We start from the raw sequence: 109,929 nt of genomic DNA, 5'->3' as shown, positions 1-109,929 counted from the left end.
GCCGACATCGAAGGGCGCATCGAGGCCATTCAGGAGCAGGCCGGTGACACCGTCGAGACGATGGAATCGACCAGCACCCGAATCACTGAAGGCGTCTCGACGGTCGAGGAGACCGTCGATGCACTGGAGACCATCGTCGAGTACACCGAAGAGGTCGACACCGGCATTCAGGAGATCGACCGGGCGACCGAGGAACAGGCCCGGACCGCACAGGACGTGATGGGGACTATCGACGACTTGACGACGATCAGTCAGCAGACGGCGACGGAGGCGGACACCGTGGCCGGCGCGGCACAGGACCAGTCCGCGTCCATCGAAGAAGTGTCTGACTCCGCGACGGAACTCAGGCAGCGTGCTGACGATCTCGAATCGCTACTGGACCGCTTCACTGTCGAACATTCGGCCGGGACGGGCACTGACAGCACGGCTGCGACGGGGGACGACTAACAATGGCAACGATAACAACCTGGTTCACGCTGGGATTACTGGGTGAACTGCTCGGGACGGCGGTGCTGGCGTACGGCTACACGCTTGTCCCCGAAGAGACGCGGAAGCGGTATCTGCTGCTGATCGCGATTCCGGGTATCGCCATCGTTGCCTACGCGCTGATGGCGCTTGGCTTCGGGTCGATACAGAGCGAGGGGCACGCGGTGTACGTGGTCCGTTACGTCGACTGGCTGTTGACGACGCCACTCAACGTCTGGTTCCTGGCGCTGCTCGCTGGCGCAAGCCGGGAGGACACGGTGAAACTCGTCGTCCTGCAGGCGTTAACTATCGTCTTCGGGTTCGCCGGTGCAGTCACCGCGTCGCCAGTTAGCTACCTGATGTTCGCTATCGGTGCGGCGCTGTTCGGCGGCGTCATTTATCTCCTCTACCGGAACATCGCAGTGGCTGCGAAGTCGACCCTGTCCGACATAGAGGTCAGCCTGTACCGCACACTCCGGAACTTCGTTGTCGTCCTCTGGCTTGTGTATCCGGTCGTCTGGCTACTCGGTGCGGCAGGAGTGGGCCTCATGGATGTCGAGACCGCGACGCTCGTGGTCGTTTACCTCGACGTGGTCACGAAAGTCGGCTTCGGCGTCATTGCCTTGCTGGCGATGATCGACCTCGGCTCAGCCGGGGAGACCGCCGAGGAGCCGACAGCGGTTGCAGGGGACTAGCGAGGGGCAAGCGAAGCGCGCCCCTCGAAAATGCGAACGGCGACGAAAGGAGCCGTTCGCAGGGAGCGACCTTCGTTGCTGTGAAGTCCAGTTTTGTATGAGGCACTACACGCATATACGACGACACTCAACGGCCAGTCAGGACTGCTCTTCACTGGCGGTCCCAGTGGTCTCTGTCTCGTCAGTCGCGCCGGCCGCTTCAGTCCCGTCTACGGTATCGAGTGCGTCTGGAAGCTGATCTTGGATCAGCCAGAACGTCAGCCGGTAGACGCCATACCCGAGCAGGACGAATAACACAAGGTCGATAAGATACAGTTCGACGAATTCGAGGAGCGAAATTTCGTTGAGCGCGAGGTTGCCGGACAGGATAAGAAACTCAAGGGTGGCGAGGACAAACAGCGCGGGTGCAAAGAGGACCACCAGTCCGATGACGAGAAGTGCGACCCGTTTCTGTGAGGGGGAAACAGACATACCGCTAGTTCGCTGCCCAGACAGATAGCTCTACACGTTGCTTGTTACCAATCCTGTACCGACCGCCCACGCTATGCTATAGCAGACAGTGACCGAAGTGAACGGCGGACAGCGAGGGTATCGAATAAAGAGAAGCGCGCCGGTCAGTGGATGCCCATCGCTTCGATCTGCTCCTGATACCGGTTCCGGATGGTGACTTCTGTCACCTGAGCCACGTCAGCGACCTCGCGCTGGGTCTTCTTTTCGTTACACAGCAGCGAAGCGGCGTAGATGGCTGCGGCGGCGTAGCCAGTGGGTGATTTCCCCGAGAGCAGCCCTTGCTCGGCGGTGGTGTCGATGATTTCGTTGGCCTTCGACTGGACTTCCTCAGAAAGTTCCAGTTCGGAGGCAAACCGCGGGACGTACTGCTTGGGGTCGACCGGTTCCATCTTCAGTTCGAGTTCCTGAGCGACGTAGCGATACGTCCGGCCGATCTCCTTCTGTTCGACCCGGGAGACATCCGAAACTTCCTCTAGACTGCGGGGGATGCCTTCCTGTCGACAGGCCGCATACAGGCAGGCGGTGGCGACGCCCTCGATGGAGCGACCGCGGATGAGGTCCTCGTTGAGCGCCCGTCGATAGATGACCGAGGCGACTTCCCGGACCGACCGGGGGACACCGAGTGCGCTCGCCATGCGGTCGATCTCCGACAGTGCGAACTGCAGGTTCCGTTCGCCGGCGTCCTTGGTTCGGATGCGCTCCTGCCACTTCCGGAGGCGGTGCATCTGACTCCGCTTCTCCGAGGAGAGCGACCGACCGTAGGCGTCCTTGTCCTTCCAGTCGATCTGTGTGGTCAGCCCCTTGTCGTGCATCGTCTGGGTCGTGGGGGCTCCGACGCGTGACTTGGACTGGCGTTCGGAGTGATTGAACGCCCGCCACTCCGGCCCGCGGTCGATGTTCTCGTCTTCGATGACGAGGCCACAGTCCTCGCAGACGAGTTCACCACCGCCGTCGCTAGATATGGACTCCGACTCACACTCGGGGCAGGTCTGCTGGCCCGTGCTCTCGGACTCCTCCTCGCGTTCCTCCTGTTCAGAATCCCGCTGGCGCGTCGGCCGTTCCATGTGTTCTTTTACGGAGAAAAGCCAATCACGTATAAATGTTTGGGCGAGTCCGACAGTTTTGCCTGGTTTGGACGCGGTCTGTGAATCCTAAATGGAACAATCATGTTAAATTTACCTAGAGCTGTCTATGTTTCGAGCAAGCGATGGGTGTAATCGGCTGGCACACCTCGTTCTCACTCCGCGATGACGGTGGAGCGCGGACGGGCCGACACTGTTCGCCCCGCATATCGCGCTCTTTTAGTCCGGGACTCACCCACTTTGAGGTATGAGCAAGGTCAATATCGGGCTTCGGGGCTGGCGCTTTAATGAGGACGTGCTTGGGTCGGACGGGCGGGTCCGCCCGCTCAAGACCATGGAGCCGGAAACTCGCCAGCGGTTACTGGTGCTTGCAGAACGGGTTGTCGACCCCTGTGACGCCTGCTGGCTTATTCACGGCGACGAAGACATCGAACAGTGCAACGTCGCGGATGCTATCTACGGCGAGCCGATGGGCGAGGTAGTCGTCTGTTCGGACCACGAGACGGACTTCATCTACTGGTTCCGTGAGGAAGGCGGCGAGGCTTACGCCGGCGGTACTGACCTGGCCTCGGCCTTCCACGAGTGGTTCCTTGACGGGAACCGCGCCCCGGAGGGGTACGTCGGCCTTGAACACGTCGATGAAGACCCGACAGCGCTGCCAGAGGCCCCCGACAGGGACGAAGCGATTCCGGGACTCGAAGAGGAAGTCGAGCAGATGGACGAGGAGGACCTCGACACAATCGATATGGACCTCAGCGACCTGGACGTATGATATCGGTCGCCGTCGTCGACGCGGAGACGCCGGGCAACGTCGGCACCATCGCCCGGTCGATGAAGAACTTCGGCCTGTCGGAACTGCTGCTCGTCGACCCGCCGGAGCTAGACCCAGACGGCGAAGCGTATGGCTTTGCTGGCCAGGCCCGTGACGACATCCTGCCGAACGCCCGGACGGTGACGTTCGACGACATCGTCGAGAACTACCACACCGTCGCCTGCACGGCGACGACCAACGAGGACCCCGCTAACCACGTCCGGTATCCAGCGACGACCCCGGCCGACCTGACCGACTCGCTCCGGGATGTCGAGGGCGATATCTGCGTCGTCTTCGGCCGCGAACGGGTCGGGCTCTCGAACGACGAACTCGCACGGCTGGACGTCATCTGCTCTATCCCGGCCAGCGCGTCGTATCCGGTGTTGAACCTCGGTCAGGCGGCCACCATCGTGCTCTACGAACTCCGCGAGCTAACTGTCGACGAGACCCAGCACCCCGAGGAGCTGCATACGCTCGCCGAGACGCCGGCGGTCGAGGGCCTACACGAGGAGTTTGACCGATTCCTCGGCGCTATCGGTCACCCCGAAGAGAAACAACACAAGGCCCGGCGGCTGTTCCGGCGGGTGCTCGGGCGTGCGCAACCGACCGGCCGGGAGACGAAGACGCTTCGCGGCCTGTTTCGGCAAGCCCGACAGCGAATCGAGCGTGCCGAAGACGACTGAGGGTCAGTCGAGCTTTTCAGACCCAGTGTCGGAGTCGAACAGCGAACCGATGACGGCATCGTGGGCCTTCCGCAACCGGTAGTGCAAGGTCGGCGCGGAAATGTCGAGTGTCGCAGCCAGTTCCTCCGCGGAGCTCCCTCGCGGCCAGTCGTAGTAGCCGCGTGCATAGGCAGTCTTGAGCGCGGCGGCCTGTTTCGGCGTTAGCCGGTCGCGTATCCGCGTCTGGAAGTCAGTGGCCGTCGAGACCGGCTGGTCGACGTACTGCTTGCTCCGTAGTTCTGTCCCGGGCGTTCCCTCCTGAATCGCCTCAACGACGGCACGGACGTTGATATCCGGTGCCATCTCCGCTGTGAACCGAAGGTCGCCGTCCGCTGCGACGGCCTGCTGAACGGCCCCGCCGTAATCTGCGAGCGTGTCAAGCGGCGATGTGGATATCTCATCAAGCGTGACTTCGAACAGGGGCGCTCGGTTCTCCGCCGCCGTTTCCACGACGGCACAGGACTCGACTGACGGCGTCTCAGTGAGCGCCTGACACACCCGGTCACTGTCCACACCCTTGGCGCGAACATAGTGGATACAGTTCCCGGAGCTGATCGGAACGCGCCGTTCGAGCGTGAATGAACAGTCGAGCATCGCGGAGAGGCCGGCGAAGATATCGTCGGAATCCGGCGTCAGGAACTCCAGTTCGACGGTCGTCGCCGCCAGCAATGACTGTTGACTGTGGACGCGCTGGATAGAAAGCGCGATAAGTCGCCCCAGATCAGCCAGGATGTCCGACTCACGGCAGCCAATCGTCGCTCCAGTCGATGCGTACACCATCAGTACGCCGTATGTCGTCTCGCCAGTTGTCAGGGGAACTGCCGCGACGGAGCAATGGTCTGCGATTAGTGGGCGGTCGATCTTGGTGTCCGAAGGCGTCGACACGCTGGCGATGTCCTCGACGACCTGTACCTCACCGGTGTCGATGGCGTCGATGGCGAGGCTGTGCTCGCCGGACGAAAGCTGCTCCGACGTCGCCGTGTCTATCCCAGCAGCGGCACCCAGTGTTATGCTCGTGGCACTCCCGCGGCTCCCGGTCCAGACGGCCTGGTACAGGTCCGATTCAGTGAGATGTGCACACACTGCCGATTCGATTCCCTCACGTGTCTGTGTGTCCTGTAACGCCTTCGCGATCTCTCTGCCCAGCACGTTGAGCCGCTGTGCCTGCTTGAGCTTGTCACGCTGTCGTTCGAGCTCGGTCTGGCGGTGCTTATGAGCGGTGATATCTCGCGCGACGAAAATGACAGTGTCGGGGTCGTACGCGCGACTTTCCAGCGGTGCGACCCGTGCCTCGAACCACCGCTTGCCACTGGGCGCCTGCAGTTTGTACTCCACGGACTGAAACGACCCGGTCCGCAGGGCTGCACGAACGGCCGCCAGTAGCGAATCAGCGGTATCGTGAGGGAAGAACTCGTGTAGCGTCTGGCCGACAAGCGTGTCCGTATCGTCTACCGTCAGCATCGTCTCCGGGTCGGTCAGACAGTCGAGAAATCGCCCTTCCGCGTCGATAATGAAACTGGGGTCGGGAAAGGCAGTGTTCAACGCGTCCCGCTGTTCCGAGTGGCGCTGTCGTTCGAGTTCGTAGCCGGCCCAGTCGGAGAGCAACCGGACGAACGTCAGGTCCCACTGCGTGAACTCCGCTGTGCGCGGCTCCAGTCCGTAGAAGCAGAACGTCCCGTACACGGCTCCATCGACGACGACGGGCGCGCCGATGTAGTTCACAATGCCCCACTCCGGGTCAGCGAGGTCCGGCGCGTCCGCCTCAACGTCCCTGATCGCGAGTGGTTCGCGGTGTTCGACGACGTGTCTGCAGTTCGGGAGGTCCTCGATGCTGGTCGTTCTGCCGGCTTCGAGGTCGGCAGTCGTCGGTGCAGTGACTGCCTCGAACACGTACTCGTCGCCGTGGACCCGAGAGAGCGTCCCAAACGACGAACCGAGCGTCTCACAGCCGAGCTCTAACAGCGCGTTGAGCTGTTCTGTGAACGTCCGGCTTGAGTCGGTGCAGATGTCGTAGGCCGCTTCGAGCACCGACTCCCGTTGCTTCCGGGCCGTGATGTCGATATGTGCGATAGATGCGAACGTCTCCCCATCAATGGTGAACGGAGCAGCGTACAACCGGAACCACCGCTTCGCTGACTGGGTGTGACACGGGTATTCGAGTTCGAACGAGGATTGCTCGCCGGTGAGGACGGCCCTGATCCCCTCGGCTGCCTGTTGCCCAGTCGTGTCGTCAGCCATGTCAGCGACACCGAGGTAGTTCACGCCGAGCGTATTCGGTGTCACCTCTGTTCCGTTTGCCCGGCCGAACTCGCTCCATGTCTCGTTCGTCGAGAGAATCACCCCGGACGCATCTACGATCGCAAACATGAGGGGTAGTGTATCGATGGCTGGCCCGTACAGAGCGGGAACATCGTGGCCATCCATGACACTCGGGACCATGCGTTCAGTGTGGTGGCGAGCTACTTAAGGCCCGGTGTCTGGTTAGAATATTAATATTTCAGCAACGCTCATACCTGTGGCGAATATAATCCCGAATTAGGGCTATAGCGGACTTTTGAGGGACCACATTCGAACGAACCCCTGACATACCAAACACCAAATATTCACATATTAACCAATTACCGACCGGCCCGGATATATCAGATATGATTCCGTTTCGCCCCGATTTATTCTAGGGACCTAGAGAGAGTGTTTAGGATGGTTACCACTGTAGCGACCCACAGGATACTCACTGCCTCACTATGGATTCCACTGCTAATCCAGTTCGCGTCGAACTGTTCGTCCGGTCCCTATGTCCGGAAGCTGCAACGCAACAACAGAACTACGTGCTTGACCGGTTACAGGCTCTTGAGGACGCTGGCCGTATCGAGGACCTGTCGATACTGATCTGGGGACGCCGGATCGAACCGCGACTCGCACAGCGGACTGCGGAGGGACGACACCTGCTGGAACGGCTTTCCATGTTCGAACAGTGGGAACGGGACTCCGATGTCTCGCTTGACGCCTTCGACTGGCAGCACCCGGTGACAAACATGGTTTCCGACGAGTCGGTCAACGTCATCACGCTGCCGTCGCTTGCCCTCGCTGAGTACGTTGACGATGACCTCCAGCACGTCGCCCCCTGCACGCGAGATGGCACGGTCTACCGCGTTGTCGATCGTGTCAACCACCTCGCGGATACTGCAGACATAGCCGACGAAGTTGGGCATGAGCGTACTGTGGTACAATAGCGTTCGAACCGTCCAAACCTGACACGCGAACCGTCCAGATCCCAGCACCATACCAGGTAACATGAACACGAAACAAACCGAGATACCGGATTCGCTTCCAGTGGACGACCGGCTGTCGCTCCTGTCATCGCACTACCGCCGGTACCTCCTGTACGGGCTTTCACAGTACACGACACCGGTTTCACTGGCTGTGCTCACGGACACGGTGACCGAATTCGAACACGGGACACCAGCTGAACAGTACCGTGACGAGCGGCTCACGATTTACACGGCCCTCTACCACAACCACCTGCCGCGGCTGGTCGATGCCGGTGTCGTCCAGTACAACCAATCGGAAGACATGGTCGACATCGGGCCGAACGCGCCAGCCCTCGTTCCGCTACTCGAGTCGACGATAGAACACGACCTGTCGGCGAGCGGTAACGGGCTGTCATCGACCGCCGTCGATATCGCTTCCTTACAGCCTGAACGAAGCAATTAAGCCCGCTTCTGTATCTCTGAGCGCAACACGTCGCTCACCGTATCGCCGTCGGCTTTGCCACGGAGTGCGCCCATGCACTCGCCCATCAGCGCCGAGAACGCGCCCATGCCTTCCTCGGCGACCTGGTCCTCGTGGCGTTCGACGACTTCGGCAACGGCGTCACGGACTTCCGACTCGTCGACGCCGCCCAGCCCCTCCTGCTCGACAGCTTCCTCGGCGGTCAGTGACGGGTTCTCGGCGAGTGCCGTCAGGAGGTCTTCCATCCCCTCACGCGGCACGTCTCCGCCGTCGACCAGCAGAATTGCGCCCTGCAGGTGTTTGTCGGTGAGGTTCTCGACGGGCACGTCGTCGCGGCGGAGTTCGGTCAGCGTCGACTCCAGCGTGCCGGCGGCCAGCGTCGGGTCGACGTCCTCGCCCTCCACCAGTGCCTCGAACAGCGGCCATCGCTGGCCGTAGGCGACCTGCTCGGCGAGGCCGGAGCCGAGGTCGAACTCGCTCTCGTATCGGTCGACCTTCTCGGTGAGCAGCTCCGGCGTCTCGACCTCGGTCACGTCGGGTTCGACGGGTGGCACGTCCGTCTCGGGGTACATCCGCGCTGCGCCGGGGAGCGGGCGGAGGTACCGTGACGTGGCGTCCTCGTTCGCATCTCGCGTTTCTTCGGGGACGCCTTCGAGCGCGGTTTCGGCTCGCTCGGCGACGGCGTCGATGGCGAGTTCGGCGGTCTCCGGGTCATCAGCGACAATAGCGACAGCGTCCTCCGAGCCGGCCCCAACAGCGTCCCGTAGCGCCTCGACTTCCGCCTCGGTGACGCCGTAGGCCGGGAGTTCGTCTGTGTGGAAGATGCCGCCAGCGCCGTGGCGCTTAGCGTGGTCGGACAGTTCGGTTCCGAGCCGGCGGTCAGGCTGAATCTCGCGGCCCACGAGCCCGTCGAAGCCAGACAGCAGGAGGCCCTGTACTTTGCCGCCCGAGGAGAGCGCCCCCTCGATGACGCCCGAATCCGTGTCCTCGAACACCTCGGTCACGTCCTGTGGTTCGCCGACGGTGGCGCCGCGCTCGGCGAGCTCCTCGGCGATGTCCAGCAGTTCGACCTGCCGACGGACCTCGTTACGGACGAGGTCGTCGATGTCATCGAGGCTCTGGACGCCTTTCAGCTCTATCCGTGCGCCCTCCTCGATGGAGACGTTCACGTCCTGACGGATGGTTCCGAGGCCGCGCTTGACCTTCCCGGTCGAACGGAGGAGCATTCCGATGCGCTCGGCGGCTTCACGGGCCTGCTCGGGCGAACTGATGTCCGGCTTCGTGCCGATTTCGACCAGCGGAATGCCGAGACGGTCGAGCGAAAAGCGGACGCCGTCCTCAGTCTCCTCGATGCGCTGGCAGGACTCCTCCTCAAGCAGCATATCCTCGACACCGACCGGGCCGGCGCTCGTCTCGATGGCCCCGTCGTTTGCGACCAGCATCGAGCGCTGGAACCCCGTAGTGTTCGAGCCGTCGACGACGATTTTCCGCATGACGTTCACTTGGTCGACGACGGACATATCCAGTAGCTGGGCGATTTCGAGCGTCGTCTCCATCGCTTCGCGGTCGACGCGGTGCGGTGGCTCGTCGTCCTCCTCGACGAGACAGGTCGTGTCGTAGGCCAGATACTCGAACTCCCGGTCAACCATGCTCTCCTCCAGCGCCGCCTCGTCGATCTCCCCGAGTTCGCTCTTTGTCGGGTGCAGATAGCGGGTAAAGGAGCGCTCGCTCTCTTCGGGTTCGCGGATCGTCGTCGGACAGTCACAGAACAGTTTCGTCGCAGTATCGAGTTGCTGGTGAATCTCTAGGCCAGCGACGAGCCCCAGCTCCTCGTAGTCGTACTCGGTCATTGTCGAGGTGTCCGGGACCGGGGGCCAAAAAACGCACCCTTCCCGCGCTCGCCGCCGCCCTTTTGGCTGTCTCGCCCTCACTGTCAGTATGCGCTGGCTGTCGACAGCCGCGGTGGTCGTTGTTCTCCTGACAGCCGGCTGTAACGCCTTCGTCGGCGCTGACACTGCTGATCAGCGAACTGTCACGCCCGCCCCGGTCCCAACAGCAGCCGAGTCGGACACGGCAACATCGCTGGACCCGCCGCCCGGCGTTACCACGGAGCGCCTCGAAAACGTCGCCCTCCTTGCGGCTGCTCACCGACAGGCGCTCAACGGTACTACCTACACCCTGCATGAACGCTACAGCGAGTTCACAATCGGGAACGACAGCAGTTCCGTCCGGCGCGAAGAGACTGTCGCCGTCGAATCACCGACGCGGTACCGCGACGAGATGGTCAGAATGAGGACGGACTCGAACGGGGCCGTCGAGCGGTACGAACAGTCGACCTACGCCGACGGCACCAACTGGTACGAGCGCCGTGACAACGGCACCGTCGAGCGCCAGCGCGGCGAGGTCCGGTTCAGCCGTGATAAGTACGCCTACCGGACCGCGTTCTACCTGAATCGCTACGCCGTGGTCAACCAGAGTGCCACGGCCGTCATCACACGGGACGGCGGCCGAGTCTACCGGATTCGCGGTTCCGGCGGCGAGATTCCAACCGCGGAACGGCTAGAAGAGTTTCGTGTCGAACTGCTGGTCGAATCAAATAGCCTCGTCCGCCAATTTAGCGTCTGGTACCGTACCGAGGACCGTATCGTCGAATACAGTTTCTGGTACGAGGATATCGGCGAAACGACAGCGGAGCGGCCGGCGTGGCTCAACGAATCAACACCGGCGAACTGAGTGAGGTCGGCACGCGGCACCGCACGCCAAGCGGCTACAGGCGGTCTGTCTCGGTTCGAACTTCGTCCGTTCCGGACGTGCTCCCTGCTCGGTCGTCGTAGTATTTCCGGCCGATAAAGTCGTCGTCGAGATTCCCGACCAGAGAGTTATACAGCCCCTCTGCGGACTGGTACGTGGCCTCACTGGTTCGGGCCAATACCTCACTCATTTCGACCGAGTCACCGTTCTGAGCGGCCAGTTCGACATCGCCGAGTTGCTGGACGACAGTGGCGTGCTCAGCGGGAAACTCACAGGCCTGATCGAACAGCTGCAACGTTTCTGAGTAACGCATCTATACAACACCTCTATATTCCTAATCAAAAAATATTATGAATTCTGTTTGTCCGGTGATGGGCTTCGCCGACCAGATCCGGTCGGTGGGATGAGACCTACTATTTCGCTCCACTTGGCGCGGGAAAACATTTCACAGGTCGTGACATATATGTTCATATGACAATCCGATTGGTAATTCCGGACGACGTAACGGCCATCAATCAGGTGGCGACGGCGGCCTGGGAGACGGATTACCCGGACATCCTCTCGCGCGAGACAGCTGAGGACGGCGTTCGCGACTGGTACGCGCCCGAACAACTCGAATCAGAACTGGTCGAATCACAGACGCTCCTGCTCGTCGCCGAGCGCGAGGAGCACGTCGTCGGGTTCGCACACGCGACGTGGCACGAGACTGACCAGGAAGGCTATATTCTCCGGTTGTACGTCCATCCAGACTACAGGCGCGAGGGAATCGGCCGGTCACTGTTAGAACAGACCTGCGAGGAACTGTTCGAGCACGATATCCACCGGATCAACGCAATGGTCCTCTCGGCGAACGAACCGGGAGCCGAGTTCTACGAGGGATTCGGATTCGAATTCGCCGACGAGAGCGAAACCGAAATCGGCGGCGAGCGCTACCCTGAGAGCCGCTACGTCCTCGCAGACGAGTCGCGGGTCTAGAAGCATCGGTCGCAGTGGCCCGATGCTGTTTACCTGCAATGGCGGCTGCCCGTCGGCACAGAACCGACCAGAAAATAGAGACACAGCAGGGGTCGTGCACTCCGCTGCTCTGTCAGTCGTTCCTCGCGTTTCGGGGACCGGGACCCTCACAACGCCGTTCCGGTACGAGAAATCTCACTCCGTTCGGCCGCTCGCTACTCACGGGTCACTCTGTTCCCCGTCGTCGGGCGGCGATACCGCCCGACTGCTTGCGGGACCGAAGGTCCCGCTCCGCTCGCATTTCCGAGGCAGTTCCTTGTGGTCGTTCCCTCGCTACTCGCGGGTCGCTATCGCTCTCCGCTCGCACTAATGAGGGCCGCGCTTCGCGCGCCCCTCGCTACTCCTCGCCTAGAATGCCACGCTTCGTCATCTTCTCGGGGTCGAGCACGTCGTCGACCTCGTCTTCGTCGAGATAGCCCTCTTCGAGGACAACCTCGCGGATGGTCTTTTCATCAGCAAGCGCCTTCTTCGCGACCTTGCTCGCCTTGTCATAGCCGATGGCGGGGTTGAGTGCTGTTGCCAGCGCCATGCTCTGCTCGACGCGCTCGGCACAGTGGTCTGCGTCGGCTTCGAGTTTGGCGACGAACTTCTCGCCGAACACCGCGCTGCTGTTGGCGATGAGCTTGGCCGATTGCAGGAAGTTCGAAGCCAGCACGGGCTTGTAGAGATTCAGGTCGATCTGGCCCTCTGCAGCGCCAGCTGAGACGGCGGCGTCGTTACCGACGACCTGCTTGTGGACCTGATTGACCGCTTCGGCGACAACGGGGTTGATTTTCCCGGGCATGATCGAGGAGCCGGGCTGGTTCTCCGGCTGGTCGATCTCGCCGAGACCGTTGCGGGGCCCGGACGCGAGCAGTCGGAGGTCGTTTGCGATCTTGTTCAGTGAGCCGGCGACCGTCCGGAGCGCGCCGTGGGCTTCCGACATCGCGTCGTGGGCCGCCTGGGCCTCGAAGTGGTTGTCGGCCTCGCGGAAGCTGAGACCGGTTTCCTCGCTGATGTACTCCGCGGCTTTTTCGGGGAAGTCTGGATGCGTGTTGAGTCCGGTCCCGACCGCAGTTCCGCCGAGTGCGAGTTCGGCCAGACGGCCGTGGGTATCCTGCACCCGGGAGATACCCTTCTCGACCTGCGTGCGGTACCCGGAGAATTCCTGCCCCAGTGTCACCGGCGTCGCGTCCTGCAGGTGGGTTCGTCCGGTCTTAACGACGGTGTCGAACTCGTCTTCTTTGGCTTCGAGTTCATCACGCAGCGTCTTCAGGCCCGGAATCACGTCCTTCTCGACCGCTTCGAGGGAGGCGACGTGCATTGCCGTCGGAATCACGTCGTTGCTGGACTGACCGAAGTTGACGTGGTCGTTCGGGTGGATCTCGCGGGTCCCGATGTCACCGCCGTACAGCTCCGTGGCGCGGTTGGAGATGACCTCGTTGGCGTTCATGTTCGACGACGTGCCCGACCCGGTCTGGAACACGTCGACGGGGAACTGGTCGTCGTGTTCGCCGGCGATGACTTCGTCGGCGGCTTCGACGATACAGTCCGCCTTGTCTTCCGGAATCGTTTCGAGGTCGCGGTTCGCCTGTGCGGCCGCCTTCTTGACGACGCCGAGCGCTCGGATGAACCGACGCCCGAAGGTTACGTCGCTGATCGGGAAGTTCTCGACGGCGCGTTGCGTCTGTGCGCCCCAGTACGCGTCGGCTGGCACCTGCATCTCACCGAGGCTATCCTGCTCTGTCCGGTACTCGTCGGTCATACGTCCGGGGGGTGGTCCGCCCGGTCGTAAAACCCACCGGTACGAGTCGGGACACCACTCGGCACAGCCCTGCAACTGCCGGGACAGTCGTTCACTGGCCACCACAACTCTGCAGTTGGAGAGCGGAGACCGTGGGGCTCAGAACCCGTGACCTGGATAAACGTGTATTATCATTCGGAAATATTAAGTAGAATCTCTCTCCACTTACCATGAGTTCGACGCCACAGAGACGTTCATGACTGATGCCCCCACAATGTCCGGTGACGGCGGTGTGTTGCTGCCGTCGTCGGCTGTTGGGGCCCGATGGGACACCGACGGACGTGACACATCGCGAACGCTCGCAGCCGGTGTACCCGCCGCGTTGCAATCGCTCGCTCGGCACGACGACGGGATGGCACACCCGTCATCCGGCGTATCCACGCCGCCCGCCAGCCTGTGTTGGTGCGACAGGTGGGCGGGTCGCGTGGTCTACGTGCGTGCTGGCTGGCGAGTCTATGTGACTGACGACACATCCGTCGGGACGATGGACGGCGAACTCACGTCGGCGAACCACTGACCAACCATGCGCGAGATACTCAGTAGACTCCTCGCCACCGGGGGTAGGCTCCGGTCGGCGGTATCGAGAGACGAATCGGACGGCGACCAACTGGCAACAGACGGCGGGGCGACGGTGAAGACGACCCGAGGCGATTCGCTTCGCAACTCGCTTCCGGTCGAATGGGAACTCATCGAATCCGCCCCGTTCTGGCTGCCGCCAGTCCTGCTTGCAGGTTTTTTTGTGTACGGCGCCATCGCCTGGAACTTCCTGTTGTCACTGACTGAGTACAACGGACTCGGCGGGGCCCAGTACGAGAGCTTCGACCTCAGTATGTACAGCCGCATGCTGAGCGACGGGGCGTTCTGGCAGGCAGCACAGAACACGGTGGTGTTACTTGTCGTGTTTACCGTCCTCTGTCTGGCGCTTGGCCTGTTCGTGGCCATCCTCATCGACCAGCAGATACGTTTCGAGAACACGTTCCGGACCATCTACCTGCTCCCGATGAGCCTCTCGTTCGTCGTCACGGCGACGATGTGGGCGTGGGTGTACAACGCCCGCAACGGCGTGCTCAATCAGTTCTTCCGAGTGTTCAATCTCGAAGGAGCCATCGTGGGACTACTCCGGCCGGCCGGAGTCAACGCTGAGGTCATTCAGTGGCTCTCCTGGAACACGACCGCACTGGCGGCGGTCATCTTCGCGCTCATCTGGCAGTTCAGCGGCTACGCGATGGTCGTCTTCCTCGCCGGCCTCCGGGCGATCCCGACCGAACACTACGAGGCTGCGCGGGTCGACGGCGCGTCGACGGTTCGGATGTACGCACGGGTAATCATCCCGCAGCTCCGCGCTTCCGCGGTGTCCGCGTCGGTGGTACTGATGGTGTTTGCGCTGAAAGCGTTCGACTTCATCTACGCGCTCCGTGGCTCACAGCCGGGGGCGAACATGGATATTCTGGCGACGATGATGTATCGGGTCGCGTTCGACAGCCTCCAGTGGGCGTACGGGTCAGCCGTCGCTATCGTGCTGTTTGCCCTCGCACTGCTGGTCATTGGTCCGTACCTCTACAGCGAATACCGACGGGGTGAACTATGAGTATCAGAGACGGCGGTTTCATCGACGAACTTCGCAGTACAGAGAACAGCCGTATCGGCCTGTATGCCCTCCTGCTGGCGGGCATTGCCTTCTACCTCTTCCCGGTAGAGACGGCCGTGATGACGATGTTCAAGACCGAGAGCGCGTTCGCTCGGACGCTCCCGTTCGCGCCGCCGGGCACTGACGGCTTCACGCTCGACGCGCTCACCACCGCCTGGAACACGCTCCGTCCGGGACTGGTGAACTCGCTGCTGATGGCGATTCCCGCGACGATTGTGTCGGCGCTGCTGGGCAGTATGACCGCCTACGGTCTGACGACGATTAGCTGGCGCGGGCAGGTCGGCGTGGTCGTCCTTATTATCGCGGGCATCTTCATCCCCTATCAGGCCGTGCTGGTCCCGCTGGCACAGTTCTGGTTTCAGGTGCTTCCGGGGCTGCTCAACGGCTTCGTCAACACCGTCTTTGGGTTCATCACGGGCGGCAACTGGCAGTATCCGAGCCGTAACGGATACGTGCAGTTGCTGCAGCTGTCGATCACCCACGCCGCGTACGGGATTCCGATCTGTACGCTGCTGTTCCGGTCGTATTACCAGAGCATCTCCGACGAGATGATCGAGGCCGCTCGCCTCGACGGCGCGAGCGCGTTCAGCATCTACCGCAACATCATCCTCCCGCTGTCGCTGCCGATGTTTGCGGTGACGCTCATCTACCAGTTCACGCAGGTCTACAACGACCTGTTGTTCGCGCTCGTACTCGTCAACGAACCGGCTTCGCAGGTGGCGACCCAGCGTCTCGCGGCGCTCACTGGTGGGGTCGTCCAGTCGTTTAATACCACGATGGCAGGGGCCATCGTCGCAGCACTTCCGACGCTGCTCGTCTACATCATGTTCGGCGAACAGTTCGCGAAAGGCGTCGCTGGAGAATAATCACGGAGGTATTCACAATGGCACAACTCACACTGGACGAGGTAACGAAGACGTTCCAAGACGACGACGGCGAAATCATTGCAGTTGACGAGGTCTCGGTCGACATTGAGGACGGCGAGTTCCTCTGTGTCGTCGGCCCATCGGGCTGTGGGAAATCGACGACGCTACGGATGATTGCCGGGCTCGAAGACATCACGCGCGGCGAAATCCGGCTGGACGGCCAGATAATCAACGACCAGCCGCCGGCCCGTCGGAACGTGGCCATGGTGTTCCAGTCCTACGCCCTGTACCCACACATGACCGTGCGGGAGAACATGGCGTTCGGGCTGGAGGAATCGACGGATATGCCCGACGACGAGATCAACGAGCGCGTCGAGAAGGCGTGCAAGGATATGGGCATCTTCGAGCTCATCGACCGCAAGCCCGGCGAACTTTCCGGCGGGCAGCAACAGCGCGTGGCGCTTGGCCGCGCTATCGTCCGGGACCCCGAAGTGTTCCTGATGGACGAGCCGCTTGCGAACCTGGATGCGAAGCTCAAAGCCGAGATGCGGACCGAACTTCAGGAGCTCCAGCAAGACCTGGACGTGACAACGGTGTACGTCACCCACGACCAGACGGAGGCGATGACGATGAGCGACCGCATCGCCATCCTCAACGACGGCGTCCTCCAGCAATGCGCGACGCCGCTTGAGTGCTACCACGAGCCGAACAACCTCTTTGTCGCTGGCTTCATCGGCGAACCGTCGATGAACTTCTTCCCGACGACGCTGGAGGGGTCGACGCTCAAAGGTGAGTGGTTCGAGTATGAACTCAGCGACGAGACGGTCGCCGCCGTCGAGGGCACGAGCGACATCACGCTCGGCATCAGGCCCGAAGACATCGAATTCGTTCAGAGCGACGTCGGTCCGAACGTGTTTGATTCGACGGTCCACGTCGTCGAGCCACGCGGGAACGAGAACACGGCGCACCTGCAGTTCGACGAATCGATGGACGACCAGTTTATTGCGACGGTTGGCGGGATGAAACAGCTCAAAGCCGGCCAGCACGTCAAAATCCGGTTCCCCGAAAACGCCATCCACCTCTTCGACACGAGCAGCGGATCGGCCATCCGGAACCGCACGCTCGACGAGATCGAAACGGTCGAATCTGTCGTCTGAGCTGAAACGGTCGTATCCGTCCTTATTCCGCTGTTGGTCGGTCGTGAGCCTCTGCTTTCACGCCCAACGGTCGAGTCCGGTCTGGACGACTGAGTCGTCAATGCGTTCGAACCCGCGAGCGACCTCGTCAGCATCGACCTCCCACTGGTCGGTGACGAACGTGCGAGCGGCATCGATGTCTGGCTCGATGCTGTCCGGTATTTCGTAGTCATCGGTGGCCGCGGGGTCGAGAAACAGGTCCCGAATGCGGTCGGCATGGTCGATGTGTTCGCCGCGGGCCGCAAGCACCGTGTAGAGGTCGCCGTGCTCGTGGAGGTCTTTGACGGCTGTTTTGGGGCCGATACCTGAGATGCCCTCGTTGAAGTCCGTCCCCATCAGAATCGCCGCGTCGACCAGTTGTTCCCAGGTAAGGTCGTGGTGCTCGAGTGTGGCCGCAAAATCCATCAGTTCGGGGTCGCCCTTCGACGTGATCTGCCGGAGCGTCATCGGCGCGCCGAACAGCAGCGCATCGTAGTCCTCCGTCCCGACGTAGTCTACGTCGCCACGCCGGGCCATCACCGACGCCTGCCCCTCACCTTCTGCCGGGGCGTCGACGATAGGCACGTCGAGGAGTTCCAGCAGGTCCCGCGTCGTGTCGACGATAGTGTCGGTCAACCGCTGCGTGCGGGAGTCAAGCTTGGCGACGCGGGTGCTGTCGCCCGCTTCCCGGGCTGCCTCCAGTTCGGACTCGTATTTCTGGCGTTGCTCGCGGCGCTTCTCGACCTCGTCGTCTTTGAGGTCCGTGACTGCGCCATCAAAAACGAACACCGGCGTCATGTCGTGCTCGAAAAACTTCGGTAAGCCCTGAACGACTCCAATGAGGTTCGCCACCTCCTCGCCGTTGCTGGTGGTGTACTTCGACTCGCTGGTGAACTTCACCGTCGTCGTCAGATAGCGATAGAGCCAGTTGTGGGCGTCCACGGCGACGACGCTCCCGCCGAGGTCGTCGAACGACACGTCCGACAGGGCCGCGAGCGACCGCAAATCAGCGTTTCCCATTGGCAGGCCTTTGGCCGACAGCCGTTTGAATCTCTCGGAGACGACGTGCTACTCCGTGATGGCACACAGTCAGCGGCGGTTGAGCGGCTCAGTCGGTCCGTGCGGACGGCTGCTCGGCCCACTCGTTGAGGACCGTCGGCGGGTCGGCGTCGGCCTTCGCTGCGAGAAACGACTCCTCATCGGGTGAGAGGTCGCGCTCCCGAAACAGGTCCAGCCCGGCCTGATACCGTTCGGTACTGCGGTCGCCCGGCCAGACGAGGTCGAGTTCGGCCATCCCCGATTCCGCGCCGCTAAAGCAGAACCCGGCCCGGTAGGCAGCTTGGTATGAAAAGGGGTTGTTGACGCCGATGGACACGCGTTCGAAGCCCCGTTCCGTGGCCCGCTCCCGAACGAATCGGAGGAGTCGGGCACCGAGTCGGTCGCCCTGTCGGTCCTGCCGAACGGTGATATACCGGACACAGAGGGTGTCCGGGTCTGTCCGGTCGGCGTCGAACGCAGCCGCGGCCACGACGCCGTCGTCCCCGATAACAGCCTTCCCGGTCGAGGTCATGACGAACTTGCCCGCGTACGCGAACTGCTCGTAGTCCAGCCGGAGCCGGTGGCCGTCCTCGGGCCAGCCGAGCAGCGTGAACTCCATAGTTCAGCTGAACGGGCCGCCGACTGTAATCAGTACTGGTCGCTGTTTCAGGGCACCAACCGTTGTCGTCAAATCCGAGGGAGGGAAGTGCCCGGAGTCAGAACTCTCTGTATGAGCGTTTCGACGGTGGGGAACGGTCGTATCGAACTGTCCGCTCGGACGGCGCTGGTCGCCGTCGGTGACCTGCTGGCGATTGCCCTGTTCGTCGGTGTCGGTGAGCTGACCCACGGTATTAATCCGATACTCAGTCCGGGTCGGTTTGCCGGGACGCTGACGCCATTTTATATCGGCTGGCTCCTCGTCGCGGGGCTTGGAGAACTGTACACCGCCGCCGCGACCGCAACGGTTCGGGCGGCTCTCGGTCGCACTATCGTGGGATGGGTACTGGCAGTTGGGATCGCACAGGGACTTCGGTCAACGGCGATGTTCCCCGGCAATGCGGCGCTGACATTCGCACTCGTCTCCGTGCTTGTCGGGGGCACGCTGCTGTTGCTCTGGCGCGGCGTGATTGCAGTCGCAAAATAGAGCGGCCTGTAGCAGGGATGCGGTGTCGATGACGGACTATCGCAGGTTGGCGACTTCAAGCGACTCTGTCGACTGAATCCATGCCTGGTGGTTCTCCCGGTCGTAAATTACGAACTCCTCGTCCCCGATGTTCAGTTCGGCGTATCGTCGTTCTTGGTCGTCGGTCGCGGCGTCCGTCGTGTTGTCCGTTGCGTTCGTGCTCATTGTCTCGTTTGGAATCGGCGTTCCGTTTTTCTCCGGTTCAACGTATCTTGGCGTACCTAATAAGCACATGGACCCAGTTATCATCGGAGAAAATAGGCAGCATGACCACACCATGAATAACCTAATCTAGTTCTCAAATTCTGAAAATGGGTGCATAGCTGGGTCCTATCCCGAGAAACAAATAGTCGTTACGCACCCATCGTATAGCGGTTGGTAAACACTGTATTCCGGCTTTGTAGTAATACCACACACCATGCGCGTGGCCGCGGGCCAGGAATACCGGGTCGTCCCTGTCCTTATATTGTGAACAACTCACAGGAATAGAGACATATTAAGCTTTCCCCTTTATCCAACCCATAACTTATGAGATTGTTACTCAGCGGGTACTGAGTAAATTTGTAGGGGCCATTGAGTGTATTATGCCGTATTTTAGGGAAACATTCATATACCACACTGCCGTAGGATAATTCATACTTATGACGGGTTATTACGACATCATTCTCGGACTCATTCCGCTCGCCATGGCCGGCATCACCGCCTCTCTGTTCGTTGTCGGCTTCGAACTGACGACAGCGATTCCGATGGCTTCTGTCGTGACGGTCGGCCTTATCGGCCATGCGATGTTTGTCCGTGCCCCCGTTGACCCGGTTCCAAGCGACACGTCAGCCCAGAGCGCGCAGTCGGAGCCGGTCCAGACCGCAGATTAGGCGCTGTCCCACCCGTCACTTCTCCTGCCTTCGATAGACCTTCCGTGACTGTGTACCCGGTCGAACAGATTGGCCACCGCCGGGCAGTATAAGAGTCGGTCGCCCAAACGACGGAGTATGACAACAGATGCGACAGCGCTGTTCTTGCAGAGTGACGAGGTCGCTGACCTCGCTGAACCCGCCGAGTACGTTGACGCCGTCCGGGAGGGGTATCGCCAGCGTGGCGAGGGGGCCCCGGCGACTCCCAGAACAACGCTGTTCTCGGACGAGCCTGCGGGCATGTTGACGGGCTATCTCGCGATTCTCCCCGACACTGGCGCGATGGGTGGATACACCTACGCAGCCGGTTTTAGCGGACGGGACGCACACTTCACGCTCCCGATTTTTGACGCCGACAGCGGCGACCCGCTCGCTGTCCTCGACGGTGCGAGCATGAACCCTCACAAGACTGGCGCGGCCGGGGCTGTCGGTGTCGACGCACTGGCTCGCCGTGACGCCAGCGACCTCGCAATCATCGGCAGCGGCGCACAGGCCCGCGGCCAGGTCCGTGCCACGGCGACGGTCCGTGATTTCGACCGCATTGAGGTGTACTCGCCGACAGCCGACAACCGGGAGTCTTTCGCTGCGGAGATGAACGACGCGCTGGACCCGACAGTCGCAGCCGTCGCGTCCCCGGCCGCAGCAATCGAAGGGGCCGATGTCGTTATCACGGCGACTAGCGCGAGCGAACCGGTGTTCGACGGTGACCTGCTCGAACCGGGCACCCACGTGACCGCGATGGGCCAGTACCATCCCGAGAAGAACGAGCTAGACGCGACGACAATCGAACGCGCCACGTACGTTCCGGACCTGCGCGAGCGGGTGACACAGGACGCCGGGTCGTTCATCAACGCCCTCGATGCGGGCGTCGTCGATGAGGACCACGTCCACGCGGAACTGGGTGATATCGTCGCTGGAAACGCCTCCGGGCGGCAGTCTCCCGAGGAGATTACAGTCTTTGACTCCGGCGGCACAGCCATCGAAACCGTCGCTGCGGGCCATATGCTGTACGAACGGGCGAAGGCAGACGGTCGCGGCGAGGAGATCGACTTCGCGCCCGCGAGCAAAGCCCTGACCGGCCGATAGCTGTCGCGAGAACGCAGTTTAGAGGTACGGACCGAGACCGAGGGCGTCGACCAGACTGATGCCCGCGGCGAGTGCACCGACGATGTAGCCGGCGATGGTCCCACCGTTTAAAAGCGGAAGTCCTGCGTGCGCGCGTCCCTTCAGCACCATCCAGAGCAGTATCGTCAGGCCGACGTAGGATCCGACCATCGCGGTCAGCGCTGGCAACGGAACGCCGAACACCGACAGTACGTCCGATGAGGCGAAGAACGCGGCGCTAGCGACGAGTATCGACGGAATAATCGCGTCACCGAGGCCGATAAACAGTGCGTCGCGCTCCAGTGGGTCGGCGTGAACGTCGTCACTTTCGTCCGCTTCGCCAGTGCCCGTCGTCGCCTCAGTGTCGTCGTTCGCCGCCGCCGAGTCATCGCTCGTCTCGTCTTCCGCTGTTGGGTTCGGCGTCGTCGCGTCGAGATAAGAGTACGACAGCGTCATCGGAATCACGAGGACGACAGGGACCCTGAGATCCATCACACCGGAGGCCAGCGTGAGCATATGTTCGGTCCCGTAGACACTGATCGCATCGTATACTGCGAGCACAGTCAACAGGACGAGCGCTGGCAATACGCCGAAACTGATACCGAACAGGCCGGCAGCAGCAGCCCCCATCACCGCACCGGCGCTGTCGATGACGTACCACTCGGGATAGACCAGCAGCGCCGTCCCCAGACCCAGCGCTAACAGGACGGCACCGACGTTGAGGCCGGCGTACGTGAACACCGGCGGCACAAGCACCTGAAACACGTACAGAGATAGCCAGGCCGCCGAGAAGACGATGAGCCCGCGAATGAGCTGATCGACATCGTAGCGGAAGGCAAGCAACATAACTGCCGTGGCAACCAGAATCGCCCCGATGTACATGAGGCTGTTCGTGGGGTCAGACGGGTCCTCGACAGCCTGGTAGCCAGCCGATTCGAAGGGCTGGACCAGCGCTAGCGCGCCGAGTTGGACGAACAGGAAGATACCAGCGATAAGGCCACAGCCGCCGAGGATTCGCCACCGTCGCTCCATGCACACACGTCCTGCAGGAACCGGTTTGAGCGTTACGAAGCAGGTGCGGACAGGCCTCGGCGGTTGGCGGGCTGTTACCGCGCGTAGAGGACCGCACCGACCAGCGCTGGGAGATGCACGGTGTCGCTCGGCGAGACTGCGAGGTACGGGCGCTCGACCGGACCGAACACGTCGACGACGGAGCCAACCGTCTGGAGCTCCTCGTCGACCACGGTGGTTCCCACTGACGCGTACTCGTCGTCAGGTGCCCGGACGACGGCCAGTCCCTGTGCGACCCGCGAGACAGTGCCGATGCGTTTCATTCACGGAGCGCCTGCATGTAGGCCGCTACGGCCCCGAGCAGGTCGCTTTTCGTCGCATCGTCTGCGTCCTTGACGACGACTCGCCCGCGGCCTTCGTACTCGCGTGGATACGTCTTGTCCCGTTCGATGACCGCGTCGTAACCGACCTGCTGGACGGCTTTGGCGATCTCGTCGACAGTCGGGTTCTCGACGGCTAGATCCAGTGACACACGACGCCCGTCGCTTCGCGAACGGTTGGCGTCGAGCGCCGCCGGCCAGATAACGTTCTCGACCATACCGGCAGTGGCCGCCCGTGGCATATATGGGTTATCGTCACCGTCGACAGTCGGGAACATGAAAATCAGATTAAGTATATGAAGAATCAAGCTTACATACCTCTGTAATCTATCCGTCGTATATGGTAAAGAAAGGGTTACTCGCTATCGCCGCTGTGGTGCTCCTCGTGGTCTTGGGGACGGGAGTTCTTGTTGGAGCACAGTTCGCAGGCGGGACAGCGGAGACAACGACACAGACAACCGATTCACAGAGCGGCGATGGCGGCGGTAATGACGATAGTTCAACGGCGACGGCGACAGCGGGCAATAGTACGACGCCGACACCAACGGCGGAAACAAACGGAACAGCGACCGAGACAGCGACCCCGCAGCAGGAGTCGATTCCGGCGCGTGAGTTCAATGAACAGAACGTCTCGGACTACGTCCGGCAGTTCCTTAACGAGGAACGCGAGGCCGCAGGTGTCCCGCCGTTCGAATCGGGACTTCGGACAGAAGAAGGCCTCAACGAGATGGCAAAAAGTCACAGTGAACAGATGGCCATCGAAGGGAAGGCGATTCACAAGATCGACGGCGTCTCCAGTAAGGACCGATACGAAGACACCGGCCTCTACGACCGGTGTACGTTCGAATCTGCAGAAGGCGAGTACATCGAGCAACCGGACCGAAACCGATTCGAAGCGGTTGAGAAGACAATCGCCGGACAAACATATGAGGAGGGCGGCGAGGAGCGATTCCACGCCACCGACAAGGAAGTCGCCAGAAAGATTGTGGATGACTGGATGGCGTGGCCGGACTACCGCGAACGACTTACGCTCCGCAACGCCAATATCGTCGGCATCGGCGTGGAGATCACTGACACTGGCAACGTGTACGCGACTGCCAACATCTGCGGCTAACGGTAGCGGGCCGGCTGCAGCCGTCGTTCCATCAGCCAACTGCTTGCGAGCGACGTCGTCTCTGCTATATTCTGTGGTATTTAGCGCTTAGCGCGCCGACTGTCTGGACAAGCGCTCGTCACTATCGGCCCCGATAGGTGACAGACCGGCTTTCAGTCTGTTCTGAGACTGTGCTGAATTGCTGGCAAATGCAATGGTGTCGCACATACCATTCACAATCCTCCAGACTCTGCTGGCTGTGACGAGCCGTGATAGCTCCGGAGGGCAGCGTCGTAGCGTAGCTGACTCACAACACCTCGCTTGTACGCGTCGACTCAGACCCTTCCTGAACGGCCCTTATCGTCGAGCCTCTAGAGCGAGAACTGAAGCTGTACTAGTTGGCTCATTGCAATACTATACGAACTGAATCGTCAGCCAGCGTGCAAAAAAGAACGTGTCAGCGTCCGCGCTACTCGCTGCTGCCTTCGGAGTCGCCGCCGCTTTTCTGCTCTGCCAGCCAGTCCTCGTACTCGTCCTGCGGGACGACCTCGACGGTCCCGAGCATCTGTGAGTGGCCAGAGCCACAGTACTCGGCACAGTAGAGCTGGTACGTGCCGGTGTTACCCGCGTTGGTTCGGAGGCGGTTGTACTGGCCGGGGAACGCGTCGGATTTCAGTCCGAGTCCGGGCACGTGGAATGCGTGCAGCCAGTCCCTTGATGTCACGCGGAAGGCTACGTCTTGATTGGCCGGTATCTTCAGGTCCGTTCGAGTGGTTACTTCTGCCTGCCCGTCCCAACTCGATTCGTTGTAGTAGAACGTCCAGCCGTATCGCTGGGCTTCGACGGTAATGAGTTCAGTGTCCTGTTCCTGCAGGGCGGCCTGGTCACCGGCCTCGGCGGTGACGTACGGGCTCGCCATTACCTGGTAAGAGGCGACGCCGACAAACAGGAGAATAATCGCCGTCGCGATAGTCCAAGTCACTTCGAGTCGACGGTTCTCCTGCGTGGGGAGTGCCTCTTCCTGATTACGGAACCGCCAGACGGTGTAGATCAGAATCCCTTCGACGAGGACCGTAATCGGGATAGCGACGTACAGGAGGTTCATGTTTAGCCCCCAGATGAGGCTATCCGTCGTCGAGTCCTGAATCTGTGCGGCGGCGGCCGGCTCGACGGCGAGCGCGAGCAGCGCAGCACCGAACAGAGCGACCAGGCCGGCGCGTTTCCGGGTCATGAATGCGGCTTAGGATTTCGGGGATAAATAACTGCTGTCTTCGCCACAGGCCCCCGATTTGCAGCGATAGGACAGCAGAACCGTTCCGGATAGAGACAGCGGAATCGCGGGGTCTAAGTGGCCTCCATCGAAGGTTACAACAATGGCAGAGAGCCGGACCTTCACCGGGCTGCTCGCCGCGACCGCTGTCGGCGTGTACTTGCTAGTTCTCGCCGGCGCGACAACGACGCTCACGGATGCGGCAGCAGCCTGTACTACCTGGCCGCTGTGTGACGGACCGGTCGACGTGACGAACACGGCCCTGCTGGTCGCCTGGGGGCATCGACTCGTCGCCGCCGCCGTTGGACTCCTTGTGGTGGCTATGGCCGTCGTCGGGCTCCGATCCGGCTGTCGCGGCCGTGTCAAAGCAGCTATCATTATTGGGGCTGTGCTGTATCCGGTCCAGATAGCGCTCGGCGCTATCGTTGCGACGAGTGCCGAGACAGCTCTTCCCGGCGCCCACCTCGCTCTGGGGATGGGCATCTTCGGCTCATTCGTGCTGGCCCTGGCGTGGCACCTCGAAGCTGAGACGGGGAGTGATGACGAAACCCCGGTAAAGAATCCGACGCCTGCACCGGAACCGGCCGGAGACGACACCCCTGACCGGACCCCAGCGCTTACGTTCCGCGAACGGCTCGTCGGGACCGCGTCAGCGTACTTCCGCCTGATGAAACCCCGGCTCATGTGGCTCCTGTGTCTAGTCGCCGCAGCCGGGATGGCACTCGCCGCCGGGCAGACGCTCACTGTCCGGACGGTGCTGCTCACCCTCGGGGGCGGCGTCCTCTCTATCGGCGCATCGGGGACGTTCAACCACGTCCTCGAACGTGATATCGACAAGCGGATGGACCGGACCTCGGACCGTCCCATCGCAACCCACCAGATTCCGGTCCGGAATGCGCTGGCCTTCGGCCTGCTGCTTTCGTTTGCGTCACTCTGGCTGTTCTGGCAGGTGAACGCACTCGTAGCGGTCCTCGGGCTGACTGCGATTGTGTTCTACAGCGTCATCTACACGCTCGTGTTGAAGCCCAACACCGTACAGAACACTGTCCTCGGCGGGGCCGCTGGCGCACTACCGGCGCTTATCGGCTGGGTCGCCGCCGACGGGTCGGTCGGCCTCCCGGGCGTCGTCCTTGCCGTCGTCATCTTCCTCTGGACGCCGGCACACTTCTATAATCTCGCGCTCGCGTACAAGGACGACTACGAGGCGGGCGGCTTCCCGATGATGCCGGTCGTCCGTGGTGAAACGGAGACGCGCAAGCACATCGTCTACTACCTCGGAGCGACACTCATCGCTTCGGGTGTTCTGGGCGTGCTCACGCCGCTTGGGTGGCTGTACGCCGTCACGTCGGTGTTGCTGGGTGCGGTGTTCCTCTGGGCTGTCGTCTTGCTCCACCGCGAACAGACCGAAGCGGCGGCGTTCCGGGCGTTCCACGCGTCGAACGCATACCTTGGAGCGGTCCTGATTGCCATCGTCGTCGACGCACTGGCACTATGAGCACCACGACAGCGACTCTCAGAGACGCGATACCGGACACGCGCTCGCTGGTAACCTGGGCAGCCGTATTGAACGCAGAGTTCATCCTTATTCTGGGCTACGTCGTCAACACGGCCCAGCCCGCAACGGACCCGTTTCTGCTGGTGTTCCCGTTCATCTGGCTCAACATCGCCGGTCTCGTTGCCCTGCGAGTGCGACCGGAACTGCCCAGCCGCCGTCGGACGATCGGCAGTGTGGTTATCGCTCTCGGCTATCTGCTTGTGTTGGGGTACGTCGGCGGCGTGTACGGCACGGGCGGTCAGGGAACTGGTCTCCGGCTAGTCACGCAGGCCCCGCCCGGGTTCTCGCCGACGGTCGTGTTCAGCGGCGCGACCCTGAGCGTAGTGCTCATCCCGTGGAAGGTCGCCGGCTATCTGGCGCTCTCGTATCTGGTGTTCGTGACTGCTGTCGATGCGAGCGGCGGCGCGGTGGGCGGCATTGTCGGTCTCTTTTCATGTGTCTCCTGTGTCCTCCCGATTCTTGCGTCGATACTGGGCGGGTTCGTGGGTGTCGGGGCAACGCTATCACAGGCGGCCCTGTCCCAGTCATACGGGCTCTCGACGGTGGTGTTTGTCACCTCGGTTGGACTGTTGTACGGCGTCCATCGGTTCGACGTGACGCTCGTCGGTCGGCTCCAAGCACTGGTCGACCGGCCATAGCGCTTTCAGGCTGACAGGCGTAAAGTCGAGTATGAGTCACGTCGAAATCGAATACTGTGTCCCATGTGGGTTTCGTGAGCGAGCAGTACACGTCCAGCAGGCGATTTTATCCGGACTGGAGCGGGAACTTGACAGCGTCCGACTGGTCATGGGTGACCACGGCGTGTTCAGGGTTAGTGTGGACGACGAGACGGTCTACGACAAGGCCGAGGCCGCCGACGAGCTCAACGCAGACGCTATCGTGCGCGAGATCCGGTCGCACGTCAGGTAGCAGGCCGCAGTGCTACGGTTACCCGAACACTGTGGCGAAGCTACCCTCAGTTTGTGACGGCCTACCGCACAACAAACTATTTATTGTTCTGGTGTGACACTTTCGGCAAATGGCGACGAAAACCGAATTCTGTGACCACTGTGAAGACACCCAACCAGTCGTCACGGACAAGCCGTGGCTTCCGGCCGTCTGTCTGAGATGTGGCCGTAACGTGTAGCCGATAGTCGCGCGAGAACGGAACTGCTTTCGGCCACCCGACCGGACGAAGGCGCATGGACGAGGTACTGGTCGCGTCAGATGTCGGGCGGCGCTACGGCGATACGGTCGCACTTGACGGCGTTTCGCTGACGGCGACCACCGGAGAGGTGCTCGCGCTGGTCGGTCCCAACGGGGCTGGCAAGACGACGCTGGTGCGGGCGTTGACCGGAACGACAGATGCGACTGGCGAGGTAACCCTGTTCGGCCAATCGCCCAGGACGGTCGCTCGCGACCGAATCGGTCTCCTGCCCCAGTCGTTTGCGCCCCACGAGCGACTGACGGCACGGGAACTGCTCGAGTACTACGCCGGTCTGTACGACGACACTCGCGATGTTGAGGCTGTTCTCGACGATGTTGGGCTGGCCGACACTGCCAGCACAACGTACGAGAATCTCTCGGGTGGGCAGCAACGGCGGACCTGCGTCGCGACGGCGCTGATTAACGACCCGGACCTTCTCGTGCTGGACGAACCGACGACCGGTATTGACCCGGCTGGTCGGCGTGACCTCTGGCGATTGCTGGAGGGACTTGCTGACCGCGGCGTAACGATTCTGGTCACGACACACTATATGGAGGAAGCCCAGCGCCTCGCGGACCGCGTTGGCCTCCTCGCCGACGGGACGCTCATCGCACTCGACTCCCCGGACCAGCTCGTAGCCGAACACGGCGGCGACAGCCAGCTCATCGTAGATGGGTCCTTCGACGAAGCTGCCGTCTCAGCCATCGACTACCCGGCGGAGACGGCGCTTCGGAACGGCCGGCTGGTCGTCTACGGCATCCGGCCGGAGTCTATCGGCAACATCACTGAGCAACTGGGGCAGGCCGGCATCGAGTACGACAGCCTGACCTGGAAACAGCCGGACCTGGAGGATGTGTACCTCGAACTCACCGGGACGGCTGTCGGCCAGCGCGGTGAACCACAACAGACAGAGCCGGTCGCGGGTGGTGCCCAATGAGCCGTCTGGGGCGACTCACAGCGGAGACGCGCGCGGCGTCGCTGGCCTTCCTCCGGCGACGGACAGCCGTCTTCTTCACCTTCTTCTTCCCGGTCATCATTGTCGTCATCTTCGGCGTGCTAGTCCAGACCCAGCCGGGCGGCGGCGGGCTGTTCACGGAGCCCCCGAGCTTCTACGCACCGGGCTATCTGGCCGTCGTTGTCTTGTTTACGCCGCTCTCCCGTGTCGGGAGCGAGGTGGCGCGACACCGGGACGGCAACCGCTTCGAAAAGCTGGCGACGACACCGCTGACCCGGACTGAGTGGCTACTGGCGCAGACGCTCGTCAACGTCGTCATCATCGGCATCGCCGGTCTCCTGATCCTGGGTCTGATGGTGTGGCTCACCGGCGCGACAATCCGCCCGTCAGGGCTGTTGCTCCCCTTTGTCGGCCTCGGCGTCGCGCTGTTCTGTGCTGTCGGGGCGATGCTAGGCAGTCTCGCGGACTCACAGGACGGCGTCATCGCGGCGAGCAACGGCCTCGCGCTCCCGCTGCTCTTTCTCTCGGAGACGTTCGTCCCACAGACACTTCTGCCCGCGTGGCTGCCGACGTGGCTCTCGCCGCTGACATACTTTTCGCGTGGCGTCCGTGCGGCGACGACCGGCACTGGTGATGCGCTCGGCCCACTGGCTGTCCTCACAGTCTGTGCCGTCGTCGGTTTTGCGATCGGTGCGCGGCTGCTCCCACGGACGGACTGAGCGCCGACGGAAAGTTTTCTACAGGCGCGCGACTGACGACAGCAGGTCGGACAGCTCCGCTTCAGTCGCGTTCCCCGCTTCGATAGCGTCTCTGGGGTCACGACCCATCTCCTGCACGGTCTCGATGGCGCGGTCGGGGCCGTAGTCGTAATGATACACCAGCCACGCGGCGAGCACCTGTCCGGTGCGGCCGATGCCGGCCAGGCAATGAACGACGACCCGCTCTTCTGTCTCACAGGCGTCAACCAGGAACGGCAGGATATCGTCGTGGAGGCGGTCTTGGGCGATAAGTCGGTGGTCGGGAACCGGTACGTGGCGGACTGATGACGCTCCGAAGGCCTCCCGATAGCGCTGGATGTTGGCCCCAGCGTCGTCGAGCTGTTGTCCGGGAAGCAGACAGCAGACCCGTTCGATGTCGTGTGCCTGCATGTGTGCGATCCAATCATCGAGCGCGTCCTGATGCGTGGCGGCCGTATGCCAGCCCGGCGCACAGGACCCGTAGACGTACTCTTCGTTGGAGGCTGCAGGCGCGAAGCGGTGTGGATTCACGATGGGCATAGCACCCGTTACCCTGCCTATCCTACCGATACCCTTCACTCTACCCACCCAGTTCTCAGCTGTGATTCTCTGAATAGAACACTGTCTCCGCCAGACTGCTTTCCAGCTCCGACCAGTTTCAGTGGCCACGTTTATACTGTCAGTTCCCCCTACGTCGAGACATGGTGACGTTTCTTGCCGGCGGGACGGGAACGCCGAAGCTCCTCGCCGGTGCCGACGACGTGTTTTCGCCGGCGGCGACGACTGTCGTCGCCAACACCGGCGACGATATCGAACTGGGAGGCCATCTCGTGTGCCCGGACCTCGACACCGTGCTGTTTCTGGACGGGGAGGTCCTCGACCGGGAGACGTGGTGGGGTATCGCCGACGACACCGCCGAGACACACACGGAACTGACACGGCTTGCCGATGCCGCCGGGCTTGACGGCGGACCACGATACCTTCCCGACGATGCGCAGACTGCGGGGCGAGACATCGCACGTTGGCGGCGCTTCTCCGGTGTCGCGGAGTTCATGCACATCGGCGACCGGGACCGCGCAGTTCACGTCACGCGCACCTCGCTGCTTGACGAGGGCCGATCACTGACAGCCGTGACGCGGACGCTCGCCGATGCATTCGGGCTGGAACGAACGCTGTTACCGATGAGCGATGACCCCGTCGCTTCAATTATCCACACGCCGAGCGGTCCGATGCACTTTCAGGAGTGGTGGGTCGGTCGAAACGGGGAGCCACCGGTCGAAGATGTTGAGTTCAGGGGCGCAGAACGGGCCAGCGCGACGGACGCCGTCCTGACCGCACTCGACGATACTGTTGTCATCGGTCCGTCGAACCCTGTGACTTCGCTCGGGCCGATGCTTGCCATCGACGACATCCAACGGGCACTACACGAGACAACGGTCGTCGCCGTCTCGCCGTTCATTGAGGACACGGTGTTCTCGGGGCCGGCGGCGGACCTAATGGCCGGTGTGGGGCTGGAGCCAAGCACTGCCGGCGTGGCTGAGGCCTACCCCTTCGCTGATTCGTTCGTGCTGGACGAGGAGGATTCGACGCCGCTTGACGTGCCGGTTGTCCGAACCGACACGACCCTCAACGATGCGGCTGACGCTGAACGGGTGAACCGTGCCGTCGAAACAGCCCTCTCGGAGGTGGCCTGATGTTCGAACCGCGCGTCGCCCTCGCAAGTCTCAGCGGTGAGGCTGACGCCTCGTGGGCCCGTGCGGTCGAGTCTCACGTCGGGTGTGCGTTCCTCGGCGGTATTGCGCTCGACGACCGGACCCGCGAGGCCGCCCGAGCGATGACGGACCGCGACCGCTCCGAGTTCCTGCCCGACGACCCGGTCGCGTTCGTTGACGACCAGTTGGCTGCGCTTGCGGACGCACCGCTATGCCCGGCGTTCAACGTCCGGAGCGCGACGCTTGGCCCTGTCGAGCGTGCCGCCGCCGTCTGTCAGCGCCACGACGCTATCATCGAAATCAACGCTCACTGCCGGCAGGACGAGATGTGCGCTGCGGGTGCCGGGGAGTCGCTGCTTCGGGAGCCGGACCGACTGGCGGCGTTCGTGGAAGCAGCAGCGTCGACAGGGGCGACTGTTTCGGTGAAGGGGCGTGCTGAACTCGACGGCGTCTCGCTCCCGGCCGTTGCACAGGCCATCGAAGACGCCGGTGGTGATGTATTCCACGTCGACGCGATGGACTCGGAGTCAGTCATCGCCGACGTGGCCGACGCCACCGACCTGTTCGTCGTGGCGAACAACGGCGTTCGCGGGACGGCGACCACACGGGAGTATCTCTCGTATGGCGCTGACGCCGTCAGCGTCGGTCGTGCAAGCGACAAGCCGGAAACACTCGATACGGTCCGGGAAGCGACAGTAGAGTGGTTCGCCTCGGAGGTGTCACCGTGAGCGAGCGGTCGGTTGCACAGAACGCGCAGTTGGCGTTGCTGCTGGAAGTCACTGGGACGCCGAAACCCGGCAACGTCGACCGCAAACGGGAGTACGACGACCTCCGGTTCGAGCACTTCATGGCCGGCGCTGTGGGCGCACGGAGGGGGCTTGACCGCGCGGCCGCGGGCGACCCTCTCGGTCCTGCGTTCGAGACCGCCGTCGAGGGGATGGCCGGCCAATCCGGTGGGAACACCCAGTTCGGGGCGCTGTTGGTGCTCACACCGCTGGCGGCCGCGGCGAGTGATGGCCGACTGTCGCCTTCCGGTGTCGATGCCGTGGTTCGTGGAACGACGGTCGAAGACGCCGCGGCGTTCTACCGCGCCTTCGAGCACGTCGATGTGGCTGTCGACGACCCGCCAGACGGGCTGGAACCGCTCGATGTCCGCCGCGGGAGTGACGCAATTCCGGAACTCCGGGCGCGCGAGACGACGCTGTTCGACGTGATGGAGTCCAGCGCCGATATCGACGGCGTAGCTGCGGAGTGGGTCTCCGGCTTCGAACGCGTGTTCAAGGCCAGCGAGTGGTTACTGGATGGGTCTGGCCCGGTCGCTGACCGCGCGTCCGAGGTCTTCCTCGAACTCCTTGCGGCGGAGCCGGACACCTTTGTCGCCACGCGACAGGACCGCGAAACCGCTGTGGAAGTTCAAGAGCGGGCACAGGCCGTTCTCGACGGTGCGGAAACCGCAACCGATCTCGCTGAGGAGTTCGTCAGGCGCGATATCAATCCCGGAACGACTGCCGACCTCGTTTCGGGGTCGCTGTTCGCCGCGCTCGAACGGGGGCTCGAAGTATGACCGGTGGCCCTTCGGCAGACAATGGTCCGGAATCCGGTGATTCCGAGACACAGTGGCCTGTCACGCTCGCTGGCGTCTCCGAGACAGTCGTCACCACGCTGGGGCCGAACGAGCGCTGGAACGTCGCTGCACTTGGTGTCCATGCACCGGATGGTGATGGGCCGGCCACGGCGACAACGTGGGGCCGGACCCGGACCTGGCGGAACTTTCGGGAGCGTGGTAGCGGCTACGTCCAGTTCACGCGCGACCCGGTTGACTTCGCCGAGGCGGCGCTGTCGGTCCGCGAGGAAGACGACCCTGTTATCGACAGCGCGGACGCTTGGGTAACGGTCGATGTCGAACGGCGTGACTCCGGGAATGAGGGGGACACGCAGTGGGTCGAGTGGGCGCTCAACCCCGTCGACAGCACCGTCGAGCGCCGGGTCGTTCCGACGACGAACCGTGGCCACGCCGCCGTCGTCGAAGCGACTGTCGCAGCCTCGCGGCTGGATGTGCCGAGCTACGACCGTGAAACGCTGCTGGACCGTCTCGCGTACTTCGAGTCAGTGGTTGAAACGGCTGGCGGTGAGCGCGAGCGGGCGGCCTTCGAGCGAGTGTGTGACCTGGTCGACGCCGACTGGTAGGGTACTCAGCACAGAATCTGGGGCAAGCAGGCGACACACGACGGCCCGAGACAGGCTGTGTCGCACTCCTGCGGGACCTGCCACGGCGGCGATCAGCGCATAGCTTTGGGTCGTCCCGCCCCTACTGATAAACATTCGCGTGCGTGGTCCGTTCCGAACCCTTTTTGAGTGCGACCAAGCAAGTAGCGCGCATGGCAATCAAACCCGCCTACGTCAAGAAGACCGGGACGCTCCTCATGGAGCGATACCCTGACGCCTTCGGTGCAGACTTCGAACACAACAAAGACGTCGTCGAGGAACTGACCAACATCGAATCCAAGGGTGTCCGCAACCGCATCGCCGGCTACGTCACCCGGAAGATGAACAACCCGGTCGAAGCGTAACTCGGTTCTTTCTCTCTGTCTCCCGCGGCACGTGAGCTACTGCTTTCTTCAATCACAGCCCGCTACTGTTCGGGCTGGGCACGCTGGCTGTCGCTCTGGCGCTTCCGGTGGATGATGCCCTGCATGTTGGCGGTGCGGGCGGCGATGTCGCGGAACGATTCGCCAACGTCGCTGTCCTCGTCGAGCACGAGCGGTTCGCCAGTGGCACCGCCTTCTCTGACTTCGGGGTCGAGCGGAATCTCGCCGAGGAACGGCATCTCCGTCTCGTCGGCGAACTCGCGGCCGCCGCCGCTGCCGAAGATGTCGTGTGTGCCGCCACAGTCCGGACAGACGAACGACGACATGTTCTCGACGATGCCAAGCACTGGCGTCTCGTGGCGACCGAACATCCGGAGCCCCTTTCGGGCATCGTCAAGAGCGACTTCCTCCGGCGTGGTGACGATGACGGCCCCGGAGACGGGCACCTGCTGGAGCATCGTCAGCTGCGTGTCGCCGGTCCCCGGCGGCAGGTCCACGACCATGTAGTCGAGTTCGCCCCAGAGCACATCATCCCACAGTTGCGTGAGGACGTTGTCGACCATCGGGCCGCGGAAGATAACTGGGTCGTCCTTGCCGACGAGGAAATCCATGCTCATCAGCCGCATTCCGTGTTTCTCGACGGGAATTATCTCTTCGTCTTCTGTCGCCTGTGGCTGCTCGTCAGCGTCGAGCATCCGCGGAACGTTCGGCCCGTACACGTCAGCATCGAACAGGCCGACGCGAGCACCGAGCCGTGAGAGGCCGGCGGCGAGGTTCACCGCAACGGTTGACTTGCCGACCCCGCCTTTCCCCGAAGCGACTGCGATGACGTTCTTGACTTTCGGCAGTGGGTCTTCCGCTTCCGGGACGCCGCGGTCGACGCTCGCCGAGAGGTCGATTTCGCGGTCGATGTCGCCCAGCGCCTCGCGGACCTCGTTCGCGATGCTCGTCTCCGTCGGCGAGTACGGCGCACCGAGCGCTAGGTCGATGCTGACCTCGTCGTCGGTCACGTCAATGCTGTTGATAAGCCCGAGCGAGACAATGTCGTCTCCAAGGTCCGGGTCCTCGACCGTTCGCAGGCGCTCGCGTACGTCGTCTATATTCATGCACACGAGTAGGTTCTGGAGATGCGATAAGGATTGTGACACTGCCGAACACGGCAGCAATCGATCGGACGACGCAGCGATGCGCCGGCATCGTTCGACGTAGCGATGTGTCGGCCTTATGTCGTTCAGACTAATTAGCACCTTCGCGTACGCAGGCGAACGAGATGGAGAAAGCAAGATTGAGTAGCGTGTCGGACTCAGGGTCGTCGGAACACGTAGACGCTCTCACCGTCCAGTTCGGCGCGTAGCTCGCCGTCCTCATGATCGAACACGAGTCGCTCTGGCGTCCCAGCAAACGAGTGGAGTGGCATGCCGGTGTCTATCGCGCCATCAGGAGCTACCGCAACATGTGTTCGGCCACTGAATTCAGCCCGGAGTGCCCCGTCTTCTGCCTCGGTAACAGCCGAAGGTCCCGCGAACCGTTCCAGATGGTCACGGACCGCCGTTCGGTTGGTCGGGTCGACGCTGCTCCCGCTGTCGGTGATGTGCCGCCGCATGTGTTGATGTGTGTTCCCAGTGACGAATGTATTGTGCTGGCCTAATCAATGACCCTGTGGCTTGCCACTTCATGTCTCAGTGGGTATGCCTTGCAGTCACGCGGCCGGCCCCCTTCGTTGCGTTTAAATACAACCCCGGAATAGAATCGGATAGACTCGTGTAGGGGGACCCGCCCCCGAGTCCGCGTGCTGCGGGCGCGAGTGTCATAGAACGCGTGTCGTGGTAGCCAAGCCTGGCCCAAGGCGCAGGGTTGCTAACTCTGTGGCGTACAGCCTCCGGGGTTCGAATCCCCGCCACGACGCTCACCCATCAGTACCTACATATGAGTGCAGAAGACCCCAACGCGGGCGAGGACGCGGATGCCGAAGAGGAGGAGGACATCCGCTATTTCGTCCGTATCGGACAGACAGACCTCGACGGGACGAAATCCGTCGAGCGAGCACTGACAGAACTGAACGGTATCGGCCACCGGGCCGCCCGAATTATCGCCCAGAAGGCGGACGTCGACCGGCGCGCTGTCTTCGGCAAGCTCGACGACGACGTCATCGAGCGCGTCGTCGAGCGCGTCGAGAACTTCGCCGACGATGTGCCCGAGTGGATGACCAACCACCAGAAGGACTACTTCACTGGTGAGACCACCCACGAGACCGGCAACGACCTCCAGCTTACCCGCCGGCAGGACATCAACCGCATGAAGATGATCGATTCCTACCGCGGTGTCCGCCACAAGCGCGGCCAGAAGGTCCGTGGACAGCGTACCAAGTCCACCGGCCGGACGGAGGGGACCATCGGCGTCAACGTCGAGGCGATCAAGGAAGAGCAGGCTGAAGATGCCGCCGCGGAGGATGACGAATAATGGCGCTTGGTTCAAACACGAAGTTCTACGAGACGCCGAATCATCCCTTCCAGGGCGAACGCATCGCCGACGAGGCCAACCTCATCGGCCGCTACGGCCTGAAGAACAAAGAAGAGCTCTGGCGCGCACAGTCCGAGCTTCGTGGCTACCGCCGTGAGGCACGGAAGCTGCTGGGCAGCGCCGGCGAGCACGAGACCGAGTCCGAGGAGTTCCTCGCTCGACTCAAGCGCTACGGCATCCTCAACGAGCAGGACCAGCTCGACGACGTGCTGTCGCTTGACGTGACCGACGTGCTGGAACGCCGCCTGCAGACGGTCGTTTACCGCAAGGGCTACGCAAACACGCCCGAGCAGGCCCGTCAGTTCATCGTCCACGGACACATCGTGCTGGACGACGCTCGCGTCACCCGACCCGGCATGACGGTGGAAACCGCCGTCGAGAGCTCGGTCGGCTTCGATGAGCACAGCTCGCTGTCGGACGAACTCCATCCTGAGCGCGCGGAGGCCCAAGAATGAGCGAAGAAACCGAAGACATCTGGGGCATCGCCCACGTGCACGCATCGTTCAACAACACGATCATCACCATCACCGACCAGACCGGCGCGGAAACGCTCGCAAAGAGCTCCGGCGGGACGGTTGTCAAGCAGAACCGCGACGAAGCGTCGCCGTACGCGGCGATGCAGATGGCCGAGGTTGTTGCCGAAAAGGCCCTCGACCGTGGCGTCGAAGGCGTCGATGTTCGGGTCCGTGGTCCCGGCGGCAACCTCCAGACCTCGCCCGGTCCGGGTGCGCAGGCGACGATTCGCGCACTCGCCCGAGCGGGTCTGGAGATCGGTCGCATCGAGGACGTCACGCCGACCCCGCACGACGGCACTCGTGCACCCAAGAACTCCGGATTCTAACCAATGACACAGGACTACGAGGTTGAGTTCGTCGAACGCGGCGAGCGCGAGGCGCGGATCCTCGTGCGCGGCATCACGCCGGCATTTGCCAACGGCATCCGGCGAGCGATGGTCGCGGACGTGCCGACGTTCAGTATCGACACCGTCCGCGTCATCGAGAACACCAGCGTGATGTTCAACGAGCAGATCGGTCTCCGACTGGGACTGGTCCCGCTGACGACCGACCTCGACGACTTCGAGATCGGCGATGAGGTGACGCTGTCGCTGTCCGTCGACGGGCCGAGCACGGCCTACTCCAGCGACCTCGTCTCCTCGGACCCGATGGTCGAGGCCGCCGACGACAACATCCCGATCATCGACCTCAAGGAAGGCCAACGTCTCGAAGTCGAGGCAGACGCCGTCCTCGATACTGGTCGGGAACACGCCAAACATCAGGGTGGCGTGGCCGTCGGCTACCGACACCTCCAGCAGGTGGAGGTCGTTGGCGACCTCGGCGAGTTCGAGGACGACGACCCGAACATCCTGCGTGGCGTCATCGAAGAGCAGGCGGCCGAACACGCCGCCGGCGACGCCACCAACGGCGAACTCGTCGCGACAGACGAGTTCGACAACGACCTTCGGAACCGCTACCCCGGCAAGGACGTCGAGGTATCGGACGTGCCGAACGCGTTCGTGTTCCACGTCGAGACGGACGGGTCGTTCACCACCGAGGAACTGGTCCTGCGCGCGGTCGAGACGCTGCGTGACCGCGCGACCGAACTGAAAGACGCAGTCCAACTGTAACGACACAATGCCCCGACACACCCCACCACTACCGATGACCGCCCGCTCCCCGAGCGCGAGGACCGAAAGGGGTTTTACGGGGCACGCAAAACGAACAATCGCGCGCAGGGATAGCCAAGTTTGGCCAACGGCGCAGCGTTCAGGGCGCTGTCCCGTAGGGGTCCGCAGGTTCAAATCCTGCTCCCTGCACTTTTCCCACAACGGAGGAATCATATGAGTAAGACGAACCCGAGACTCAGTAGTCTCATCGCCGACCTGAAGTCAGCCGCCCGCAGTTCGGGCGGTGCTGTCTGGGGCGACGTCGCCGAGCGCTTAGAAAAGCCACGGCGCACACACGCGGAAGTCAACCTCGGCCGTATCGAACGATACGCCCAGGAAGACGAAACCGTCGTTGTGCCCGGCAAGGTGCTTGGCTCCGGTGTCCTGCAGAAGGACGTCACCGTCGCCGCTGTCGACTTCTCCGGAACCGCCGAGACGAAGATCGACCAGGTTGGAGAGGCTGTATCACTCGAACAGGCAATTGAAAACAACCCAGAAGGCTCCCACGTCCGGGTGATCCGATGAGCGTCGCAGAATTCGACGCGGATGTCATCGTTGACGCCCGCGACTGTATCATGGGCCGCGTCGCATCACAGGTCGCCGAACAGGCTCTCGATGGCGAGACGGTCGCCGTCGTCAACGCCGAACGCGCCGTGATTACCGGCCGAGAGGAGCAGATCGTAGAGAAGTACGAGAAACGTGTCGACATCGGTAACGACAACGGGTACTTCTACCCCAAGCGACCGGACGGCATCTTCAAACGCACCATCCGCGGCATGCTGCCCCACAAGAAGCAGCGTGGCCGCGAAGCGTTCGAGAGCGTCCGTGTCTACCTCGGCAACCCGTACGACGAGGACGGCGAGGTTCTAGACGGCACGTCGCTTGACCGACTGTCGAACATCAAGTTCGTCACGCTGGGCGAGATCAGCGAAACGCTTGGAGCGAACAAGACATGGTAACGAACACGTCTGGCAAGAAGAAGACCGCCGTCGCCCGCGCGACCGTTCGTGAGGGCGAGGGCCGTGTGCGTATCGACTCGCAGCCGGTCGAACTCGTCGACCCCGAGCTGGCGCAGCTCAAGATGCTGGAACCGTTCCGCATTGCCGAGGACGACCTCCGCGGCGAGGTCGACGTGGAAGTGTCCGTCGAAGGTGGCGGCGTCATGGGGCAGGCAGACGCCGCCCGAACCGCCATCGCTCGCGGACTTGTCGACCACACCAACGACGCCGAACTCCGTGACGCGTTCATGGAGTTCGACCGCTCGCTGCTGGTCAACGATGTTCGCCAGTCCGAACCCAAGAAGTGGGGCGGCCCCGGTGCGCGGGCCCGCTACCAGAAATCGTACCGCTAAGGTGATTCAGGTATGATGGTACCGGTTCGGTGTTTCACGTGCGGTAACGTCGTCGGCGAGCACTGGGAAGAGTTCAAAGCACGCACCCGCGAGGCCGAGGAGCCTGAGGACCCGGAGAAGGTCCTTGATGAACTCGGCGTCGAGCGGCACTGCTGTCGCCGGATGCTCGTCTCGCACAAGGACCTCGTCGACATCGTCTCACCCTACCAATGAACGCACAGGAAAGCCGCTACGAGAAGGCCCGCAAACTCGGCGCACGAGCGCTGCAGTTGGCCCACGGTGCTCCCGTGCTCATCGAGACGGAACACACCCAGCCGATACTCATCGCCGCCGAGGAGTACGACGCTGGCGTCCTACCGTTTACGGTCAACAGGAGTGATTAACGATGACGCTCATCACTGACATCCGACTCCGCCGCGTCCTCGACTCCCGCGGGAACGCGACTGTCGAGGCCGACGTTCTCACCGAGAGTGGGGGCTTCGGTCGTGGCAAGGCACCGAGCGGCGCAAGCACGGGCGAGTACGAGGCCATCGAACTCCCCGCCAACGAGGCCATCGCCAAGGCCCGCGAGGAGGCACTCCCGCGACTCATCGGTGAGGTCCACGCCGGGAACCAGCGTGACGTCGACGCGGCGCTGCACGCCGCCGACGGCACCGACGACTTCTCCGGCATCGGAGCCAACAGCGCCGTCGCCATCTCGATGGCGGCCGCAAAGGCCGGTGCTGACGTGCTGGGCGCACCGCTGTACCAGCATCTCGGCGGTACGTTCCGGGGCAACGAGTACCCAACGCCGCTGGGCAATATCATCGGCGGCGGCGAGCACGCCGCGGACGCGACCAACATCCAGGAGTTCCTCGCGGCCCCCGTCGGCGCACCGAGCGTCGAAGAGGCTGTCTTCGCCAACGCCGCGGTCCATCAGGAGGTCCACGACATCCTGGCCGACCGCGACCTGCCAGCGGGCAAGGGCGACGAAGGAGCCTGGGCACCGTCCGTTTCGGACGACGAAGCGTTCGAGATTATGGACGAGGCTGTTGAGACCGTCGCCGACGACTTCGGCTTCGCTATCTCTTTCGGCCTCGATGTTGCTGGCGCGGAACTCTACGACGACGAGGCGGACGGCTACGTCTACGACGACGGCGTCAAGTCCACTGAAGAGCAGATAGAGTACATCGCCGGGAAGGTTGAGGAGTACGACCTCGTCTACGTCGAGGACCCACTCGACGAGAACGATTACGAGGCCTTCGCGGACCTGACCGCACAGGTCGGTGACCAGACGCTCGTCTGCGGCGACGACCTGTTCGTCACCAACGTCGAGCGCCTGCAGGCCGGTATCAACGCCGACGCCGGGAACTCCATCCTGATCAAGCCGAACCAGATCGGGACGCTTACCGACGCTGTCGACGCCATCGAACTGGCGACGGCAAGCGGCTACGAGTCCGTCGTCTCCCACCGCAGCGGCGAGACGGAAGACACGACGATCGCACACCTCGCTGTCGCCACTGACGCACCGTTCATCAAGACCGGCGCGGTCGGCGGCGAGCGCACAGCCAAGCTGAACGAACTAATCCGTATCGAGGACAACGCAGTATGAGCGGCAACGAAAAAGAAGGTCTCGACGCGTCCGATTCCGACTTCGACCCGTCCGACGAGGACGACGAAGCGGTCGACGCGGAGACCGAAACGGAAGCCGAACAGCCCGCCGACGACGCCGAAGAGGCGACAGAGGCCGAACCAACTGACGATGAAAGCGAGGCCGACGAGGCCGCCGGCCCACAGCTGGACGAGGACGTCATGCCCGACGAGCAGTCGGAAGCTGACCTCCTCATCCCCGTCGAGGACTACCTCGGCGCCGGTGTCCACATCGGGACCCAGCAGAAGACCCAGGACATGGAGCGGTTCATCCACCGCGTCCGGACCGACGGGCTCTACGTGCTGGACGTCTCGATGACTGACGAGCGTATCCGCACCGCCGCGGACTTCCTGTCCAACTACGAGCCGGAGCAGATTCTGGCCGCATCGTCGCGCCAGTACGGTCGGTTCCCGGCCGAGAAGTTCGCCGAAGCGATCGGCGCGCGCGTCCGCACCGGCCGGTTCATCCCCGGCACGCTGACCAACCCCGACTACGACGGCTACATCGAGCCTGACATCGTGGTCGTCACCGACCCGATCGGTGACGCCCAGGCTGTCAAGGAGGCCATCACGGTCGGCATCCCGGTCATCGCGATGTGTGACTCCAACAACACCACGTCGAACGTCGACCTGGTCGTCCCGACGAACAACAAGGGGCGCAAGGCGCTGTCGGTCGTCTACTGGCTGCTGGCCAACGAGACGCTCGACCGCCGCGGTGCCGAGCCGACGTACGGACTCGACGACTTCGAGTCCGACATCTAACGTCGCTGAACCGTTCGTTTTCTCGCTGTCGAAGTGCGAGTGGCGATGCCAGTATCGCCAACACAAGACCTACCACAAGCCCCAGAGTAGGGCTGGCAAATGGCAGAGGGAGACACACTCGTTAACGCGATTATCGGTGCCGTCGCAACCGCTCTGCTGAGTGGATTCGTCCCGCTTGCGCCGCTACTCGGTGGTGGCATCGCCGGCTATCTCGAAGGCGGCGAGCGAGACGACGGCGTCCGTGTCGGATTGCTGTCCGGCGTCGTCGGGCTGGCGATATCGCTGGTCTTCTTCATGGTCGTGTTCGTCTTTCTGGCCGCATTTCTGGCATTTGTGCCCGAAGCACTGGGCGTGTTCGGCGCGGTGGGACTGCTCGTGCTCGTCCTCGGAACAGTCATGACGGCCGCGTATTTCCTCGGCTTGAGCGCGCTCGGCGGCTGGCTGGGTAACTACGTCAAGCACGACACGACCATCGGCAATTGACCGGCTAGCCGCGCCGGCGGTAACTACATCACGGGGGACGCCACTACCGAGAACGCATATGCGTGAGTCGGTGACCAACGCCGGTATCGGGGCGCTCGTCACGGTTGCGCTGTCGTTCATCCCTTTTTCATCGATGGCCGGCGGTGCTGTGGCCGCAGCGAACCACGGCGGTAGCTACCGAACCGGGCTCTGGTTGGGGACGCTGGCTGGCGCTTGTGCGATGGTCCCTTTGCTCGCCCTCTTCATCCCGGCGCTGTACATCGCTGGCCTCCTCGGGTTCGGGATTCCGCCCGGCGCACCGGGGTACGACTTGTTTCTGGCGCTCGTGTTCACGTTCTTTCTGCTGTACACTGTCGGTCTCAGCGCTCTCGGTGGTCTCGGCGGCGTCTGGATACCGGCACACACCGACTGGGACCTAGACGCCAACCGCTGGCTCTGAATGCACGTGAGCCGCCCGCTGCCCGACATTTGGCATACCATTCAAGCGTGTCCGACACCAACAGTAGTCGATGTCAAAGACGCCGCCCGGACCGAAGGGCGAACCGCTGTTCGGCAGTAGTCGCACGTACGCTCGGGACCCGTTCCGGTTCATCTCGGCACTGGAACGGGCCTACGGCGACGTCGCTCGATTCGATATGGGGCCGATGGACACGGTCATGCTGTGTGACCCGACGGCAATCGAGCGCGTGCTGGTCTCGGAGGCAGACCGGTTCCGCAAGCCCGACTTTCAGGGAGATGCGCTCGGGGATCTGCTGGGTGACGGACTGCTGTTGAGCGAAGGCGAGACGTGGGAGCAGCAGCGAAAGCTCGCAAACCCTGCGTTCTCGATGGCGCGACTGTCGGGGATGGCCGACCGCATCACCGGCCACGCGGAGGACCGCATCGCCGATTGGTCCCACGGCGATGTCATAGACGCCGAGCAGTCGATGACTAGGGTCACGTTGGACGTAATTCTGGACCTGATGATGGGCGTCGAACTCTCCGAACAGCGAGTCCAGACCATCGAGGAGCAACTGCTGCCGCTGGGCCAGCGGTTCGAACCGGACCCGATCCGGTTTGCTATGCCACAGTGGATGCCGATGCCGGACGACGCCGAGTTCAACCGCGCCGTGCGGACGCTGGACGAGGTGCTGGACGACATTATCGAGGTCCGCGAGGACTCGCTCGGGACGGATGAGGACGGTCCGATGGACTTCCTGTCGGTACTCTTGCGTGCCCGTGACGATGGGAACCAGTCGCCCGAGCAACTGCGTGATGAGATGATGACGATGCTGCTTGCGGGCCACGACACGACGGCGTTGACGCTGACCTACACCTGGTTCCTGCTGTCGGAACACCCCGAGGTCGAACAGCGAGTCCACGAGGAACTGGACGACGTCATTGGCGACGACCGGCCGGGGATGGAACACGTCCGTGAACTGGACTACCTCGAATGGGTGATTCAGGAAGCGATGCGGCTCTACCCCCCAGTGTACACCATCTTCCGGGAGCCGACCGAAGACGTGACGCTGTCAGGCTACGAGGTCGAGGCGGGAACGACGCTGATGGTCCCACAGTGGGGTGTTCACCGCTCCGAGCGGTTCTACGACGACCCCGAGACGTTCGACCCGGAGCGCTGGAAGCCCGAGCGAGCGAGCGAGCGGCCCCGGTTCGCCTACTTCCCGTTCGGGGGTGGCCCGCGCCACTGTATCGGGAAGCATCTTGCCATGCTTGAGGCGCAACTCATCACTGCAACGACGGCCAGCCAGTACCGACTGGAGTTCCAGGGAGAGACGCCACTGGAGCTGTTGCCGTCGTTGACCGCCCATCCCCGACAGAAAATATCCATGCGCGTGCAGGAACGGTAACACGCACGCCGACACGACCGCTCCGGCGTCGTTGCCGGTTGCTACAGAGTAGGTTCGGCGTGCCAGTTGATTTGGTCACCAGCTATTTACTGCAGAGTCCCGTGGAAGCGTGCAAGAACAGCGGCCCTGCACGTCGCACCGGTGACCGATTTCGGCCTCGGTCACTACGGGAAGACCACGACCGCGACTAATTACCTACCCATCATGACACTGCTGCAGACCATCTCTGGCGACAACCGTCACACGCTGTTTGCAGTCGTCCTGCGCCCGGCCCTGTCTATAGACCGTTCACAGAGCTACATCGCTCCGGTAATCCTTGGTCGGCGGAGTGACATCTATCCCGGCGCAAACACCGGACTTGAACGGGATGCCGAATGACGCCTGAAACCGCTGGCGTCGGGGACGCCAGGGTCCGGGTCCTCTACGTTGGCACCGATTCGGACGACACCGAGACGCTGTCGACGGCTCTCGAACGCGAGAACAACCGTTTCACCGTCGAAACGGCTCGCACCGTCGACGAGGCTATGGCAAGGTTGGCTGCCGAGCCTGTCGACTGTCTCGTTTCCGACTACCGCCTGTCCAATGGGAACGGCATCGAGCTTCTGGAAACGGTCCGCGACGAGTACCCGGCCCTGCCGTTTATTATTTACACCGCACAGGGGAGCGAGGCAGTCGCCAGCGAGGCAATTTCGGCCGGTGTGACGGACTACCTCAGGAAAGAGCCGGGTGCCAAACAGTATGCCGGGCTGGCGAACCGAATCAGTGACGCCGTCGACCACTCCCGCTCACAGCAGGCGGTCAGCGAGCGGAACCGAGCGCTCCAGAGCTACGAGCGGATGGTCAACTCCATGCAGGAGGCTGCCTGTATTTACGATGCCGAAGACCGGTTCGAAATCGTCAACGAGACCATCGCAGAGTGGTACGACACGACGCGCAATGAGCTCGAAGGACAGACCAGTAGACTCGTTCCGCGTATTCGAGCCGAGGGTGAGACAGACTGTTACCAGGAACTGCTCGACGGAACGCGGGAGAAACTTAGCGGCGAAATCGAAACGGAGTTCCCCGGCCACGGACACGCGGTGGTCGCGTATCAACTAACGCCGCTGGTCGTCGATGGTACTATCGACGGCATCGTCGGCGTAGCTCGTGATGTTACCGAGCAGAAAGAGCGCGAACGGGAGCTACTCCGGAACAAGCGCGCGATAGACGAGGCCCCGGTCGGCGTCACCATCACTGACCCCAACCAGCCGGACAACCCGCTGATCTACGCTAACGACCACTACCGCGAGCTGACTGGCTACTCGCTCCCGGAGCTGCTCGGGAAGAACTGCCGAATACTCCAGGGCGAGAACACCGACCCGGAGCCTGTCGATGCATTACGGGACGCTATCGACGCAGGGGAGCAGGTGTCGGTCGAACTCCGGAACTACCGAAAAGACGGGACCGAGTTCTGGAACCGGGTTCGGATCGCGCCGGTTCGCGACGACGACGGCACAGTCGTCAACTACGTCGGGTTCCAGCAGGATACCACCGAGCGGAAGCGCCGCGAGAAACGATTAGAGGAAACGTCATCGCGGCTCGAAGCCCTCTTCGAGAACTCGCCTGACATGATCGATGTGCTCGACGCCGACGGAACGATTTGCGACGTGAACCAGCGATTCTGCGCGGAACTGGGGTACGACGAAAGCGAGGTGCTTGGACGGTCGATCTGGGAGTTCGACCTGATGTTCGACGCCGAGGACGTGCAGACCCAGCTTTCCGGGTTCAGTGTCGACGAGCGCCGCAAATTCGAAGGCCTGTACGAACGCCGCGACGGGTCGACGATGTCGGTCGAAGTGCATTTGCTTCGATTCAATCTCGAAGGAGAGGATCGCTTCCTAGCGATCAGTCGAGACATCACGGAGCGAAAGGAGCGCGAGCAGGAACTCGAACAGCAAAACGAACAGCTCGAACAGTTCGCCAGCGTCGTTAGTCACGACCTGCGGAACCCGTTGACCGTTGCACGCGGACAGCTCGAACTCCTGCGTGAGGAATCTGACAGCGAGCATATCGACGCTATCGACAGTGCACACCAGCGCATGGATACGCTCATCGATGACTTGCTTACGCTCGCACGCGATGGTGCGTCACCCGCTTCGCCCGTCGTGGTTGACCTCGAACAGTTTGTCCAGACGTGCTGGCAAAACGTCGACACGAAAGCCGCGACGCTCCACATTGCCATAGACCGCCCCATCCGCGCCGACGAAAGTCGCCTCCGTCAACTGTTCGAGAATCTCGTTCGCAATGCGGTCGAACACGGCGGTGACGACGTGAGCGTGACGGTCGGCGAACTGGCCGACGGCTTCTACGTTGAGGACAACGGTGCCGGTATTCCAGAGCCCGAGCGCGGGGACGTGTTTTCAGCCGGCTACTCGACGGCGGTAGAGGGAACCGGATTCGGCCTGAGCATCGTGAAACAGGTCGCCGACGCCCACGGCTGGACGGTCCGAGTCGTCAGCGGGGCCGACGGCGGCGCGCGGTTCGAATTTACCGACGTTGACGCCGTGTCCGAATAGGACTTCGATGGTCATCCTGACCGTCGACTCCGAAAACGCCTAACGCCCTGGGTGCACACGGGCGGGTATGGTCACGTCGAGCGCTCCCGGGAAAGTGTACCTGTTTGGGGAGCACGCGGTCGTCTACGGCGAGCCGGCGGTGCCCTGCGCCATTGAGCGGCGGGTGCACGTGACGGCAACCGAGATCGACGAGGGATTACGTATTCACGCGAACGACTTGCAACTGGATGGCTTTACTGTCGAGTACTCCGGTGACGGGGAGAGCCATCCGGACGTGGATGTCGCCGAATCGCTCGTCGAAGCTGGGATGGGATACGTCAACGAAGCGGTCGCACAGGCCCGTGACGCGGCCGATGCCCCTGAAGCAGGCTTCGAGATATCTGTGGAAGGCGACATCCCGCTCGGGGCGGGGCTGGGGTCGTCGGCTGCCCTCGTCGTCGCGGCGATAGACGCGGCGACGAGGGAACTCGGCGTCGAACTGTCCGCCGAGGAAATCGCTGACCGCGCCTACCGGGTCGAACACGAGGTCCAAGACGGGCAGGCCTCCCGTGCGGACACGTTCTGCTCGGCGATGGGCGGGGCGGTCCGCGTGGAAGGCGACGACTGCCGGCGGCTGGAGGGCATCGACACCCTCCCCTTCGTCATCGGCTACGACGGCGGGGCCGGCGATACTGGGGCGTTGGTCGCCGGCGTCCGGGACCTCCGTGGAAAGTACGATTTCGCCGCCGACACCGTCGCAGCAATCGGCGACATCGTCCGCGAGGGCGAGTCAGTACTGGGAACGGGCGACTACGAACGGCTCGGGGAGCTGATGGATTTCAACCACGGACTGCTCTCGGCGCTGGGCGTCTCCTCGCGGTCGCTGGACTCGATGGTGTGGGCGGCCCGCGACGCCGACGCCCACGGCGCGAAACTCACCGGGGCCGGCGGCGGCGGCTGTATCGTCGCACTGGACGAAACGGACGACGCGCTCACCGCGCTGAAGTACACGCCGGGGTGTGAGGATGTCTTCCGGGCCGAGCTGGACACCGACGGAGTCCGGCAGGAATGACGGTCGTCCTCAAACTCGGCGGGAGCGTCATCACGGATAAAGACGACCCTGAGACGGTCGACCGGGCTGCGTTGTCGGCCGCGGTGTCAGCTATCGCCGAATCGCCGGTCGGCGAGGATATCGTCATCGTGCACGGCGGCGGGAGCTTCGGCCATCACCACGCCGCCGACTACGGCGTCAGCACGACCGAGGGGACCCACGATGTCGACGGCGTGCAGGCCATCCACGGTGCGATGTGCCGCCTCAACGCCGCCGTCGTAGATGCGCTCTCCGGGGCAGGCGTTCCGGCTGTTCCGGTCCACCCGTTCTCAGCGGCCACACGCGACGCCGACAGTGACCTTTCGCTGCCGACGGCGCAGGTCACGACGCTGCTCGACGAGGGGTTTGTCCCGGTCCTCCACGGCGACCTCGTCGCACACGCCGGTGCGGGCGCGACGGTTCTGAGCGGCGACGAACTGGTCGTCGAACTCGCGCCCGCTGTCGACGCCGACCGCGTCGGCGTCTGCTCGACCGTTCCCGGCGTTCTCGACGAAGACGGGGTCGTCATCGACCACATCGAGGCATTCGAGGCTGTAGCACCGGCCCTTGGTGGGAGCGACGCGACGGACGTGTCGGGCGGGATGGCCGGCAAGGTACGTGCGCTGCTCGCACTCTCGGCCCCTGCGCTCGTGTTCGGCCCTGACGCGCTCTCCGCGTTTCTCGCCGGTGAGAGTCCGGGGACGACTATCGCTGGTGATGACGCCGATTGATGGGACTGCCAGTCCTGTCGTCAGTGAATTCTGCTCAGAGCACGATTACTCGAAGTCAAGCCCAAACTGACTGATGGAGCGGTATCACTGCTTGCTCTCGACGGACAGGTAGCTTAAATATCACTTCCTCAACTGTCGTAACATATTTGTTCTCTGTTATCAATTATGCGACTATGTCTGCAGTAGGTCTGACCGACGTCTATCGATACGGAACGAGGTTTCTCGGGACATTACTTGTCGTCGCCGGCGTCGGTGGCGGCCTCATCGCTGCAGGGTACGTGCTGATACAGAACGGCTCGTTCAGTTCGTTCTCGGGGAACGCGGGCTATCGTGCGGTACTCGGCATCGTCGTCGGCGCGCTCGGTGGCCTCCTGTTGCTCTCCGGCTTGCTTGGCCTGACTCACAAGCTCATCGCCGACGCGACGATGGCGGGCACGCTCGCGGCCCAGACGGCACAGCCTGATGCGAGCGATGTGGCAGCTGGGAGTCCTCCGGCAAGTGACCAGACAGCGACTGACACTGCCGATGGTAGCGCTGCATCCGCTACCGAACCGGCTTCGAAGTCCGATGACCCGATGCCGGAGTCGACCGAGCCTGAGCCCGCTGTTTCCCGTGATACCGAGCCGGCTGCTGACCCGGCGGCTGCCGAGCCGGCGACCGGCGAGTCCGACGTGTCGGAACCGGTCGCTGACTCCGAGCCGAACACTGACTCGGCCGGTGACTCGGGAATCCACGCGCCCGCACAGCAACACTCCGACCCATCCGACGCGGCAGCGCCGTCTGCTGCCTCCGACACTGCGACGGCCGGGACTGACGGCGCTCCGGTGACGGCAGCCGACGAAGACCCGCTGGCGGATGCTGACTCGGCGACAGCTGATGACCCGGTGGCAGACGATGTCCCAGCGACAGATACGGGCCGCTTGGACGACGACGACGCTTCAAAACCACCGACTGCTGACGAGACGATGGCCCCAGCGACAGCCGAAGACGCAGTGGAGACAGCGGCGGCCCAAGACGAACCGCTATCGGAGCAACAGCCGGCTGAAAACGTTGCCGGACCGGAACCTGAAACCGTGGACGACACCACTGCGGAGCCATCCCCGGCGGATCTCGCCGGCGACTCGGAAACGGTAGAACCCCGGTCCGAACCCAGCGAGCAGTCGGACCGCGACCTGCTCGCTGAGGACGCCGCTGAAGAACCAGAGCCGAGTACGGAACCACAGGAATGGACGCCGCCGGACCCTGCGGAGTTTGACACGGGGAGCGAGGAACCCACGGCGGCTGACGACTGGGAAGCAGATGAGCAAGCACCAGCCGACGACTGGGAGACCGAACCTGACGCCGATACCGAACCGACTGGTGTCGGCTCACTCGATGCTGACGAGGCGGACCAGCACGACGCCGTGACTCAGGACACCCGATTACTCGACGAATCTGGTGCGGCAGACACGTCTGGGGGCCCGCGAACGACGGACGACCTGTTTGGCGGCACTGATGACGACCAACCTGGACCCGAGGTTGACGAGAGCATGCAGGACGAGTCGGAGTCTCAGGACGCTGAGACACCTGCTGACGAGGACTCGACGCTTGCAGATGACGGTGTCACTGGCTTCGATGTTTCAGGTGACGACGACCCCCTCTCCGACCCCTTAGACGACGAGTAGGGACGAACCCACACCGTTTTAAGAAGCGCCGTTGTAGACCGAAGTAACCGAGCGCACGGCCGCCCGTGGACTGCGGTTTGGCGGCCGGCAGACGGCGGATGTAAGTTGCGGGACGGAAGTCCCTCCCACTGCGGTTGCACAGGCTACGGGCGTACCCGACTGGCCTGGAGCGCCGACGCGGACGAAGTCGCCTACATTGCAGATACCGTCGTTGCCGTGCCCCACCGGATGCCCGCGGCCGGCTTTCCACTCGGAGCTACAACTATGGAAGTCGAAATTGCGACAATTGGCGGTTACGAGGCTGTAGGCCGACAGATGACGGCCGTCCGTGCAGGGGACGACGTCGTCATCTTCGACATGGGCCTGAACCTCTCGAAGGTACTGATTCACGACAACGTCGAGACGGAACGGATGCACTCGCTGGACCTCATCGACATGGGTGCCATCCCGGACGACCGGGTCATGTCCGACCTGGAAGGCGACGTGAAGGCTATCGTCCCGACACACGGTCACCTCGACCATATCGGCGCGATATCCAAGCTCGCCCACCGCTACGACGCACCTATTGTTGCGACGCCTTTCACCATCGAACTCGTCAAACAGCAGATCAAGAGCGAGGAGAAGTTCGGCGTCCAGAACGACCTCGTGAAGATGGACGCCGGCGAGACGATGTCCATCGGCGAGCGCAACGAACTGGAGTTCGTCAACGTCACCCACTCCATCATCGACGCTATCAACCCCGTTCTCCACACGCCGGAAGGCGCGGTCGTCTACGGGCTGGACAAGCGGATGGACCACTCGCCGGTCATCGGCGACCCCATCGACATGAAGCGGTTCCGCGAGATCGGCCGCGAGGGCGAGGGCGTCCTCTGTTACATTGAGGACTGTACGAACGCGGGTAAGAAGGGACGTACGCCTTCCGAATCCGTGGCGCGTCGGCACCTCAAAGACGTGATGGACAGCGTCGCCGACTACGACGGCGGTATCGTCGCGACGACGTTCTCCTCACACATCGCTCGTGTCAAGAGCCTCGTCGAGTTCGCCGACGACATCGGCCGCCAGCCGGTGCTGCTCGGTCGCTCGATGGAGAAGTACTCCGGTACCGCTGAACGGCTTGACTTCGTCGACTTCCCGGAAGACCTCGGAATGTACGGCCACCGCAAGTCTGTCGACCGGACGTTCAAGCGGATCATGAACGAGGGCAAGGAGAACTTCCTCCCGATCGTCACTGGCCATCAGGGCGAGCCACGCGCGATGCTCACCCGTATGGGCCGCGGCGAGACGCCTTACGAGCTAGACGACGGCGACAAGGTCCTCTTCTCGGCTCGGGTCATTCCGGAGCCAACCAACGAGGGCCAGCGCTACCAGTCCGAGAAGCTGCTGGGCATGCAGGGCGCGCGTATCTACGACGATATCCACGTTTCGGGCCACCTCCGCGAAGAGGGCCACTACGAAATGATCGACGCGCTCCAGCCGAAGAACATCATCCCGGCTCACCAGAGCCTCGAAGGGTTCGCACCGTACGTCGACCTCGCGGAAAACATGGGCTACAAAGCCGGACGGGACCTCCACATCACCCGCAACGGCAACATGATCAAGCTCACCGAGTAAATCGATGTCCGAACGCCATCAGCAGGTCGAAGACGCGATTGTCGCCCGACGAGACCGGGTCAACGACGCCCTCCCAGAGGACCTCCCGGTGCAGAAGCCGGACCACCTCTACGAGGCGTCGCGATACCTGCTGGACGCGGGCGGGAAACGACTCCGCCCGACGGTCCTGCTGCTGGTCGCGGAGTCGCTGCTCGATGTCGACCCGCTGACGGCAGACTACCGTGACTTCCCGACGCTCGAAGGCGGGCAGGCCGATATGATGTCGGCCGCCCTCGCCATCGAGGTTATCCAGACGTTCACGCTCATCCACGACGACATCATGGACGACGACGCGCTCCGCCGCGGGGTGCCCGCCGTTCACAAGGAGTACGACCTCTCGACGGCGATTCTCGCCGGCGACACGCTGTACTCGAAAGCGTTCGAGTTCCTGCTCGAAACGGGCGCGGCTCACGAACGGACTGTCGACGCGAACAAGCGACTCGCAACGACGTGTACCCGCATCTGCGAGGGCCAGTCCCTCGACATCGAGTTCGAGCAACGCGATGTTGTCACGCCCGAGGAGTATCTGGAGATGGTCGAACTCAAGACGGCCGTGCTGTACGGCGCGGCTGCCTCAATTCCGGCCACGCTGCTGGGGGCCGACGAGCAGACGGTCGATGCCCTGTACAACTACGGGCTCGACGTGGGGCGTGCGTTCCAGATTCAGGACGACCTGCTGGACCTGACGACGCCCTCTGAGAAACTCGGCAAGCAGCGCGGGTCCGACCTCGTCGAGAACAAGCAGACGCTGGTGACGCTGCACGCTCGCCAGCAGGGCGTCGACGTGGGCGATTTGGTCGACACGGACTCTGTCGAGGCCGTTTCGGAAGCCGAAATCGACGACGCCGTCGAGCGTCTGCGAGAGGTAGGGTCAATCGAATACGCCCGCCAGACCGGGCAGGACCTCATTGCGAGCGGCAAGCAGAACCTCGAAGTCCTGCCGGACAACGAGGCCCGCTACCTGCTCGAAGGCATCGCGAACTACCTCGTCGAGCGCGACTACTGAGCATGGACCAGACCCGGCGAGCCGTTCTCGCCGGTGTCGCCGGACTTTTCGCTGGCTGTGGAACGACGAGTCAGCGGACCACAACACCACGCCCGACAGCAACGGTGACCAGCACCACGGAGACGGTTCGCTACACGCATCTCCAGCCCTCCGGCAATCGTCACATTTCAGGTTCGGGCCGGTTCGACGCCGTCGACCCGATAGACATCGCCATTGAGGGCCACCCGAAGTGGCTCGTCGGACTGCCAGTCGAGGGCGGGAGTCTCTGGGTTGTTGTTCCAGAGGCAGGGGCCCCAGAGGCGGTTCGGGTGAGTCAGGACCGAGTTGAATCGGTTGTCATCGAACCCGACCTGCTGGCGGGCCAGCCACCAGTCGTGGTTGTTCAGGACAACGGCGTTCGGTTCCTCACTGCCGATGAGACAGGACCCAACACCCACGCCGTCCAGTTTCCCGATGGTACCATCGCGACGGTGACCAAGTCCGGGGCCGTCCGCGTGGACGGTGACCTGCTCATCGAGGATGCTCTTCCCGACGCCCGAATCGTCTGGCAGGACGATGTCGCTGCTGTGCTCGCCGGTGCGACGGAGCGATACGACCACGGAGCGCTCGGTGACGAGGTCGAGGCCCGCGCTATCGTTCTGTTTGTTGCAGACGGGAGTGGGACCGTCCGCCGCCGAGTTCAACTGCCTGAACCAACGGTTGTCGAAGGTGTAGCACCGATTCTTGCGGACATTGACGACGATGGTGACCCCGAAGTACTCGTCACCGTCACCGGGCCCGATGAAGGCGCTCGGGTGGCCGCCTACGGACTGGACGGCGAGCGCGTCGCGACTGGGCCCGCAATCGGGACGGGCTTTCGTTGGCGCCACCAGCTCTGTGTCGCGCCGTTCTCCCCCGACGGGGCGCCCGAAATCGCCGTCGTTCGCACCCCACACATCGGCGGGACGGTGGAGTTCTACCGTATCGACGGTGACCGGCTCTCAATCGCGGCCCGCTACGACGGCGTCTCCTCGCACGCATTCGGCTCGCGTATCCTCGACGGTGGACTCGCCGGAGATCTGCTCGGCGATGGCCGACAGACGCTGGTCGTCCCGACCCAGAAGCGCCGGAAGCTCGTCGCACTCCAGCGGCAGGACGGCGTTCGGCAGGCGGCCCAGCGTGACATCGGCGCGTCGCTCGCCTCGAACGTTGCGGCGACACCAACTGGCGACGGCGGCTTGAGCATTGCTGTCGGTCGCAATGACGGTGTCGTCCGCGTCTGGCAGTAGGGTAGCTATTGACCCTGAATGGTGCTGGTCAGCAACTAAGACGTGTCAGTTCCTAGGCAGCCGTGTGACTCGGTTCCTTCTCTACGGCGGCAAGGGCGGCGTCGGCAAGACGACCGTGGCCGCGGCGACTGGCTATCGGCTGGCGACGGCGGGCCACGAGACACTCGTTGTCTCCACCGACCCCGCGCACTCGCTGGCCGATGCCGTCGAGACCGAGGTCGGCGGCGACCCGACGGAAATCCGGTCGGGGCTGTGGGGCGTCGAGGTCGATCCACAGACGGGTATTGACCGTTACCGGTCACTGTTCGAGGCGCTGGCGTCGGAATTTTCCGATGCCGGCATCCGGATGGACGAAGAGGAAATCGCTGACCTGTTCACATCCGGCGTAATGCCCGGTAGCGACGAACTGGCAGCCATCGAGGGCATGGCGACGTACATCGAGAGCGACCGCTGGGACCGCGTGGTGTTCGACACTGCCCCGACCGGTCACACGCTCCGCCTGCTTGACCTCCCGTCGGTGATGGACCGCGGCGTTGCCACGGCGATGGACCTCCGGGACCAAGTTCGTCGGAAAGTCAACACTGCCCGGACGATGATGTTCGGCCCGATGGCGAGCCGGCGCGACGACGGCCCGGACGACTTCACCGAGATGCGCACGCGGATGGAACGGGTCGGTACAGTGCTTCGAGACCCCAAACAGACCGCGTTCCGGGTCGTCACGATTCCCGAAACGATGGCCGTCCGCGAGACGGAACGGCTGGTCGCGAAGCTCCGCGAGTTCGACGTGCCGGTAACGACGCTGGTCGTGAACAAGGTCATTGAGGACGCCGGCGACTGTCAGCGCTGTCAGGGGAAGCAGGCGGTACAGCAAGAGTCTATTGCCGCGCTTCGGGAGTCGCTGCCCGACCTTGACGTGTGGACGATTCCCGACCAGTCCGGCGAGGTGACTGGTATTAGCGCGCTGGACAGGGTTGCGGAGTCTCTGGTGGATGTGAAGTGACCTGTAAAGACGAGCATCCGCGCGAGCGAAGCGAGCGCGGTTCACCGGAACCGAACTTAGTGAGGTTCCGGCCTTTTTCGCCCACGTTTTTCAAGGAGTGGTGGCGAGCATCGCGAGCCACCCGACGATGAAAAAGGTGGTCCGACGGCGTTTTGACCCTCCCAGTCGCAGGTCCCGATAATGGACGACGAGCTGCGAGACCGAATCACGGAGGCGGCGGAGACAAACGCCCTCCTCAACGCGGTCAAACACGATAGCGAGGCACAGGTCGGCGCAATAATGGGCCCGCTCATGGGCGAGAACCCGGAGTTCCGCGAGTACGGCGACGAGATACCCGGCGTTATCGCGCCGGTCGTCGAGCGGGTCAACGGGATGGACGCCGAGGAGCGCCGCGAGCGGCTGGCCGAACTCGCTCCGGAGAAACTCGAAGAGCTGGAGGCTGAGGACGAGGGTGAGGACCACCCACTGCCGGACCTGCCCAACGCCGAGGAGTACGACACCGTCCGGATGCGCGTCGCGCCAAACCCCAACGGGCCGTGGCACATCGGCCACGCGCGGATGGCCGCTGTCGTCGGGACGTACAAACAGCGCTACGACGGGGAGTTCATCTGCCGCTTCGACGACACCGACCCCGAGACCAAGCGGCCGGATCTGGATGCCTACGACGCAATTCTGGACGCAATCGACTATCTCGGCTTCGAACCGGACGATGTAGTCAACGCCAGCGACCGCGTCGAGACGTACTACGAGTACGCTCGCAAGCTCATCGACAAGGGCGGGGCCTACACCTGCTCGTGCCCGCAGGGTGAGTTTTCGGACCTGAAGAACAACGGCGAGGCCTGTCCCCACCGGGATAAGGACGCCGAGACCACGCGCTCGGAGTTCGAGGCGATGGTCGACGGCGAGTACGACAGCGGCGAGATGGTCCTGCGGGTCCGGACCGACATTACTCACAAGAACCCCGCGCTGCGGGACTTCGTCGCGTTCCGGATGGTCGACACGCCCCATCCACGCGAGGCGGCCGAGCAGTACCGCTGCTGGCCGATGCTGGACTTCCAGAGCGGGCTTGACGACCACCTGCTGGGTGTCACCCACATTATCCGCGGTATCGACCTGCAGGACTCCGCGAAGCGCCAGCAGTTCGTCTATGACTACTTCGACTGGGAGTACCCCGAAGTCATCCACTGGGGCCACGTCCAAGTCGACGCTTACGACGTGCCCCTCTCGACGTCAAGCATCGCCGAACTCATTGAGGACGGCGAACTGGCGGGCTGGGACGACCCGCGAGCGCCGACCGTCGCCAGCCTCGAACGGCGCGGCATCCGCGGCGAGGCCGTTGTCGATGCGATGATTCAGCTGGGCACGTCCACCTCGAACGTCGACCTGGCGATGTCCTCGATCTACTCGAACAACCGTGACCTCATCGACGACGACTCGGACCGGGCGTTCTTCGTCCGGGACAGCGACGACCACGGTGGCCTCGTTGAGCGCCAGATCGTCGGCGGGCCGGACGCCGGCGAACCGCCGCTGCACCCGGACTACGAGGAGCGTGGCCGCCGCGAGATTCCGGTGACCAGCGGTGTCGTCGTCGAGGGCGACGACCTGCCAGACCACGGCGATCGTATCTGGCTCAAGGGCTACGGCTGCGTGCGACACACTCGCGACGCCTTCGAGTACACCGGCGACGATATCGACGCCGTCCGTGAGGAGGGCGTCGACGTGATTCACTGGGCACCGGCTGACGGCCCAGCGCTCCGCCTCCGGACGATGGACGGCGACGTATCAGGCGTGGCCGAACCGGGACTGCGCAACTACGACACTGACGACGTGGTGCAGTTCGAACGCATTGGCTTCGCTCGCCTCGACGAGGTTGCGGACGACCCGGACACGGAATCCGTCGCGTACTTCACACATCCCTGAAGCCGCCGTCACGACGACTCAGCCGTCGGTTCTTCCCCCTGACTCCCAGTCTCGACACCACTGAACTCGAATCGAGCACCGCCGGCTTCGCTGTCGGTAACCGTTAGCTCCCAGCCGTGGGCCTCGGCAATCGTCTCCACTATCGCCAGGCCAAAGCCGGTGCCGTCGTCGTCGGTACTGTAGCCCGATTCGAGGACGGCGTCGCGCTGGTCCGGCGGAATCCCCGGGCCGTCATCGGCGACGTAGAAGCCGTCCGGCGTGGCTCCGAGCGTGATGGTGACTACTCCTCCGCCATCGGCCGCTGGCCCAGCTCCGGGAGTGGCACCGTCACTGCCGTGTTCTACGGCGTTTTGCACGAGGTTCTGGAACAGTTCGGCGAGGCGGTCGGGGTCGGCCAGTACGTGCTCCGGCGAGTCCCGAACCCGGTGTTCGGCCGCGCTCGTGGGTGCGGCGTCCCAGGCCCGGGAAAACGTCTCCCGGAGCGATATCAGTTCGGGGTCGCTGATGTCACGCCCCTCGCGGGCCAGCGTCAGGGTGTGGTCGATGAGCGTCTCCATCCGGTCGAGGGCGTCCGTTGCGGCCGTTATCGATTCGCGCACGCCCGAGTCAGCGTCTTGTGACGCCAGTTCCAGATGGCCACTGGCAACTTGCAAGGGGTTCCGGAGGTCGTGGCTGACGAGGCTGGCGAACTCGTCCAGCCGCTCGTTCTGGAGTTCCAGCTGTTGCTCCCGCCGCTTCCGTTCGGTGATATCCGTGACAACAGAGACGCTGCCAACTACGGTGCCACTGAGATCGCGAATCGGGGCGGCGGCAAGGCTCACGTCGACACGACTCCCGTCTTTTCGTTCAAGCTCTGTTTCGTGGCCCGACAGACGCTCCCCTTCGAGGACTTGCGCGTGAAGTTCGGCGGTCTGTCGTCGGTTCTCGGCCGGGATAACGGGAACCGTGTCGCCCAACACCTCGTCGGCGCGCCAGCCAAATAGTTCCGTCGCGGCGGGATTCCAGACTTCGACAGTCGCGCTGGCGTCAAGTGCAACAATCGCGAGCGGGGCAGCCTCGACGAGCGTTTCGAGGCGCTCGGTCGTCATTGCGAGTTCGGACTCGATTTCTTTTCGCTGTGAGATGTCACGGACGATGCCGACACGGCCGGACTCACCGCTGGCCAGTTCGATGTCCGCCGCGTCGACTTCACAGGGGACCTGCTCACCGGATGCGGTCCGGATCAGGACCTCCTCCGAGCCGCCGTCCATTGGCTCGGTTCCCATCTGCCCTAGCACAGTCTCGAAGCGTTCGCCGACGAGACTGTCCTCGACGGTACCGACCAGCTTGGCGAACGGGTCGTTGTACGTGACAAACTGGTCGTGTTCGTCGAGGACGTAGACGGGTTCGCTGACGCCCTCGAAAATCGTCTTGTACTGCGTCAGCCGTTGCTCGCGTCGCTTCCGCTCCGTGATGTCCCGGAGGACGACGAGTCGACCAACGAGTCCGTCGAACCGGTCGGCAAACGGTGTCACTTCGAGTTCGACAAACCGCTGCTGGCCGTCCACGGAGAGCGCGAGTTCCGACCAGTCTGCTTGTTCGTCGTCGACTGTGAGACTGTCCCAGGTCGGAATAACGGCCTCTACTTGCTGGCCCACGAGCGACTCTTCGGGGCCAGCGAGGAGGGTTTCAGCCGCCGGATTCGCGTGGCTGATACAGCCGTCGATGTCCACGACGAGCGTTCCGTCCCCCATCTGCTCGACGATAGTTTCCTGCGCGGCCGGTACCGGGTCAAGCGTCTTGAACGTGTAGAGGCCGGTCGTCATCGCTATCCCAGAGACTCCCCAGGCGAAAATCGTGGCGTCCTCGGGAATCTGCAGGAAGTACTGCTGGGTCAGCGCAATGGTCCAGGGAGCCAGCGCCGCGATGAGGACGGCCGCGGCCTGTGTCCGGTACAGGTGCCGCGAGCGGACGAACAACTGAATAAGAACGATTGTCCCGGCAAGCGCCGCAATCAGAATTGTCGCCATGTGGGCGACGAACACTGCTGTGAGCCCAGCCCCCGGAGCCACCACCAGTGACCCCACAGAGCCGCTGGACGGGAGGTCGAACAGTGATACGCCCGGGAAGACGAACACGCCCACAAGCACCAACAGGTCAAGCGATAGGAACCCGACAGCTCGCCGCGTCACCGACCTGTCGAAGTCGGCGTACTGCAACGCGGCGTACAGCCAGGTGATGGCGACTACGCCCTGAGCGATGGTTGCGACCTGCCGAGCCAGCAACTGGGTCGACAGCGCCGTCGCGGTGATGTCGACAGCGTAGCTGGAAGCACCGACTGCTAAGGCGAGGTGAAACACCACCATCGGTGTCCCGCCAGGTCCCTCACGCTTACGCCACGCGAGCAGTGAAAACACTGCGGAAAGGCCAGCTAGGACCCATAAAGCCGTCACGAAGCGGCCGTACATCGTTCCACTGGATATCGTCGCATCGTCACTTTATTTTATTGGTTAACGGCGCATTGCCAGTAAAGAAGAACGGCTGTCTGTAGTCGGTTCCGTAGCACCCGGATTTGGGGCTCTAGTGCAACTGGGTCCTGCTTGCGGTGGTTCTTTTGAGCCCGCGGCAAGCAGATCGAAATCGAAGACTGACCGTCTGGTCGCAGGCGTCCCGCCCGATAACCGACCTGTTCGCTTCGTTCGGAACGAGGCACCTGACGCTCAAGCCAGTTCCCAGCAGACCGCGGTGCCGACGCGTCGTTCGACCCCGAGGCGAGAGCTGATAGCGTCGGGCTTATGTCCACGACGGCCCGACCAATGCCCGTGACAGAACGCGCCCCGGAGTCAGTGACAGTGCAGCGCGACATCCCGTTCCACGAGGTGGACGGCGAGACGCTGACGCTCGACCTGTACGACGCAGCGGCGGCCAGCGGCCCGAAACCGGTCGCCGTGCTCGTCCGCGGCGGCGCGTTCACGTCTGGCGACAAGGGTGAGTTCGCCCGGCACGCGCTTGATCTCGCCGCGGACGGCTTTCTGGTCATCGAACCGCAGTATCGGCTCGCACCGGAATGGACGTTTCCGGCGGCGCTCGTAGATGTAAAAGCCGCTATCGAGTGGACCCGGACGGAGGGAGAAAGCTACGGCGCGGACACCAACCGAGTCGTGGGTGTCGGTCACTCAGCCGGCGCGAATCTCGTCGTCTTGGCCGCGCTGACGGCGGACGAACCCGGGTTCGAACCCGAACTGTACCCCGGCGCGTCTTCGGCACTGTCGGCCGCCGTCGGCTACGCCGGCGTCTATGACTTCCACGCGCTCGATACCGCGACTGATGTCCCAGCGGGTGAGGGCCATCGGGCGTATCTCGGCGGCGGGCCCGACGACGAACCTGCGGCCTACGACCTCGCCTCGCCGGTCGGTCAGGTGAATACCGACGCCCCGCCGACGTTGTTGCTCCACGGCTCTGAAGACGACGTTGTGCCGCCATCTCAGTCCGAACTGCTTGCCGATGCGCTCGGCCCCATGACCGATGTGGTCCACGAGACGGTGCCGTCGGACCACGGGTTCCCGTTCCACGGGGCCCAGTACGACGACGTGTACGAACGGACCGTTGAGTTCATTCGGCGAATCGGAACCGACAGTCCGGACACTGACGGCCCAAGAGGCGCAGGCGATGATACCGGCTTGCCCGGCGGCGACCTGTCAGGACCGACTGACCGCATCAGCGACCTCGGGTCGAGGGATGTTCACGGCTCGGATCGCCGCGACGGCCCCGGATTCTGACGGTCAGGTCGAAAAGTTAAGTAGCTCCCAAAAGTGAGATAAGATACCAATGGCCATAGACCCGGAGTTTGAGGAGAACCGCGACGTTGTCGAACAGCACGACGGACACAATGTCTGGGGCCCGGTCGACGAGCCCGAGGAACTGGGCATCCACGGGACACACGTCGCCGTCGACTTCGACATCTGCATCGCCGACGGTGCGTGTCTAGAGGACTGTCCTGTCGACGTATTCGAGTGGGTCGACACGCCGGATCATCCGGAGAGCGAGATCAAGGCTGACCCGGCTCACGAGGACCAGTGCATCGACTGTATGCTCTGTGTCGATGTGTGTCCGGTCGACGCCATCGACGTGGACCCGGGTCGCGCTGGTCGCATCTAAGTTACGAACGCTCCTGTTTTCGCTGGATTGTCGTACTTCGCACCCCGAATCTGAACGACCTGTAGCTATCGGTTCGTCAATATACTGGGCGCTGCCCGGATTCTCTGTCCCCTGAGACAGGGTCGCATACCTGTCATTCAGAATTGTAAACATACATTTATTATAGATTCTTGTGTGAGATACACTCACGAGGGTCATGGTACCATGCATACAGTTGTTATGACAAAGGGCGTTCCGGACTTCCGCGAAGGACAGGTATCGTTCGACGAGGACGGGCATCTCGAACGGGGAAAGACACCGACGGTGATGAACCCCAACGACAAGCACGCGCTCCGTGCGGCGTTCCAGACGAAAGTCCGCAACGGCGGCCACGTCTCGCTGATGAGCATGGGGCCGCCGGGGTACAAAGAGGTCTTGCAGGAAGGAATGCGGGACGTGTACGCAGACGACCTGTATCTCCTCTCGGACCGCGAGATGGGGGCCGCGGACACCTGGGCGACTGCGATGACTGTCGCCACTGGCCTCCAGAACCTTGAGGAGCAGCCTGATCTGGTGTTTGCCGGGTTCAAAACGGCCGACGGCGAGACCGGCCATACCGGTCCACAGACCTGCTGGTGTCTGGACTGGCCGATAATCACCCATGTTCTCTCACTCGATATCGACGAGGACGCGGGCACCGTTCGGGCGAAGCGACTGGTCGACGGCGACATCTCCGAGATTGAAACGGTCGAAGCGCCGATGCCGTGTTTCATCGTTGCCGACCCCGAGTTCGAACCGACCTATCGGAAGGCGAGCCACCGATTGAAACACAAGGACCTCCGCGAGGAGACTCAAGAGCGGGCCACGGAGTACGAGGAACACCTCACGGTCTGGGATCACGAAGATCTCAATCTCGACCCTGATTACATTGGCCTCGACGGCTCGCCGACCATCGTCGCCGGCGTTGACCCGATTCCAAAGGCCCCCTCGGAGCGAGAAGCGACGGTTATCGAGGCCGACGAACGCGAGGCATTAGAACCGGTACTGGACGAACTCACGCCGTACGCGGCAGGTGACTGACAATGCCTGATATCGATCCCACGGAACACGAGATCGCCGAACTCGGACCGAAGATCAAGGACGTTGACGACGCCGACGAACTACAGGCGATGCTGGCACTGGAGGAAGACGGCGAGGACCGGGTTCCCGTCAAGACGCTTATCAAGGACCGGATCGAGAAGGTCGAAAGCGACGATGACGGCGAGATAGATCCGGAAGCCGTCGACCTCTCCGACCTTACTGTCGCCGATGTGGCGAACATGGTCCGAGACGTTGACGATGCCGACGTGCTCCGGGACCTGCTCGAACGCGAGAAAGCGGGCCAGGACCGGAAGACAGCGAAATCCCAGATAGAGAGTCGAATCGAATCCGTCGAGGGGACCGAAGAAGCCGAGGGCGAGGCGGTGACGGAGGTCGAGTACGTCCCGCCGGAAGAGAAGTACCCCGAACTCGACCACCCAACCAACGACAAGCAGTGGGTCGAGGGAACCGTCGGCGCGGAGTACCGCGATATGTGGGTCTACTGTGAGACGCAGGCCGGCGACCTCGTGGACGTTTCGAAGGAGATGCTCGGGAAGGCTCGGGAACTGATGAACGACTACAACGCGGCGTACGATGAGGACGAGCGCGTCGTCGCTGTGCTCATCGGGGCCGACGCGAGCGACCACGTTGAAGATGTCATCGCCTACGGCGCGGATCTCGTCGTCTATCACGAGGACGACCGCCTTGATCGCTTCCGCCACCAGCCCTACACCAAAATCTTTTGTGACATGGCCAGAGCGGGTGGCGACCTGGCCGCCGATGGTCGTGAGGAGACCGAGTGGAAGGACTACCACGAACCGCGCTACACCGTCTTCCCGGCGACGAACAACGGTCGGGACCTTTCGGCGCTCGTTCAGGGGGAACTCGACTCAGGATTAGCGTCGGACTGTTCGGGGCTGTATATCGAGAGCGCGATGATATCCAACCCCGCGAAGGTTGGCACCGCCGGCGACAAGAAGGAGTTCGAGCGCGTGCTCCATATGAAGCGCCCGGACTTCTCCGGGTTCGAGTACTCGACGATTCTCTGTATCGACAAACCCCACCGGGATTTCCACCCACAGGGGGCGTCGGTGATTCCGGGGAGCTTCGAGATGCCCGACCCCGACTACGAACGCGACGGCGAGGTCGTCGACTACGAGATGGACCTTGACGACGACTGGTTCACAGTCGAGGTCGAGGAGTACGACCGCCTCTCTGGCGGTGTCGACCTCTCCGGCCACGACGTGATTGTCGCCGTGGGCCGCGGTATCGGCGACGACCCGACGCGGGGCATCGAGCAGGCGCTGGACCTCGCCGAAGCCTTCGACGACGCCGATCTGGGACTGTCCCGCGGAGTCATCACCTCATCGTACTCCTTCGACGGCCACGTCGAGCAGTACGTCACCGAGGAGCGACAGATCGGCGAGTCCGGGCAGGAAGTCGAACCCGACGTGTACATCGCCGCAGGTATCTCCGGGGCGATTCAGCACAAGGTCGGCTGTGACGAGTCCGATACGATCATCGCCGTCAACACCGACCCGGACGCCGATATCCGGGACTTCTCGGACTATCTCATCGAGGGCGACTTATTCGAGGTCTTGCCGCGCCTGACGGAGGCGGTCGAAGCCGGTGAACTGGGTGCGATGATGGAGGCCAGCGATGACTGACACCGCCGAGAAGTACGAGGCAGTCGTCGTCGGCTGTGGCCCGGGCGGGGCCGCTGCGGCGGCGACGCTCGCCCGCAACGGCGTCGAAACACTCGTCCTCGAACGCGGCGTCGACGCCGGGTCGAAGAACGTCTCTGGCGGGCTCATCTACGCCGAGGAGTCGGCACCCTACACCATCGACGGCCTGTTCCCGGACTTCCGCGAGGAGGCGACGGAGCGACCGGTGACGGAGAACATCATCCACAACATCGCCGGTGACAGGGTGAAATCCTTCGATATCGGCGACCTCCATCACCACGATACGGCGTGGGCCGACGCAGTGCTCCGTCGGAAGATGGACTCGTGGCTCGCCCAGCAGGTCCACGAACGCACCCGCGAAACCGGCGGCGGCTTGCTGACCGAGGTCCACGTCACCGGCCTGTTGCGCGAACGAGGCGAAATTGTCGGCGTGACGACAGAGGAGTTGGACCCCATCAAAGCCGACATCATCGTGGCGGCCGACGGCGTCAACTCCGAACTCGCCCGCGACGCCGGGCTGATGGACTGGGACGAGCCCGAGGAGTGGTTTCAGGGCGTCAAGGCAGTCGTCGACATGGAGCCGGAGGTCATCAACGACCGCTTCGACGTGGCCTCCGACGACGGCGCGGCCCACCTGTTCTCGGGCGACCTGTTCGACGGCGTCCGTGGTGGCGGCTTCCTCTACACCAATGAGTCCTCGCTGTCTATCGGCACCGTGTTCCACCTCGATTCTATCGCTGAGGAACGGGCGGAGCCCCACGAACTGCTCGACAGCCTGCTCACGCATCCGCTCATGGCCCAGTGGCTCGGCGACGAGTACAACGAGCGCGAGTACAGTGCGAAACTGGTTCCGGACTCGAAGAAGGCGGCCCATCCCTCCCCGCACAAGGACCGCCTCGTGCTGGTCGGCGACGCCGCCGGCCAGATGCAGGCACAGGGACCCATCATCAAGGGGATGAACCACGCGGTCACTGCCGGGGCGCTGGCCGCCGAGGCGTTCGCCGACGCGAGGGCACGCGGCGACCCGTCTCAGGCCGGCAAACTGTACGAGAAGAAGCTCCACGACGAGGGCGTGATGGACAAGCTCCGGCCGACCGGATACACGGTGTTCGGACAACTCGGCGAACTCGCTCCCGTCGACGACCTCTCGAACGCTATCGCCGAGTCCGCCGTCGGCCGGTTCGGGGTCCGCGCGGCAGCCGGACTGCTCGAACGGGCCTACTCGTCACCGCGGTTGGTGTCGATGATTCCCGACACCAAACTGCCCTACGTGACGCTGCCGACGGTCATTGCAGAGGAACTGGGTGAGCCCGTGACCGACGAGAACACCGTCTCGCCACCCGACCTGGGTGACCGTATCGGCGACCTGACCTATGACGTGGGTGACCCGCACATCGAACTGGTCGACAAGTCCTTCGAGGCCTCGGGCACCGCCGTCACGGCCTGCCCGGTCAGCGCCGAAGACTTCGGCGGCGGCTGTTACCGCGACGAAATGGTCCAGACCAACGGCAGCGAGGAACACCTCGTGAGCCTCGACACCCAGCCCTGCGTCGAGTGTGGCACCTGTGCTATCGTCGCCGACACCGAGTGGGAACACCCCGCTGGCGGGAAAGGCGTGGAGTTCAACCAGGGGTGACCCGTTCGGTGATGAGTGGCCAGTACGACGACCGCCTTCAGGTGCTCTCCCGCCGAGCCGAGCAGACCCGCGAGTCGCTGGACCCCGACCCGCCGGACGAGGAGCGCGCGATGGAACTCCTTCGGAACGGGTTCGGCCCCACGGTCGCGCTGTACTGTGAGGCCCGGACCGGCGGGTCGTGGGTCCGCTTCTCCGGGGCGGAGTTCGAGCGGCTGGAACGGATCATGAACGACTGGCTTGACTGCTACGCCGCCTGCTACGGCGTGGAGTTAGCCGGCACCTACAGCGTCAGAGCGGCCGCAGAACTGCTCGTCGATACACACAACGCTCGGGATGTGGCAGTGCTTCTGACCGGTGTTCCGGAGCAGTAGCGACTGTTCAGTTAAAAGTACATGGTTTTTGATAAAGGATTAAGTACTGTGTCGTGGTAGCAGATACCATGGAGCTGACAGAGCCACTGCAGTTCGACCACGAGGACAGACGGGACATCTACGAGTACGTCGAATCACACGGGTCTGTAGGACCGAGAGGCGCTCGGTCGGCGCTACAGATGGACCCGCGACCGTTCGGCCATCACGTTGCGATACTCAAACGCGACGGCGTACTGGAGGAGATCGACGGGAAACTCCGCGTCGCCTACAACGACACCGTCGAAGAAGAGTTCGAGGCCGACGATATGGAGTTCACTATCCGTCAGGCGCGACAGGAGGACCTGACCGGCCTCGTTGGGGCCATCCGGGCCGCTATCGGCGGCGGGGAGTACGTCGATGCGGAGACCGTCGCCGACGTGGTAGACAGCGAGGGCGTGCTGCTCCGGCACAACGAGCTGGAGTCACGCATCTTCTTCGTCGCCTGCATCAACGACGACGTGGTCGGGTGGGTCCACCTCAAACATCCCGAAGTTGAGAAGCTCAGTCACACGGCAGAGCTAACGCTGGGTGTGCTCGAACGGTATCGGGGCCATGGCATCGGCTCGCAGTTACTCGCCCGGGGCACCGAGTGGGCGGCGTCGAACGGCTACGAGAAGCTGTACAACTCTGTCCCATCGACGAACGAGGACGCAATCGAGTTCCTCGAAGACCACGGCTGGGACACTGACGCCATCCGTGAGGACCACTACAAGTTCGGCGACGAGTACGCCGACGAGGTGATGATGGAAATTGACCTCTAATTCGGCCCCAGCGCCCGAATTGTCTTCCGAGCCAGCTCCCCGTCGACCTGCTGTGGCACAGTTAGCAGAAGCCGGTCGATGACAGCTCTGTCCGCAATTTTATCCCGTTTCTCTCGCGCCTGTTCCGGCGTCCCGGCGATGCCGAGATCAGCCGTCATTTCGTCAGTGACGAGCTCCGTCGCCTCGCCGCGGTCACCCGCCTGCCAGGCGTCGGCGATGCGCTCCGCTCGGTCCGGATACGTCTCCGCAACAGCCCGGCGGTACCCCTCGCCGCTGCCGACGTAGTAGGCGATGTGTTGCCGGAGTTCCTCGGTCGCTCGCTCGGAATCCTCGTGGACCACTGCCGGCACGTACGGTGCAACGGTGATGTCGTCTGGGTCCCGGTCAGCGTCGCGTGCCGTCTCTGCGATGTAGTCGAACGCCGACTCCAGTTCGGAGAACGCAATCATGTGGGGCAGCCAGCCGTCAGCGAGTCTGGCGACGACTCGCCTGTTCGCCGGCCCGAGGGCGGCGTGGTACACCGGCACGTCACGGTCTAGCGGCGGCACGCCCCTGACCGAGACCGCCTCACCGTCGTAGGTCACCCGCTCGTCGCCCGTCATGAGTTGTTTGATGATATCGATCGTCTCGTGGGCGCGACGGACCGGTCGCTCGAACTCCATGCTGTGCATATTCTCGATGGACCGGGCTGTACTCGTTCCCAGCCCCAGCACTGCCCGTCCGTCCGAGACCCTGTCGAGGGTCGTCGCTGTCATCGCCAGCACGGCCGGTGACCGTGAGAAGACGTTGAGTATCGCGCTGCCGATCTCGATATCGTCGGTCCGTGTCGCGATATCCGTGAGTTCGACAACGGAGCTAGCGCCCCACAGTTCGTTCAGCCAGACCGAATCGTAGCCGTGTCCTTCGGCTTCGACGGCCAGCTCGATTGTGCTGTGGTCATCAACGCGTGGCACGACGACTCCTAGATGCATGGTGTGACCGACTGTTGGAAACCTAATAAAGAATCGTGTTAATACCGTCCCAGCGTCTCACAGCTACCGCCGCGCTCACTCCTGGCCGATCATCCGCTCCTGCTCTTGCCAGTACTCTTCGCGGAGTTCGTACTTCTGGATTTTCCCGGTCGCCGTTTCAGGGAGCGAGTCCCGGAAGTCGATGCCTGTGGGGACCTTGTAGCTCGCGACGCGTTCTCTGAGGAATTCGAGGATATCCTGTTCGGTCGCGTCGCTGTCGGCCGTCGGGACGACAATTGCCATCGGGGTCTCGCCCCAGTCCTCACTCGGAGTTGGAATGACCGCGGCTTTCAGGACACCGGGGTGGTCGTACAGTTCGTCCTCCAGTTCGATCGAGGAGATGTTTTCGCCGCCAGAGATGATGATGTCCTTCCGGCGGTCCATGATCTGTATCATCCCGTCCTCGTCCCACGCCGCGAGGTCCCCAGTGTGGAAGTACCCCTCGGCGCGGTCGTTGAATGCTTCCTCGGTGATCTCGGGTTTGTTGAGATAGCGGTCCATTACCTGGTTGCCCTGCACCACGACCTCGCCGATCGTCGCCCCGTCGCGTGGCACGTCGGTCCCGTCCTCGTCGACGATTCGGATGTCGGTACACAGCGTCTCTGAGCCCTGCTTGACCTTGAGTTCACGGCCCCGTTCGGCGATACGCCGCGGGGAGTTGCTGGTCGTGATGATCGGGGCCGTCTCGGTCAGGCCGTAGATGTGGATGATGCGCCAGCCAAACTCGTCTTCGACGCGCTCGATGGTCGCCGTCGCCGGGGCGCTGCCGGCCGTCGCGATCCGCACGTCGCGGTCCCCCTGTGTCACTACGTCGCCGTCGTTTGCTCGGTAGTGCTGAATGAGCTTGTTCAGCACCGTCGGCGCGCCACACATGAACGACACGTCGTACTCGCGGACCCGACGGAAGGTGTCCGCGGCGTCGAAGGTCCGCTGGCAGACGTGCGTCCCGCCGGTCCCGGTGATAGCGTAGGTGTGGCCCCAGCCGTTGCAGTGGAACATCGGGAGCGTCCAGAGGTACGTGTCGTCGTCGCGTATCTCCATGTGCTGATTGAGCACCAGCGAGTGCCAGCTTTCGGTCCGATGGGTCCTGACCACGCCCTTCGGGTCCCCCGTCGTGCCGGACGTGTAGTTGATGCTGGCGTCGTCGTCCTCGGTCATGTCAGGCCGGTCCGGTTCGGCTGTCGGCTGCCCGTCGAGGACATCGCCGTACCCCTCCCAGTCCCCGTCGATACGGTCGGGCTCGTAGCCGATGAACGTCTCCGCAGGGATGTCGTCCCGTACCGGCTGGACCTTCTCCGCGAAGTCGTAGTCGGCGATGACCGTCGCGGCTTCACAGTCGTTCAGAATATACTCGATTTTCGTGGGGTCGAGCCGGTAGTTCAGCGGGACGAACACCGCGCCGAGTTTGTTTGTCGCGTACAGCGTCTCGATGAAGTAGTGTGTGTTCGGCGCGAGGACGGCCACGCGACTCCCCTTCGAAACACCGCGGTCCGACAGCGCGTGTGCCAACTGGTTGACCCGCTCGTTTACCTCCGCGTACGTGTACTCGGTGCCGTCATGGGCGACGATACCGGTCACGTCGTCGTAGATGTCCGCTGCACGGTCGATGAAGTCGGTGGTGAGCATCTCGCGTTTCATGATAACATGCCTCAATTGTCGTATTCAAACCCAATTATTATTATATTTTCTTCGTGAACGTTTGACACCCTCTTAGCTCGGTACCTACGTGTGAATTAAATCGTCAATTTCTACGACAGCAGTCTATGGCCACTCGTCCTCGTGGCCGTCCATCGGCGCTGGGACGACGCCGTCCTTCTGCGCCCAGACGCGAGCGTGGGCCGGACACACGTCCCGGTTCGCGTCCCAGGGGATGTGGAGCTCGACCGCGGCCTCGTTTTCGCAGCCGTCCTCCGCACACTGTGTCATAGAAGCGCGACGGCAATCATAGTGACCAGTATCGACGCGGTCAGCAAGGCCTGGACGACGCCGGAGGCCAGCATTCCGACGGTGGTTACCAGCGCGGCCTTCGCGCTCCCTCTGGCGTCCTCCTGCCGATAGAACTCGACGACGAACACCGTCCCGGCGACGCCCAGCAGGATGCCGAGCGGGCCGGTGACGAAAAAGAGAACGAGCGCTACGACGCCGGCGAGGGCCGCCGTCCAGTTCGACGCCCCGCCAACGCGTGCAGCAACGGCTCCGCCCGCGATATCGACGGCCCACGTCAGCAGGCCAACCAGCGTCAACAGGGCCAGCAAGAGCGTCCCGGGGTCGGTCATGCCGCTGGCGACCCAGTAGAGATAGACGCCGGCGAGCGAGACGAGCGCGCCGGGGACTTGGGGCGTGAGGCTACCGATGACACCGCCGATCAGGAGCGCAAACGCGAGTACAAACAACAGCGCTTCGAGGCCAAGCAGGCTCATAGGTGTCTGTCGAGTTCCTCCTGTACCCAAGGGTCGCCGTACAGACGCGTCAACCTTTCGACTATTCCGCCGAGGGTACGCATGCACTCACGCTCAGAGACGAACGCCAGTTCCTCGGTGACAGTTGACCATGGATGTGCCTGCAAGACCTTTCGGACAAGCAGGCGTTCCTCCCGCGGCGAGAGCGCGGTCGCGTCGGCTGGGTGCGACAGGTGTCGGCGGGTGAGGTCACGGAACGGCTTCGGGTTCGTGTCGAGAACCGACGCGCCGCCGGGGACGCCGGCAACCAGCCGCCATTCCCACTCCGAGAGCGATACCGGCCGCTCGCCGTCGGTCGCTCGAAGCACGGCCCGAACCACGTCGGGGTCACAGTCGTCGAGTGGGTCCGACAGCACCGCCGCGATTCGGTCCTGAAACCACTCCCTGTGGCGCGCCGCGAGCGCCGCCCCGTCGTCGGAACAGGGGTCGAGCATCACGACGGAGTACTCGCCGCTGGTCGCGTTCCGTGAGGTTGCGAGGTGGACGGTGTTGTAGCCGTTATCTGCCCAGAAGCGGACGAGTTCCGGCGTTGCACCGTAGCTGACCCCAACCCAGTCCACATGGTCGGCGAACTCCGCTCTGATTTCCGAGAGGAGTTTGGAGCCGAGTCCACGGGACCGGACCGCAGCGTGGGTTGCGATGCGGAGGACTCGCTGGCCGACCGGAACCCCGGCGGCTTCGTCCCGGAGTTGTGTCGATAGCACGTCTGGGAGCATATTCCCGCGAACGCGTCCGCCTTCGTACATCGTAGCCCGGGTCGACGCCGAGAGCCCGCCTTCCTGTGCCAGCAACGCCACTGCAACGACGTGGCCTTCGTGGGTCAGCGCCCGGACGGTGAGGTTCGGTGCATCAAGCAGTCGGGCCAGGTCCGAGGGTTCCGTCCGGTAATGCGCCAGCACGAGCAGGCCAAACACCTCCCGGAGCAGGTGCGTGTCGGCGAGCAGGTCAGCCGCCGACAGCTGTCGGTACTCGACGGTCTCCGGCGTCGCGTCTTCGATAAGCTGGTCGACCGGCGGGCGCGCGTCCAGCAACAGCGCCCGGAACGCCCACACCTCCACAGGGTCGGCGTCGCTGTATCGAATCGGCGTCGTCATCGATACGTCGGTGACGGCGAGGTCGCTTTCGGCAAGTCGGTCACGGAACCGGACGGAGAAGCCCCGGCCTGCCCCCTCGTAGCCGTGGACCGTCGTCGTGAAGGCGACCGCCGGGGCGTCGAGGAACTGTTCGAGTCGCCGGACCGGCAGGGCCGCGGCCTCGTCGACGATGACCACGTCGGGACCATCCGGAAGCGATGCCGCTTCGTCCGGCGGCGCATACCGCACGCAGCCCGCCCCTGCAACGTCGAGCCGCTGGGGGTTCGTCGCCCGGTCGCGAGCGAACTCGACGCCGAGCGTCTCCAGAAGATGTCCCGCCCGCGCGAACACCTCGGCGGCGCTCCGGTACTGCGGCGCGGTCACCAGTACGTCCCGCCCCTCGACGGCGAGGTTTCCGGCTGCCAGCCCGGCGGCGCTGGATTTCCCTCGCCCCCGGTCGGCCTCGACCACGACTGCCTCGCCGTCGTCCCGCAGAGATTCGAATGCCTGGACCGCGTCCCGCTGGTCGTCGGTGAGACACTGAGCGTAGGTCTCGGCGCGGAACCACGCGTCGGTTGGCGGGGTCGGGCTCGGAACCGGGCGGCTCGGTGGCGGGTCCGTCAGGCCGTCCTGCTCGACAGTGCCCGTGTCGGCATCGACGATAGCGATACCTCGGTGTGCTCGCAGCGTTTCGACGAACCGACGGCGGAAGTGGCCGCTCACGTCTTCGACGCTGAACGGCGGGACTGCGAGCGAGGCGTCGAACCCGTCGCGCTCCTCGGGCCACGTCTCCAGCGGCGGCGCGAGGAGGACGTAGAGGCCGCCGCCGTCGACAGCACCGACGGTCCGCCCGACCGCGTCCGGCCGCAGTTCCTCGTGCGCATCGAGGACGACAGCTGTCCGAGTCCGGCCGAGAAGCTCCTCGGCGCGGGACTGCTCGTGATGCTCACAGTCGAGGAACGGCTCCGGGCCGACGACGGTCGTCTCCGCGCTGGGAACGTCCGCCAAATCGAGCGCTGTTGCCGCTCGCTCCCGGGTTCGGTCGGGGTCGCCCGCCAGAACGAGTAGCCGCCGCTCGTTCGCGCGGCGGGCCTCCGCTCGAAGCGAGCGCGCGATGTCCATACCGGTGGTGGCGGACGCGCCAGTATGGACCTGACGGTCACGGCGCTCCCCAGGTACGCTTTTTATCGGACCGGACACAGTCGTCGGCATGGCTCCCCTCCAGACCCCGCTCTGTTCCGAGATCGGTATCGACCACCCAGTCGTGCAGGCACCAGTCGGGAGCGTCTCGACGCCGCCCCTGGCCGCGGCAGTCGCTGACGCGGGCGGCCTCGGGATGCTGGCGATGTCGTGGCGCGAGGCCGACGCGATTCGTGACGCGTACACGGACGCTGCAAACGCGACTGACGGCGTGGTCGGCGTCAACGTCGTCCTCGACGAGTCGACGGGCGTGCTCTCACCGTCGGCGTGTCTTGATGCCTGTCTGGACGCGGGCGCGTCGGTCGTCTCCTTCTCGTTTGGCGATGCCGGGCCGTACATCGACCGGGTCCACGAGGTCGGCGGGACGGTGATGGTCACGGTCGTGAGCGCGGCCGAGGCCAGGGCGGCCGTCGACGCCGGGGCCGACGTAGTGGTCGCACAGGGCCGGGAGGCTGGTGGCCACGTCCAGAGCGACGTGACGACGATGTCGTTGCTCCCGCGGGTGGCCGACGCGGTTCCGGTCCCGGTCGTCGCGGCCGGCGGTCTCGGGGATGGTCGCGGCCTCGCGGCGGCGCTGACGCTGGATGCTGACGGCGGCTGGTTCGGCACTCGGTTCGTGGCAACCGAAGAATCGGGCGCGCACGAGGCATACCGGCAACAAATCGTTGACGCGCCAGAGACGGCGACGCGGTTTACCGACCTGTTCGACCGGGGCTGGCCGGACCAGCCACACCGAGTCCTCGAAACCGACGAGGTCCGACAGCAGGCAGGACATGACTTAGATGAAATCGACGACGCCAGCGACCCCGAACAAATTGCACAGATGCCCGACGGCGAGCCGATTAGTCGGTTTGCTGATATGCCCCCGATTGCGGGGATGACCGGCGATGTCGAGGCCCTGCCACACTACGCCGGGCAAAGCACCGGTCTCGCACAGGACGTCCGGCCCGCCGGTGAGGTGGTGGCCCGTCTCGTCTCGGACGCGCGGGCCGCGCTGGCCGATGCGTCGGCGGCCGCGGAATAGGCAGACCCCCCGACAGCACCCGTGTGGCGGGCTGGCACGGGATTTCGGCTTCGAAAGCGCTTTTAGGGCCGGTAGCACAGAATGGGGTACAGCCTGCGCCGAGTTGATGATGCTCCCAGCCTTTTCAGGATACACACCATCACGGTGTGACGGGCCTCGCGGCCCGGACACGGCGGGGGAGCCTGAGCTCGCGCGCAGGAGGTGAACATACAAATGCCAGTATACGTAGATTTCGACGTTCCCGCGGACCTCGAAGACGACGCCCTTGAGGCGCTCGAGGTTGCCCGGGACACAGGCGCAGTAAAGAAGGGTACAAACGAGACGACCAAGTCCATCGAGCGCGGCTCCGCTGAGCTCGTCTTCGTCGCCGAAGACGTCCAGCCCGAGGAAATCGTCATGCACATTCCGGAGCTTGCCGACGAGAAGGGCGTTCCCTTCATCTTCGTCGAGCAGCAGGACGACCTCGGTCACGCCGCCGGGCTCGAAGTCGGCTCGGCCGCCGCAGCCGTCACCGACGCCGGTGAGGCTGACGCCGATGTCGAGGACATCGCCGACAAGGTCGAGGAGCTTCGGTGAGGTGACCTCGGATGAGCGCTGAGGAATCCGAAAGCAGCGGTTCCACGCCCGCCGAGGTTATCGAAGTCGTGGGCCGGACGGGGATGCACGGCGAGGCCATGCAGGTCAAGTGCCGCATCCGCGAAGGCGAGAATCAGGGGCGCATCATCACGCGCAACGTTCTCGGCCCGGTCCGCGAAGGTGACGTGCTTCAGCTCCGCGAGACGGCTCGCGAAGCCGACACCATCGGAGGGCAGTAACCATGCCCCGGACACGCGAATGTGACTACTGCGGCACGGACATCGAACCCGGCACGGGCACGATGTTCGTCCACAAGGACGGCGCGACGACGCACTTCTGTTCCTCGAAGTGCGAGAACAACGCCGACCTGGGCCGCGAGGCCCGCAACCTCGAATGGACCGACACCGCTCGCGGTGAAGCCGGTGAGGCCGAGGACGAGGCTGAAGAAGCCGAAGCTGACGAAGCCGAGGAAGCTGCTGCCGACGCCGACGAGGCAGAAGCTGACGCTGACGCCGAAGAAGCTGATGCCGACGAGGCCGACGCAGATGCTGAGGACGAGGCGGACGAGGAAGCTGAGGAGGCTGAGGCCTGATGTCCGAGCACGAGCGCACGTTCGTGATGGTCAAGCCTGACGGCGTCCAGCGCGGTCTCATCGGGGACATCGTCTCCCGCTTCGAGGACCGCGGCCTGAAGATGGTCGGCGGCAAGTTCATGCAGATCGACCAAGAGCTCGCCGAGGAGCACTACGGCGAGCACGAGGACAAGCCGTTCTTCGACGGGCTTGTCGACTTCATCACCTCCGGGCCCGTGTTCGCGATGGTCTGGGAAGGTCAGGACGCGACTCGGCAGGTCCGCACCATGATGGGCGAGACGGACCCCGCCGAATCGGCTCCCGGCACCATCCGTGGTGACTACGGGCTCGACCTCGGTCGGAACGTCATCCACGGCTCCGACCACGAGGACGAGGGCGCAAACGAGCGCGAAATCGAGCTGTTCTTCGACGAGGACGAACTCGTCGACTGGGACCAGATCGACTCGTCCTGGCTGTACGAGTAACGCCAGGTCGACCGCCGCGTTTTTTCGAGCACAACCACCTTGAGGACGGCGTCCGTATCGCCAGTATGAGCCTGACGCTCTACCAGCTCGACGGCTGTCCGTATTGTGAGAAGGTTGCCGACCGACTGGACGAACTCGGTATCGAGTACGACAGCGTCTGGGTCGAGGCGCTACACTCGAAACGCGACGAGGTGAAGCGGGTCTCCGGTCAGCGGGGGGTCCCGGTTCTAGTCGATGACGACCGCGGCGTCACGATGGCCGAGTCTGACCGCATCCTCGAGCTTATCGAGACGACTTACGCGCCCGAAGCCCAGTCGGCGTAGAGATAGCGAGCGGCCGCGCCGAGACTCGCAAATAGCAGTGGGAGGAAAAACAGCAGAATGAGGAGCCATAGCACCGCAGGTGCGGCCTGTCCCTCACCGCCGCCATCGAACATGACCGTCCGGACGAACACGAAGCTCCCGGCGAATCCCGTTGCGACATAGCCGAAGCCGATGCCGGTTCCGACGAGCGCCGCTTCCTCGAGCAGGCTGTCCGACCGGGCATCGCCGCGATAGCGCTCAAACAGCGCGCCGACGACAAGCAGCGAGACAATCGGAATCAGAAAATAGACTATCGGCGGGATGCTCGCTCCCTGTGCGCCGTACAGGACGTTCCGTGCGGCCGAGCCGTACACCTCTGCGTCCGATGCCGTCACCAGCGTCGGCACGTGGTGGGCGTTGTACAGCACGAACCCGTACTGGACTAGTCGGTCCGACAGTTCTGGCAGGTTGACCGACGACGGGCCGACGAGAAACAGCAGGGCGACGAGCAGATACTCGACAGCCAGCGTCCCGGCTGCGACGCCGGCCGCGCGGAGCCACGGAAACGTTCGGAGGCTCTCAGCTAGCAGGTGACTCTCCAGTTGTGGCTGTTCGGCAGTCGCAGTCGGTGGTTCATCGACCAGCGACTCGTCGACCGATGGTCCGGCCCCGTCGTCGCTCGCCTCGTCGGTCCCATGTTCAGTCACGTCTAGCCGTATCAACTTCAATGACGGAAAAAAGGGTTCCGGTGGTCGCTACTCTGACTCGAAGTCAAGCGCCGCGCCGTTGATGCAGTACCGCTTCCCGCTCGGCTCTGGTCCGTCGTCGAACACGTGGCCCAGATGACCGCCACACTCGGCACAGACGACTTCCGTTCGCTCCATCCCGTGGCTGTTGTCCGCTCGTGTTTCGACGTTGCCTTCCTGATACACGTCCCAGAAGCTCGGCCAGCCGGTTTCTGATTCGAATTTCCTGTCGCTATCGAACAGTTCCGTCCCACAGCCGGCACAGGTGAAGACGCCCTCGTCTTCTACGTCGATGAGGTCGCTGCTGAACCGCGGCTCTGTTCCAGACTCGCGGAGGATTCGGTACTCTTCGTCGGAGAGTATTTCGCGCCACTCTTCGTCGTTATCCGGGAGTTCTTCTTCGGATTCACTCATGCTCTCCCGTACGCCCTCCAGCGGTAAAAGCGTAGACCTCTCCGGTAGTGACAACCACGGTACGGTGGCAAAGACGCGGCATGCAATGGCCGTCTCTGGCGGCGCACAGGGCGTCTGCCAGTGTGGCAATCACAGCTCCTCGTCGATGTGATCCGCCGTCTTCAGCGCGAGCGCAGCAATCGTGAGTGTTGGGTTGTTCGCTCCAGCGGTGGTGAATACGCTCGACGACGCGATCCAGAGGTTCGCGAGGTCATGTGTCCGACACTGTTCGTTTACTACACTTTCTGCCGGATCAGTACCCATCCGCGTTGTTCCCATGTGGTGCGTACTCATTCCTCTCCCGCTCAGAGTTTTCACATCGGTAATCTCGGCACCGAGCTCTGTCAGAATCGACTTTTGGATCTCTAAACAGTGCTCCATCGTCTCCTGAGCGTGGGCTCCGTCAGAAAGATTGATCGACGGCACCGGTCGGCCGTGGTTATCTGTTTTCGAGTAATCCAGTGTGACCCGGTTGTCAGGCCGCGGCAGCATCTCGCCCGCGCCACGTATCGAGAGTGGATACGGTGGTCCCGAAGTCGTCGGAAGTTCAAGAGCGTCACCCAGTTGCATCTCGTTGAGCGGGTCTGTCGCGAGTTCAGCCAGTGCATCCGGAGTCGGGTTGCGAACGATGTCGAGGAACCGCGATGGAGATGTCGGTGGAAGTCTGGACTGCGCACCTCCTGACGTAGACTTCGCGGTGTTGCTAAACGTGAGGTGGTAGCTCCCGGGGCCGGTCTCCTCGTGCGCATAGAACTGATCGCTCCGACTGGAAACCCAGCCGATATTGCTCTGTCGTGTCGGCTCTTCGAGTGTCCCTGTCGTCCTGACGCTAGGGTGGTCCATGAGGTACCGACCGACTGCCCCGCTGGAGTTGGCTAATCCATCCGGATACACGTCCGAATCCGACAACAGCAGCAACCGCGGCGTTTCGATTCCGCCACACGCGATGACGAAGTGGTCTGCCTCTTGCCGGTACTGACGCCCGTTGGGGGTCGCGTAGACGACTGATTCCACGTAGTCACCCGTCCGGTCGTGCTCCACGGAGAGTGCCTGCACCTGATCAACGATCCGCGCACCAGCTGACTCGGCCTTCCGGACGTGGACTTCGGCGCTGTACTTCGCCCCCGACGGACAGGCGTTGCAAACGCCGTATCCGACGCATTCGGAGCGGTCATCGTATTCCTCGGAGTTGATGGCTTTCGGCTGGGACGCCATCGCGATTCCGAGTTCCTCACAGGCCTCGGCAAACAGCGAATCCGAGTAGCTCGGCTCGAACGCTGTCAGTGGATAGGGCTCTTTTCGCGGCGGTCCGTGTGGGTTGTCATCGGCCCCTGAAACGCCCATCTCCCGTTCGGCGCGCACGTAGTACGGCTGAAGGTCGTCGTAGCTGATCGGCCAATCCTGTGCTACCCCGTACCGCGTGTTCATCTCGAAGTCTTCTTCGTGAAGCCGCGGTGTGTTTGCGTCCCAGTGTAAGGACGTGCCACCGACCGCCTTCACACGGGTCTCGTTAAGCCGTGCATTGATGTCGCCGGTCGACGTGTATCCATCCCGTTCGCCATTACGCCAGAACGCGTCACGTTCGAAGTTCGGACGCAGCCACATCTCCATGCGTCGGTGGTGGTCCTCTGAACTCAACCGTTCGCCCGCCTCGAGTACCACGACATCGTGCCCGCGCCGTGCCAGCGAGTAGGCAGTGAAGGCTCCAGCCGGCCCTGCCCCGACGATACAGACGTCAGCCTCAGTCGGAGTTCGGTCGTCTGCGGCCGTCATCGTTCACCTCCCTCCGGCCCTTGCTGGTATGCCTCTCGCCCACCGGGATGTCCGGGCGGATTCTCGACCCCAAGCAGTTTGCCACCCGCAGGAGACGTAAACAGGACGTACAACAGGTCGCCTACGAGATAAAACCGGACCCGTTCCGCAGTTGTTCCGTCAGCAGTGGGATGCACTGTGGTCACGCCCATTGACTGCAAGACCTGTCGCCGCCGCCCTGCTGAAAGGTCGGCAATCCTGCCACCAAAGCGTGCGCTGGCGTGATCGTCGACCGCTTCGATAGCAGTAACGAGGTTGTCAAAATGATCTGGTTCCGGTTCAACCCGCCCAAACACGCGGCTCTCGATGAACGACCGCTCTATGGAGACCTCTGACGGGTACACCGCGCTGGCGATAGCCGTCAGCGCGTCGATGTGGGCTGCCGATGCTGGATGGGAGCTAGACTCCGTCGCAGAATCGGCAGCCAATAACTCGGGAGAGCCGGTGCCATATCCGTAGCCTGCAGCCGCGAATGCCGTGCCACCGAGGGCTGTGAGAAATTGGCGTCTGCTCGGAACGCCATCGTCTGACTCGGACTGGTTTTCAGTCATTGGACAGCCCTCCGCTGATAATCCCAACACCATGCACAGTGGATGAGAGGACCTGCTCGTGGTAGGTACACCACCAAAACATAGCGGTTAGCGCGACTGGCGCTGAGAGAACCACTGCCAGTTCACCGTAATTATACACACTGAGCAGGGCGGTTGTCCCAACAGTAGCTATCGGCGAACCGCTGCCGAGGAAGCCGGTGACGAACGCGCGGAATGCGCTTGCTGTCGGATACAGTCCCAGATCGTGGACGAAAACATCGAGCGCCGAGACGCCACACAGCCACCCAGTGCCGATGAAAAACACGCCGATAGCCGTCCCAGTGGTCGGCCCCTTAGGGTTTCGTCTGTGGCTCTCAGATTCGAACAACGAGTGGCCACGAGTGTCTGTCTGGCCGACATAGCTACCGAGACGTTTGACGGCTCCAATAGCGGCCAGTCCAAACACGCTGAATCCAACAGCCGCGAGAACTCCCGGAAGGAATCCACTAACGGCCGTGTAAAAGCGTTGCGCCCCCAGAACCATTACCAGCCATGCCCCAAACGCTGTTGCATTGACCCCACTGACCAGCATGATTCCGGCGTAGGCCGGAGCCACCCGATGCATCGATTCCAGGCCCTGCCTTTCCTGACCGCTAGAGAGTCCGCTAGCGAGCCACACGACTCCACAGGCAAAAGCCAGTACCCATGCCGCCGTGCCTGCCGTCCAGTACCCGATGGTCCCGTGGAAGCCGTCGTGGATGATGAGCCCAGCGACGCCACCGAGCGGTGTTGTGGGACCAATGAGAACGGTCGCTGCGACGAACGCGCCACCGACATACGCCATCGAGATAGCTGTCCGCGTTGCTATCTCAACTAAGAGAAACCCGAGAACAGCCGCTAGCGTAATCGTCACTTGGTCGTCTCTACCCACCCTGCATTGATTGTCTCTCCCCCACATACACCCCGAATAATGCCATTCCAGTATTGTTAGCCACAATTTAATTCAAAATATATCCACGGTTACGGCTTCCTCGACACTGGCTCCGAGCCGTGCCCACGTATTCCAACAGGATGGTGTCGAGCGAACCGGGCGCGCCACAGATACCGATCACGGGTCACGGCTACACTTCGGGAACGAATCGAAAAGCGGTGGCTTCGGCTGTCTTTTTGCAGTTCAGTTCCGAATTAAAGCGCCGAAGCCAGGGGTGGGATTTGAACCCACGAACTCTCGATTACAAGTCGAGTGCTTGGACCACCCAAGCTCCCCTGGCACGGTTGCATACCTGCGTTGTGTGGGGACCGTTTAGAGAGTATCGTTTTCGGTCGGCTTTTCGAGTTCGATTCGGTGTGGTGCGTAGCCGTGTGCTCGATAGAACTGTCGGGCGGACTCATTGTCTGCCATCGCTTCCAGCGCAAGGATATCTGCACCGGCTTGGCGGAGTAGTTCCTCCGCCGTATCGAGCAGTTCGCTGCCGATTCCCTGGTTCCTGTGGACCGGTTCGACGAAGATGTTCTCGATGATGCCCCGCGTCTCGTCCTGTTCGTACCGGCCACTGTCGAGAGTCATCATGACGAACCCGATGATGTGCTGGTCTATGCGGGCGATACGAACATTCTCGGCGACGATGCGCTGTACGACAGTCTCTCGGACCGCAGTCCGGTTGCGGTCCCCGAACAGATGTGACCCGTGGGCACGCTGGCTCTCCGCCAGCCGGACCCACAGGTCGACGATGGTGTCCACGTCATCCATCGAGGCGGTGGCGATTTCCACGGTGCTACTCCGTGTTGTACGGTCAAAACAGTTCGGCTACGCCGCTGTATCCGTCTTTGCGGGGAGAGGCCGCTGGAGTGGCTCAGACGTCACGACAGTCCGCACAGAGGAGCTGTCCATTGAACGAGGCCAGATTCCGCGTAAAGGTGCTACAGGCGGAACAGATGCCCTGACTGTCGAACGAATCCTCGGCGGCGGACTGCATCCCGTCGGTCGTGGCTTCCTGCCCAGTTGTCGCAACCGGCGAGGGCTGTTCGACGACGTCTGTCGACTCGCTCTCTAATCGTGCAGTCGAGAGGATATCGTGCTCAGTCAGCGTCCCGAGCGGCTCTCCGTCAGCCGTTACTAGGAGGAACTCAGCGGACCGTGTCGCCATTCGGTCCCGGGCTGCCGGGAGTCCAGCATCGGGGCCAATTGTCGGAATGGATTCACGCATCACGTCGCCGACGGTGGCAGTCTCCGGGTCACCGCCGTCGACGATGTATGCCAGTACGTCTCTGTCCGTCGCGACACCGACTGGTTCGTTCCCCCGTAACACGAGAATCGGATGCTGATCCTCTCGGATCAGCAACTCCGTCGTTTCAAGGAGGTCGTCGGACTCGCTTGCACCGACGTACTCTCTGTTCATAACCTCCCGCACAGTGACCTCACCGTTCATGTGTGTCATTACCACATGACTGGTCTAAAAGATACCTCCACTACGTTTATATCGCGTGGTTCACAAGTTACTCACTTGTCTCGGTTTCGATGGTGACGGCCTCGCCAGTCGCCCGACAGGTTTCTAGTGCGTGCTTGGCATCCATCCCGGCCGTCGCTGCCGTCCGCCCGCGTCCGACGCCGACTTTCAGCTCCACGTCGACTTCTTCGCGGACGTGGCTGATTGCGTCGTGGTAGTCCGCTTCATCCAGGTCCGGACAGACTGCGATGACGTTGTCGCCGCCGACGAAAAACGACAGCGAGTTGTGGGCCTCGCGCATATACTTCATGAGGGCTGCGTAGCCCTGCTCGATCTGGATGAACGTGTCGAACTCGTTGAGTTGGTCGGTGTACTTCTCGGTGGCGTCGTCGACATCGAAATGCGCGAGTTGCACGTCTGTCGGTTTCCGGAACTCCTCGTCGATTGTCTGGCCACGTAGCACTTCTCGTCGCCCCTTGTCCTGTGCACTCCCGGCCTCCTGAAGTTGCTCCGTCGCCGTTCCCAGCGCCGAGACGGGTGTCGTTCCCGTTGCGACAGAGAGGCTCATCGTCACGGGGTAGCGATTACCAACGGATTCCTGAATGAGTGCGTGTGCTGCCTCGTCCAATCCGTTCGTTACGGCGATCATGTTGTCGAACCGCGAGAAGAAGATGTAGCCGTCGCGGTTCCCGACCAACTGTGCGAGGTCAGCGTACAACCGGGACTGGAGCGTCTGAAGATCGACTTCACGGCGGGGTTCAGGCGTCACAGTCCACGGCCCGTAATTATCAATCTGTATATGGGTGATCTGGGTGTTGGTCACTGTCCATCGACAGTTTGGAAGCAATAGGTATTGCTCTGTCGGAATATACCCGCAGAACGGACTGGTGGCTGGTCCGAACCGGTGTCGAGTTCCGGACACACGGCCTAGTTTAGCGGTTGGTAGTTGGCACCGCATCGTAGCGCTGTATCTCCACGGTTCCAACCATCGAATCGTACGTGACGGTGTCTGTCGCCGTCAGTTTTGGCAGGTGCTCCGTGAACAGCTCCTCGGTGAGTTCGTCCCTCGCAGTGTCCGGGACCGCTGCTGGCTCGATGTCACGCTCGACCGCGAGAACCGCTGCCGCGAGGTCTGACACGACTACTGGCTCATCGCGGTCAGCCAGTATCGAGAGCGCGCGCCGACGAGTGTCATTCGACAACAGGTCAGCAACAACCTCCTCGGGAAGCCCGTGTCCGGTCCGGTCACCGTTTGAAGATGTCGTCGCCATACGCGACGCTACACCGGCCACCCACAAGTATGTGTCGTGCCCACACACTACACAATCAGGCCTGTTCGAGTCTGTACGGCCACCAGTCCGCCTCGCGCAGCGCGCGCCCAAGCGATTTGTGGAAGTCCGGGAAGTCCTCGAACTCCTCTTGATCGACGTATTCGAAGATGTCCGCCACGCTGACGACCGTCTCGTAATCGATCCGAACCGGGTGGTCTCCGTACTGTTCGACGTACTCCTCGGCGGTCAGCGGGAAGTCTTCGTCCTCGTCGACTTTCTTCGCCAGCACAGCGTGACCGTACTTGCGCCGGCCCTCGCTTCCTTCCTCGCCGTCCGGATCGTGTGGCCAATCCATACGCGAGTCTCTGGACACTGGCACAAAAAGGGTTTCTCTCCCCGCCTACAGTTCGAAGCCGCTGTCGTTCCGGCTGCCACCCCGTCGGAGGAGCGCGATAACGACACCGAACAGCAGCAACGCACCGAGGAGTCCGCCGATGACCAGCATCGTGCTGATACCCATGACTGTCGCCGGAAGCGGGCCGAGTCCGCCGTCACCGTCAACCGCGGGTTCAGTCTGGATCGCTGGCTCTGTTCCCGTCGGTTCCGTTTCTGGTTCAGCGCCGCCGTTTCCGTCGGTCTGGACCTGGCTCTCGGTTACCTGAATCTCGCCGGCGTTGACATCGTTGAACTTGATCTGGAACGTCCCCGGCGTCGTCACGACCGTCGACAGCGTCACCGTCTGTTCGGTGTCCGCTGGCACAGTCACCGAGGTCTGGTTGACGACCGCATCGTCCACCCGCATCTGTGCGTCGTAGGGGCCCTCGATACTGCCGTCGTTGGCGACCGTCGCTTCAACGACGACCCGTTGCCCCTCAGGAGCCTGCTCGCTGACGACTGAGGTTCGCGTGATGCTGAATGCAGGCTCGATCTTCCCAATCGCATAGGCCGATGCGCCCGCCGTGTCCGCTTCGTATACGACTTGATCAGTCCGCTCCTCAACAACGCTCGTTTCAGCGGCTTGCCATGACCCGTTCACACGGTGATACACACGGACCGCCGAAGCATCGATCCCGGCCGACTGGAGGTTCGAGCGGTTCAACACGAACTGCATCGACGACGGCTGAACCCCTGCTGACGAGCCAACGGTAACCACACCGAACACCGATGCATCGTCGTTATCGGGTACCGCGATGTCTGCGTCCGCGGGGTCTGTGTACTCGGTTACGTTCTGTGTGAACGACCGCTGGGATGCGTTTACACTCCATGACTGGACCGTGAACGTCCGGTTCATCGCGCTCGGCATCTCGACTTCGTATGGCTTCGTCGTTGGAACCGCGCCGCCACGGACCTCGGTCTGTCGGCTGGTCGCATCCTGTCGTATCGTCATTGCAGTCGCTTTCTTGACCTGAACGGTACCAGCCGACCGTTTTGGACTTTTGACCGTAATCTGATATGTCCCAGGCGTGTTAAACGTTAGTGCCCGTGTCCGCTTTGCCGATGACCCGGAATCGACGGCTACCCGTTCGGTTGCTTTCGTCGTTCCGTTCGCCACGTACTCAACGCTCATCGCACCCCCGGAGCTCCCGGTGTTCTTGACCGTTGCGGTGACGTTTACCGATTCACCGGCCAGTATCGTGTTTACCTCTTTCGATGCGCCAGACACGAACAGTCGTGGTGCAGCAGCAGCAGGGCCTGCCGCTGTCGCTGCAAGGAGGAGAGCAACGACACAGACCGAGAGGAGGCTCGGAAGATGCTGCTTTGGGGACCTCTCTTCACGTACCATTACTCAAATATAATCCAGACCATCGACATAAAACCGCCCGATTGCCTCGATCCGGTAAACTGTCCTTACGAATCGGAAGGCAGCGAATTCTGTCACCCTCGCGGTAGCGTCTGTCACCCACGTAGTCTGTTGCTACTGGTCTCGATGTCATTCAGAGCAAGATGTCACACGTGCTGCGTTCATGCGCTGGGACCTGCAGGGTTCAAGTCGCCAGTGTGTACCGACGGCTCCTCGCGTATTCGCTCGGAGCAATACGGTGGGACTGGGATTTGAACCGAGCCGAGACGGTCCTGCTCACGTCGTTGCGCGGGCTGCGACTCGTCGGCTTCAAATCCCAGCTGGCGTACTTGCCACTCACGGTTTGTTCGTGGCAAAATACGGTGGGACTGGGATTTGAACCCAGGAATCCGTGAGGATACCTGCTTTCAAGGCAGGCGCAATAGGCCGCTCTGCCATCCCACCGCAGTCAAGCATATTCGGTGGGCCTTCTAAGACCTGTCGGTCTCTCTGACCACAGTCGCCGAACCCTCATCGTCAATGATACGTATCCCGAGGTCATTGAGGAACGCTGTCGTCCGTTGCGGTACGACCCGACCAGCCCGGTTCCGGGCCCGGAGCAGCGGCACGATGGTTTCGAGATCTGCTCGCGTTTCGAGGACGGCTGACGGCGGGAGAAAGTCCACGTCGAGGCCGGCATCTCCAGCACGTTCGCCGATAGTTTCGACCGTCGGGGTGGCGTAGCTGTCCTCGAAATCTATCGGCTCGCCGAACCCGGCGTAGTAGACGCGGCCGCCCGCAGCGGGGCCAAGAACCACGCCGCTGGACCGGAGTTTCATCGCCGCGCTGTCGATGAGTTGTCGGTTCAACAGTGCCGCTGTCGGTTCGACGGCGGCGACGGTTGCGACGTCTTCCCGGTCAAGGAGGTGCGTCACTGTGTTCCCGACCCGACCAGCGAACGTCGACCCGACTTGGACCTCGAATCGGGCGTTGCCCGGTGATTCAAGCGCCTCTGTCACTGGCTCCCGAACCGCGGTCTCGGGGTCGACACCGTCTGGCACCTGTTCCGAAGGTCGATAGTTCACTAACAACTCGGCACCGCTGATCTCCACCGCACGACAGACATCGAGCAACATGGCTTCGTATAGCTCGGCGGCCTCGGCGTCGTCTACGATGCCGCCCGCCAGATCCTGTAACACGAACCCTTCGACTGGCGGGTCAGCCAGTACAGTTACCGTAGTCATACTGTCTTCTCGGCCCGACTGTGATTAGTCGCTTGTGTTCCGGTGTAGCCACGGAACAATTATAAGATGTGAGGAAAACTTGATAACTAAGAGAAACTATATGGAGCAATCCCAGACCTACAGATGTGATGGATGTGGGTCGGAGTATCGGGTGCTTGGAGAGCCCCAACCGAAGGTCGTGTGCCGCGACTGCGACCGCGAAGCCACGTTATCTGGGACGGCGGCGGCACAGCGGGCGTACCGTCTCGGCTACACACGGTACCGTGAGGCGCGCCGCCAGCTATCGGATGCGCTGGCGACCGTCGAAGACGGGGAGCTGGCGCTCGCTCGCGGTGGGTTCGACAGTGCCGCGTCGGATTTCGAGGACAGCGTCGAGGAGTTCACGACGGCTGTTCGCGAAGCGAACGACGACGTGCTGACCGAGTGGTCGGAACGAGCACGCAAGAAAGCGACCTGCCTCTGGCAAGCCGCCGAATGGCTCAGCGGCATGACCTACGCCAGCGAACAGGGTGAGTCGACACAGGCGAGCCAGTACCGCCACGACGCCGAGAACCGTCTACAGGCAGCAACGGAGTACGGGACAGTGTCGAGCCCGAAAGAGTTACTTCAGGCCGCTGCGACCGAAGTCCAGTCTGACACCTGACTACCGGCCGCGCCGGCCCTTCGTCTGCCGGTAGTCCTGTCCAAGCGTCTCGCTGAAGTGTTCCAGAAACGCCGTCCGCTGTTCGTCGGTCTGTTCGCTCGGCGGAATCATCGGGAGGATCTCGAACCCGCGGCCGCGGATCGTCGTCGCGTGGCGGTCCTCAATGTCGAGTTCGTCCTCGCTCATCGTCGTGTACTCGAAGGCCAATTCTTCGAGCGGCCGTTGTCCGACCGGCAGTAGGATCTCGGGGTTGATCATCCGTATCTCGCTGTTGAGATACGGCTCGCAGTTGACGACTTCCTCGTCGGTCGCCTCCCTATCGGGATGGCGACAACGGGTGACGTACGTCAGGAAGGTGTTCTGTAGCTGCGGCCTGTCGGCATCCGGGTCCGAACACATATCGACCGCGGCGAGGATGTCGAGCAGTTCGCGCTCGTTCTCGCCGGTAAAGGGGAGACCGGACTCGTCAGCGCCGACTGCGGGCGAATCGCCGAGAACGATGAACTCGGCCCCCACGTCACCGTAGCCGTGGACGACGTTCTCGCGCGTCTCACACAGCGCGGGACAGTTCTGACACTCCTCGTCCATCCCGAACGGGTTCGACTTGGACTCCTGTTGTGCGTCCATGTTAGTCGTCGTCGATAGTTTTTGCGTGGGTGTCCGCGTCCTCTGGGTCGTTCTGCGGGCTGGACGGGTGGTAGTCGGTGTCGTACTCGCCTGGCCGACCGTCGAGTCGGTCGGGATTGATGCGGCCGCCAAGGAGCATGAAGTCAAGGACCGTACAGGCGAGCATAGCCTCGACGACCGGGACCGCCCGCGGCGGCAGGACCGGGTCGTGGCGGCCGGTAACGGTAATTTCCTTGCCTTCGCCGGTCTCCCAGTCGACAGTCTCCTGCGTCTTTGGAATCGACACCGGCGCGTGCCATGACACTTCGCCGTAGATGGGCTGGCCGGTCGTGATGCCGCCCTGAATCCCGCCGTGGTCGTTGCCGACAGGCGTGGGGTGACCGTCTTCGTCGAACTCCCAGTTCTCGGTGTACTCACTGCCCTTGGTCGTCCGGGCCTCGCGGCCGATGCCGTACTCGAAGTCGTTGACCGCCGGAATGGAGTACATCGCCTGGCCGAGCCGGGACGGGAAGCTATCGAACCGGGGTGCGCCGAGGCCGGACGGGACGCCGCGACACTCGAAGTAAATCGCGCCGCCGATGGAGTCGCCCTCCTTCTGGTGCTGGTCGGCCACGTCGCGCATCTCCTCGGCGGCCTCGGGGTCAGCACAGCGAACCTCGTTTTCCTCGCTGTGTTCGAGCATATCCTCGAAGGTGACCGGCCCAGCCTCGACGTCGCCGATCTGGCACACGTGGGCCTTGATCTGGACATCGTAGTCGGACTGTTCGAGGACCTGCTTGGCGACGCCGCCGGCGGCGACCCAGTTCACCGTCTCGCGGGCAGAGGAGCGACCGCCGCCGCCCCAGTTCCGGGTCCCGAACTTCGCGGAGTAGGTGTAGTCACCATGAGACGGCCGCGGGGCCGTGATGAAGGGCTCGTACTTGCCCGAGCGGGCGTCCTTGTTCTGGATGACCATCCCGATAGGCGTCCCCGTCGTGTAGCCGTCCTGAATCCCGGAGTTGATCGTCACCTTATCGGGCTCGCCCCGGGAGGTGGTGATCATCGACTGGCCGGGCTTGCGCCGGTCGAGGTCTTTCTGTATCTCTTCCTCTGAGAGTTCGACGCCCGCCGGAACGCCGGAGACGGTACAGCCCATCGCCTCCCCGTGAGACTCGCCATAGGTCGTCATGCGGAACAGACGACCGAATTCGTTGCCGTTCATTACAGTGGTGTCGGGGTTGCGGGCATTTGAACCTTGTAGATGCGCCCGTCAGTCGTCGAGCCACCTGACCCGGTCGAGGAACTGCACCGTCTTCGCCCCCTTGACCTGTTTCTCGAAAACCGCATCGAACACCTCATCTGTGTCGTCAGGCCGGGGCTCCCAGGTGTACCGTACCAGCGTTACGTCCGGATACTTCGTGTTGACCGCACGGGCGAAGTTGCCCTCTGACGAGGCAGTGCGCCGGCGTCCGACCACCACGCAGTCGAACTCGCGGTCGGCCAGCACTGTCATCGCCCGGTCGGTGTTTGGTGTCGTTACTAGTTCGACTGCCTCGCGCTCGTCGGCAATATCGGCCTGCAAATCAAGCAACAACTGGTCGTCATCGACGTAGAGGACTGTCGTAGGGTCCGCAGTAGACTGTTCGGAAGCGCTCGTTTGATTCACAACGTGTGTTGTAAATGTTCTTCGTCGCGTAAAAGCGCACTTATCTATCAGATACGTAATACTCTTTCATTGCAAAAACCGACCTGCTGGTGACCCGATACCCTATTGCTCGACAGCAGCGCCAAGCGAGTCGAGCACGTCGAAGAAGTCAGGGAAGGACACGTCAACGTGTTCTGCGCCGGTCACCGTCGTTTCGCCGTCGGCGACGAGGCCGGCGACGGCCAGCGACATGATGATGCGGTGGTCCGCACGGCCTTCCACGGTTGTGCCGACGAGGTCGCTGTCAGCGCCGTAAACGAACAGTTCGTCCTGGTGTTCTTCGACCTCCGCGCCCATCTTCGTGAGTTCCTCGGCCATCGCGCTCACGCGGTCAGTCTCCTTGTACCGGACGTGCTCGGCGTCGGTAATCCGGGTGACGCCGTCGGCAGCGGCCCCAAGCGTCGCGATGGTCGGCAGGAGGTCCGGCGTGTCTTCGACGCCGACCTCGATGCCAGTCAGTTCGGACTGTAAAACGGTGATTTCGCCGTGTTCCTCGTCCCAGTCGAGGTCGGCCCCCATCCGGTCGAGGATGTCAACGATGGCGGCGTCACCTTGCGCGCTCGGGAACGCCGACGTGACCCGGAGGCCGTCCTCGGCGGCGAGCGCGCCGGCCGCGAGCAGGTAGCTCATCGACGAGAAGTCCCCGGGGACGTTGTAATCGCCGCCGTCGGGGACGTAGGTCTGGCCGCCGTCGACGGTGAAGCCAGCGTCGGTTTTCTCGGCGTCGACGCCGAACGCGTCCAGCACCTCCAGCGTGATGTCGACGTACGGTGACGACTTCAGCTCGGTCGTCAGGTCGATGTCGATGCCGTCCGGTGAGACGGCTCCGGCCATCAACAACGCAGTGATGTACTGTGAGGACACGTCGCCGGGGATTTCGACTGCCCCGCCGTCGATGCCGCCGCCGACGACCAGCGGGGCCTGCCCGTTGCGGCGGGTCGACTCGGCGTCGCCATTCAGCTGTCCGATAGCATCGAGTAGCGGCCCCTGCGGGCGCGACCGGAGGGACTCGTCGCCGGTCAGCACCGCGAGGTCGTCCTGCAGCGCGGCCGTGGCGGTGACCAGTCGCATCGTCGTCCCGCTGTTGGCACAGTCGATCACGTCGTCCGGCGTCTCCGGCCGGCCGTCGAAGCCCGTCACTTCGACCGTCGACTCGTCCTCAGCCAGCGAAACACTGCCGCCGTAGGCTTCGACGGCTCGCATTGTGGCCTTCGTGTCTGCGCTCACGAGCGGGTCGTGGACCACTGCGCCGTCCGCGTAGCCCGCGGCCAGCACCGCCCGGTGGGTGTAACTCTTCGACGGCGGTGCCTGTGCCGTCCCCTCGACCGTCGACTCGGCAATCGTGATGTCCATGCCCGGTCGGTAGCGGGCGTTCGACAAGAGACTACCGCTCCCACCCCACTGCGGTGAGAGCAACGACCTTGTGGCTGGCAGCGGTACCACCGCTATGGTCCCAGCGATGGACAGCGCGACCGCTGTCGTCACGGGTGCGAGTAGAGGTATCGGCGAGCAGATAGCTCACGCGGTAGCGGGTGCAGGCGCACATACGGTCATCTGTGCCCGCGACGCCGAGGCGCTTGAGCGGGTCGAAGCTGATATCCGGGACGCTGGTGGCTCCGTGACCGCGATTCGCACGGACGTACGTGATGAGTACGACGTTGAACGGCTGGTCGAAACTGCCATGCGGGAAGGAGGCGCAATACAGTACGTTGTCGCCAACGCCGGCGTCTACCACGGCACCGCCGGCGAGACGCCGCTCACCGAGGAATCCTACACTGCCTTTGACGACCATATCCGGACGAACGCCCGCGGCGTGTTCTCGACGATCCGGGAAGCCGTTCCGCACCTCGGCCCGGATGCCCGAATCGTCGTCCCGACGGGTGTCGTCGCCCGCGAGGGAATGCCCGGCTACGGCTCCTACGCGGTTTCGAAAGCTGCCGCAGAGGCTATTGCTCGCGGATTCGCGGCCGACCTCGATACGCCGGTCGGCGCAGTCGACCCCGGACAGGTCGCGACGGACCTCTCCGGTGACGGCGGGCGCGACCCAGTGTCAGTCGCCGAAATGGTTCTCTGGGCGCTCCGCGATGCAGACCCGTCAGCGCTGGACGGCGGTGTCCTTGATTGGGGCGACTATCGGTCGGCGACCCGGTAACCGCCATCGATGGGTTTATTGGCAACAGGCCGGTGAATGTAGATAATGTCTATTAATTCAAGCTCAGTATTTAATAACTCTGGGCGGGTGTCCGCCGCCGGTATCGCAAGTGTCGTCGGTCTGGCGGTCCTGTCAGCCGTCGCCGTCACCGGTGGGGCTATGAAAGTCCTCGTTATCTCCTGGGTCGCGTTCGCAGCAATGGCACTGGGCGCGTGGCTCGGTGCACGGGCCGACGAGACGAACCCCTACCGACTGGTCTGGGGCTACGGCCTCGCGAGCGGCGCGATGGTCACGTCGGCGGCCATGTTCCTCGTCCCGCAGGCGATGGGACTGGGCGGTCAGGCCGGCGCAGCACGAATCGGCGGTGTCGGCATCGCCGCCGGACTGGTCACCGGCTACGGCACCCACACTATCGGTCATCGACTGACCCACATCGAGACGTCCTTCGACATGACCACGATCGCTATCGCCGCCCACGCGCTCTCGGCCGGACTGGTCATCGGCTTGGTCTACGCTTCGATGCCGGACCTGGGTATCCTGCTCGGCCTCGCCATCGTCTCGCACAAAGGGCCGGCCGGCTACGCCGCCGCCCGGCGGCTCGGACGTAGCGACAAGTCCGCCACGGCGCTGTTGCTCCCCGCGGCTGGCGTTGGTCTGACGGCGATCCCATCCGCGCTGCTTCCAGTTCCGGAGTCAGCGTTTCTCAACGCGGTCATCTTCGGGTTCGCCGCTGGCATCTTCCTCCACGTTGCAATGGACTTCCTGCCGAACTGCGAAGCCGGCAGCGAGATCGATGAGGTCTGTGAACTCCACGACCACTCTCACGACCTGCTCGACGAACTCCGGACGCACGCCGTCGGGTCAACAGTAGTCGGCGCGGCCATCATTGTGCTGGCGTGGGTCGCCATCTGAACGCGTGGTTGTCGTCACCGCACGGGCATTGTCACGGCGATACTTGTCCCGTCACCATCGGTTTGAATGTCGATATCGCCACCGACGTAGCTGATAAGCCAGTACGCGAACCACAGCCCTAGCCCGGACCCGTGTTCGAGCGGCTTTTCCTCCGCCGCTTCGATGACCCGGCGCTCCTGGTCCGGAACGCCCGGCCCGTTGTCCGACACCGTCACTGTCGCTGTCGTGTCGTGGCGCTCCGCCCGAATGGTCACTCGCGGTGCCGACGCGTCAGAGTGCTTGATACCGTTCTCGATGAGTTCCTGCAACGCCGGGACAACCTTTGCATCTATCGTCGACGACGTGACGTCGCTTTCGACGATGAACTCGGCGTCGGGATATGCTGCGGCCAGCCCGTCTGTGATATCACTGAGGACGGCTTCGAGTTCGCGCTCGACATCGTCGGTAACTGAGTCCGCGAGCAGTTCCTGCACGTGGTGGGCTTTCTCGCTAATATCGAGCAGGGACTGAACGTTCCCTTTGATCGTCTCAAGATGAGCAAGCGCGTCCTCGTCGTCGACTAGCTCTGAGAGAATATCTGCACGTCCGCTGATCGTCGTTCCGTTGTTCCGGAGATTGTGGCGGAGAATCCGGTGAAACACGGTGAGTTGTTGCTCGCGCAGTCGACGCCCGGTGATTTCGTTTTGAATCCCGACGAACCCCTGTATCGTCCCGTCTGCGTCCTGAATCGGGGCGATGGTCTGATTGAGGATGAACCGCTCGCCGGACTTGCGCTCGTTTACAATCTCGCTCGTCCAGACCTCGCCGCGACAGATTGTGTCCCAGAGCCGCTCGTAGAACTGTTCGCCCTGCTCACCGGATTTGAGTATCCGCGGCGTCCGACCGATCGCTTCCTCAGCGCTGAATCCGGTGAGTTCCTCGAACGCCGGGTTAACGTACTCGATGATACCGTTCGTGTTCGTTATCAGAATCGCATGCCCCGCGTGCTCGACAGCGTTTCTGAACCGCCGGAGTTCGTTGTTTTGCTCCCTGAGGTTTTCGGCGAGGTCTTCGGTGTGGCTGCGCCGCGCGAGGAGGTTCGCGATAGTCCGAAAGAGCGCCTGCGTATCCACCGGCGCTGCCACAATATCGTTTACGACGAGTGGCTGTTCCGCAGCGTCGATATCGGGGAGGTCAATCCTGACCGGGGTCTCCTCACGACGGACCAGAATCACGGGGCAAAACACCGGATCTGCCCGGTGTTTGTACTGTTCTATCGCTGCTCTGTATTTCGGAAACGACGACTCGTCGACGATGTGGAGGTCGGCCTCCCGGAACTCGCCGTCCGTGATCGGCGTGTGGTGTTCGGCGACGACGGAGGCGAGCGCGTCCCGGTTGCCATCGCCGGCCAGCAGCAACTGGATGTCAGCCATCGGTGGTTAGTGAGTGGACGACTGATTGTTGCCGTCGCCATGCTGTTCAGGGACGCCCTCAAACACGCCGTGCATTCCTGAGACGGGGTCGCCGACCTGTAGGCCGTCGGCGGTTATCTCGAACCGGCGAGGCACGGTTTCGAACCCGCCGACGCGCTTTTTTAGTGCGCCGACAACACGCTGGAGTTCGCCCGCAACCTCGATGTAGTTCTGGAAGACGATGTTGTCAGCGAGGTAGCTGACGTTCTCGCTCGTCGGCTCGTGCAGCCCGGTCACGTCTCTGCGCTGGTCGATCAGGATTACAGCCGTGTTCCCGCGCGTGAGCTGCTGTGTCAGGGCGTGGAGCCGCCGACGCAGTTCCACGTCGTCTTGGCCGCGCTTGATCGCGTTCTTGTAGCCCGCGATGCCGTCGATAACTACGAGTTCGGCCCCACGCTCCTCGGCCTGGGTCTTGACGCGGTTTGCGAACTCCTCGGGCGACAGCGCCAGCGATTCGACCTCCTCAACGAGAAGTGTTCCCTCGTCACGTAACTCTGAGAGCGGTATCCCGAACGTCTCACAGCGGTGGCTGAACGTGTCGATTGACTCATCGAACAGGTACGCGAGCGCCGGGGACCCGTCTGCCGCCGCGGAAGCCAGAAACTCCGTCGCTGTCGTCGACTTGCCGACACCGGAGGGGCCGCTAAGAATGGTTACTGTTCCGCGTTCGAGTCCGCCATCGAGGAGCGAATCCAGTTCCGGAACCCCGGCGGAAAACTGCGTGGGGTCGAACGACCGCGTCCGTTGTTCCGGTTCGAGCGCCGGATACACTTCGACGCCGGAGTCGCGGATCTCCATCCCATGTGAGCCGTCCTGCTGGCCGATGCCGCGGTGCTTGCGCAGTCGAATCCGCCGACCTGCCTTCTCGTCGCCGTAGCTGAGCGAGATGATGCCGTCGCTGAGCGACCTGAGTTGCGTGTCCATCTGATTGCTCGGTGTCTTGGTCGCCAGCACGGTCGTCTCCCTGTCCTGCAGGAAGCGCGCGAAGGAGATGACGCGCTTGCGAAACTGGTACTCGGTCGGTTCGAGATACTGGAAATGCGTGATGGGGTCGATGAGAACGCGGTCCGGGTCAACCCGCTCGATAGCCTCGCGGATATCCGAAATCAGGTGCCCGTCTTCAACGTCTCGTGGCTTGACCACGTCGTACGACTCAGCCTCCTCGAAGAACTCCGAGTCGGGACCGACATCGAGAAACGTCGCGTCGCTGATATCGATGCCGAGTTCGGCAGTGTTCGCCCGCAGATCGGACGCAGATTCCTCCGCATGAATGAACAGCACGTCGTCGCCGGCTTCGAGTCCTGCTTCGAGAAACTGCGTGCCAAGCAGTGTTTTGCCGGTTCCGGGCGGCCCGATAACGAGATAGAGCCGCCCTCCCACCAGTCCGCCTCTGAGAAGCGAATCAAGACCGGAGATACCGCTAGAAAGCTGCGTGAACTGCCGCTCGGAAGAGGACATAGAAGGAGTATCGGACGGGGAGTAATAAGCATCTCGTGAGAAACCAACGTGTGATAACGACGGAGCCAGCGAGTTGTCGGCTGATTTGCCTCCGCGGTATCGATTACTGATATCTATTTGCCGTTGAGCAACTGCCCGGCAAGAATCGGCACGAACGTCCGCAATCCACTTTTTTAGCTCGGGTGTACCTCCTGTGGTCGCGCACCACTCCGAAAAAACGTGGGCGAAAAAGTCGACCACTCGCTCCGCTCGTGGTCGTACTAGTCCTATTCGAGCAACTGTTCGGCCAGAATCGGGACAAACGTCCGCAATCCACCTTTTTTACCCTCGGGTGTGCTCCCAGTGGTCGCACACCGCTCGGTAAAAACGTGGGCGAAAAGCGACCACTCGCGTCGCTCGTGGTCGTCCTATTCTTCACTAAGCAACTGCTCCGCCAGAATCGGAACAAAGGTGCCGATATCGGTGACCATCCCGACTGCCTGTGCAGAGCCGCGGTCGAGGAGTTGCGTCACCGTCGCGGGGTTGATATCGACGCAGACGACCCGCGTTGTCGAGGGGAGACAGTTCCCGACGGCGACCGAGTGTAGCAACGTCGAGAGCATCAGTACCATGTCGGCTTCGTGGGCCTGCTCTCGGATTGCGTTCTGGGCCTCGACGGCGTCGGTGATCGTGTCCGGCAGCGGGCCGTCGTCGCGGATAGAGCCCGCAAGCACGAACGGTCGGTCGTTGTCGATACACTCGTACATGACGCCAGACTCGATGGTTCCGGACTCGACGGCCTCCTCGATGCCGCCCTCGCGGATGACCTCGCTGATAGTGTAGATGTGGTGTTTGTGGCCGTGGCGGGGGTGGTCAAGGCTCTCGGTGTCCATCCCGAGCGAGGTGCCGTAGATATCTCGCTCGATGTCGTGGACGGCGAAGCCGTTGCCGGCCGAGAGCATGTCGACGTAGCCCTCCCGGACGAGGCGAGCGAGGTCTTCACGCGCCCCGGAGTGGATGAGCGCCGGCCCACAGACCGCCATCACCTTGCCGCCTTCCTTTTTCGTCTCCTCGATTGCGTTCGCAATCTTGCGGATGGTCGACTCCGAGGGTCGCTCCGATGAGACGCCGCCCTGCATGAAGCCGAACGCGCCGCCGGAGTCACGGGGCCGCTCCGGCGGCTGGACCTTGATGCCCGTTTCGTCGGTGACGACCATGTCGCCCTCTTCGATGGCGTTGAGAACTTTCGTGTAGGCTCGGGGGCCGTCTCGCGGCGTTTCGTCGCCGCCGCTCGACTGTTCCGAGGCGCGTTGCGCCTCGCTGGCGTCACCGTCCTCGACAACCACGGCGCAATCCATCTCCACGTCCTCGACTTCGATCCACTCGCCGTCGTGACGGATGAACGTCGGGTGGTTCGTCGTCGAATAAAAGCCATGTGGGACGACCTGGTCGTCGGGCGCGGGGACGAGCGTGGCGTCTTTCGGGTCGGACGGATTGACACCGTGCTGATGGAGTTCGTGGACAATCGACTGTAGCTGGGCCTCGTCGTCGGCCTCGACGAGCATTCGGGCGTAGGACTCCTCGTCTTTGTGGCGGCCGATATCGAACTTCTGGACGGAAAAGGAGCCGCCCAGGTCCATGATGATGCCGAAACAGGACTGCATCATCCCGGAGTCGATGATGTGGCCTTCTAGCTCGACTTCGCGAGAGACGGTCATGGCAAAGACATGGAGGCAGGTGTGTAAGACGGTTTTGGGTCTGCGCGACCCCGGTGGCCCGGCTACTGCCCGTCGACGTGTCGTTGCACAGCCCACGACCCCCCTTCACCAGTCTCACACAGGCGCTCAAAGAACCGCTGTAGTCCGTCGGACTCTGTGGTTGGCAGGACGTGCAATCGCACCGTTCCGTCGCGGACCGCGACGCGGAACACGTCGGTTGTTTCCTCGTCGCGGACCAGCCACAGCGGCATCGGCAGGTCGTGGAAATCACCGTAGCGATACGGCCCAGCCGCAAGAATGTCGACGACTGTCTCGGCGAGGTCCGGCGTCGCCTGCTCCTGTTCCGGGATGAGTCGGAACTCCGTCCCGCCCTCGTATTCGACCCCGCTCCCGTGGGGAAAGCGCCGCTGTGGGTGGGCTGGGATGCTGAACGAGGGGTCCGTGGTCATCTGTCACGTAGTTGGGCGCTTTCGGATTTAAATTCGCGGGCCGTGCAGGGCTCGGTAGTATATTCTCCCCTGCGACTGTGGCGACCCGACGCGGTCTGGGGTCTAGCATGGCCGGCGGCGAACTAAAGTCATGAGAGTGAATTGTCTTACGAGTGAGGAACCAGTATGCGCGTTAGTCTGGCGGTGGTAGACCGTCTCGTCGCGAACGGCATCGATACCGTCTTCGGAATCCCGGGGAAGCAATCCCTCCCGCTGAACGAGGCCATCGGCAACCGGGACGACATCCGCTTTGTCGTGGCACGACACGAAACGGCGGTCTCACATCAGGCCTGGGGCTATGCAGAAACGAGCGGGGAGATAGCGAGCACTGTTGTCGTCCCCGGCCCGGGCGATATGAACGCGATGAACGGCCTGAAAAACGCGCTGAACGACTGCACGCCGCTGGTGCATTTCGCCATTGAAACCGAGCCTGCGCTCCGGGGCGGTGATGCGATCCACGAAACCCCACCGGACACCTACGACAACGTCGTCAAAGAGAACATATTACTGAAAAACCCCGAAACGACAGCGGCGACAATCGACCGGGCAGTACAGATCGCGCAAACACCCCCGAAAGGGCCAGTTAGAGTCGGGCTCCCCAAGAATTACTTGCAGATGGATGTCCCGCTCGCCGGTGCAAGCACACCGTCGGCTCCGAGTTCAAATACTGTCCCGGAACAAGAAGTTTCGACAGCCGCCGAGCATCTGCTCGCGGCCGAGCGGCCCCTTATTCTGGCCGGCGGTGGTGTGCGAGCGTCGGGCGGGACGGCGGCGCTCCGAAGCCTCACGGAGCGACTCGACGCGCCTGTCGTAACGACGTACAAGGGCAAGGGCGTGTTCCCCGAGGATCACGACCTCAGTGCCGGCGTGTTGGCCGGCAGCGCGAGCCCAGAGCTACTGGACTGTCTCGCCGATTCCGACGCTGTGCTGGCCGTCGGCTCTGACCTCGACGCACACGGGACACGCGGGTGGTCGGTCGAACTGCCTGAGACACTCATTCAGGTCACCATTGACGCTGACGACCTCGGCACGGGCTATGACCCGACTGCCGGCATCCTCGCAGATGCCGCGGACGCGATGACGGCGATTGAGAACAGAATCGCGGCGGCTGACACCGCTCCCGCCTCGAAGACGGACGGGGCCGAACGCGCACAGGCTGTCCGTGACGCCACAGCGCGTCGAATCGAACCGCTCGTGGATTCGGAACCGCCGCTGACCTCCGTCCATGTGCTGCAAGTCCTTCGAGACGCACTCCCTTCGGATGCCATCACCGCTGTCGACGCCGGGGGGTTCCGCGTCTGGGCGCTGAACACGTTTGCGGCGTACGGCCCACGCAGCTACGTCAACCCCGGGTCGTGGGCGACGATGGGCACCGGACTACCGTCTGCGATTGGGGCACAGCTAGCGAATCCGGACACACCGGTCGTTGCACTGACCGGTGATGGTGGCCTCATGATGTGCGTCCACGAGCTTCATACTGCGGTCGCTGAGAATCTCCCAATTACCGTCGTCGTCCTCAACAACGATGATTACGCGATTATCAGCGAGGAGGCGGGGCGCAGCTACGACCTCGATCATCAGGCGTACGGATGGGACAGGACGCCGATCGATTTCGGGACTGTCGCTGCCGGGATGGGGATGGAAGCCACGCAGGCTGACACGCCGTCCGAAATCCGCACGGCGGTTCACGAAGCAGTCCAGACCGACGCGCCGACACTCGTCGAGGTCAGGACCGACCCGGCGGAGCCACAGGCAAGCGAGTGGATGCGCGAGTAGTGGATTTATCCAGCGGGAACGCCAACCACAGGTTATGTGTGGCCGCTACAGTTTGTTCTCCCCTCGCGAGGAAATTGAGACGCGGTTCGACGCCGAGTTTTCCTTCGACTACGAGTCCCGATACAACGCCGCTCCGAGTCAGGACCTGCCGGTCATCACCGACGAGTCACCGGGCACAATCCAGCGAATGGAGTGGGGCCTGATTCCGACCTGGGCCGACAGCCGAACGGACCACGGGCATATCAACGCCCGCGCTGAGACCTTGGCCGAGAAACGGTCGTTCGCCGAGGCGTACGAGTCTCGACGCTGTCTGGTCCCTGCTGATGGGTTCTACGAGTGGGTTGAGACGAGCGGCGGCAAGCAACCGTACCGCGTGGCGCTGCCGGACGACGACCTGTTCGCGATGGCGGGACTATACGAGCGGTGGAAGCCGCCACAGCGACAGACTGGGCTGGGAGAGTTCGGTGCAAGCGGCGGTGATTCGGGCGGAGAAGACGATATCGTCGAGTCATTCACGATTGTGACGACCGAACCGAACGAGGCTGTTGCCGACCTCCATCACCGGATGGCCGTCATTCTGGACCCTTCAGAGGAGTCAACGTGGCTTCGCGGCAGCGCCGACGACGTGGCCACACTACTTGACCCGTACGACGGGTCTATGCAGACCTATCCAGTTTCGTCAGCGGTCAACAGCCCTGCCAACGACTCGCCAGAACTCATCGAACCGGTGGGATAGCAACGGCGTTACTCGCTCGGCGTGTTCTGGCGCTTGAACTGGTGCAGCATCTTCCAGAGCGTGTCTTCGTCGACCTGATCTTCGGCGGCGGATAGCTGACGGTACAGGCCCTCAGAGACGGTAATCTCAGGCATTACTGAAACGATTGGCTGGAGACAACATAAGCTTCTGGAGACTCGGAATCGAGTGAATGTATTCGACCCACAGTATTCTGGGTGCTCTGTTACGGGGGCCAATCGTCTTCTCCCGGTGTATGCAGTCGTACGCACAGCGAGACGACGACGGCACTGTCCCAGCCAGCGTGACCGACCTCATCGGCGACACGCCGCTGGTCTGTCTCGACAGCTTCGCAGGCAATCTGCTCGGGAAGGTCGAAGCGGCCAACCCCTACTCGGTGAAGGACCGCATCGCGCTGTACATGGTCGAGGCGGCCGCCGAGTCCGGGGATCTCACCGACGACGGGACGGTCGTCGAAGCGACCAGCGGCAACACCGGTATCGGGCTGGCCGCTGTCTGCGCTGCACGGGGCTACGACTGCGTGCTGACGATGCCTGAATCGATGAGCGAGGAGCGCCGGCAGTTGCTCTCGGGGCTTGGCGCGGACCTCGAACTCACACCGGCCGACGGCGGGATGAGCGGCGCAATCGAGCGCGCGAACGAACTGGCTGACGCGCCGGGCACCGTCCGCGCTCGACAGTTCGAGAACGAGGCGAACCCGCGCGCCCACCGTGAGACAACTGGCCCGGAGATCTGGGCCGATACCGACGGCGACGTGGACGCGGTCGTCGCCGGTGTCGGGACCGGCGGCACGATCACCGGCATCTCGGAGTACATCAAGGAAAGGGTCGGCGCGGACCTCACTTCAGTCGCTGTTGAGCCTGAACAGTCCAAACTGCTCTCGGCGGCTGACCCGGACAGCCACGACATTCAGGGCATCGGGCCCGGGTTCGTGCCGGACATTCTCCGGCGTGACCTCATCGACGAAGTGCGGACCGCGAGTAAGGCTGAATCCGTGGCAGCGTCCCAGCGCCTTGCCAGCGAGGCAGGGATTATGGTCGGCATTTCATCGGGTGCGGCGCTGCACGCGGCCGCGGAGTACGCCACCGAACACCCCGAGGAAACGGTGGTCGTCGTCCTGCCAGACACCGGCGAACGATATCTCTCGACGGACCTCTGGGAATAAGGAAGAAACGTAGCCGCGCCGCGGAAAACAGGCTTCAGGCGACTCGACCGAACGCCAGCGTGCCGCTGATGCTCTCGATGTAGGCTTCGACGACCTGGCCTTCGCGCGCTCCGGAAACGAAAATGGTGTACTTCCCTTTCTCGGCGACGCCGTCGCCCTCGCGGCCAGTGCCGGTAATCTTGACCTCGTAGGTCTCGCCCTCTTCGAGCGTGGGTCGGTCCTGCTGCGTGTTCGAACTCGCACCCTTGGCGACCGGGCGGAACGCACCACAGGCCTGACAGCGCAGCATGTCGACGCCGTCCTCGTTTTTGAGGACGGTGTCGGGCAGGCCACACTCGGAGCAGGTGACGTACTCGGCGATGTACGCGTCAATAGCGGCCTCGAAATCGCTGGTGTCGAACGAGCCGTTGTAGCGGGCTTCGCCGCCGTCGAACTGACCGTTGGTCCCGAACTCGCGCTGGATGGCCCGGTGGAGGTGCTGTGCGTCCCGTGAGACGGCGTCAGCGATTGCCTCTAAGTTTGTCAGGCGTGTGAACGCCCCGTCCGTCTGGCCTTCCGGGTCCGGAATCGAGAGCCGTTCACCGGCCTCCCGGGGCTGGTCTGGTAGCACGTCGTACGCACGCTGTAGAGCGGACTCGTAGTTCATACATTTTAGACGGTGCTGGCACGTAAATGGATTCCGTCACATCTGTGACTAACTACTGGCCAATGATATTAATACTGGGAGTGGATAATTGGTTGACATGGACCAGCACGAGCAGCCTGCAGAGACATCGGGATTACCGTCCGAGCGACTTGATACGCTGCTACGGGCGCTGGCAGCCGAGCCTCGGCGGATGATATACATATACCTCGCCGAACACGATTCGGCCACAGTCACGGAACTCACTGATGTGGTCGTGGGCTGGGTCAAAGCACGTGGACGGGACGCCGACGCCTGCAACTGGGACGATACCCGCACTGCGCTCCACCACCGCCACCTTCCCGCTCTCGATGACGCTGGCATCGTTACCTACGATGCTGACCAGCAGACCGCAACGCTGGCATCGCTGCCGCCGTCGACGACCGAGATTCTTGCGACAATAACCGATCTGGACGGCGCTGAGGCAGACCACGAACACTAACGATGGGCCGATGACAGTCAGCACGCTCCTCCGACGGTTTGAGGGTTCGGACGTAGCGATGACTGTGTACGGCCCGCCCGCAGCGACGGCTGTGGTCGAGCGTCTGGCAAGCCAGGGAATCGACGCCATCTGGCGGAAACTCCCGACCAGCCATCAGGATGCGTTCGTCGTCATCCGTCGGGACGGCGCGTTCGCAGAGACAGTCCCGCTCACCGCGCTGCAGGCGTTCCTGTGTACGCCGGCGATCGGTTCCGACGACAGCGGACCGCCTGACAGTGACCCGGGTCGACAGCTGCTCTACTCGGCGCTCGCGAACACGCTCCTCTCGTCGCTCACGCCGGCACAGTTGCTTGAAACGTCTCGCGAGTTCGAGGACAGGGCCTACCGCGTCGGGAACGGCACCCTTCGAGTGAGCTTCCAGTCGCTGTCGATTTTCCGCTCTCAGCGCGCCCGATACGAGACGCTTGCCAGCGACACGGCCCTCGACATCCACGTGTACGGACAGGCGGACTGGGAGCCGCCGACGATTCCCGGAATCACGTTCCACCCACTCACAGACACCGCCCTCGAACAGGTGTGGTTGCTGGCGTTCGACGCCGCCGGTGACGACCAGAACAAGTGTGCACTCGTTGCTGAGGAAACTGCTGACGGGCCGTTCCGGGGCCTCTGGACGTACAGCCCGCGACTGGTCGACGAAATTATGGCAGCGGTTGTGGCTGTCGAGGAGTAGCCGGCGAAGCCGCGTCGATTTGAAAGACAACACAGCGGATGCTATCCCGGACACAACAGCGGAGCCAAAACCACGAGCCCATCAACGTTTGAGTAGTGCCCCGACAGGCCGAGAGCGTTCCCGGAGCGTCCCCTACTCGAGGTGGTGGTAGTCAAGCTCGTAGCCGACATCGACCGCCTCGCTGACTGCGTCGCTCGGTTCTGCGACACCACGGGTCGTCAGTTCGAGTCCTGTGTCACCCTGGTCCACGAGGATGTTCCGCCGCCAGTCGGGGTCTACGTCGGGCGCATCGGTGCGGTAGTGTGCGCCGCGGGACTCATCGCGCTTGCGCGCACCCAGTAGCAGCGCTTCGGCCACCGTGAGGCTGAACGAGAGGTCGACAGCGAGTTCGAACGACAGGCTGGTCCGGTCGCCGTCAACATGCATGTTGCCCGTCCGCTCGCGGAGGTTTCGGAGCTTCTCCAGCCCTGCCGACACCGACTCGTCAGTGCGGAGGATGCCAGCATGCTCCCACAGCAGGTCGCCGAGGTCTGCCAGCAGTTCCGCCGGCGTCTCGTCGCCGTCCGATGCCTCTAGTTCCCGCAGCGACTGGAACTCACGCTCAGCGATAGCACGCTGCCCGTCCGGCAGGGCCCCGTTGCGGTCGTCGCCTGTCACCTGCGTTGCGACGTGGTCGCCGACGAGCGCGCCGATGGCGACCGTCTCCGCGAGCGAGTTCCCGCCGAGTCGGTTCGCACCGTGCACGCCTGCGACCGTCTCGCCGACGGCATAGAGCCCACCGACGCCGGTTTCGCCGCTCTCGAAATCGATGTCGACGCCGCCCATCGAGTAGTGGGCAGTCGGTGCGACTTCCATCGGCTTCTCGGTGATGTCGACGCCGAGATCCATGAACCGCTCGTACATCCGCGGGAGCCGCGATTTGATGTACTCGTCTTCGCGGTGGGAGATATCCAGATAGACGCCGCCGTTCTCGGTTCCGCGGCCTTCGCGGAGCTCCTGCGCGATGGCGCGGGCGACCACGTCCCGCGCGTCGAGTTCCATTTGGTCCGGCGAGTACTCCTCCATGAACCGCTCGCCATCGGCGTTGAGTAGTCGACCGCCCTCGCCGCGGACCGCCTCGGTGACGAGTCGGCCGTCCCAGTCCTCGCCGTAGCGGTCGCCGACCATCCCCGTTGGGTGGAACTGAACGAACTCCATGTCCATCAGCGACGCGCCGGCTTCGAGCGCCAGCGCCGGGCCGTCGCCGTTGTTCTCCTCATCACGCGAGGAATGGCGGTTGTACAGGGCAGAGGAGCCACCCGCTGCCAGAACGATGTGGTCCGACTCGAAGAGGATGAACTCGCCGCTCTCCATGTCGTAGCCGGCCGCGCCGTAGACCTGATCGCCGTCCGAGAGCAGGCGGGTAATCATCACGTTGTCGCGGTAGGGAATCCCGAGACTCTGTGCCTTGTCGACGAGCGTATCCAGCATCGCCTCGCCTGTCCGGTCGCCGACGAAGCAGGTCCGACGGAACGACTGCGCGCCGAAGTACCGTTGATTGATTTTCCCGTCTTCGGTACGGTCAAACGGCATCCCCCAGTCGTCAAGCTCCCGGATTCGGTCGGGCATATGCTTGGCCGTCAGTTCGACCGCTTTTGGGTCGTTGATGAAATGCCCCTCGTCCAGCGTGTCTGCCGCGTGGATGGTCCAGTCGTCCTCGGGATCGAGCGACCCCAGGGAGGCGTTAATGCCGCCGGCTGCCCACGTCGTGTGCGCGTCGCCGTGGTCCCGTTTACCGATGACCAGCGGCTCGACACCGTTCTCGGCAAGTCCAATTGCGACCCGCGCCCCGGCAGCGCCAGCGCCGACGACCAGCACTGGGACCGACACCGTCTCGTAGTCGACTGCCGGACCCGCGTCGCTCGCCCGACCGTCGGCAGCCTGCTCGCCGTCAGCGGATGGCTTCTGTGGTGTCATCAACTAAAGTAGGGGCTGTGGACTTATGAGGGCTTCGCGCGCACACACACGCGCGATTCAAGACAGAAGACGACTTCCAGATGTGGTCACCGATTCGCTACCGCAGGCGGTTCGGGGCCGATCAGTCTTCGCCCGCTGTCACCGATCCGGCACCACCGGGCCCCGTGGCCGGCTCTTCGCTGTCGGCTCGGTCCGCATAGACGATCTGCCAGCCGGTCACCCCCATGAATAGGAGCACGAGCGGCGAGAGGAAGCCGAAGAAGTAGTACGGCGCGTATTCCAGCGTCGGGACGCCGAGCGTCCCGGCCATGAACAGTCCGCCGCTGCTCCACGGAATAAGCGCACTCGTCGTCGTTCCCGACGCTTCGATGGCTCGGGAGAGGTTCTGACTCTTGAGCCCCTGTTCGTTGTACAGATTACCGAGCGTCATCCCCGGCACCACGATGCTCACGTACTGCTCCGCCGCGAGAATGTTCATCGAGACGGCGGACACAGCGGTGACGCCCGTGAGGCTCGCAACGCTGTGGCAGAGTCGCCCGAGATGGTGGGAGAGCACCGCGAGCACGCCGGCCCGTTCAAGCAGGCCGCCCAGTGCGAGCGCGGCAATCGCAATCGTCACAATCCACGCGCCGCCGGTCAGGCCGCCGCTCTCTAAGAGTCCGTTTACGAGTTCCATGCCCGTCTCTGGGGCTGTCCCGGACTGTGCCGCCGACCACGCAGCGCCGAATCCGGTTCCCTGCACGAGCATTGCGGTCCCAACGCCCGCGAAGACACCTGTCCCGAGCGTCGGCAGGGCGGGGATGCCACGCAGTGCAAGCCCAAAGGTCACGATGACCGGCAAAAACACGAGCGGCGAGACGACGTACGTGCTCTCTATCGCCGCCTGGATTGACGCAACGCGGTTGGCGGGGATAGCCCCAGCCGCTCGCAGCCCGAGGCCGGCGTACAGGACGACGGCAATCGTGAACGCGGCGAGCGTGCCGGCCCGCATCGCGTTGATGTGCTCATACAGGTCCGTGTCTGTCACTGCTGCGGCCAGATTCGTCGTATCCGAGAGCGGGGACTGCTTGTCCCCCGTGTAGGCCCCGCTGAGAATCGCGCCGGCGGTCATCGGCTCTGAAATACCCAGTCCCGAACCGATCCCGATGAGCGCGACCCCGAGCGTCCCGGCCGTCGTCCACGAGGAACCAACGGCGAAGGAGATTATTGCGGAGAGGATAGCTGCTACCGGGAGAAACACCATTGGCGTGAACAGTTCCAGCCCGAAGTACATCAGGCTTGGAATCGTGCCCGCCTGAATCCACGACGCGATGAGCGCATAGACGGTGAACATGATGAGAATCACCCGCATTCCCATGAGCAGGCTACTGGCAATACCGTCGTACAGTTCCGACCACGAGAGCCCGAGGTGGTACCGTGCGAATAGGCCGGTGAAGGCAATTCCCCAGAACAGCGGGAACTGTGGGTCCAGATCGAAGGCAATGAGGCCCACGCTGAGGAACACGATCATCCCCGCGATCGGCACGAGTGCAGCCCCCAATGATGGCCGTTCAGACGGGTCGATATCGTCGAACAGTCGGGGTTCGAACTCGACCATCACTGCCCCCCGTCGCGCCTATTTGACTGGACTCCGGCATGACTCCAGCCTATGGGTGGTGATTTCCGCCAGCCCTGTCGACACGCTCCGATACCCCTCTTCCGACCACTTGCGACGGCACCGCGTGTCATATTGATATCGGCGATAACCACAGGTCGGTTAAAACAGACTCCATTCCGGTGCCGGCGTGGGGATTGATAGCTTACGGCTGTCTGTCGACAACGTGTGCGTCCGCCGGGGCAAAGCCGACTGTCACGGTGCCTGTCGGCGGGTCTTCGGCTCGCAACAGGAGTTCTCGGCCTTCCCAGTCGAGATGAACGCGCGTGGTTTCGCCGAGGAACTCCGCACTCGTGACCGTCGCTGTCACCGCATTTCGGCCGGCGTCGACAGCAAGGCGTTCCGGTCGCACACAGAATGTGAGCCGGTCTCCGGACGAGACAGCCGCGGTCGGGTCGCTGTCACCATTCAGGGCCACTGAGAGCGTGGTATCGTCGACTGTCACGTCTGCGATGGAATATCCACTCTCATCGCCAGAGTTGTCGGCGTCCTCGGCGCGGACGGTCGACCGTACCGCCGTCACCGTACCGCTGAGGACGTTGTTGTCGCCGACGAAGGTGGCGACAAACTCCGTCGCCGGCTCCCGGTAGATGGTCCGCGGTGGCGCGACCTGTTCCGGCGTCCCGTCGCGCATGACCGCAACGCGGTCTGAGACAGCTAGGGCCTCTTCCTGGTCGTGGGTGACGTAAATCGTCGTAATTCCCAGTTCCTGCTGAATCTCGCGGACCTGCACGCGGAGGCGCTCCCGGAGTTTCGCGTCAAGCGCGCTCATCGGCTCGTCGAGCAAGAGTACGTCGGGGCCGGGGGCCAGTGCGCGGGCCATCGCCACCCGCTGCTGCTGGCCGCCCGAGAGCGTGTCGGGGTCCCGGTCCACCATGCCGCCGAGGTCCACCAGCTCAAGCAGTTCGCGCACCCGGGCCTCGTCACTGCCGCCGCCTGGCGGGTCGGTGAACGAGAGCCCGTAGGCGACGTTCTCCCCGACGGTCATGTGCGGGAACAGCGCGTAGTTCTGGAAGACAACGCCTACGTCGCGGTCCTCTGGGGGGACGCCGGTGACGGACTCGCCGCCGAACCGGACTTCGCCCTGCGTCGGGTCCTCGAAGCCGGCGATGAGCCGGAGCGTCGTCGTCTTCCCACAGCCGGAGGGTCCGACCAGCGTGAAGAACTCGCCGTCCCGAACGGAAAGCGACAGGTCCTCGACGGCGGTCGTCTCGCCGTAGCGTCTGGTGACGCCGTCGAGTTCGACGGCCGGCGGGGCGGCCCGGTTCACGGCAGCACCGTCTGCGGGGGGCTCCTTAGAACCCAACCTCGTCACCTCCCAGCCGGTCGATGAGCAGGAAGCTCGCGCTGGTGACCACGAGCAAAACGACGCCCATCGCTGTCGCGGGACCGAGCCGGCGGCCGATGAACCGTTCGATGGCGATTGGCATCGTGAACTGGTTCGTCCCGGAGGCAAGGACAATGGTCGCCGAGAACTCCCCGATAGAGATAGCGAACGCAAAGGCGGCCCCAGCGATGACCGCTGGCCACACGAGCGGCAGTTCAATGTCCAGCAGCGCTCTGGCACGCGGCGCGCCGAGCGCGCGGGCGGATTCGACCAGCGTGTGGTCGACTCCCTCGAGTCCGGGCGCGACCGTCCGAACGACGAACGGGTAGCCGGCGACGGCATGGGCGGCGATGATAGCGAGGCCGCCGCCGACGGCGAGACGAGTCCCGCCGACTTCGACGCCGAAGACGAGGCCCCGGAGCAGGCCGAGGCCGACGACGATGCCAGACACGGCCAGCGGGGCCATCGCGACGGCGTCGACGACCTTCCGGCCGCGGTAGTCACGGGTCGTGAGGACGGCCACGACGACGCCCATCGGCAGGGCAACGGCGAGCGAGGCGACCCCGAACAAAAGCGAGTTCCGGACCGCATCCCACGGCTGGACCTGGAACGATGCGCCGGTCGTCTGGCGGTCGATGAGGAACTGATAGTTCGCCAGCGTCAGCCCCTCCGGGCCGCTGAGGCTGGCGAGTACCATGCTCGCTATCGGCGCGACGAACACCGCCAGCGCGACGACGGCGTAGACAGCGAGCCCCAGTCGGGGGAGCAGTTCACGGACCGATAACGACGGCGGTGTCAGCGGCCGCCGTGGGAGCGGTCGAATCCCCCGCGACCGGACGGTATGCTTGGCCTCGTAGCGGAGATACGCGTACAGCAGGCCCAGCGAGATGCCGAGTTCAATCAGCGCGAGGGCAGCCGCCTCGGCGTACTCCAGGTCGCGGATGAGTCGGTAGACGAACACCTCGACGGTCGCAAGCTGGAAGCCGCCCAAGGCGAGGACGATGGGGAACGTACTGAAGGTGAACACGAACGTCAGCGCCGCGCCCATCAGCACCGATGGATACAGTTGCGGGGCGACCACGTCGCGGAATGCTCGGAAGGGGCTCGCGCCGAGGCTCCGGGCCGTCTCGACCGCACTGGCGTCGACAGACTCCCAGGCGGCGGTGGTCACCCGCGCCACGAGGGGCGCGTTGTAGAACGCGTGGGCGATGACAACAGCCTCTAGCGTAAACAGGAGATTCACCTGTCCCAGACCGAGCGCGCCGAGCACGGCGTTGAGCGTCCCGTTCCGGCCGAACGTGGCGACGAAGCCCACCCCGACCATTATCGACGGGAGGACGAAGGGGAGAATCGTTAGCGACCGGAGCGTTCGCCGACCGGGGAACTCATAACGAGCGAGCAGATACGCTGCCGGCAGGCCGAGGGCGACGCTGGCAACGGTTGAGAGGGCCGCCTGATATGCCGTGAAGCCGATGACGCCCAGCCGCCGGTCCGGCGACAGGACGCTCTCGATGACGGCTCCCACTTGTTCGCCAGCGAGCAACCGCGCGGGCTCCCCGAAATAGAACGGGTCCTGCAGTATCGAGACGAACACCCGTCCCGTCCAGCGGCCGTCGACGAGGACGCTGTCGATAAAGACTGTCGCCACCGGGTAGTAGAAGATGCCGAGCAACAGCGCGATAGTGCCGACCGCGAGCCCGACGATTGCCCGACGCTCGATAGTGTTGCGGACGGTTCGGCCTCGCTTGCTGGATGGACTACTCGCTGTCTCTGTCATCTTTTCGCTGTCGGCACCATCCGCGCCGCCGTCGAAATCTCGGGCCACAGTCTGTCGTCGTTAGTTCGAGGCGAACTGCCGTTCCCAGTCGGAGATCCAGCCCGAGACGGAGCCCTTGAGTTCGTCGTAGCCGAACGTGACTGGTTCCGGGGGCTCTTGGGCCAGTTCGGCGTAGTCCTCGGGGAGGTCGGCTGATTCTGTTGCCGGGAACTGGACGTTCCGGACGGCGATTTCGCCCTGGATTTCCGGGCGCAGCAGGAAGCCCATGAACTCCCGGGCGAGGTCGGGCGTGTCCGCTCCATCGAAGACCGCCATCCCTTCCGGGTTGGCGTAGCCCTGGTCGTTCAGGAAGCGGATCTGGTGTTCTTCCAGATTGGCGTCGTTCTGGTCCGCGAACACCTGGTCGGTGGAGTAGGAGACGACCATCGGCGCTTCGCCGCCCGACCACGCGCTGTAGGCATCGCTCCAGGAGCCAAGCACCCGAACGTCGTTGTCCTGCAGGTCGCTCCAGTAGTCCAGATAGCCGTCCGGGCCGAACTGCTTGACCGTGTGCAGCAGGAACGCCCGCCCGGTCGCTGAACTGGCAGGGTTCTGCGTGATGAGGTCGCCAGCGTGTTCCTCAGCAAGGAGGCCATCGAAGGTCTCCGGCGCTGTGGTCGCTGTGCCGTCGAACACCAGGCTGATGTAGCCAGTGTCGTAGGGAATCGCCCGCCCGTCGGGGTCGAATTGCAGCCCAGATTTGATGTCGTCCTGTCCAGCCACATCGCCGACATCGGCGAACAGCCCGTCGT

At 63.1% G+C, this 109,929-nt stretch carries 120 protein-coding genes and 4 tRNA genes (2 of these 124 only partly in view); 73 read left to right on the top strand and 51 right to left on the bottom strand.

Annotated elements, in window-relative coordinates:
- A protein-coding gene (locus tag G9C82_RS05335; protein ID WP_127013832.1) for a methyl-accepting chemotaxis protein crosses the window boundary here: on the top strand, positions 1–447 show its 3' portion. Its footprint begins 1,755 nt before the window's first position; 447 of the gene's 2,202 nt are visible here — the last part of the coding sequence; its start codon lies beyond the left edge, outside the window; it ends in the stop codon at positions 445–447.
- A 2-nt stretch (positions 448–449) separates the two neighbouring features.
- On the top strand, positions 450–1,160 hold the full coding sequence (gene sop2, locus G9C82_RS05330; protein WP_121303644.1) for a sensory rhodopsin II: 711 nt from the start codon (positions 450–452) through the stop codon (positions 1,158–1,160).
- A gap of 138 nt (positions 1,161–1,298) precedes the next feature.
- Here the strand turns inward: sop2 and G9C82_RS05325 are convergent, their stop codons facing one another.
- Together G9C82_RS05325 and G9C82_RS05320 are read right to left on the bottom strand one after the other, a co-directional pair.
- Positions 1,299–1,631: a hypothetical protein gene (locus G9C82_RS05325; protein ID WP_007188218.1), complete on the bottom strand. Its 333-nt coding sequence runs from the start codon at positions 1,629–1,631 to the stop codon at positions 1,299–1,301.
- A gap of 143 nt (positions 1,632–1,774) precedes the next feature.
- Positions 1,775–2,734 carry a transcription initiation factor IIB family protein gene (locus G9C82_RS05320; protein ID WP_004518753.1) on the bottom strand — a complete coding sequence of 320 codons (960 nt, stop codon included), beginning with the start codon at positions 2,732–2,734 and terminating at the stop codon, positions 1,775–1,777.
- 265 nt (positions 2,735–2,999) lie between these two features.
- Here G9C82_RS05320 and G9C82_RS05315 point away from each other — a divergent pair, with 265 nt between their 5' ends.
- Both G9C82_RS05315 and G9C82_RS05310 read left to right on the top strand, forming a co-directional pair.
- Positions 3,000–3,524 (top strand): hypothetical protein, encoded by a 525-nt coding sequence (locus G9C82_RS05315; protein ID WP_127013544.1) that lies wholly within the window; start codon positions 3,000–3,002, stop codon positions 3,522–3,524.
- Positions 3,521–4,246, top strand: coding sequence for an RNA methyltransferase (locus G9C82_RS05310; RefSeq protein ID WP_127013543.1), 726 nt, complete (start codon positions 3,521–3,523; stop codon positions 4,244–4,246). Before G9C82_RS05315 ends, G9C82_RS05310 begins: the two co-directional genes overlap by 4 nt.
- Positions 4,247–4,249: 3 nt before the next feature.
- Here G9C82_RS05310 and G9C82_RS05305 read toward each other — a convergent pair whose 3' ends face one another.
- Positions 4,250–6,724 carry a bacterio-opsin activator domain-containing protein gene (locus tag G9C82_RS05305; RefSeq protein WP_127013542.1) on the bottom strand — a complete coding sequence of 825 codons (2,475 nt, stop codon included), beginning with the start codon at positions 6,722–6,724 and terminating at the stop codon, positions 4,250–4,252.
- Positions 6,725–7,026: 302 nt separating this feature from the next.
- On the opposite strand from G9C82_RS05305, the gene G9C82_RS05300 reads away from it, so the two are divergent.
- On the top strand, positions 7,027–7,515 hold the full coding sequence (locus tag G9C82_RS05300; RefSeq protein WP_007188221.1) for an HTH domain-containing protein: 489 nt from the start codon (positions 7,027–7,029) through the stop codon (positions 7,513–7,515).
- 61 nt (positions 7,516–7,576) lie between these two features.
- Complete coding sequence (locus tag G9C82_RS05295) at positions 7,577–7,996, top strand: hypothetical protein (RefSeq protein WP_004963447.1); 420 nt, start codon at positions 7,577–7,579, stop codon at positions 7,994–7,996.
- On the opposite strand, the gene gatE is transcribed toward G9C82_RS05295, so the two are convergent.
- On the bottom strand, positions 7,993–9,864 hold the full coding sequence (gene gatE, locus G9C82_RS05290; protein ID WP_127013541.1) for a Glu-tRNA(Gln) amidotransferase subunit GatE: 1,872 nt from the start codon (positions 9,862–9,864) through the stop codon (positions 7,993–7,995). The genes G9C82_RS05295 and gatE overlap by 4 nt on opposite strands.
- 88 nt (positions 9,865–9,952) lie before the next feature.
- Here gatE and G9C82_RS05285 point away from each other — a divergent pair, with 88 nt between their 5' ends.
- Positions 9,953–10,747 (top strand): hypothetical protein, encoded by a 795-nt coding sequence (locus G9C82_RS05285; protein WP_127013540.1) that lies wholly within the window; start codon positions 9,953–9,955, stop codon positions 10,745–10,747.
- Positions 10,748–10,781: 34 nt separating this feature from the next.
- Here the strand turns inward: G9C82_RS05285 and G9C82_RS05280 are convergent, their stop codons facing one another.
- On the bottom strand, positions 10,782–11,078 hold the full coding sequence (locus G9C82_RS05280) for a hypothetical protein (RefSeq protein ID WP_004963440.1): 297 nt from the start codon (positions 11,076–11,078) through the stop codon (positions 10,782–10,784).
- A gap of 158 nt (positions 11,079–11,236) precedes the next feature.
- Here G9C82_RS05280 and G9C82_RS05275 point away from each other — a divergent pair, with 158 nt between their 5' ends.
- Positions 11,237–11,740, top strand: a complete 504-nt coding sequence (locus G9C82_RS05275) for a GNAT family N-acetyltransferase (RefSeq protein WP_127013539.1) — start codon at positions 11,237–11,239, stop codon at positions 11,738–11,740.
- A gap of 376 nt (positions 11,741–12,116) precedes the next feature.
- On the opposite strand, the gene G9C82_RS05270 is transcribed toward G9C82_RS05275, so the two are convergent.
- Positions 12,117–13,523 (bottom strand): class II fumarate hydratase, encoded by a 1,407-nt coding sequence (locus G9C82_RS05270; RefSeq protein WP_127013538.1) that lies wholly within the window; start codon positions 13,521–13,523, stop codon positions 12,117–12,119.
- Positions 13,524–13,758: 235 nt separating this feature from the next.
- On the opposite strand from G9C82_RS05270, the gene G9C82_RS05265 reads away from it, so the two are divergent.
- Genes G9C82_RS05265 through G9C82_RS05250 form a run of 4 tightly spaced genes read left to right on the top strand, consistent with a single transcriptional unit; the run spans position 13,759 to position 17,233 of the window.
- A complete protein-coding gene (locus tag G9C82_RS05265) occupies positions 13,759–14,079 on the top strand; it encodes a hypothetical protein (protein WP_127013537.1) in 321 nt (106 codons plus the stop codon).
- A 6-nt stretch (positions 14,080–14,085) separates the two neighbouring features.
- On the top strand, positions 14,086–15,150 hold the full coding sequence (locus G9C82_RS05260; protein WP_004963430.1) for a carbohydrate ABC transporter permease: 1,065 nt from the start codon (positions 14,086–14,088) through the stop codon (positions 15,148–15,150).
- A complete protein-coding gene (locus G9C82_RS05255) occupies positions 15,147–16,076 on the top strand; it encodes a carbohydrate ABC transporter permease (protein WP_004963427.1) in 930 nt (309 codons plus the stop codon). The genes G9C82_RS05260 and G9C82_RS05255 overlap by 4 nt, the downstream gene beginning before the upstream one ends.
- A gap of 17 nt (positions 16,077–16,093) precedes the next feature.
- Entirely contained in the window at positions 16,094–17,233 is a 1,140-nt protein-coding gene (locus G9C82_RS05250; RefSeq protein ID WP_007188224.1) for an ABC transporter ATP-binding protein, read from the top strand.
- 57 nt (positions 17,234–17,290) lie between these two features.
- On the opposite strand, the gene fen is transcribed toward G9C82_RS05250, so the two are convergent.
- Together fen and G9C82_RS05240 are read right to left on the bottom strand one after the other, a co-directional pair.
- Complete coding sequence (gene fen, locus G9C82_RS05245; protein WP_011222786.1) at positions 17,291–18,271, bottom strand: flap endonuclease-1; 981 nt, start codon at positions 18,269–18,271, stop codon at positions 17,291–17,293.
- Positions 18,272–18,359: 88 nt separating this feature from the next.
- Complete coding sequence (locus tag G9C82_RS05240) at positions 18,360–18,908, bottom strand: GNAT family N-acetyltransferase (protein ID WP_127013536.1); 549 nt, start codon at positions 18,906–18,908, stop codon at positions 18,360–18,362.
- 111 nt (positions 18,909–19,019) lie between these two features.
- Between G9C82_RS05240 and G9C82_RS05235 the strand changes: the two genes are divergently transcribed.
- Positions 19,020–19,433, top strand: a complete 414-nt coding sequence (locus G9C82_RS05235; RefSeq protein ID WP_127013535.1) for a DUF3054 domain-containing protein — start codon at positions 19,020–19,022, stop codon at positions 19,431–19,433.
- Positions 19,434–19,469: 36 nt separating this feature from the next.
- Here the strand turns inward: G9C82_RS05235 and G9C82_RS05230 are convergent, their stop codons facing one another.
- Positions 19,470–19,637: a hypothetical protein gene (locus tag G9C82_RS05230; RefSeq protein WP_004963408.1), complete on the bottom strand. Its 168-nt coding sequence runs from the start codon at positions 19,635–19,637 to the stop codon at positions 19,470–19,472.
- A 476-nt stretch (positions 19,638–20,113) separates the two neighbouring features.
- On the opposite strand from G9C82_RS05230, the gene G9C82_RS05225 reads away from it, so the two are divergent.
- Positions 20,114–20,344 (top strand): hypothetical protein, encoded by a 231-nt coding sequence (locus tag G9C82_RS05225; RefSeq protein WP_004963405.1) that lies wholly within the window; start codon positions 20,114–20,116, stop codon positions 20,342–20,344.
- A gap of 117 nt (positions 20,345–20,461) precedes the next feature.
- Positions 20,462–21,469 (top strand): ornithine cyclodeaminase family protein, encoded by a 1,008-nt coding sequence (locus tag G9C82_RS05220; RefSeq protein ID WP_011222790.1) that lies wholly within the window; start codon positions 20,462–20,464, stop codon positions 21,467–21,469.
- Between the two features lie 18 nt (positions 21,470–21,487).
- Here G9C82_RS05220 and G9C82_RS05215 read toward each other — a convergent pair whose 3' ends face one another.
- From G9C82_RS05215 to srp19, 3 genes are all read right to left on the bottom strand, one after another.
- Positions 21,488–22,519 (bottom strand): presenilin family intramembrane aspartyl protease PSH, encoded by a 1,032-nt coding sequence (locus G9C82_RS05215; protein WP_011222791.1) that lies wholly within the window; start codon positions 22,517–22,519, stop codon positions 21,488–21,490.
- A 74-nt stretch (positions 22,520–22,593) separates the two neighbouring features.
- The gene (locus tag G9C82_RS05210) at positions 22,594–22,821 is read right to left on the bottom strand and encodes an H/ACA ribonucleoprotein complex subunit GAR1 (RefSeq protein WP_004963396.1); all 228 of its coding nucleotides are present in this window, start codon (positions 22,819–22,821) and stop codon (positions 22,594–22,596) included.
- The gene (srp19, locus tag G9C82_RS05205; RefSeq protein ID WP_004963393.1) at positions 22,818–23,096 is read right to left on the bottom strand and encodes a signal recognition particle subunit SRP19; all 279 of its coding nucleotides are present in this window, start codon (positions 23,094–23,096) and stop codon (positions 22,818–22,820) included. Before srp19 ends, G9C82_RS05210 begins: the two co-directional genes overlap by 4 nt.
- Positions 23,097–23,218: 122 nt before the next feature.
- Between srp19 and G9C82_RS05200 the strand changes: the two genes are divergently transcribed.
- Entirely contained in the window at positions 23,219–23,992 is a 774-nt protein-coding gene (locus G9C82_RS05200; RefSeq protein ID WP_127013534.1) for a CAP domain-containing protein, read from the top strand.
- 448 nt (positions 23,993–24,440) lie between these two features.
- Here G9C82_RS05200 and coxB read toward each other — a convergent pair whose 3' ends face one another.
- On the bottom strand, positions 24,441–25,202 hold the full coding sequence (gene coxB / locus G9C82_RS05195; protein ID WP_004963388.1) for a cytochrome c oxidase subunit II: 762 nt from the start codon (positions 25,200–25,202) through the stop codon (positions 24,441–24,443).
- A gap of 142 nt (positions 25,203–25,344) precedes the next feature.
- On the opposite strand from coxB, the gene G9C82_RS05190 reads away from it, so the two are divergent.
- From G9C82_RS05190 to G9C82_RS05170, 5 genes are all read left to right on the top strand, one after another.
- A complete protein-coding gene (locus G9C82_RS05190) occupies positions 25,345–26,736 on the top strand; it encodes a heme o synthase (protein WP_004963385.1) in 1,392 nt (463 codons plus the stop codon).
- Positions 26,733–27,434 (top strand): hypothetical protein, encoded by a 702-nt coding sequence (locus tag G9C82_RS05185; RefSeq protein ID WP_007188232.1) that lies wholly within the window; start codon positions 26,733–26,735, stop codon positions 27,432–27,434. The genes G9C82_RS05190 and G9C82_RS05185 overlap by 4 nt, the downstream gene beginning before the upstream one ends.
- A 31-nt stretch (positions 27,435–27,465) precedes the next feature.
- Positions 27,466–27,705 carry an Rdx family protein gene (locus G9C82_RS05180; RefSeq protein WP_011222795.1) on the top strand — a complete coding sequence of 80 codons (240 nt, stop codon included), beginning with the start codon at positions 27,466–27,468 and terminating at the stop codon, positions 27,703–27,705.
- A gap of 272 nt (positions 27,706–27,977) precedes the next feature.
- Entirely contained in the window at positions 27,978–28,919 is a 942-nt protein-coding gene (locus G9C82_RS05175; protein WP_004963377.1) for an ABC transporter ATP-binding protein, read from the top strand.
- Positions 28,916–29,656 carry an ABC transporter permease gene (locus G9C82_RS05170; protein ID WP_004963373.1) on the top strand — a complete coding sequence of 247 codons (741 nt, stop codon included), beginning with the start codon at positions 28,916–28,918 and terminating at the stop codon, positions 29,654–29,656. Before G9C82_RS05175 ends, G9C82_RS05170 begins: the two co-directional genes overlap by 4 nt.
- A gap of 18 nt (positions 29,657–29,674) precedes the next feature.
- Here the strand turns inward: G9C82_RS05170 and G9C82_RS05165 are convergent, their stop codons facing one another.
- Positions 29,675–30,214, bottom strand: a complete 540-nt coding sequence (locus tag G9C82_RS05165; RefSeq protein ID WP_127013533.1) for a dual specificity protein phosphatase family protein — start codon at positions 30,212–30,214, stop codon at positions 29,675–29,677.
- Between the two features lie 161 nt (positions 30,215–30,375).
- On the opposite strand from G9C82_RS05165, the gene cofD reads away from it, so the two are divergent.
- From cofD to G9C82_RS05140, 5 genes are all read left to right on the top strand, one after another.
- Positions 30,376–31,368, top strand: coding sequence for a 2-phospho-L-lactate transferase (gene cofD, locus G9C82_RS05160; RefSeq protein ID WP_007188235.1), 993 nt, complete (start codon positions 30,376–30,378; stop codon positions 31,366–31,368).
- Complete coding sequence (locus G9C82_RS05155) at positions 31,368–32,114, top strand: tRNA-dihydrouridine synthase (RefSeq protein ID WP_007188236.1); 747 nt, start codon at positions 31,368–31,370, stop codon at positions 32,112–32,114. The genes cofD and G9C82_RS05155 overlap by 1 nt, the downstream gene beginning before the upstream one ends.
- Positions 32,087–32,950, top strand: a complete 864-nt coding sequence (locus G9C82_RS05150) for a triphosphoribosyl-dephospho-CoA synthase (protein WP_127013532.1) — start codon at positions 32,087–32,089, stop codon at positions 32,948–32,950. The genes G9C82_RS05155 and G9C82_RS05150 overlap by 28 nt, the downstream gene beginning before the upstream one ends.
- Entirely contained in the window at positions 32,947–33,573 is a 627-nt protein-coding gene (locus G9C82_RS05145; RefSeq protein ID WP_004963356.1) for a DUF447 domain-containing protein, read from the top strand. Before G9C82_RS05150 ends, G9C82_RS05145 begins: the two co-directional genes overlap by 4 nt.
- Positions 33,574–33,764: 191 nt before the next feature.
- The gene (locus G9C82_RS05140; RefSeq protein WP_004516807.1) at positions 33,765–33,956 is read left to right on the top strand and encodes a 30S ribosomal protein S17e; all 192 of its coding nucleotides are present in this window, start codon (positions 33,765–33,767) and stop codon (positions 33,954–33,956) included.
- Between the two features lie 62 nt (positions 33,957–34,018).
- On the opposite strand, the gene G9C82_RS05135 is transcribed toward G9C82_RS05140, so the two are convergent.
- Together G9C82_RS05135 and G9C82_RS05130 are read right to left on the bottom strand one after the other, a co-directional pair.
- Positions 34,019–35,080, bottom strand: coding sequence for an Mrp/NBP35 family ATP-binding protein (locus G9C82_RS05135; protein ID WP_127013531.1), 1,062 nt, complete (start codon positions 35,078–35,080; stop codon positions 34,019–34,021).
- A 197-nt stretch (positions 35,081–35,277) separates the two neighbouring features.
- Positions 35,278–35,577 (bottom strand): hypothetical protein, encoded by a 300-nt coding sequence (locus tag G9C82_RS05130; protein WP_127013530.1) that lies wholly within the window; start codon positions 35,575–35,577, stop codon positions 35,278–35,280.
- Between the two features lie 217 nt (positions 35,578–35,794).
- On the opposite strand from G9C82_RS05130, the gene G9C82_RS05125 reads away from it, so the two are divergent.
- The 26 genes from G9C82_RS05125 (at position 35,795) to G9C82_RS05000 (ending at position 57,092) form a co-directional block, all read left to right on the top strand.
- A tRNA-Ser gene (locus tag G9C82_RS05125) sits at positions 35,795–35,879 on the top strand.
- 21 nt (positions 35,880–35,900) lie between these two features.
- Positions 35,901–36,434, top strand: coding sequence for a 30S ribosomal protein S13 (locus G9C82_RS05120; protein WP_004963348.1), 534 nt, complete (start codon positions 35,901–35,903; stop codon positions 36,432–36,434).
- Complete coding sequence (locus tag G9C82_RS05115; RefSeq protein WP_004593562.1) at positions 36,434–36,949, top strand: 30S ribosomal protein S4; 516 nt, start codon at positions 36,434–36,436, stop codon at positions 36,947–36,949. The genes G9C82_RS05120 and G9C82_RS05115 overlap by 1 nt, the downstream gene beginning before the upstream one ends.
- Entirely contained in the window at positions 36,946–37,335 is a 390-nt protein-coding gene (locus G9C82_RS05110) for a 30S ribosomal protein S11 (protein ID WP_004516802.1), read from the top strand. Before G9C82_RS05115 ends, G9C82_RS05110 begins: the two co-directional genes overlap by 4 nt.
- A 3-nt stretch (positions 37,336–37,338) precedes the next feature.
- Positions 37,339–38,118, top strand: coding sequence for a DNA-directed RNA polymerase subunit D (locus G9C82_RS05105; RefSeq protein ID WP_004963344.1), 780 nt, complete (start codon positions 37,339–37,341; stop codon positions 38,116–38,118).
- 104 nt (positions 38,119–38,222) lie between these two features.
- A tRNA-Leu gene (locus tag G9C82_RS05100) sits at positions 38,223–38,307 on the top strand.
- Positions 38,308–38,331: 24 nt separating this feature from the next.
- Complete coding sequence (locus tag G9C82_RS05095; RefSeq protein ID WP_004516800.1) at positions 38,332–38,682, top strand: 50S ribosomal protein L18e; 351 nt, start codon at positions 38,332–38,334, stop codon at positions 38,680–38,682.
- Positions 38,679–39,116, top strand: a complete 438-nt coding sequence (locus G9C82_RS05090) for a 50S ribosomal protein L13 (protein WP_004593558.1) — start codon at positions 38,679–38,681, stop codon at positions 39,114–39,116. Before G9C82_RS05095 ends, G9C82_RS05090 begins: the two co-directional genes overlap by 4 nt.
- On the top strand, positions 39,110–39,508 hold the full coding sequence (locus tag G9C82_RS05085) for a 30S ribosomal protein S9 (protein WP_004516798.1): 399 nt from the start codon (positions 39,110–39,112) through the stop codon (positions 39,506–39,508). The genes G9C82_RS05090 and G9C82_RS05085 overlap by 7 nt, the downstream gene beginning before the upstream one ends.
- A gap of 12 nt (positions 39,509–39,520) precedes the next feature.
- Complete coding sequence (locus tag G9C82_RS05080) at positions 39,521–39,721, top strand: DNA-directed RNA polymerase subunit N (RefSeq protein ID WP_004516797.1); 201 nt, start codon at positions 39,521–39,523, stop codon at positions 39,719–39,721.
- Positions 39,718–39,891, top strand: a complete 174-nt coding sequence (locus G9C82_RS05075; protein WP_004516796.1) for a DNA-directed RNA polymerase subunit K — start codon at positions 39,718–39,720, stop codon at positions 39,889–39,891. Before G9C82_RS05080 ends, G9C82_RS05075 begins: the two co-directional genes overlap by 4 nt.
- Positions 39,892–39,893: 2 nt before the next feature.
- On the top strand, positions 39,894–41,099 hold the full coding sequence (gene eno / locus G9C82_RS05070; RefSeq protein WP_004963339.1) for a phosphopyruvate hydratase: 1,206 nt from the start codon (positions 39,894–39,896) through the stop codon (positions 41,097–41,099).
- Positions 41,096–41,899, top strand: a complete 804-nt coding sequence (gene rpsB, locus G9C82_RS05065; RefSeq protein WP_004963334.1) for a 30S ribosomal protein S2 — start codon at positions 41,096–41,098, stop codon at positions 41,897–41,899. Before eno ends, rpsB begins: the two co-directional genes overlap by 4 nt.
- A gap of 99 nt (positions 41,900–41,998) precedes the next feature.
- On the top strand, positions 41,999–42,382 hold the full coding sequence (locus tag G9C82_RS05060; RefSeq protein ID WP_127013529.1) for a DUF5518 domain-containing protein: 384 nt from the start codon (positions 41,999–42,001) through the stop codon (positions 42,380–42,382).
- Positions 42,383–42,440: 58 nt separating this feature from the next.
- Complete coding sequence (locus G9C82_RS05055) at positions 42,441–42,821, top strand: DUF5518 domain-containing protein (protein WP_127013528.1); 381 nt, start codon at positions 42,441–42,443, stop codon at positions 42,819–42,821.
- A gap of 70 nt (positions 42,822–42,891) precedes the next feature.
- Positions 42,892–44,229, top strand: coding sequence for a cytochrome P450 (locus G9C82_RS05050; RefSeq protein ID WP_007188241.1), 1,338 nt, complete (start codon positions 42,892–42,894; stop codon positions 44,227–44,229).
- A 141-nt stretch (positions 44,230–44,370) separates the two neighbouring features.
- A complete protein-coding gene (locus tag G9C82_RS05045; protein WP_127013527.1) occupies positions 44,371–44,607 on the top strand; it encodes a hypothetical protein in 237 nt (78 codons plus the stop codon).
- Positions 44,604–46,784, top strand: coding sequence for a PAS domain S-box protein (locus tag G9C82_RS05040; protein ID WP_127013526.1), 2,181 nt, complete (start codon positions 44,604–44,606; stop codon positions 46,782–46,784). The genes G9C82_RS05045 and G9C82_RS05040 overlap by 4 nt, the downstream gene beginning before the upstream one ends.
- A gap of 67 nt (positions 46,785–46,851) precedes the next feature.
- On the top strand, positions 46,852–47,835 hold the full coding sequence (gene mvk / locus G9C82_RS05035) for a mevalonate kinase (RefSeq protein ID WP_127013525.1): 984 nt from the start codon (positions 46,852–46,854) through the stop codon (positions 47,833–47,835).
- Positions 47,832–48,584 carry an isopentenyl phosphate kinase gene (locus tag G9C82_RS05030; RefSeq protein WP_127013524.1) on the top strand — a complete coding sequence of 251 codons (753 nt, stop codon included), beginning with the start codon at positions 47,832–47,834 and terminating at the stop codon, positions 48,582–48,584. Before mvk ends, G9C82_RS05030 begins: the two co-directional genes overlap by 4 nt.
- Positions 48,585–48,757: 173 nt before the next feature.
- Complete coding sequence (locus G9C82_RS05025; RefSeq protein ID WP_127013523.1) at positions 48,758–50,248, top strand: hypothetical protein; 1,491 nt, start codon at positions 48,758–48,760, stop codon at positions 50,246–50,248.
- 264 nt (positions 50,249–50,512) lie between these two features.
- Positions 50,513–51,859: a ribonuclease J gene (locus G9C82_RS05020; RefSeq protein WP_004963291.1), complete on the top strand. Its 1,347-nt coding sequence runs from the start codon at positions 50,513–50,515 to the stop codon at positions 51,857–51,859.
- A 4-nt stretch (positions 51,860–51,863) separates the two neighbouring features.
- Complete coding sequence (idsA3, locus tag G9C82_RS05015) at positions 51,864–52,904, top strand: geranylfarnesyl diphosphate synthase (RefSeq protein ID WP_004963288.1); 1,041 nt, start codon at positions 51,864–51,866, stop codon at positions 52,902–52,904.
- Positions 52,905–52,906: 2 nt separating this feature from the next.
- The gene (locus G9C82_RS05010; RefSeq protein ID WP_127013522.1) at positions 52,907–54,172 is read left to right on the top strand and encodes a hypothetical protein; all 1,266 of its coding nucleotides are present in this window, start codon (positions 52,907–52,909) and stop codon (positions 54,170–54,172) included.
- Between the two features lie 64 nt (positions 54,173–54,236).
- Entirely contained in the window at positions 54,237–55,172 is a 936-nt protein-coding gene (locus G9C82_RS05005; protein ID WP_127013521.1) for an ArsA family ATPase, read from the top strand.
- Positions 55,173–55,352: 180 nt separating this feature from the next.
- Entirely contained in the window at positions 55,353–57,092 is a 1,740-nt protein-coding gene (locus tag G9C82_RS05000) for a glutamate--tRNA ligase (RefSeq protein ID WP_127013520.1), read from the top strand.
- 8 nt (positions 57,093–57,100) lie between these two features.
- On the opposite strand, the gene G9C82_RS04995 is transcribed toward G9C82_RS05000, so the two are convergent.
- Positions 57,101–59,539 (bottom strand): PAS domain S-box protein, encoded by a 2,439-nt coding sequence (locus G9C82_RS04995; protein WP_127013519.1) that lies wholly within the window; start codon positions 59,537–59,539, stop codon positions 57,101–57,103.
- Between the two features lie 348 nt (positions 59,540–59,887).
- Here G9C82_RS04995 and G9C82_RS04990 point away from each other — a divergent pair, with 348 nt between their 5' ends.
- The 7 genes from G9C82_RS04990 to G9C82_RS04960 all read left to right on the top strand — a co-directional run bounded on the left by G9C82_RS04990 (position 59,888) and on the right by G9C82_RS04960 (position 66,780).
- Positions 59,888–60,850, top strand: coding sequence for an alpha/beta hydrolase (locus G9C82_RS04990; protein ID WP_174789840.1), 963 nt, complete (start codon positions 59,888–59,890; stop codon positions 60,848–60,850).
- A 49-nt stretch (positions 60,851–60,899) separates the two neighbouring features.
- Entirely contained in the window at positions 60,900–61,229 is a 330-nt protein-coding gene (locus G9C82_RS04985) for a ferredoxin family protein (RefSeq protein ID WP_004963273.1), read from the top strand.
- 204 nt (positions 61,230–61,433) lie between these two features.
- Entirely contained in the window at positions 61,434–62,288 is an 855-nt protein-coding gene (locus G9C82_RS04980; protein ID WP_049919260.1) for an electron transfer flavoprotein subunit beta, read from the top strand.
- Positions 62,289–62,290: 2 nt separating this feature from the next.
- Complete coding sequence (locus G9C82_RS04975; protein ID WP_127013517.1) at positions 62,291–63,955, top strand: electron transfer flavoprotein subunit alpha/FixB family protein; 1,665 nt, start codon at positions 62,291–62,293, stop codon at positions 63,953–63,955.
- On the top strand, positions 63,948–65,609 hold the full coding sequence (locus tag G9C82_RS04970; protein WP_127013516.1) for an FAD-dependent monooxygenase: 1,662 nt from the start codon (positions 63,948–63,950) through the stop codon (positions 65,607–65,609). Before G9C82_RS04975 ends, G9C82_RS04970 begins: the two co-directional genes overlap by 8 nt.
- 11 nt (positions 65,610–65,620) lie before the next feature.
- Positions 65,621–65,980 carry a hypothetical protein gene (locus G9C82_RS04965; protein ID WP_127013515.1) on the top strand — a complete coding sequence of 120 codons (360 nt, stop codon included), beginning with the start codon at positions 65,621–65,623 and terminating at the stop codon, positions 65,978–65,980.
- A 68-nt stretch (positions 65,981–66,048) separates the two neighbouring features.
- Positions 66,049–66,780, top strand: a complete 732-nt coding sequence (locus G9C82_RS04960) for a GNAT family N-acetyltransferase (RefSeq protein WP_127013514.1) — start codon at positions 66,049–66,051, stop codon at positions 66,778–66,780.
- Here G9C82_RS04960 and G9C82_RS04955 read toward each other — a convergent pair.
- From G9C82_RS04955 to tmcA, 5 genes are all read right to left on the bottom strand, one after another.
- Positions 66,777–67,751 carry an LLM class flavin-dependent oxidoreductase gene (locus G9C82_RS04955; RefSeq protein ID WP_004963254.1) on the bottom strand — a complete coding sequence of 325 codons (975 nt, stop codon included), beginning with the start codon at positions 67,749–67,751 and terminating at the stop codon, positions 66,777–66,779. The genes G9C82_RS04960 and G9C82_RS04955 overlap by 4 nt on opposite strands.
- Positions 67,752–67,826: 75 nt before the next feature.
- Positions 67,827–69,428, bottom strand: a complete 1,602-nt coding sequence (locus G9C82_RS04950) for a class I adenylate-forming enzyme family protein (protein ID WP_127013513.1) — start codon at positions 69,426–69,428, stop codon at positions 67,827–67,829.
- Between the two features lie 123 nt (positions 69,429–69,551).
- On the bottom strand, positions 69,552–69,716 hold the full coding sequence (locus tag G9C82_RS04945; RefSeq protein ID WP_007188256.1) for a hypothetical protein: 165 nt from the start codon (positions 69,714–69,716) through the stop codon (positions 69,552–69,554).
- On the bottom strand, positions 69,713–70,210 hold the full coding sequence (locus G9C82_RS04940) for a DUF456 domain-containing protein (protein WP_007188257.1): 498 nt from the start codon (positions 70,208–70,210) through the stop codon (positions 69,713–69,715). The genes G9C82_RS04945 and G9C82_RS04940 overlap by 4 nt, the downstream gene beginning before the upstream one ends.
- Positions 70,207–72,534, bottom strand: coding sequence for a tRNA(Met) cytidine acetyltransferase TmcA (gene tmcA, locus G9C82_RS04935; RefSeq protein WP_174789839.1), 2,328 nt, complete (start codon positions 72,532–72,534; stop codon positions 70,207–70,209). The genes G9C82_RS04940 and tmcA overlap by 4 nt, the downstream gene beginning before the upstream one ends.
- Here tmcA and G9C82_RS04930 point away from each other — a divergent pair.
- From G9C82_RS04930 to G9C82_RS04905, 6 genes are all read left to right on the top strand, one after another.
- Positions 72,533–73,546 carry a nitronate monooxygenase family protein gene (locus G9C82_RS04930; RefSeq protein WP_127013511.1) on the top strand — a complete coding sequence of 338 codons (1,014 nt, stop codon included), beginning with the start codon at positions 72,533–72,535 and terminating at the stop codon, positions 73,544–73,546. The genes tmcA and G9C82_RS04930 overlap by 2 nt on opposite strands.
- A 213-nt stretch (positions 73,547–73,759) precedes the next feature.
- Positions 73,760–74,122 (top strand): 50S ribosomal protein L7Ae, encoded by a 363-nt coding sequence (gene rpl7ae / locus G9C82_RS04925; protein ID WP_004593501.1) that lies wholly within the window; start codon positions 73,760–73,762, stop codon positions 74,120–74,122.
- Positions 74,123–74,133: 11 nt separating this feature from the next.
- Positions 74,134–74,361 carry a 30S ribosomal protein S28e gene (locus tag G9C82_RS04920; RefSeq protein ID WP_004516764.1) on the top strand — a complete coding sequence of 76 codons (228 nt, stop codon included), beginning with the start codon at positions 74,134–74,136 and terminating at the stop codon, positions 74,359–74,361.
- A 2-nt stretch (positions 74,362–74,363) separates the two neighbouring features.
- Complete coding sequence (locus G9C82_RS04915; RefSeq protein ID WP_004963236.1) at positions 74,364–74,714, top strand: 50S ribosomal protein L24e; 351 nt, start codon at positions 74,364–74,366, stop codon at positions 74,712–74,714.
- The gene (ndk, locus tag G9C82_RS04910) at positions 74,714–75,178 is read left to right on the top strand and encodes a nucleoside-diphosphate kinase (protein ID WP_007188260.1); all 465 of its coding nucleotides are present in this window, start codon (positions 74,714–74,716) and stop codon (positions 75,176–75,178) included. Before G9C82_RS04915 ends, ndk begins: the two co-directional genes overlap by 1 nt.
- A 65-nt stretch (positions 75,179–75,243) precedes the next feature.
- The gene (locus tag G9C82_RS04905; RefSeq protein ID WP_004963227.1) at positions 75,244–75,501 is read left to right on the top strand and encodes a glutaredoxin family protein; all 258 of its coding nucleotides are present in this window, start codon (positions 75,244–75,246) and stop codon (positions 75,499–75,501) included.
- On the opposite strand, the gene G9C82_RS04900 is transcribed toward G9C82_RS04905, so the two are convergent.
- From G9C82_RS04900 to G9C82_RS04835, 14 genes are all read right to left on the bottom strand, one after another.
- The gene (locus G9C82_RS04900; RefSeq protein WP_127013510.1) at positions 75,474–76,187 is read right to left on the bottom strand and encodes a hypothetical protein; all 714 of its coding nucleotides are present in this window, start codon (positions 76,185–76,187) and stop codon (positions 75,474–75,476) included. The two genes, G9C82_RS04905 and G9C82_RS04900, sit on opposite strands and share 28 nt — an antisense overlap.
- 48 nt (positions 76,188–76,235) lie before the next feature.
- Complete coding sequence (msrB, locus tag G9C82_RS04895; protein ID WP_004593495.1) at positions 76,236–76,640, bottom strand: peptide-methionine (R)-S-oxide reductase MsrB; 405 nt, start codon at positions 76,638–76,640, stop codon at positions 76,236–76,238.
- A 129-nt stretch (positions 76,641–76,769) separates the two neighbouring features.
- A complete protein-coding gene (locus G9C82_RS04890) occupies positions 76,770–78,452 on the bottom strand; it encodes a GMC family oxidoreductase (RefSeq protein WP_121303604.1) in 1,683 nt (560 codons plus the stop codon).
- The gene (locus tag G9C82_RS04885; protein WP_127013509.1) at positions 78,449–79,042 is read right to left on the bottom strand and encodes a gluconate 2-dehydrogenase subunit 3 family protein; all 594 of its coding nucleotides are present in this window, start codon (positions 79,040–79,042) and stop codon (positions 78,449–78,451) included. The genes G9C82_RS04890 and G9C82_RS04885 overlap by 4 nt, the downstream gene beginning before the upstream one ends.
- Entirely contained in the window at positions 79,035–79,952 is a 918-nt protein-coding gene (locus G9C82_RS04880; protein WP_241244081.1) for a hypothetical protein, read from the bottom strand. The genes G9C82_RS04885 and G9C82_RS04880 overlap by 8 nt, the downstream gene beginning before the upstream one ends.
- Before the next feature lie 266 nt (positions 79,953–80,218).
- Positions 80,219–80,292, bottom strand: a tRNA-Thr gene (locus G9C82_RS04875).
- A gap of 32 nt (positions 80,293–80,324) precedes the next feature.
- Positions 80,325–80,792 (bottom strand): N-acetyltransferase, encoded by a 468-nt coding sequence (locus G9C82_RS04870; RefSeq protein WP_171814228.1) that lies wholly within the window; start codon positions 80,790–80,792, stop codon positions 80,325–80,327.
- A gap of 82 nt (positions 80,793–80,874) precedes the next feature.
- On the bottom strand, positions 80,875–81,450 hold the full coding sequence (locus tag G9C82_RS04865; protein ID WP_004963207.1) for a CBS domain-containing protein: 576 nt from the start codon (positions 81,448–81,450) through the stop codon (positions 80,875–80,877).
- 67 nt (positions 81,451–81,517) lie between these two features.
- A complete protein-coding gene (locus G9C82_RS04860; protein WP_004963204.1) occupies positions 81,518–82,291 on the bottom strand; it encodes a GTP cyclohydrolase III in 774 nt (257 codons plus the stop codon).
- A 109-nt stretch (positions 82,292–82,400) separates the two neighbouring features.
- Positions 82,401–82,739: a hypothetical protein gene (locus G9C82_RS04855; protein ID WP_004963201.1), complete on the bottom strand. Its 339-nt coding sequence runs from the start codon at positions 82,737–82,739 to the stop codon at positions 82,401–82,403.
- A gap of 55 nt (positions 82,740–82,794) precedes the next feature.
- Positions 82,795–83,094 carry a DUF5785 family protein gene (locus tag G9C82_RS04850; protein ID WP_004593490.1) on the bottom strand — a complete coding sequence of 100 codons (300 nt, stop codon included), beginning with the start codon at positions 83,092–83,094 and terminating at the stop codon, positions 82,795–82,797.
- Between the two features lie 45 nt (positions 83,095–83,139).
- On the bottom strand, positions 83,140–84,402 hold the full coding sequence (locus G9C82_RS04845; protein ID WP_127013831.1) for a PGF-pre-PGF domain-containing protein: 1,263 nt from the start codon (positions 84,400–84,402) through the stop codon (positions 83,140–83,142).
- A gap of 498 nt (positions 84,403–84,900) precedes the next feature.
- Positions 84,901–84,984 (bottom strand) — tRNA-Ser (locus tag G9C82_RS04840).
- 26 nt (positions 84,985–85,010) lie between these two features.
- Entirely contained in the window at positions 85,011–85,763 is a 753-nt protein-coding gene (locus G9C82_RS04835; RefSeq protein WP_127013507.1) for a hypothetical protein, read from the bottom strand.
- 100 nt (positions 85,764–85,863) lie between these two features.
- Here G9C82_RS04835 and G9C82_RS04830 point away from each other — a divergent pair, with 100 nt between their 5' ends.
- Positions 85,864–86,406 (top strand): hypothetical protein, encoded by a 543-nt coding sequence (locus G9C82_RS04830; RefSeq protein ID WP_049944569.1) that lies wholly within the window; start codon positions 85,864–85,866, stop codon positions 86,404–86,406.
- On the opposite strand, the gene G9C82_RS04825 is transcribed toward G9C82_RS04830, so the two are convergent.
- The 4 genes from G9C82_RS04825 to aroA all read right to left on the bottom strand — a co-directional run bounded on the left by G9C82_RS04825 (position 86,407) and on the right by aroA (position 90,070).
- The gene (locus tag G9C82_RS04825) at positions 86,407–87,033 is read right to left on the bottom strand and encodes a uracil-DNA glycosylase family protein (RefSeq protein ID WP_004963190.1); all 627 of its coding nucleotides are present in this window, start codon (positions 87,031–87,033) and stop codon (positions 86,407–86,409) included.
- A gap of 1 nt (position 87,034) precedes the next feature.
- Positions 87,035–88,234, bottom strand: coding sequence for a chorismate synthase (gene aroC, locus G9C82_RS04820; RefSeq protein ID WP_004516749.1), 1,200 nt, complete (start codon positions 88,232–88,234; stop codon positions 87,035–87,037).
- A 48-nt stretch (positions 88,235–88,282) separates the two neighbouring features.
- On the bottom strand, positions 88,283–88,678 hold the full coding sequence (locus G9C82_RS04815) for a hypothetical protein (RefSeq protein ID WP_004963185.1): 396 nt from the start codon (positions 88,676–88,678) through the stop codon (positions 88,283–88,285).
- Between the two features lie 102 nt (positions 88,679–88,780).
- On the bottom strand, positions 88,781–90,070 hold the full coding sequence (gene aroA / locus G9C82_RS04810; RefSeq protein WP_127013506.1) for a 3-phosphoshikimate 1-carboxyvinyltransferase: 1,290 nt from the start codon (positions 90,068–90,070) through the stop codon (positions 88,781–88,783).
- A 94-nt stretch (positions 90,071–90,164) separates the two neighbouring features.
- Here aroA and G9C82_RS04805 point away from each other — a divergent pair, with 94 nt between their 5' ends.
- Complete coding sequence (locus G9C82_RS04805) at positions 90,165–90,869, top strand: SDR family NAD(P)-dependent oxidoreductase (RefSeq protein ID WP_011222835.1); 705 nt, start codon at positions 90,165–90,167, stop codon at positions 90,867–90,869.
- A 45-nt stretch (positions 90,870–90,914) separates the two neighbouring features.
- Positions 90,915–91,781: a ZIP family metal transporter gene (locus tag G9C82_RS04800; RefSeq protein ID WP_127013505.1), complete on the top strand. Its 867-nt coding sequence runs from the start codon at positions 90,915–90,917 to the stop codon at positions 91,779–91,781.
- 14 nt (positions 91,782–91,795) lie between these two features.
- Here the strand turns inward: G9C82_RS04800 and G9C82_RS04795 are convergent, their stop codons facing one another.
- The 4 genes from G9C82_RS04795 to G9C82_RS04780 form a co-directional block, all read right to left on the bottom strand.
- Positions 91,796–93,193, bottom strand: a complete 1,398-nt coding sequence (locus tag G9C82_RS04795; protein ID WP_127013504.1) for a PAS domain S-box protein — start codon at positions 93,191–93,193, stop codon at positions 91,796–91,798.
- 6 nt (positions 93,194–93,199) lie between these two features.
- Positions 93,200–94,690 (bottom strand): ATPase domain-containing protein, encoded by a 1,491-nt coding sequence (locus tag G9C82_RS04790; RefSeq protein WP_127013503.1) that lies wholly within the window; start codon positions 94,688–94,690, stop codon positions 93,200–93,202.
- Between the two features lie 407 nt (positions 94,691–95,097).
- Positions 95,098–96,387: a hypothetical protein gene (locus tag G9C82_RS04785; RefSeq protein WP_004963165.1), complete on the bottom strand. Its 1,290-nt coding sequence runs from the start codon at positions 96,385–96,387 to the stop codon at positions 95,098–95,100.
- A gap of 62 nt (positions 96,388–96,449) precedes the next feature.
- Positions 96,450–96,836 carry a hypothetical protein gene (locus G9C82_RS04780; RefSeq protein WP_007188278.1) on the bottom strand — a complete coding sequence of 129 codons (387 nt, stop codon included), beginning with the start codon at positions 96,834–96,836 and terminating at the stop codon, positions 96,450–96,452.
- A gap of 165 nt (positions 96,837–97,001) precedes the next feature.
- Between G9C82_RS04780 and G9C82_RS04775 the strand changes: the two genes are divergently transcribed.
- Together G9C82_RS04775 and G9C82_RS04770 are read left to right on the top strand one after the other, a co-directional pair.
- Positions 97,002–98,651: a thiamine pyrophosphate-binding protein gene (locus G9C82_RS04775; protein WP_127013502.1), complete on the top strand. Its 1,650-nt coding sequence runs from the start codon at positions 97,002–97,004 to the stop codon at positions 98,649–98,651.
- A 34-nt stretch (positions 98,652–98,685) separates the two neighbouring features.
- Positions 98,686–99,387: an SOS response-associated peptidase gene (locus G9C82_RS04770; protein WP_007188280.1), complete on the top strand. Its 702-nt coding sequence runs from the start codon at positions 98,686–98,688 to the stop codon at positions 99,385–99,387.
- Positions 99,388–99,395: 8 nt separating this feature from the next.
- Here G9C82_RS04770 and G9C82_RS20860 read toward each other — a convergent pair whose 3' ends face one another.
- A complete protein-coding gene (locus tag G9C82_RS20860; protein WP_004963153.1) occupies positions 99,396–99,521 on the bottom strand; it encodes a hypothetical protein in 126 nt (41 codons plus the stop codon).
- A gap of 119 nt (positions 99,522–99,640) precedes the next feature.
- On the opposite strand from G9C82_RS20860, the gene cysK reads away from it, so the two are divergent.
- Positions 99,641–100,570: a cysteine synthase A gene (gene cysK / locus G9C82_RS04765; RefSeq protein ID WP_127013501.1), complete on the top strand. Its 930-nt coding sequence runs from the start codon at positions 99,641–99,643 to the stop codon at positions 100,568–100,570.
- Between the two features lie 34 nt (positions 100,571–100,604).
- On the opposite strand, the gene G9C82_RS04760 is transcribed toward cysK, so the two are convergent.
- Positions 100,605–101,216 carry a translation initiation factor IF-2 subunit beta gene (locus G9C82_RS04760; protein WP_004963147.1) on the bottom strand — a complete coding sequence of 204 codons (612 nt, stop codon included), beginning with the start codon at positions 101,214–101,216 and terminating at the stop codon, positions 100,605–100,607.
- A gap of 97 nt (positions 101,217–101,313) precedes the next feature.
- Between G9C82_RS04760 and G9C82_RS04755 the strand changes: the two genes are divergently transcribed.
- Together G9C82_RS04755 and G9C82_RS04750 are read left to right on the top strand one after the other, a co-directional pair.
- Positions 101,314–101,694, top strand: coding sequence for a helix-turn-helix transcriptional regulator (locus tag G9C82_RS04755; RefSeq protein ID WP_127013500.1), 381 nt, complete (start codon positions 101,314–101,316; stop codon positions 101,692–101,694).
- 10 nt (positions 101,695–101,704) lie between these two features.
- Positions 101,705–102,424 carry a DICT sensory domain-containing protein gene (locus G9C82_RS04750; protein ID WP_127013499.1) on the top strand — a complete coding sequence of 240 codons (720 nt, stop codon included), beginning with the start codon at positions 101,705–101,707 and terminating at the stop codon, positions 102,422–102,424.
- A gap of 132 nt (positions 102,425–102,556) precedes the next feature.
- On the opposite strand, the gene G9C82_RS04745 is transcribed toward G9C82_RS04750, so the two are convergent.
- The 5 genes from G9C82_RS04745 to G9C82_RS04725 all read right to left on the bottom strand — a co-directional run.
- Positions 102,557–104,380 carry an L-aspartate oxidase gene (locus G9C82_RS04745; RefSeq protein WP_127013498.1) on the bottom strand — a complete coding sequence of 608 codons (1,824 nt, stop codon included), beginning with the start codon at positions 104,378–104,380 and terminating at the stop codon, positions 102,557–102,559.
- Between the two features lie 121 nt (positions 104,381–104,501).
- Complete coding sequence (nhaC, locus tag G9C82_RS04740) at positions 104,502–105,977, bottom strand: Na+/H+ antiporter NhaC (protein WP_004963135.1); 1,476 nt, start codon at positions 105,975–105,977, stop codon at positions 104,502–104,504.
- Positions 105,978–106,179: 202 nt separating this feature from the next.
- A complete protein-coding gene (locus tag G9C82_RS04735; RefSeq protein ID WP_127013497.1) occupies positions 106,180–107,304 on the bottom strand; it encodes an ABC transporter ATP-binding protein in 1,125 nt (374 codons plus the stop codon).
- 25 nt (positions 107,305–107,329) lie between these two features.
- Entirely contained in the window at positions 107,330–109,186 is a 1,857-nt protein-coding gene (locus tag G9C82_RS04730) for an iron ABC transporter permease (RefSeq protein WP_127013496.1), read from the bottom strand.
- A gap of 12 nt (positions 109,187–109,198) precedes the next feature.
- Positions 109,199–109,929, bottom strand: the 3' portion of a protein-coding gene (locus G9C82_RS04725) for a thiamine ABC transporter substrate binding subunit (RefSeq protein WP_127013495.1). It continues 394 nt past the right edge of the window; only the last 731 of its 1,125 coding nucleotides appear in the window; its start codon lies off the right edge, out of view — the gene reads right to left on this strand; its stop codon occupies positions 109,199–109,201.

Source organism: Haloarcula sp. R1-2, assembly GCF_011627385.1.
GTDB classification, from domain to species: Archaea; Halobacteriota; Halobacteria; order Halobacteriales; family Haloarculaceae; genus Haloarcula; species Haloarcula marismortui.
This window is presented reverse-complemented; position numbering and strand designations above follow the sequence as displayed.

What these genes read in the sequence shown, in the direction of transcription:
- sop2 (WP_121303644.1), top strand. Translation starts at nt 450, where the DNA reads ATGGCAACGATAACAACCTGGTTCACGCTGGGATTACTGGGTGAACTG.
- G9C82_RS05325 (WP_007188218.1), bottom strand. Translation starts at nt 1,631, where the DNA reads ATGTCTGTTTCCCCCTCACAGAAACGGGTCGCACTTCTCGTCATCGGA.
- G9C82_RS05320 (WP_004518753.1), bottom strand. Translation starts at nt 2,734, where the DNA reads ATGGAACGGCCGACGCGCCAGCGGGATTCTGAACAGGAGGAACGCGAG.
- G9C82_RS05315 (WP_127013544.1), top strand. Translation starts at nt 3,000, where the DNA reads ATGAGCAAGGTCAATATCGGGCTTCGGGGCTGGCGCTTTAATGAGGAC.
- G9C82_RS05310 (WP_127013543.1), top strand. Translation starts at nt 3,521, where the DNA reads ATGATATCGGTCGCCGTCGTCGACGCGGAGACGCCGGGCAACGTCGGC.
- G9C82_RS05305 (WP_127013542.1), bottom strand. Translation starts at nt 6,724, where the DNA reads ATGGTCCCGAGTGTCATGGATGGCCACGATGTTCCCGCTCTGTACGGG.
- G9C82_RS05300 (WP_007188221.1), top strand. Translation starts at nt 7,027, where the DNA reads ATGGATTCCACTGCTAATCCAGTTCGCGTCGAACTGTTCGTCCGGTCC.
- G9C82_RS05295 (WP_004963447.1), top strand. Translation starts at nt 7,577, where the DNA reads ATGAACACGAAACAAACCGAGATACCGGATTCGCTTCCAGTGGACGAC.
- gatE (WP_127013541.1), bottom strand. Translation starts at nt 9,864, where the DNA reads ATGACCGAGTACGACTACGAGGAGCTGGGGCTCGTCGCTGGCCTAGAG.
- G9C82_RS05285 (WP_127013540.1), top strand. Translation starts at nt 9,953, where the DNA reads ATGCGCTGGCTGTCGACAGCCGCGGTGGTCGTTGTTCTCCTGACAGCC.
- G9C82_RS05280 (WP_004963440.1), bottom strand. Translation starts at nt 11,078, where the DNA reads ATGCGTTACTCAGAAACGTTGCAGCTGTTCGATCAGGCCTGTGAGTTT.
- G9C82_RS05275 (WP_127013539.1), top strand. Translation starts at nt 11,237, where the DNA reads ATGACAATCCGATTGGTAATTCCGGACGACGTAACGGCCATCAATCAG.
- G9C82_RS05270 (WP_127013538.1), bottom strand. Translation starts at nt 13,523, where the DNA reads ATGACCGACGAGTACCGGACAGAGCAGGATAGCCTCGGTGAGATGCAG.
- G9C82_RS05265 (WP_127013537.1), top strand. Translation starts at nt 13,759, where the DNA reads ATGACTGATGCCCCCACAATGTCCGGTGACGGCGGTGTGTTGCTGCCG.
- G9C82_RS05260 (WP_004963430.1), top strand. Translation starts at nt 14,086, where the DNA reads ATGCGCGAGATACTCAGTAGACTCCTCGCCACCGGGGGTAGGCTCCGG.
- G9C82_RS05255 (WP_004963427.1), top strand. Translation starts at nt 15,147, where the DNA reads ATGAGTATCAGAGACGGCGGTTTCATCGACGAACTTCGCAGTACAGAG.
- G9C82_RS05250 (WP_007188224.1), top strand. Translation starts at nt 16,094, where the DNA reads ATGGCACAACTCACACTGGACGAGGTAACGAAGACGTTCCAAGACGAC.
- fen (WP_011222786.1), bottom strand. Translation starts at nt 18,271, where the DNA reads ATGGGAAACGCTGATTTGCGGTCGCTCGCGGCCCTGTCGGACGTGTCG.
- G9C82_RS05240 (WP_127013536.1), bottom strand. Translation starts at nt 18,908, where the DNA reads ATGGAGTTCACGCTGCTCGGCTGGCCCGAGGACGGCCACCGGCTCCGG.
- G9C82_RS05235 (WP_127013535.1), top strand. Translation starts at nt 19,020, where the DNA reads ATGAGCGTTTCGACGGTGGGGAACGGTCGTATCGAACTGTCCGCTCGG.
- G9C82_RS05230 (WP_004963408.1), bottom strand. Translation starts at nt 19,637, where the DNA reads ATGAGCACGAACGCAACGGACAACACGACGGACGCCGCGACCGACGAC.
- G9C82_RS05225 (WP_004963405.1), top strand. Translation starts at nt 20,114, where the DNA reads ATGACGGGTTATTACGACATCATTCTCGGACTCATTCCGCTCGCCATG.
- G9C82_RS05220 (WP_011222790.1), top strand. Translation starts at nt 20,462, where the DNA reads ATGACAACAGATGCGACAGCGCTGTTCTTGCAGAGTGACGAGGTCGCT.
- G9C82_RS05215 (WP_011222791.1), bottom strand. Translation starts at nt 22,519, where the DNA reads ATGGAGCGACGGTGGCGAATCCTCGGCGGCTGTGGCCTTATCGCTGGT.
- G9C82_RS05210 (WP_004963396.1), bottom strand. Translation starts at nt 22,821, where the DNA reads ATGAAACGCATCGGCACTGTCTCGCGGGTCGCACAGGGACTGGCCGTC.
- srp19 (WP_004963393.1), bottom strand. Translation starts at nt 23,096, where the DNA reads ATGGTCGAGAACGTTATCTGGCCGGCGGCGCTCGACGCCAACCGTTCG.
- G9C82_RS05200 (WP_127013534.1), top strand. Translation starts at nt 23,219, where the DNA reads ATGGTAAAGAAAGGGTTACTCGCTATCGCCGCTGTGGTGCTCCTCGTG.
- coxB (WP_004963388.1), bottom strand. Translation starts at nt 25,202, where the DNA reads ATGACCCGGAAACGCGCCGGCCTGGTCGCTCTGTTCGGTGCTGCGCTG.
- G9C82_RS05190 (WP_004963385.1), top strand. Translation starts at nt 25,345, where the DNA reads ATGGCAGAGAGCCGGACCTTCACCGGGCTGCTCGCCGCGACCGCTGTC.
- G9C82_RS05185 (WP_007188232.1), top strand. Translation starts at nt 26,733, where the DNA reads ATGAGCACCACGACAGCGACTCTCAGAGACGCGATACCGGACACGCGC.
- G9C82_RS05180 (WP_011222795.1), top strand. Translation starts at nt 27,466, where the DNA reads ATGAGTCACGTCGAAATCGAATACTGTGTCCCATGTGGGTTTCGTGAG.
- G9C82_RS05175 (WP_004963377.1), top strand. Translation starts at nt 27,978, where the DNA reads ATGGACGAGGTACTGGTCGCGTCAGATGTCGGGCGGCGCTACGGCGAT.
- G9C82_RS05170 (WP_004963373.1), top strand. Translation starts at nt 28,916, where the DNA reads ATGAGCCGTCTGGGGCGACTCACAGCGGAGACGCGCGCGGCGTCGCTG.
- G9C82_RS05165 (WP_127013533.1), bottom strand. Translation starts at nt 30,214, where the DNA reads ATGCCCATCGTGAATCCACACCGCTTCGCGCCTGCAGCCTCCAACGAA.
- cofD (WP_007188235.1), top strand. Translation starts at nt 30,376, where the DNA reads ATGGTGACGTTTCTTGCCGGCGGGACGGGAACGCCGAAGCTCCTCGCC.
- G9C82_RS05155 (WP_007188236.1), top strand. Translation starts at nt 31,368, where the DNA reads ATGTTCGAACCGCGCGTCGCCCTCGCAAGTCTCAGCGGTGAGGCTGAC.
- G9C82_RS05145 (WP_004963356.1), top strand. Translation starts at nt 32,947, where the DNA reads ATGACCGGTGGCCCTTCGGCAGACAATGGTCCGGAATCCGGTGATTCC.
- G9C82_RS05140 (WP_004516807.1), top strand. Translation starts at nt 33,765, where the DNA reads ATGGCAATCAAACCCGCCTACGTCAAGAAGACCGGGACGCTCCTCATG.
- G9C82_RS05135 (WP_127013531.1), bottom strand. Translation starts at nt 35,080, where the DNA reads ATGAATATAGACGACGTACGCGAGCGCCTGCGAACGGTCGAGGACCCG.
- G9C82_RS05130 (WP_127013530.1), bottom strand. Translation starts at nt 35,577, where the DNA reads ATGCGGCGGCACATCACCGACAGCGGGAGCAGCGTCGACCCGACCAAC.
- G9C82_RS05120 (WP_004963348.1), top strand. Translation starts at nt 35,901, where the DNA reads ATGAGTGCAGAAGACCCCAACGCGGGCGAGGACGCGGATGCCGAAGAG.
- G9C82_RS05115 (WP_004593562.1), top strand. Translation starts at nt 36,434, where the DNA reads ATGGCGCTTGGTTCAAACACGAAGTTCTACGAGACGCCGAATCATCCC.
- G9C82_RS05110 (WP_004516802.1), top strand. Translation starts at nt 36,946, where the DNA reads ATGAGCGAAGAAACCGAAGACATCTGGGGCATCGCCCACGTGCACGCA.
- G9C82_RS05105 (WP_004963344.1), top strand. Translation starts at nt 37,339, where the DNA reads ATGACACAGGACTACGAGGTTGAGTTCGTCGAACGCGGCGAGCGCGAG.
- G9C82_RS05095 (WP_004516800.1), top strand. Translation starts at nt 38,332, where the DNA reads ATGAGTAAGACGAACCCGAGACTCAGTAGTCTCATCGCCGACCTGAAG.
- G9C82_RS05090 (WP_004593558.1), top strand. Translation starts at nt 38,679, where the DNA reads ATGAGCGTCGCAGAATTCGACGCGGATGTCATCGTTGACGCCCGCGAC.
- G9C82_RS05085 (WP_004516798.1), top strand. Translation starts at nt 39,110, where the DNA reads ATGGTAACGAACACGTCTGGCAAGAAGAAGACCGCCGTCGCCCGCGCG.
- G9C82_RS05080 (WP_004516797.1), top strand. Translation starts at nt 39,521, where the DNA reads ATGATGGTACCGGTTCGGTGTTTCACGTGCGGTAACGTCGTCGGCGAG.
- G9C82_RS05075 (WP_004516796.1), top strand. Translation starts at nt 39,718, where the DNA reads ATGAACGCACAGGAAAGCCGCTACGAGAAGGCCCGCAAACTCGGCGCA.
- eno (WP_004963339.1), top strand. Translation starts at nt 39,894, where the DNA reads ATGACGCTCATCACTGACATCCGACTCCGCCGCGTCCTCGACTCCCGC.
- rpsB (WP_004963334.1), top strand. Translation starts at nt 41,096, where the DNA reads ATGAGCGGCAACGAAAAAGAAGGTCTCGACGCGTCCGATTCCGACTTC.
- G9C82_RS05060 (WP_127013529.1), top strand. Translation starts at nt 41,999, where the DNA reads ATGGCAGAGGGAGACACACTCGTTAACGCGATTATCGGTGCCGTCGCA.
- G9C82_RS05055 (WP_127013528.1), top strand. Translation starts at nt 42,441, where the DNA reads ATGCGTGAGTCGGTGACCAACGCCGGTATCGGGGCGCTCGTCACGGTT.
- G9C82_RS05050 (WP_007188241.1), top strand. Translation starts at nt 42,892, where the DNA reads ATGTCAAAGACGCCGCCCGGACCGAAGGGCGAACCGCTGTTCGGCAGT.
- G9C82_RS05040 (WP_127013526.1), top strand. Translation starts at nt 44,604, where the DNA reads ATGACGCCTGAAACCGCTGGCGTCGGGGACGCCAGGGTCCGGGTCCTC.
- mvk (WP_127013525.1), top strand. Translation starts at nt 46,852, where the DNA reads ATGGTCACGTCGAGCGCTCCCGGGAAAGTGTACCTGTTTGGGGAGCAC.
- G9C82_RS05030 (WP_127013524.1), top strand. Translation starts at nt 47,832, where the DNA reads ATGACGGTCGTCCTCAAACTCGGCGGGAGCGTCATCACGGATAAAGAC.
- G9C82_RS05025 (WP_127013523.1), top strand. Translation starts at nt 48,758, where the DNA reads ATGTCTGCAGTAGGTCTGACCGACGTCTATCGATACGGAACGAGGTTT.
- G9C82_RS05020 (WP_004963291.1), top strand. Translation starts at nt 50,513, where the DNA reads ATGGAAGTCGAAATTGCGACAATTGGCGGTTACGAGGCTGTAGGCCGA.
- idsA3 (WP_004963288.1), top strand. Translation starts at nt 51,864, where the DNA reads ATGTCCGAACGCCATCAGCAGGTCGAAGACGCGATTGTCGCCCGACGA.
- G9C82_RS05010 (WP_127013522.1), top strand. Translation starts at nt 52,907, where the DNA reads ATGGACCAGACCCGGCGAGCCGTTCTCGCCGGTGTCGCCGGACTTTTC.
- G9C82_RS05000 (WP_127013520.1), top strand. Translation starts at nt 55,353, where the DNA reads ATGGACGACGAGCTGCGAGACCGAATCACGGAGGCGGCGGAGACAAAC.
- G9C82_RS04995 (WP_127013519.1), bottom strand. Translation starts at nt 59,539, where the DNA reads ATGTACGGCCGCTTCGTGACGGCTTTATGGGTCCTAGCTGGCCTTTCC.
- G9C82_RS04990 (WP_174789840.1), top strand. Translation starts at nt 59,888, where the DNA reads ATGCCCGTGACAGAACGCGCCCCGGAGTCAGTGACAGTGCAGCGCGAC.
- G9C82_RS04985 (WP_004963273.1), top strand. Translation starts at nt 60,900, where the DNA reads ATGGCCATAGACCCGGAGTTTGAGGAGAACCGCGACGTTGTCGAACAG.
- G9C82_RS04980 (WP_049919260.1), top strand. Translation starts at nt 61,434, where the DNA reads ATGCATACAGTTGTTATGACAAAGGGCGTTCCGGACTTCCGCGAAGGA.
- G9C82_RS04975 (WP_127013517.1), top strand. Translation starts at nt 62,291, where the DNA reads ATGCCTGATATCGATCCCACGGAACACGAGATCGCCGAACTCGGACCG.
- G9C82_RS04970 (WP_127013516.1), top strand. Translation starts at nt 63,948, where the DNA reads ATGACTGACACCGCCGAGAAGTACGAGGCAGTCGTCGTCGGCTGTGGC.
- G9C82_RS04965 (WP_127013515.1), top strand. Translation starts at nt 65,621, where the DNA reads ATGAGTGGCCAGTACGACGACCGCCTTCAGGTGCTCTCCCGCCGAGCC.
- G9C82_RS04960 (WP_127013514.1), top strand. Translation starts at nt 66,049, where the DNA reads ATGGAGCTGACAGAGCCACTGCAGTTCGACCACGAGGACAGACGGGAC.
- G9C82_RS04955 (WP_004963254.1), bottom strand. Translation starts at nt 67,751, where the DNA reads ATGCATCTAGGAGTCGTCGTGCCACGCGTTGATGACCACAGCACAATC.
- G9C82_RS04950 (WP_127013513.1), bottom strand. Translation starts at nt 69,428, where the DNA reads ATGAAACGCGAGATGCTCACCACCGACTTCATCGACCGTGCAGCGGAC.
- G9C82_RS04945 (WP_007188256.1), bottom strand. Translation starts at nt 69,716, where the DNA reads ATGACACAGTGTGCGGAGGACGGCTGCGAAAACGAGGCCGCGGTCGAG.
- G9C82_RS04940 (WP_007188257.1), bottom strand. Translation starts at nt 70,210, where the DNA reads ATGAGCCTGCTTGGCCTCGAAGCGCTGTTGTTTGTACTCGCGTTTGCG.
- G9C82_RS04930 (WP_127013511.1), top strand. Translation starts at nt 72,533, where the DNA reads ATGGCTCCCCTCCAGACCCCGCTCTGTTCCGAGATCGGTATCGACCAC.
- tmcA (WP_174789839.1), bottom strand. Translation starts at nt 72,534, where the DNA reads ATGCCGACGACTGTGTCCGGTCCGATAAAAAGCGTACCTGGGGAGCGC.
- rpl7ae (WP_004593501.1), top strand. Translation starts at nt 73,760, where the DNA reads ATGCCAGTATACGTAGATTTCGACGTTCCCGCGGACCTCGAAGACGAC.
- G9C82_RS04920 (WP_004516764.1), top strand. Translation starts at nt 74,134, where the DNA reads ATGAGCGCTGAGGAATCCGAAAGCAGCGGTTCCACGCCCGCCGAGGTT.
- G9C82_RS04915 (WP_004963236.1), top strand. Translation starts at nt 74,364, where the DNA reads ATGCCCCGGACACGCGAATGTGACTACTGCGGCACGGACATCGAACCC.
- ndk (WP_007188260.1), top strand. Translation starts at nt 74,714, where the DNA reads ATGTCCGAGCACGAGCGCACGTTCGTGATGGTCAAGCCTGACGGCGTC.
- G9C82_RS04905 (WP_004963227.1), top strand. Translation starts at nt 75,244, where the DNA reads ATGAGCCTGACGCTCTACCAGCTCGACGGCTGTCCGTATTGTGAGAAG.
- msrB (WP_004593495.1), bottom strand. Translation starts at nt 76,640, where the DNA reads ATGAGTGAATCCGAAGAAGAACTCCCGGATAACGACGAAGAGTGGCGC.
- G9C82_RS04890 (WP_121303604.1), bottom strand. Translation starts at nt 78,452, where the DNA reads ATGACGGCCGCAGACGACCGAACTCCGACTGAGGCTGACGTCTGTATC.
- G9C82_RS04885 (WP_127013509.1), bottom strand. Translation starts at nt 79,042, where the DNA reads ATGACTGAAAACCAGTCCGAGTCAGACGATGGCGTTCCGAGCAGACGC.
- G9C82_RS04865 (WP_004963207.1), bottom strand. Translation starts at nt 81,450, where the DNA reads ATGAACGGTGAGGTCACTGTGCGGGAGGTTATGAACAGAGAGTACGTC.
- G9C82_RS04855 (WP_004963201.1), bottom strand. Translation starts at nt 82,739, where the DNA reads ATGGCGACGACATCTTCAAACGGTGACCGGACCGGACACGGGCTTCCC.
- G9C82_RS04850 (WP_004593490.1), bottom strand. Translation starts at nt 83,094, where the DNA reads ATGGATTGGCCACACGATCCGGACGGCGAGGAAGGAAGCGAGGGCCGG.
- G9C82_RS04835 (WP_127013507.1), bottom strand. Translation starts at nt 85,763, where the DNA reads ATGACTACGGTAACTGTACTGGCTGACCCGCCAGTCGAAGGGTTCGTG.
- G9C82_RS04830 (WP_049944569.1), top strand. Translation starts at nt 85,864, where the DNA reads ATGGAGCAATCCCAGACCTACAGATGTGATGGATGTGGGTCGGAGTAT.
- G9C82_RS04825 (WP_004963190.1), bottom strand. Translation starts at nt 87,033, where the DNA reads ATGGACGCACAACAGGAGTCCAAGTCGAACCCGTTCGGGATGGACGAG.
- aroC (WP_004516749.1), bottom strand. Translation starts at nt 88,234, where the DNA reads ATGAACGGCAACGAATTCGGTCGTCTGTTCCGCATGACGACCTATGGC.
- aroA (WP_127013506.1), bottom strand. Translation starts at nt 90,070, where the DNA reads ATGGACATCACGATTGCCGAGTCGACGGTCGAGGGGACGGCACAGGCA.
- G9C82_RS04805 (WP_011222835.1), top strand. Translation starts at nt 90,165, where the DNA reads ATGGTCCCAGCGATGGACAGCGCGACCGCTGTCGTCACGGGTGCGAGT.
- G9C82_RS04800 (WP_127013505.1), top strand. Translation starts at nt 90,915, where the DNA reads ATGTCTATTAATTCAAGCTCAGTATTTAATAACTCTGGGCGGGTGTCC.
- G9C82_RS04795 (WP_127013504.1), bottom strand. Translation starts at nt 93,193, where the DNA reads ATGGCTGACATCCAGTTGCTGCTGGCCGGCGATGGCAACCGGGACGCG.
- G9C82_RS04790 (WP_127013503.1), bottom strand. Translation starts at nt 94,690, where the DNA reads ATGTCCTCTTCCGAGCGGCAGTTCACGCAGCTTTCTAGCGGTATCTCC.
- G9C82_RS04785 (WP_004963165.1), bottom strand. Translation starts at nt 96,387, where the DNA reads ATGACCGTCTCTCGCGAAGTCGAGCTAGAAGGCCACATCATCGACTCC.
- G9C82_RS04780 (WP_007188278.1), bottom strand. Translation starts at nt 96,836, where the DNA reads ATGACCACGGACCCCTCGTTCAGCATCCCAGCCCACCCACAGCGGCGC.
- G9C82_RS04775 (WP_127013502.1), top strand. Translation starts at nt 97,002, where the DNA reads ATGCGCGTTAGTCTGGCGGTGGTAGACCGTCTCGTCGCGAACGGCATC.
- G9C82_RS04770 (WP_007188280.1), top strand. Translation starts at nt 98,686, where the DNA reads ATGTGTGGCCGCTACAGTTTGTTCTCCCCTCGCGAGGAAATTGAGACG.
- G9C82_RS20860 (WP_004963153.1), bottom strand. Translation starts at nt 99,521, where the DNA reads ATGCCTGAGATTACCGTCTCTGAGGGCCTGTACCGTCAGCTATCCGCC.
- cysK (WP_127013501.1), top strand. Translation starts at nt 99,641, where the DNA reads ATGCAGTCGTACGCACAGCGAGACGACGACGGCACTGTCCCAGCCAGC.
- G9C82_RS04760 (WP_004963147.1), bottom strand. Translation starts at nt 101,216, where the DNA reads ATGAACTACGAGTCCGCTCTACAGCGTGCGTACGACGTGCTACCAGAC.
- G9C82_RS04755 (WP_127013500.1), top strand. Translation starts at nt 101,314, where the DNA reads ATGGACCAGCACGAGCAGCCTGCAGAGACATCGGGATTACCGTCCGAG.
- G9C82_RS04750 (WP_127013499.1), top strand. Translation starts at nt 101,705, where the DNA reads ATGACAGTCAGCACGCTCCTCCGACGGTTTGAGGGTTCGGACGTAGCG.
- G9C82_RS04745 (WP_127013498.1), bottom strand. Translation starts at nt 104,380, where the DNA reads ATGACACCACAGAAGCCATCCGCTGACGGCGAGCAGGCTGCCGACGGT.
- nhaC (WP_004963135.1), bottom strand. Translation starts at nt 105,977, where the DNA reads ATGGTCGAGTTCGAACCCCGACTGTTCGACGATATCGACCCGTCTGAA.